General features: G+C 54.5%; 105 protein-coding genes, 4 tRNA genes, 6 pseudogenes and 2 riboswitches (2 of these 117 running past the window's edge). Of the genes and pseudogenes, 45 read left to right on the top strand and 70 right to left on the bottom strand.

Annotated elements, in window-relative coordinates; genetic code table 11:
* The 3 genes from RUA4292_RS19750 to RUA4292_RS19760 form a co-directional block, all read left to right on the top strand.
* Positions 1-791 carry the 3' portion of an AraC family transcriptional regulator gene (locus RUA4292_RS19750; RefSeq protein ID WP_058279355.1) on the top strand. The gene continues 160 nt to the left of window position 1, outside the view, so the window shows 791 of its 951 coding nt (coding positions 161-951); the start codon falls outside the window, past its left edge; its stop codon occupies positions 789-791.
* Between the two features lie 109 nt (positions 792-900).
* Positions 901-1233: a hypothetical protein gene (locus RUA4292_RS19755; protein ID WP_058279143.1), complete on the top strand. Its 333-nt coding sequence runs from the start codon at positions 901-903 to the stop codon at positions 1231-1233.
* 374 nt (positions 1234-1607) lie between these two features.
* Positions 1608-1805 (top strand): hypothetical protein, encoded by a 198-nt coding sequence (locus RUA4292_RS19760; RefSeq protein WP_058279144.1) that lies wholly within the window; start codon positions 1608-1610, stop codon positions 1803-1805.
* Between the two features lie 34 nt (positions 1806-1839).
* Here the strand turns inward: RUA4292_RS19760 and cobO are convergent, their stop codons facing one another.
* From cobO to RUA4292_RS19785, 5 genes are all read right to left on the bottom strand, one after another.
* On the bottom strand, positions 1840-2439 hold the full coding sequence (cobO, locus tag RUA4292_RS19765; protein ID WP_058279145.1) for a cob(I)yrinic acid a,c-diamide adenosyltransferase: 600 nt from the start codon (positions 2437-2439) through the stop codon (positions 1840-1842).
* Between the two features lie 57 nt (positions 2440-2496).
* Entirely contained in the window at positions 2497-3432 is a 936-nt protein-coding gene (locus tag RUA4292_RS19770; RefSeq protein ID WP_058279356.1) for a DMT family transporter, read from the bottom strand.
* 44 nt (positions 3433-3476) lie between these two features.
* Positions 3477-4139 (bottom strand): HD domain-containing protein, encoded by a 663-nt coding sequence (locus RUA4292_RS19775; protein ID WP_058279146.1) that lies wholly within the window; start codon positions 4137-4139, stop codon positions 3477-3479.
* Entirely contained in the window at positions 4123-5223 is a 1101-nt protein-coding gene (gene aroC, locus RUA4292_RS19780; RefSeq protein ID WP_058279147.1) for a chorismate synthase, read from the bottom strand. The genes RUA4292_RS19775 and aroC overlap by 17 nt, the downstream gene beginning before the upstream one ends.
* Before the next feature lie 94 nt (positions 5224-5317).
* Entirely contained in the window at positions 5318-5758 is a 441-nt protein-coding gene (locus RUA4292_RS19785; protein ID WP_058272775.1) for a 6,7-dimethyl-8-ribityllumazine synthase, read from the bottom strand.
* 72 nt (positions 5759-5830) lie between these two features.
* Positions 5831-5978, bottom strand: a riboswitch (FMN riboswitch).
* 53 nt (positions 5979-6031) lie between these two features.
* Here RUA4292_RS19785 and RUA4292_RS19790 point away from each other — a divergent pair.
* Both RUA4292_RS19790 and RUA4292_RS19795 read left to right on the top strand, forming a co-directional pair.
* A complete protein-coding gene (locus RUA4292_RS19790) occupies positions 6032-6643 on the top strand; it encodes an FMN-binding negative transcriptional regulator (protein ID WP_058279148.1) in 612 nt (203 codons plus the stop codon).
* A gap of 74 nt (positions 6644-6717) precedes the next feature.
* Positions 6718-7326, top strand: coding sequence for a glutathione S-transferase (locus tag RUA4292_RS19795; RefSeq protein WP_058279149.1), 609 nt, complete (start codon positions 6718-6720; stop codon positions 7324-7326).
* 52 nt (positions 7327-7378) lie between these two features.
* Here the strand turns inward: RUA4292_RS19795 and RUA4292_RS19800 are convergent, their stop codons facing one another.
* The 3 genes from RUA4292_RS19800 to RUA4292_RS19810 all read right to left on the bottom strand — a co-directional run bounded on the left by RUA4292_RS19800 (position 7379) and on the right by RUA4292_RS19810 (position 9087).
* Positions 7379-7798, bottom strand: a complete 420-nt coding sequence (locus RUA4292_RS19800) for a c-type cytochrome (RefSeq protein ID WP_058279150.1) — start codon at positions 7796-7798, stop codon at positions 7379-7381.
* A 210-nt stretch (positions 7799-8008) separates the two neighbouring features.
* Entirely contained in the window at positions 8009-8542 is a 534-nt protein-coding gene (locus RUA4292_RS19805) for a GNAT family N-acetyltransferase (protein ID WP_058279151.1), read from the bottom strand.
* Positions 8539-9087 carry a helix-turn-helix domain-containing protein gene (locus RUA4292_RS19810; RefSeq protein ID WP_058279152.1) on the bottom strand — a complete coding sequence of 183 codons (549 nt, stop codon included), beginning with the start codon at positions 9085-9087 and terminating at the stop codon, positions 8539-8541. The genes RUA4292_RS19805 and RUA4292_RS19810 overlap by 4 nt, the downstream gene beginning before the upstream one ends.
* Between RUA4292_RS19810 and RUA4292_RS19815 the strand changes: the two genes are divergently transcribed.
* From RUA4292_RS19815 to RUA4292_RS19830, 4 genes are all read left to right on the top strand, one after another.
* Positions 9086-9334, top strand: a complete 249-nt coding sequence (locus RUA4292_RS19815) for a hypothetical protein (RefSeq protein ID WP_058279153.1) — start codon at positions 9086-9088, stop codon at positions 9332-9334. The genes RUA4292_RS19810 and RUA4292_RS19815 overlap by 2 nt on opposite strands.
* Before the next feature lie 116 nt (positions 9335-9450).
* Positions 9451-10035, top strand: coding sequence for a ubiquinol-cytochrome c reductase iron-sulfur subunit (gene petA / locus RUA4292_RS19820; protein ID WP_058279154.1), 585 nt, complete (start codon positions 9451-9453; stop codon positions 10033-10035).
* A 15-nt stretch (positions 10036-10050) separates the two neighbouring features.
* Positions 10051-11382, top strand: a complete 1332-nt coding sequence (petB, locus tag RUA4292_RS19825) for a cytochrome b (protein WP_058279155.1) — start codon at positions 10051-10053, stop codon at positions 11380-11382.
* Between the two features lie 17 nt (positions 11383-11399).
* Positions 11400-12185: a cytochrome c1 gene (locus RUA4292_RS19830; RefSeq protein WP_058279156.1), complete on the top strand. Its 786-nt coding sequence runs from the start codon at positions 11400-11402 to the stop codon at positions 12183-12185.
* Positions 12186-12266: 81 nt separating this feature from the next.
* On the opposite strand, the gene mtaB is transcribed toward RUA4292_RS19830, so the two are convergent.
* Both mtaB and dapF read right to left on the bottom strand, forming a co-directional pair.
* A complete protein-coding gene (gene mtaB / locus RUA4292_RS19835) occupies positions 12267-13523 on the bottom strand; it encodes a tRNA (N(6)-L-threonylcarbamoyladenosine(37)-C(2))-methylthiotransferase MtaB (protein ID WP_058279157.1) in 1257 nt (418 codons plus the stop codon).
* On the bottom strand, positions 13520-14362 hold the full coding sequence (gene dapF, locus RUA4292_RS19840; protein ID WP_058279357.1) for a diaminopimelate epimerase: 843 nt from the start codon (positions 14360-14362) through the stop codon (positions 13520-13522). The genes mtaB and dapF overlap by 4 nt, the downstream gene beginning before the upstream one ends.
* Before the next feature lie 211 nt (positions 14363-14573).
* On the opposite strand from dapF, the gene RUA4292_RS19845 reads away from it, so the two are divergent.
* Positions 14574-14649 (top strand) — tRNA-Lys (locus tag RUA4292_RS19845).
* A 900-nt stretch (positions 14650-15549) separates the two neighbouring features.
* Here the strand turns inward: RUA4292_RS19845 and RUA4292_RS24625 are convergent.
* Complete coding sequence (locus RUA4292_RS24625; RefSeq protein ID WP_145975028.1) at positions 15550-16224, bottom strand: hypothetical protein; 675 nt, start codon at positions 16222-16224, stop codon at positions 15550-15552.
* A gap of 399 nt (positions 16225-16623) precedes the next feature.
* Here RUA4292_RS24625 and RUA4292_RS19855 point away from each other — a divergent pair, with 399 nt between their 5' ends.
* Positions 16624-16977 carry a hypothetical protein gene (locus RUA4292_RS19855; protein WP_145975029.1) on the top strand — a complete coding sequence of 118 codons (354 nt, stop codon included), beginning with the start codon at positions 16624-16626 and terminating at the stop codon, positions 16975-16977.
* 153 nt (positions 16978-17130) lie between these two features.
* Here RUA4292_RS19855 and RUA4292_RS19860 read toward each other — a convergent pair whose 3' ends face one another.
* Both RUA4292_RS19860 and RUA4292_RS19865 read right to left on the bottom strand, forming a co-directional pair.
* Positions 17131-19005 carry a DUF3604 domain-containing protein gene (locus RUA4292_RS19860; RefSeq protein ID WP_233493506.1) on the bottom strand — a complete coding sequence of 625 codons (1875 nt, stop codon included), beginning with the start codon at positions 19003-19005 and terminating at the stop codon, positions 17131-17133.
* Between the two features lie 393 nt (positions 19006-19398).
* Complete coding sequence (locus tag RUA4292_RS19865; protein ID WP_058279161.1) at positions 19399-19638, bottom strand: helix-turn-helix domain-containing protein; 240 nt, start codon at positions 19636-19638, stop codon at positions 19399-19401.
* A gap of 83 nt (positions 19639-19721) precedes the next feature.
* Between RUA4292_RS19865 and RUA4292_RS19870 the strand changes: the two genes are divergently transcribed.
* The 3 genes from RUA4292_RS19870 to RUA4292_RS19880 all read left to right on the top strand — a co-directional run bounded on the left by RUA4292_RS19870 (position 19722) and on the right by RUA4292_RS19880 (position 22085).
* Positions 19722-20372 carry a hypothetical protein gene (locus tag RUA4292_RS19870; protein WP_058279162.1) on the top strand — a complete coding sequence of 217 codons (651 nt, stop codon included), beginning with the start codon at positions 19722-19724 and terminating at the stop codon, positions 20370-20372.
* 440 nt (positions 20373-20812) lie between these two features.
* Entirely contained in the window at positions 20813-21316 is a 504-nt protein-coding gene (locus RUA4292_RS19875) for a zinc ribbon domain-containing protein (RefSeq protein WP_058279163.1), read from the top strand.
* Positions 21317-21542: 226 nt separating this feature from the next.
* Positions 21543-22085, top strand: a complete 543-nt coding sequence (locus RUA4292_RS19880; RefSeq protein WP_145975030.1) for a hypothetical protein — start codon at positions 21543-21545, stop codon at positions 22083-22085.
* A 90-nt stretch (positions 22086-22175) separates the two neighbouring features.
* On the opposite strand, the gene RUA4292_RS19885 is transcribed toward RUA4292_RS19880, so the two are convergent.
* Positions 22176-23351: a site-specific integrase gene (locus tag RUA4292_RS19885; protein WP_058279165.1), complete on the bottom strand. Its 1176-nt coding sequence runs from the start codon at positions 23349-23351 to the stop codon at positions 22176-22178.
* Between the two features lie 162 nt (positions 23352-23513).
* Here RUA4292_RS19885 and RUA4292_RS19890 point away from each other — a divergent pair.
* Positions 23514-23573, top strand: a tRNA-OTHER gene (locus tag RUA4292_RS19890).
* A gap of 312 nt (positions 23574-23885) precedes the next feature.
* Here RUA4292_RS19890 and RUA4292_RS19895 read toward each other — a convergent pair.
* Together RUA4292_RS19895 and RUA4292_RS19900 are read right to left on the bottom strand one after the other, a co-directional pair.
* Entirely contained in the window at positions 23886-24212 is a 327-nt protein-coding gene (locus RUA4292_RS19895; protein ID WP_058279166.1) for a hypothetical protein, read from the bottom strand.
* A gap of 89 nt (positions 24213-24301) precedes the next feature.
* Positions 24302-24377: transfer RNA gene (locus tag RUA4292_RS19900), tRNA-Thr, on the bottom strand.
* A 222-nt stretch (positions 24378-24599) separates the two neighbouring features.
* Here RUA4292_RS19900 and RUA4292_RS19905 point away from each other — a divergent pair.
* The 5 genes from RUA4292_RS19905 (at position 24600) to RUA4292_RS19925 (ending at position 30982) form a co-directional block, all read left to right on the top strand.
* Positions 24600-25433, top strand: coding sequence for an arsenate reductase/protein-tyrosine-phosphatase family protein (locus RUA4292_RS19905; RefSeq protein ID WP_058279167.1), 834 nt, complete (start codon positions 24600-24602; stop codon positions 25431-25433).
* On the top strand, positions 25430-26428 hold the full coding sequence (locus RUA4292_RS19910; protein ID WP_058279168.1) for an ArsJ-associated glyceraldehyde-3-phosphate dehydrogenase: 999 nt from the start codon (positions 25430-25432) through the stop codon (positions 26426-26428). The genes RUA4292_RS19905 and RUA4292_RS19910 overlap by 4 nt, the downstream gene beginning before the upstream one ends.
* Positions 26425-27690: an organoarsenical effux MFS transporter ArsJ gene (gene arsJ / locus RUA4292_RS19915; RefSeq protein WP_058279169.1), complete on the top strand. Its 1266-nt coding sequence runs from the start codon at positions 26425-26427 to the stop codon at positions 27688-27690. The genes RUA4292_RS19910 and arsJ overlap by 4 nt, the downstream gene beginning before the upstream one ends.
* Complete coding sequence (gene arsB / locus RUA4292_RS19920; protein WP_058279170.1) at positions 27687-28736, top strand: ACR3 family arsenite efflux transporter; 1050 nt, start codon at positions 27687-27689, stop codon at positions 28734-28736. The genes arsJ and arsB overlap by 4 nt, the downstream gene beginning before the upstream one ends.
* A 269-nt stretch (positions 28737-29005) precedes the next feature.
* On the top strand, positions 29006-30982 hold the full coding sequence (locus tag RUA4292_RS19925) for an HAD-IA family hydrolase (protein ID WP_058279171.1): 1977 nt from the start codon (positions 29006-29008) through the stop codon (positions 30980-30982).
* A 121-nt stretch (positions 30983-31103) separates the two neighbouring features.
* Here the strand turns inward: RUA4292_RS19925 and RUA4292_RS19930 are convergent, their stop codons facing one another.
* Positions 31104-31904 carry a hypothetical protein gene (locus RUA4292_RS19930; RefSeq protein ID WP_058279172.1) on the bottom strand — a complete coding sequence of 267 codons (801 nt, stop codon included), beginning with the start codon at positions 31902-31904 and terminating at the stop codon, positions 31104-31106.
* Positions 31901-33709: a hypothetical protein gene (locus RUA4292_RS19935; RefSeq protein ID WP_058279173.1), complete on the bottom strand. Its 1809-nt coding sequence runs from the start codon at positions 33707-33709 to the stop codon at positions 31901-31903. The genes RUA4292_RS19930 and RUA4292_RS19935 overlap by 4 nt, the downstream gene beginning before the upstream one ends.
* Positions 33710-34164: 455 nt before the next feature.
* Between RUA4292_RS19935 and rfbC the strand changes: the two genes are divergently transcribed.
* From rfbC to rfbA, 4 genes are read left to right on the top strand one after another with little or no spacing between them, the layout of a single operon-like run.
* Positions 34165-34734, top strand: a complete 570-nt coding sequence (gene rfbC / locus RUA4292_RS19940) for a dTDP-4-dehydrorhamnose 3,5-epimerase (protein ID WP_058279174.1) — start codon at positions 34165-34167, stop codon at positions 34732-34734.
* On the top strand, positions 34731-35771 hold the full coding sequence (gene rfbB / locus RUA4292_RS19945; RefSeq protein WP_058279175.1) for a dTDP-glucose 4,6-dehydratase: 1041 nt from the start codon (positions 34731-34733) through the stop codon (positions 35769-35771). Before rfbC ends, rfbB begins: the two co-directional genes overlap by 4 nt.
* Positions 35768-36640, top strand: coding sequence for a dTDP-4-dehydrorhamnose reductase (rfbD, locus tag RUA4292_RS19950; protein ID WP_058279176.1), 873 nt, complete (start codon positions 35768-35770; stop codon positions 36638-36640). The genes rfbB and rfbD overlap by 4 nt, the downstream gene beginning before the upstream one ends.
* Before the next feature lie 11 nt (positions 36641-36651).
* Positions 36652-37521 (top strand): glucose-1-phosphate thymidylyltransferase RfbA, encoded by an 870-nt coding sequence (gene rfbA / locus RUA4292_RS19955; protein WP_058279177.1) that lies wholly within the window; start codon positions 36652-36654, stop codon positions 37519-37521.
* Positions 37522-37657: 136 nt separating this feature from the next.
* On the opposite strand, the gene glf is transcribed toward rfbA, so the two are convergent.
* The 3 genes from glf to RUA4292_RS19970 are packed head-to-tail and all read right to left on the bottom strand — an operon-like array spanning position 37658 to position 40495.
* A complete protein-coding gene (gene glf, locus RUA4292_RS19960; protein ID WP_058279178.1) occupies positions 37658-38806 on the bottom strand; it encodes a UDP-galactopyranose mutase in 1149 nt (382 codons plus the stop codon).
* A 1-nt stretch (position 38807) separates the two neighbouring features.
* A complete protein-coding gene (locus RUA4292_RS19965) occupies positions 38808-39698 on the bottom strand; it encodes a hypothetical protein (RefSeq protein ID WP_058279179.1) in 891 nt (296 codons plus the stop codon).
* Positions 39695-40495 carry a glycosyltransferase family 25 protein gene (locus tag RUA4292_RS19970; RefSeq protein WP_158507072.1) on the bottom strand — a complete coding sequence of 267 codons (801 nt, stop codon included), beginning with the start codon at positions 40493-40495 and terminating at the stop codon, positions 39695-39697. Before RUA4292_RS19970 ends, RUA4292_RS19965 begins: the two co-directional genes overlap by 4 nt.
* 34 nt (positions 40496-40529) lie before the next feature.
* Here RUA4292_RS19970 and RUA4292_RS24630 point away from each other — a divergent pair, with 34 nt between their 5' ends.
* Both RUA4292_RS24630 and RUA4292_RS19985 read left to right on the top strand, forming a co-directional pair.
* Entirely contained in the window at positions 40530-40745 is a 216-nt protein-coding gene (locus tag RUA4292_RS24630; protein WP_145975031.1) for a hypothetical protein, read from the top strand.
* A gap of 365 nt (positions 40746-41110) precedes the next feature.
* Positions 41111-42877 (top strand): ABC transporter ATP-binding protein, encoded by a 1767-nt coding sequence (locus tag RUA4292_RS19985; protein WP_058279183.1) that lies wholly within the window; start codon positions 41111-41113, stop codon positions 42875-42877.
* Positions 42878-43523: 646 nt separating this feature from the next.
* Here the strand turns inward: RUA4292_RS19985 and RUA4292_RS19990 are convergent.
* The 8 genes and pseudogenes from RUA4292_RS19990 to RUA4292_RS20020 form a co-directional block, all read right to left on the bottom strand.
* Positions 43524-44086, bottom strand: a pseudogene (locus RUA4292_RS19990) (IS21 family transposase); the annotation flags it as partial.
* Positions 44087-44203: 117 nt separating this feature from the next.
* A pseudogene (locus tag RUA4292_RS24635) lies at positions 44204-44359 on the bottom strand (IS5/IS1182 family transposase); the annotation flags it as partial.
* Positions 44360-44552: 193 nt separating this feature from the next.
* Positions 44553-45296 carry a WbqC family protein gene (locus RUA4292_RS19995; RefSeq protein WP_199520027.1) on the bottom strand — a complete coding sequence of 248 codons (744 nt, stop codon included), beginning with the start codon at positions 45294-45296 and terminating at the stop codon, positions 44553-44555.
* Complete coding sequence (locus RUA4292_RS20000; RefSeq protein WP_058279184.1) at positions 45296-46492, bottom strand: aminotransferase class I/II-fold pyridoxal phosphate-dependent enzyme; 1197 nt, start codon at positions 46490-46492, stop codon at positions 45296-45298. The genes RUA4292_RS19995 and RUA4292_RS20000 overlap by 1 nt, the downstream gene beginning before the upstream one ends.
* Positions 46482-47711 carry an aminotransferase class I/II-fold pyridoxal phosphate-dependent enzyme gene (locus RUA4292_RS20005; RefSeq protein ID WP_058279185.1) on the bottom strand — a complete coding sequence of 410 codons (1230 nt, stop codon included), beginning with the start codon at positions 47709-47711 and terminating at the stop codon, positions 46482-46484. Before RUA4292_RS20005 ends, RUA4292_RS20000 begins: the two co-directional genes overlap by 11 nt.
* A 7-nt stretch (positions 47712-47718) precedes the next feature.
* On the bottom strand, positions 47719-48543 hold the full coding sequence (locus RUA4292_RS20010; protein WP_058279186.1) for a sulfotransferase domain-containing protein: 825 nt from the start codon (positions 48541-48543) through the stop codon (positions 47719-47721).
* Between the two features lie 4 nt (positions 48544-48547).
* Positions 48548-49261, bottom strand: coding sequence for a class I SAM-dependent methyltransferase (locus RUA4292_RS20015; protein WP_058279187.1), 714 nt, complete (start codon positions 49259-49261; stop codon positions 48548-48550).
* Positions 49262-49273: 12 nt separating this feature from the next.
* Positions 49274-50122, bottom strand: a complete 849-nt coding sequence (locus tag RUA4292_RS20020) for a glycosyltransferase family 2 protein (protein ID WP_058279188.1) — start codon at positions 50120-50122, stop codon at positions 49274-49276.
* A gap of 278 nt (positions 50123-50400) precedes the next feature.
* Here RUA4292_RS20020 and RUA4292_RS24255 point away from each other — a divergent pair.
* Positions 50401-51135: pseudogene (locus RUA4292_RS24255) on the top strand (IS5 family transposase).
* 28 nt (positions 51136-51163) lie between these two features.
* On the opposite strand, the pseudogene RUA4292_RS20030 reads toward RUA4292_RS24255, so the two are convergent.
* Positions 51164-51580: pseudogene (locus RUA4292_RS20030) on the bottom strand (IS5 family transposase); the annotation flags it as partial.
* A gap of 88 nt (positions 51581-51668) precedes the next feature.
* On the opposite strand from RUA4292_RS20030, the pseudogene RUA4292_RS24260 reads away from it, so the two are divergent.
* Together RUA4292_RS24260 and RUA4292_RS24265 are read left to right on the top strand one after the other, a co-directional pair.
* A pseudogene (locus tag RUA4292_RS24260) lies at positions 51669-51984 on the top strand (transposase); the annotation flags it as partial.
* A 127-nt stretch (positions 51985-52111) separates the two neighbouring features.
* A pseudogene (locus tag RUA4292_RS24265) lies at positions 52112-52826 on the top strand (IS5 family transposase).
* A 9-nt stretch (positions 52827-52835) separates the two neighbouring features.
* Here RUA4292_RS24265 and RUA4292_RS20040 read toward each other — a convergent pair.
* The 7 genes from RUA4292_RS20040 to RUA4292_RS20070 form a co-directional block, all read right to left on the bottom strand.
* Positions 52836-53756: a glycosyltransferase gene (locus RUA4292_RS20040; protein ID WP_058279190.1), complete on the bottom strand. Its 921-nt coding sequence runs from the start codon at positions 53754-53756 to the stop codon at positions 52836-52838.
* A gap of 55 nt (positions 53757-53811) precedes the next feature.
* A complete protein-coding gene (locus RUA4292_RS20045; protein ID WP_158507073.1) occupies positions 53812-55419 on the bottom strand; it encodes a glycosyltransferase family 61 protein in 1608 nt (535 codons plus the stop codon).
* 1102 nt (positions 55420-56521) lie between these two features.
* The gene (locus tag RUA4292_RS20050; RefSeq protein ID WP_058279192.1) at positions 56522-57625 is read right to left on the bottom strand and encodes a DegT/DnrJ/EryC1/StrS family aminotransferase; all 1104 of its coding nucleotides are present in this window, start codon (positions 57623-57625) and stop codon (positions 56522-56524) included.
* Positions 57622-58218 (bottom strand): sugar 3,4-ketoisomerase, encoded by a 597-nt coding sequence (locus tag RUA4292_RS20055; protein WP_306346076.1) that lies wholly within the window; start codon positions 58216-58218, stop codon positions 57622-57624. Before RUA4292_RS20055 ends, RUA4292_RS20050 begins: the two co-directional genes overlap by 4 nt.
* A 421-nt stretch (positions 58219-58639) precedes the next feature.
* Complete coding sequence (locus RUA4292_RS20060) at positions 58640-59551, bottom strand: NAD-dependent epimerase/dehydratase family protein (RefSeq protein ID WP_058279193.1); 912 nt, start codon at positions 59549-59551, stop codon at positions 58640-58642.
* A 51-nt stretch (positions 59552-59602) separates the two neighbouring features.
* Entirely contained in the window at positions 59603-63448 is a 3846-nt protein-coding gene (locus RUA4292_RS20065) for a rhamnan synthesis F family protein (protein WP_058279194.1), read from the bottom strand.
* Complete coding sequence (locus RUA4292_RS20070; RefSeq protein WP_058279195.1) at positions 63448-64254, bottom strand: class I SAM-dependent methyltransferase; 807 nt, start codon at positions 64252-64254, stop codon at positions 63448-63450. Before RUA4292_RS20070 ends, RUA4292_RS20065 begins: the two co-directional genes overlap by 1 nt.
* A gap of 1266 nt (positions 64255-65520) precedes the next feature.
* Here RUA4292_RS20070 and RUA4292_RS24270 point away from each other — a divergent pair.
* Both RUA4292_RS24270 and RUA4292_RS20085 read left to right on the top strand, forming a co-directional pair.
* Positions 65521-66276, top strand: coding sequence for an acyltransferase (locus RUA4292_RS24270; RefSeq protein ID WP_082637204.1), 756 nt, complete (start codon positions 65521-65523; stop codon positions 66274-66276).
* Between the two features lie 811 nt (positions 66277-67087).
* On the top strand, positions 67088-68008 hold the full coding sequence (locus RUA4292_RS20085) for a class I SAM-dependent methyltransferase (RefSeq protein ID WP_145975033.1): 921 nt from the start codon (positions 67088-67090) through the stop codon (positions 68006-68008).
* Between the two features lie 530 nt (positions 68009-68538).
* Here RUA4292_RS20085 and RUA4292_RS20090 read toward each other — a convergent pair.
* Positions 68539-68615 (bottom strand) — tRNA-Arg (locus tag RUA4292_RS20090).
* A gap of 114 nt (positions 68616-68729) precedes the next feature.
* On the opposite strand from RUA4292_RS20090, the gene RUA4292_RS20095 reads away from it, so the two are divergent.
* Positions 68730-69755, top strand: a complete 1026-nt coding sequence (locus tag RUA4292_RS20095; RefSeq protein ID WP_058279360.1) for a LacI family DNA-binding transcriptional regulator — start codon at positions 68730-68732, stop codon at positions 69753-69755.
* 4 nt (positions 69756-69759) lie between these two features.
* Positions 69760-70974, top strand: a complete 1215-nt coding sequence (locus RUA4292_RS20100; protein WP_058279199.1) for a winged helix-turn-helix domain-containing protein — start codon at positions 69760-69762, stop codon at positions 70972-70974.
* 9 nt (positions 70975-70983) lie between these two features.
* Here RUA4292_RS20100 and RUA4292_RS20105 read toward each other — a convergent pair whose 3' ends face one another.
* Positions 70984-71673 (bottom strand): fumarylacetoacetate hydrolase family protein, encoded by a 690-nt coding sequence (locus RUA4292_RS20105; RefSeq protein ID WP_058279361.1) that lies wholly within the window; start codon positions 71671-71673, stop codon positions 70984-70986.
* Between the two features lie 488 nt (positions 71674-72161).
* Positions 72162-72596: a homoprotocatechuate degradation operon regulator HpaR gene (gene hpaR / locus RUA4292_RS20110; protein ID WP_058279200.1), complete on the bottom strand. Its 435-nt coding sequence runs from the start codon at positions 72594-72596 to the stop codon at positions 72162-72164.
* Between the two features lie 240 nt (positions 72597-72836).
* Here hpaR and RUA4292_RS20115 point away from each other — a divergent pair, with 240 nt between their 5' ends.
* Both RUA4292_RS20115 and RUA4292_RS20120 read left to right on the top strand, forming a co-directional pair.
* Positions 72837-74249: a pyridoxal phosphate-dependent decarboxylase family protein gene (locus RUA4292_RS20115; protein WP_058279201.1), complete on the top strand. Its 1413-nt coding sequence runs from the start codon at positions 72837-72839 to the stop codon at positions 74247-74249.
* 15 nt (positions 74250-74264) lie between these two features.
* Positions 74265-75035 carry an HpcH/HpaI aldolase family protein gene (locus tag RUA4292_RS20120; RefSeq protein ID WP_058279202.1) on the top strand — a complete coding sequence of 257 codons (771 nt, stop codon included), beginning with the start codon at positions 74265-74267 and terminating at the stop codon, positions 75033-75035.
* A gap of 4 nt (positions 75036-75039) precedes the next feature.
* Here RUA4292_RS20120 and RUA4292_RS20125 read toward each other — a convergent pair whose 3' ends face one another.
* Complete coding sequence (locus tag RUA4292_RS20125; protein ID WP_058279203.1) at positions 75040-76182, bottom strand: DUF3095 domain-containing protein; 1143 nt, start codon at positions 76180-76182, stop codon at positions 75040-75042.
* 139 nt (positions 76183-76321) lie between these two features.
* Between RUA4292_RS20125 and RUA4292_RS20130 the strand changes: the two genes are divergently transcribed.
* From RUA4292_RS20130 to RUA4292_RS25415, 4 genes are all read left to right on the top strand, one after another.
* Complete coding sequence (locus RUA4292_RS20130; protein ID WP_058279204.1) at positions 76322-77494, top strand: MFS transporter; 1173 nt, start codon at positions 76322-76324, stop codon at positions 77492-77494.
* A 23-nt stretch (positions 77495-77517) separates the two neighbouring features.
* Positions 77518-78552 carry a glycosyltransferase family 4 protein gene (locus RUA4292_RS20135; RefSeq protein ID WP_058279205.1) on the top strand — a complete coding sequence of 345 codons (1035 nt, stop codon included), beginning with the start codon at positions 77518-77520 and terminating at the stop codon, positions 78550-78552.
* A 111-nt stretch (positions 78553-78663) separates the two neighbouring features.
* Positions 78664-79686: an aspartate-semialdehyde dehydrogenase gene (locus RUA4292_RS20140; protein WP_058279206.1), complete on the top strand. Its 1023-nt coding sequence runs from the start codon at positions 78664-78666 to the stop codon at positions 79684-79686.
* A 20-nt stretch (positions 79687-79706) separates the two neighbouring features.
* A complete protein-coding gene (locus RUA4292_RS25415) occupies positions 79707-79844 on the top strand; it encodes a hypothetical protein (protein WP_233493507.1) in 138 nt (45 codons plus the stop codon).
* On the opposite strand, the gene RUA4292_RS20145 is transcribed toward RUA4292_RS25415, so the two are convergent.
* The 3 genes from RUA4292_RS20145 to RUA4292_RS20155 all read right to left on the bottom strand — a co-directional run bounded on the left by RUA4292_RS20145 (position 79834) and on the right by RUA4292_RS20155 (position 82331).
* Positions 79834-80979, bottom strand: a complete 1146-nt coding sequence (locus tag RUA4292_RS20145) for a M24 family metallopeptidase (protein WP_058279207.1) — start codon at positions 80977-80979, stop codon at positions 79834-79836. The two genes, RUA4292_RS25415 and RUA4292_RS20145, sit on opposite strands and share 11 nt — an antisense overlap.
* A 60-nt stretch (positions 80980-81039) precedes the next feature.
* Entirely contained in the window at positions 81040-81576 is a 537-nt protein-coding gene (locus tag RUA4292_RS20150; protein ID WP_058279208.1) for an SRPBCC family protein, read from the bottom strand.
* 104 nt (positions 81577-81680) lie between these two features.
* Positions 81681-82331 carry a carbonic anhydrase gene (locus RUA4292_RS20155; protein WP_058279362.1) on the bottom strand — a complete coding sequence of 217 codons (651 nt, stop codon included), beginning with the start codon at positions 82329-82331 and terminating at the stop codon, positions 81681-81683.
* A gap of 153 nt (positions 82332-82484) precedes the next feature.
* Between RUA4292_RS20155 and RUA4292_RS20160 the strand changes: the two genes are divergently transcribed.
* From RUA4292_RS20160 to RUA4292_RS20170, 3 genes are all read left to right on the top strand, one after another.
* Positions 82485-82865, top strand: coding sequence for a hypothetical protein (locus tag RUA4292_RS20160; RefSeq protein WP_058279209.1), 381 nt, complete (start codon positions 82485-82487; stop codon positions 82863-82865).
* A 63-nt stretch (positions 82866-82928) separates the two neighbouring features.
* Positions 82929-84311 (top strand): leucyl aminopeptidase family protein, encoded by a 1383-nt coding sequence (locus RUA4292_RS20165; protein ID WP_058279210.1) that lies wholly within the window; start codon positions 82929-82931, stop codon positions 84309-84311.
* Entirely contained in the window at positions 84308-85045 is a 738-nt protein-coding gene (locus tag RUA4292_RS20170; RefSeq protein WP_058279211.1) for a C40 family peptidase, read from the top strand. The genes RUA4292_RS20165 and RUA4292_RS20170 overlap by 4 nt, the downstream gene beginning before the upstream one ends.
* On the opposite strand, the gene RUA4292_RS20175 is transcribed toward RUA4292_RS20170, so the two are convergent.
* The 13 genes from RUA4292_RS20175 to RUA4292_RS20240 all read right to left on the bottom strand — a co-directional run bounded on the left by RUA4292_RS20175 (position 85042) and on the right by RUA4292_RS20240 (position 99317).
* Positions 85042-85392, bottom strand: coding sequence for a DUF2794 domain-containing protein (locus RUA4292_RS20175; protein WP_058275250.1), 351 nt, complete (start codon positions 85390-85392; stop codon positions 85042-85044). The genes RUA4292_RS20170 and RUA4292_RS20175 overlap by 4 nt on opposite strands.
* A 76-nt stretch (positions 85393-85468) precedes the next feature.
* On the bottom strand, positions 85469-87133 hold the full coding sequence (locus RUA4292_RS20180; RefSeq protein ID WP_058279212.1) for an ABC transporter permease: 1665 nt from the start codon (positions 87131-87133) through the stop codon (positions 85469-85471).
* 119 nt (positions 87134-87252) lie between these two features.
* The gene (locus RUA4292_RS20185) at positions 87253-88470 is read right to left on the bottom strand and encodes a phenylacetate--CoA ligase family protein (RefSeq protein ID WP_058279363.1); all 1218 of its coding nucleotides are present in this window, start codon (positions 88468-88470) and stop codon (positions 87253-87255) included.
* Positions 88471-88489: 19 nt separating this feature from the next.
* On the bottom strand, positions 88490-89323 hold the full coding sequence (locus tag RUA4292_RS20190) for an ABC transporter ATP-binding protein (RefSeq protein ID WP_058275083.1): 834 nt from the start codon (positions 89321-89323) through the stop codon (positions 88490-88492).
* 75 nt (positions 89324-89398) lie between these two features.
* The gene (locus RUA4292_RS20195) at positions 89399-90679 is read right to left on the bottom strand and encodes an ABC transporter substrate-binding protein (protein WP_058279213.1); all 1281 of its coding nucleotides are present in this window, start codon (positions 90677-90679) and stop codon (positions 89399-89401) included.
* Positions 90680-90754: 75 nt separating this feature from the next.
* Positions 90755-91831 (bottom strand): branched-chain amino acid ABC transporter permease, encoded by a 1077-nt coding sequence (locus RUA4292_RS20200; protein ID WP_058279214.1) that lies wholly within the window; start codon positions 91829-91831, stop codon positions 90755-90757.
* 3 nt (positions 91832-91834) lie between these two features.
* Complete coding sequence (locus RUA4292_RS20205) at positions 91835-92092, bottom strand: hypothetical protein (RefSeq protein WP_058279215.1); 258 nt, start codon at positions 92090-92092, stop codon at positions 91835-91837.
* Positions 92093-92095: 3 nt separating this feature from the next.
* Entirely contained in the window at positions 92096-93082 is a 987-nt protein-coding gene (locus RUA4292_RS20210) for a branched-chain amino acid ABC transporter permease (RefSeq protein ID WP_058279216.1), read from the bottom strand.
* Positions 93083-93111: 29 nt separating this feature from the next.
* A complete protein-coding gene (locus RUA4292_RS20215; protein ID WP_058275088.1) occupies positions 93112-93930 on the bottom strand; it encodes an ABC transporter ATP-binding protein in 819 nt (272 codons plus the stop codon).
* 78 nt (positions 93931-94008) lie between these two features.
* Positions 94009-95952 (bottom strand): AMP-binding protein, encoded by a 1944-nt coding sequence (locus RUA4292_RS20220; RefSeq protein WP_199520030.1) that lies wholly within the window; start codon positions 95950-95952, stop codon positions 94009-94011.
* An 889-nt stretch (positions 95953-96841) separates the two neighbouring features.
* Positions 96842-97240, bottom strand: a complete 399-nt coding sequence (mutT, locus tag RUA4292_RS20230; protein WP_058279219.1) for an 8-oxo-dGTP diphosphatase MutT — start codon at positions 97238-97240, stop codon at positions 96842-96844.
* On the bottom strand, positions 97237-98463 hold the full coding sequence (argJ, locus tag RUA4292_RS20235) for a bifunctional glutamate N-acetyltransferase/amino-acid acetyltransferase ArgJ (RefSeq protein ID WP_058279220.1): 1227 nt from the start codon (positions 98461-98463) through the stop codon (positions 97237-97239). Before argJ ends, mutT begins: the two co-directional genes overlap by 4 nt.
* 5 nt (positions 98464-98468) lie before the next feature.
* Positions 98469-99317, bottom strand: a complete 849-nt coding sequence (locus tag RUA4292_RS20240; protein ID WP_058279221.1) for a peptidylprolyl isomerase — start codon at positions 99315-99317, stop codon at positions 98469-98471.
* Positions 99318-99493: 176 nt separating this feature from the next.
* Here RUA4292_RS20240 and secA point away from each other — a divergent pair, with 176 nt between their 5' ends.
* From secA to RUA4292_RS20255, 3 genes are all read left to right on the top strand, one after another.
* The gene (secA, locus tag RUA4292_RS20245; protein ID WP_058279364.1) at positions 99494-102211 is read left to right on the top strand and encodes a preprotein translocase subunit SecA; all 2718 of its coding nucleotides are present in this window, start codon (positions 99494-99496) and stop codon (positions 102209-102211) included.
* Positions 102212-102311: 100 nt separating this feature from the next.
* A complete protein-coding gene (locus tag RUA4292_RS20250; protein ID WP_058279365.1) occupies positions 102312-103238 on the top strand; it encodes a hypothetical protein in 927 nt (308 codons plus the stop codon).
* A 24-nt stretch (positions 103239-103262) separates the two neighbouring features.
* Positions 103263-104819 carry a phosphate ABC transporter substrate-binding/OmpA family protein gene (locus tag RUA4292_RS20255; RefSeq protein ID WP_058279222.1) on the top strand — a complete coding sequence of 519 codons (1557 nt, stop codon included), beginning with the start codon at positions 103263-103265 and terminating at the stop codon, positions 104817-104819.
* 3 nt (positions 104820-104822) lie between these two features.
* On the opposite strand, the gene radC is transcribed toward RUA4292_RS20255, so the two are convergent.
* The 13 genes from radC to dnaK form a co-directional block, all read right to left on the bottom strand.
* The gene (radC, locus tag RUA4292_RS20260; protein ID WP_058279223.1) at positions 104823-105578 is read right to left on the bottom strand and encodes a RadC family protein; all 756 of its coding nucleotides are present in this window, start codon (positions 105576-105578) and stop codon (positions 104823-104825) included.
* A 35-nt stretch (positions 105579-105613) separates the two neighbouring features.
* The gene (locus RUA4292_RS20265; protein WP_058279224.1) at positions 105614-106348 is read right to left on the bottom strand and encodes an ABC transporter permease; all 735 of its coding nucleotides are present in this window, start codon (positions 106346-106348) and stop codon (positions 105614-105616) included.
* A complete protein-coding gene (locus tag RUA4292_RS20270) occupies positions 106345-107073 on the bottom strand; it encodes an ABC transporter ATP-binding protein (protein ID WP_058279225.1) in 729 nt (242 codons plus the stop codon). The genes RUA4292_RS20265 and RUA4292_RS20270 overlap by 4 nt, the downstream gene beginning before the upstream one ends.
* Positions 107070-107744 carry a TenA family protein gene (locus RUA4292_RS20275; RefSeq protein WP_082637206.1) on the bottom strand — a complete coding sequence of 225 codons (675 nt, stop codon included), beginning with the start codon at positions 107742-107744 and terminating at the stop codon, positions 107070-107072. The genes RUA4292_RS20270 and RUA4292_RS20275 overlap by 4 nt, the downstream gene beginning before the upstream one ends.
* Positions 107741-108676: an ABC transporter substrate-binding protein gene (locus tag RUA4292_RS20280; protein ID WP_058279367.1), complete on the bottom strand. Its 936-nt coding sequence runs from the start codon at positions 108674-108676 to the stop codon at positions 107741-107743. The genes RUA4292_RS20275 and RUA4292_RS20280 overlap by 4 nt, the downstream gene beginning before the upstream one ends.
* Before the next feature lie 20 nt (positions 108677-108696).
* Positions 108697-109659, bottom strand: coding sequence for a HesA/MoeB/ThiF family protein (locus tag RUA4292_RS20285; RefSeq protein WP_058279226.1), 963 nt, complete (start codon positions 109657-109659; stop codon positions 108697-108699).
* Positions 109656-110252, bottom strand: coding sequence for a thiamine phosphate synthase (locus RUA4292_RS20290; RefSeq protein ID WP_058279227.1), 597 nt, complete (start codon positions 110250-110252; stop codon positions 109656-109658). The genes RUA4292_RS20285 and RUA4292_RS20290 overlap by 4 nt, the downstream gene beginning before the upstream one ends.
* Positions 110249-111013, bottom strand: a complete 765-nt coding sequence (locus RUA4292_RS20295) for a thiazole synthase (protein ID WP_058279228.1) — start codon at positions 111011-111013, stop codon at positions 110249-110251. Before RUA4292_RS20295 ends, RUA4292_RS20290 begins: the two co-directional genes overlap by 4 nt.
* 3 nt (positions 111014-111016) lie before the next feature.
* Positions 111017-111211, bottom strand: a complete 195-nt coding sequence (gene thiS, locus RUA4292_RS20300; RefSeq protein ID WP_058279229.1) for a sulfur carrier protein ThiS — start codon at positions 111209-111211, stop codon at positions 111017-111019.
* Positions 111195-112172 carry an FAD-dependent oxidoreductase gene (locus tag RUA4292_RS20305; RefSeq protein WP_058279230.1) on the bottom strand — a complete coding sequence of 326 codons (978 nt, stop codon included), beginning with the start codon at positions 112170-112172 and terminating at the stop codon, positions 111195-111197. Before RUA4292_RS20305 ends, thiS begins: the two co-directional genes overlap by 17 nt.
* Complete coding sequence (thiD, locus tag RUA4292_RS20310) at positions 112169-112972, bottom strand: bifunctional hydroxymethylpyrimidine kinase/phosphomethylpyrimidine kinase (RefSeq protein ID WP_058279231.1); 804 nt, start codon at positions 112970-112972, stop codon at positions 112169-112171. Before thiD ends, RUA4292_RS20305 begins: the two co-directional genes overlap by 4 nt.
* Before the next feature lie 45 nt (positions 112973-113017).
* A riboswitch (TPP riboswitch) is annotated at positions 113018-113123 on the bottom strand.
* Between the two features lie 129 nt (positions 113124-113252).
* Entirely contained in the window at positions 113253-114407 is a 1155-nt protein-coding gene (gene dnaJ, locus RUA4292_RS20315) for a molecular chaperone DnaJ (RefSeq protein ID WP_058279368.1), read from the bottom strand.
* A 74-nt stretch (positions 114408-114481) separates the two neighbouring features.
* Positions 114482-115343: the 3' end of a molecular chaperone DnaK gene (gene dnaK, locus RUA4292_RS20320; RefSeq protein WP_058279232.1), read on the bottom strand. The gene runs 1049 nt beyond the window's last position; the window shows 862 of its 1911 coding nt (coding positions 1050-1911); the start codon falls outside the window, past its right edge; the stop codon is at positions 114482-114484.

The raw sequence follows: 115343 nt of genomic DNA on the forward strand, positions 1-115343 counted from the left end.
CTAACACAGGGCAAACCCTGCGATTGAAGCAAGGCGACCTGATCGTGATCCCGCACGGATCCGCCCATGCTCTACTGTGCAATGAGGTTCAACCGCTGGATGCCCTGCCGCTTGAACACGTATTGGAAGAGGCCGGGTACAAGGGCGACGGGGTTCTGATTTATGGCGGCGAAGACAAAAGCCGCGATACGCAATTGATCTGCGGTCACTTCTCTTTCACCGGACCTCCGGGACGACAGGGAACCGGGCATATGCTGATTGACCGGCTTCCCCCATACATCCTGATCGAAAACTATGGCGAGGAAGCCGGGGCCTGGATCGAAGCCACCCTGCGTATGATCGGGTCCGAGATCAACGGCGCGCGGATCGGTGGTGACCTCATAGCGTTGAAACTGTCCGAGGTCCTGTTTGCGCAGGCCATTCGGGCCCATCTTGAACATCAAAGCCCCAGCGAAACCGCGCTTGCCGGGTTCGCCGATTCCCGCATTTCGCGTGCATTGACTGCGCTTCACCATTCGCCCGCGCAAGAGTGGAGCGTCGAGTCTCTGGCACGTGAGGCCGGAATGTCTCGCACTGCGTTCGCACAGCTATTCGCAGACAAGATGGGGACAACGCCCATGCAGTATCTGACCGATTGGCGGATGCAGATTGCGTGTCACGGATTGACTGAGGCCCGCTGGAACGTGGCCGATGCCGCGGCCGAGGTCGGCTATGCCTCGGAAGCCGCCTTTTCGCGGGTGTTCAAAAAGCAGGTTGGCGTATCGCCAGCCGCCTATCGATCAATGCACTGATCGAATTGAAACTCTGGACGATCTGCAACGTTTCACGAACGATCCGGAATTAAACGTTCGGAGTTTCTTTCCTAGTTTGAGGTCATCCCATATCAGGAAAGGAACTCTCATGTCTCTCAGCTTTGTCACCCGCAATATTCACGCCTATCTGGACTACCCTGTTGCCTTTGCGCTGATGGGGCTGCCCTTTTTGCTTGGACTGGGGCAATCCAACCCGATGGCGTTGTGGCTGACGGTGTTGACGGATCACCATTTGGGGATCTGGCGCGTTCTTCCCTACAACTTTCACTTGGCGGTCGATCTTCTGGTCGGTGTCGTTTTCCTGGCTGCGCCCAGCCTGTTTGGGTTTTCGGGCCTGGATGCAATTTTCTACTGGCTGAACGGGGCTGCGGTGGTCGCCGTCATCTCGCTTAGCGCACCAGAGCAGGGTGTTACGGTCTGAACCTGACGCACCTTGGGTTCACCACAACAAGGTGAATTCTCAAAAAACCAGAGCCGCTTGTCCAGCCGACAAGCGGCTTGCTGATCTGTTTGTTCGCGCCGTGTATCAGCATATATGAGCCTAAAAAGGGAGATTTCAGGAAATTGGTATTCTCAAAACGCCTGAAGTAACTCCGTTCCAAGCCGATCAACTTCGGGGTTACTCTGGAAGTGTTATTTTGATCTTGCAAATTCCGACAAAAATAATCAGATAAAGATCAAAGCCAGATGTGCTAGCATCCAGCACTGGGTTTCGAGGCGGTCTGCGGGCTTAGCGTATAGCCTGGTGAGAGCGCGCCACCGCCTCGGAAACGACACGCGCAACAGGAAATGACGATGGGTGACCCACTTGATGAAATCATGGCACGGCACGAAGCCGCCACCGCTTGCGGATGTTGCTGTGACGACGACTATTGCGCCTATGTCGACAAACCCAAGGCAGCCCAAGTCGACAGGGCAGAACAACCGTTGCCGGACAGCGCCGCCAGCCGACGCGGATCGGTCAGGTATCTCAACGAAAATCCGCCTGCGTAACAGCCCCTGAGGAGGGCTGTTTGGGCTCTGATGTTTAGAAGTCCACGCCGCGCTGGGCTTTGATTCCGGCCTGAAACGGGTGCTTTTCCTCAGTCATTTCGGTGACCAAATCGGCATAGTCACGCAACGCCTGCGGTGCGTCCCGACCCGTCAGAAAAACACTGGTCTTGTCAGACCGTTCTTTCAGCCCATCGATCACCTGTTCAACCGACAGGTATTCGTACCGAAGCGCGATGTTGATCTCGTCCAGTACGATCAGATTGTATTCGCCGCTGGACATGAGGGCGCGCGCCTTGTCAAAGGCGGCGTTTGCGGCGGCAATGTCGCGCTCACGATCCTGAGTGTCCCAGGTGAAACCTTCGCCCATCGTGTGCCATGTCACCAGATCGCGTTCTTCGAAAAAGCGACGTTCGCCGGTTTTCCACTTGCCTTTGATGAATTGAACAACGCCGACCTTCTGACCCCAACCCAGCGCACGGATCACGACCCCGAACGCGGCCGAGGACTTACCCTTACCCTTGCCAGTGTTGATAAGTACCAGCCCGCGGTCCGGATCAACTGCCTCAGACACTTTCTTACGGTGCTGGGCCTGCACCTTTTGCATCTTTTCCTTGTGATCCTGTGCGTCGCTCATGGGAAACCCTCATCTTGTGTTGGGCACACCCTAGGGGAAGTTCTGCAAAGGTAAAGGTCAGGCTTTGGGATCGGTGACGGCGCGAGCCTTTCCGCGCTCCAAGCCCAGTTGATGTTCGCGCCAGATCACCACGACGTTACCGACAATCACCAGCGCCGCTCCGGCCAGCATGACCAGCGTTGGCAGTTCACTGAACCAGACATAGCCAATGACGATGGCAAACAGCATCGAGGTGTAATCATAGGGCGCCAGCATCGAAGCCTGCCCAAACCGATAGGACGAAGTCACCAGAATCTGCGCCACTCCTCCGATCAGACCAGCCAGAATCAAAAAGCCTGCCTGTTCCCATGTGGGCATGACCCACCCCCAAAAGACGGTCAGCCCGGACAGGATGGTCGCCGTCATCGAGAAATAGAAGACAATGGCCGCAGGATGGTCGACCTGCACCAACTGCCGGATGTGGATCTGCACAAAGGCCCGGGCAACGGTCGCACCCAGAATACACAATGCGCCGAAGGTGGCAGCAGCTTCCATGTTGTTGCCACCCAGTCTGGGCCAGATCATGATCAGGACACCCAAAAGCCCGATGGACACAGCCGCGATTCTGATCTTACGGATACGTTCGCCTAACATCACCGCGGCAAGGATCAGGGTGAAAATCGGTGTGGCATAGCCAATCGCCGTCGCTTCGGGCAGCGGGATCACGCCAAGGCCGGTAAATGTAAGCCCCATCGCCGTGGTGCCCAACACGCCGCGCCAGAAATGACCCGAAGGTTTGCGGGCTTTGAACCCTTGCGCCAATTCTCCGCGCGCCATCAGCCAGATGACAATCACCGGAATGGCAAAAAGGGACCGGAAAAACACCATCTCGCCAGGTGGGAAGTGATCAGACTGCGCTTTGACAATCGCCGCCATGACCGTGAACAAAAACACCGCGCTCGTTTTCAGAGCGACGGCCAGCAAAGGTCGAGGCGATGTTAAGGGTTTTGCCATCGGCGCGAACCTGCGCTTTTGGCGGGGAAAGATCAACGCGTCGTTTACAGATTCGTCCAATCGGTCGGCAGTGGGCTGCCGATCTCTTGCGCGAACTCTTCCAGAAAGCGGATCATGCGTGTGATTCTGCGCTGCGCGATCTCTTTGCCACCCTCGGTCAGCATATCGCCAGGAAGGCCCAGTAGTTTGACCTTCCAGTGGTCGATTGAAAAATGCAGGTCGTCCAGCGAGCGGTTGGCAGCAAAGGGATCTGCCGGATCATAAAGCGACCGTCCCAAAGCACCGGAGACTGAGAAATTCCGGGCAACTCCAATCGCACCCAGTGCGTCCAGCCTGTCGGCATCGCGCAGAATGCAGGCTTCGGGCGTTTCCGGAGTGATGTTGGCCGAAAAACTATGTGCCTCGATAGCATGTTTGATTGCGTGGACCTGACCTGCAGAATAGCCTAAGTTTACCAAAATAGACTCTGAATCTTCGGCCGATCGGCGCGATGCCAAATGGCGGTCTGGGTCGTCCTTGGACAAATTTACCAGATCATGCAGATAAGCCGCGGCCAGCAGCACCGGCATGTCAGTCTGGTCGTTTGCAATGGCCTGCGCGTTTACCCAGACCCGGTCCAGATGGGCCAGATCATGCGCCGGGTCGGTTTCCATAAGCTGCGCAACGACGGCCCGCAGGCGCGTGCGCAGATCAGCCGATCCGTCCACGGTTCTCTCCGATCTGGCCGCGATGCAGCAGCAGGTGGTCGAGGATCACGCAGGCCATCATCGCCTCACCCACCGGAACGGCGCGGATGCCTACGCAGGGGTCATGACGGCCTTTGGTGATGATCTCGGTCTCTTCGCCTGATTTGGTGATGGTTTTGCGTGTGGTCAGAATGGATGAGGTAGGCTTGACAGCAAACCGCACAACAACGTCTTGTCCAGTCGAGATACCGCCCAAGATACCGCCCGCGTGGTTTGAGCTGTATTGCGGGCCGTTCTGGCCCATGAAAATCTCGTCCGCATTGGCCTCGCCCGTCAGTTCTGCTGCAGCCATGCCCTCGCCGATCTCGACACCTTTGACGGCGTTGATGGACATCATCGCAGCGGCCAAATCAGTGTCTAACTTGGCGTAAACCGGCGCACCGATGCCTGCTGGGACGCCACGGGCCACAACCTCGACAATCGCGCCAACCGAGTTCCCGGATTTGCGCAATTCGTCCAGGTAGTTCGCCCAGTCTTCGGCGGCTTGTGCGTCCGGGGTCCAGAACGGGTTCTGTTCGATCTGGGACCAGTCGAAATTGCCCCGGTCAATCTTGTGCGGGCCGATCTGGGTCATGTATCCGGCAATCTGCACATTGGGCGCGATTTGCCTAATTGCTTCACGGGCCAGTCCGCCCGCTGCCACACGCGACGCAGTTTCCCGGGCCGAGCTGCGCCCGCCGCCGCGATAATCGCGGATGCCGTACTTCTGCCAGTAGGTGATATCAGCGTGCCCGGGACGGAACTTATCCATGATATCACCGTAGTCTTTCGAGCGCTGATCTGTGTTCTCGATCATCAGCTGCACCGGTGTGCCCGTGGTTTGCCCTTCGAACACGCCCGACAGGATTTTGACCTGATCTGGTTCGCGCCGCTGGGTGGTGAACTTGTTCTGACCCGGTTTGCGCTTGTCCAGCGATTGCTGAATCATCGCCTCGTCGATTGTAACACCCGGAGGGCAGCCATCGATGGTCGCACCCAATGCAGGCCCGTGGCTTTCACCCCAGGTGGTGACGCGGAAAATGTGGCCAAAACTGTTCATCGACATGGGGCATGCTCCTTTGCGCGTAGTGATTAGCGGGCAAGGCCCTTGGCCTCAAGCGGATTTGCGGTTGGGGCAGGGGAACTCCAACCAGCTGTGCCTATGCGGCTCGGGTCAACGACGCACGGGTTTGGGTGATCTTCAGGGCCGCCTGCGCAGCCTCGCGACCCTTTTCGACAAAATGCGCGCGGTAGATGGCATTGTGGTGATCGGTTTCCTGATACTGGTGCGGCGTCAGCGAGACTGACAGTACCGGAACACCGGTGTCCATACTGGCGCGCATCAGCCCATCGACTACGGCTTGCGCGACGAAATCGTGCCGGTATATGCCGCCATCCACGACAAACGCCGCGCAGGCGACCGCGGCATAGCGCCCGGTTTGGGCCAGATCGCGGGCCAGCAGCGGCATTTCGAATGCGCCGGGGACGTCGAAAACGTCAACCTGTTCGGCGGGGACAAGCTCCAAAAACCCTTCGAGAGCCTGGTCAACGATATCGGAATGCCAGTTGGCTTTCACAAAAGCATAGCGGGTGTGTGTCATAATGATCTCCTTTCGCAACAGACACGTCACCCAAGGCGATCACGGGCAGGCGCAAGCCAGGGCCGACGCGCTGCACGTTCTCTTTCATCCGGACTATGACCGTCGGCTCTGGCATCTCACCAGATCTGCTGACACCCCGCACACCGGGGCCGCTCGCGGGCTTACGGGTCATCGCCCGCATACCGCCGGTGGGGAATTTCGCCCCGCCCTGAGAACAGCCGGACCTTGCCAATGTACGAAGAGTTCTGCAAGAGATTTTGCAGGAGGATAGCCATGCACCCCAATCCAGCCTTCCGCGCAGAACAGACCGAGCGCCACGTTACCTTTGCGCGTGACCGCGCGTTCGGGGTTCTTGCGGTGTCGACGGATGAAGCGCCGTTGATTAGCCACGTGCCGTTTCTGCTGTCTGAGGATGGCGCGCTGGCCGAGCTGCATCTTGTCAGATCCAACCCGATCGTCCGCATGCTGAAAGAGCCTAAACCGGCGAGAATCGCCGTCACTGGACCAGACGGATATGTATCTCCGGATTGGTACGGGATCGCCGATCAGGTTCCGACATGGAACTATGTCGCTGTGCATCTGATCGGTCAGTTAGAACAGCGGCCGCAAGAAGAGTTGCTGAACCTGTTGGATCGCCAGTCCGCCTTTTATGAGGCACGCTTGCTGCCCAAACCGCCTTGGACTACCGGCAAGATGAGCAAGGACGCGTTGGATAAGATGATGCGCATGATCGTGCCGTTTCAGTTTCGCATTGACGACATTCAAGGCACCTGGAAGCTAAACCAGAACAAGCCCGATGCAGCCCGCCTGAGCGCGTCAGAACATATCGCAAACGACGGGATCGGGTCCGAGCTTGATGCTCTGCTAAAGTTGATGAGAGGGTGAGGTTGGCGCACCAATTGATGGGTTTTGTTTTGCATTGGGTGATGTAGAGTTCCGGCAATTCAGGGAGATCTCTTATGAAACTCTATTTCAGTCCCACTTCGCCCTATGTCCGTAAGGTTATGGTTTTGTTGCATGAAACAGACCAGTTGCAGGATGTCGAACTGCTGAACGTTTCGACAACGCCAATGTCCCCGGCCGAGCCGCTATTGGCCAAGGCTCCGCTGACAAAGGTGCCCGCGTTAGAGCGCCCAAATGGACCGACCCTGTTCGACAGCCGTGTTATCTGTGCGTTTCTGGACGCGCGCGGGCAGGCCGGTCTTTATAAGGACGGTGCCCGGCATTGGGATGTGCTGACGCTTGAGGCGCTGGCGGATGGTATTCTGGATGCGGCGTTGCTGATCACCTATGAGGCTCGAATGCGGCCCGAAGACAAGCAATGGGAGGGCTGGGCTGATGCGCAATGGGACAAGATAGAACGCGCTTGCGCCGCGTTGAACCAGCGGTGGATGGCGCATCTGTCCGGACCGTTGGATATGGGGCAGGTCGCAGTGGCCTGCGCGCTGGGCTACGTCGATTTCCGCCACGATGCGCGCGGGTGGCGCAAGGGAAATGACGCGCTGGCTGCTTGGTACGAGAAGTTCGCCGAGCGTCCCAGCATGGTCGCAACGCAACCGCCGGCCTGATCGGGGATCAATGCGCTGGTCGCTCTGACGGCAGAACGACCAGCGACAGACATCATTCGTTGAACGTCGCCAGATAGGCCGCGATGTCATCGCCGCCCTTTTTCAGTTTAACGCTCATGTTTGGGCGCGCGGTTTCGTCATCCAGATATTCCTGGATAAATGCGATCGGGTTATTGGAATACGTGGCGATATTCTCTTGTGTCCAGACCAGCCCTTTCTGACCGGCGCGGATTATGTCGTCGGTGAACATTCCGATGGGCAAACGTTCGCTTCCGTTCAGGTAATCTGACTCGGTTCCTGCGACGCGACCGACGACGCCGTAAAGATTCGGGCCAGTGATGCCGCCTTTGACCAGAACTTGGCCATCTTTGATGATTGCGTGGCAAGAAGAGCAGCGATTGTAGAGTTTTTCGCCTTTCGCCGGATCACCGGGCGCTATCGCCTGAAAGGACACGGTCAGTGCGAGGATCATGGTTGGTGCAAAGAGCTTTGATATGAGAGAAGTCCTGCAGAGATTGGGATTTCCCGCATTTCGATCATTTGCGTCTAAAGTTCAATCGAAATCAAACATGACTAAGCCTTTGTAAAATATATATTTTTAACTCAGATTTTCTACACCTATATGCCCTGCAGAAGCGGCGCGTCTTGCTATGTCGGGTGTCACCGTGAATTCGAGCTTAAGTCAAAGGTATCGGTACATATAGGTCGTCGCGTGACGGGATTTTCCGTGCGGGTCGAATGCGAAATCGGGGATGACACCTGCCGGTTTGAACCCGACAGACCTGTAAAGGGATTCCGAGACGTCTCCGGTGCGCGTGTCTAGTGTGATGAGTGTCTTCCCGGCTTCTTGTGCGGATTTCAGGGCCTCTTGCATCAGGGCCTTGCCCAAACCGCGACGCCTGGCATCAGGGTGAACGATCATCTTCGAGATTTCTGCCCGGTGGGGCTGATTTGGGGGCATGGCAAGCAACAGCTGGACCGAACCGATCATGCGACGCTGATAATATGCGCCAAACAAGTGCCGCTCGCCTGTTTCGATGGCGGGTTTGACGTCATCCGTCCAGAACCGCGCGGCGCTGTCATGGTCGAGCGGCATCATGAAGCTGATCGCGGCACCATCGGCAACGCTGTCAACAAGCGTGCGGCATAGATCTGTCAGATTGTTGTCGATATCCGTCGGGGTAAGGCGGAAGACGTTGGGTGTCTGAACGGTCATGACAATGCGATCACGTAAGTGCAGGGACTATGGGTCGTTTCAAATACGGTTTCGCCAAATAAAATATACCGCAGGCAATCCCCTTGCCGAAGGTCATAAGCTTTCCTCTCGACCGTGATTTCGATCTGCCCGGACAAGACATACAGGTGATGCTCTTGCCCAGGAACTGCGGGTGCATCATAGGCGATGCGCTGCCGCGCGGTCAGGGTTCCTTCGATCAATTCAACCGAAAGGTGCCCACTGGGCGGCGAAACGCTGCGACGTTGAAACGCGCGCCCACGATCCGTCCAGAACGGCTGGTCGTGCCGCCGGACGATCGGTTGGAAACATTGCTCCAACGGGGTAAGTAGCTGAGAGATCGGTACTGCATAAACCGTTGCCAGACGGCTTAGCGTCTCGGCGGTCGGGCTGACTTCGTTTTTCTCGATCCGCGACAGGGTGGCGCGACTTAGACCGGTTCTTCCAGCCAAAGTATCGAGGGTCATGCCGTGCTGCTCTCGCAATCCACGCAAATGCGTGGCCAGTTTGTCAGAGATGGCTTCCATGGAATTTCTCATATACGGAAATATTCCCGAATATGACGAAAAGTTCAAGATGGGCGGATCGGCATTCTGTAAAACCTTTTGGGGCTGGGTCGGTTCTGCACCGTTCTACCCCGCCGAAGCGAATCGAATCACATTTGGAAAAGCCGGAGGACCGGAGTGTTTTTGCCAAAAAACAGGTCCGTATCTTGAAACTTTCGCCCCTCGTTGTGACATGAATGCCCTGTTGTGGCGCACTGCGCGCCTATGACCGCTGGACGAACCGAATTCTCCCGGATAGATAGCCGCGATGAGACGCCGCTTTGATGCGGTGCTGATGCATGTTTGCTCGGGTTACCCCCGGGCGCCGGAATCGGAGAAAACCTCGTGTCCCACGCAGAAGACCACGAAGGCACCCGCAGAGATTTCCTCTACTACGTCGCAGGCGGCGCAGGTGTCGTCGCGACGGGTGCAGCCGTATGGCCCCTGATCAATCAAATGAACCCATCGGCAGACGTTCAGGCGCTGTCCTCGATCCGCGTGGATGTGAGCGGCGTTGAGCCAGGTACGCAGCTGACCGTGAAATGGCTAGGTAAACCTGTGTTTGTCCGCCACCGCACAGGTGCCGAAATTCAAGAAGCGCAGGAACAGGACGCCGAAGGCGTTGACGCGCTGCCTGATCCGCTGGCCCGCAACTTCAACCTGAACGCGGATGCTCCGGCAACCGATGCCAACCGCGTGATGCCGTCGCCCGAGGGCGAAGCGCCGGGCGCGTGGATTGTTCAGATGGGCGTATGTACACACCTTGGCTGTGTGCCGCTGGGCGATGCCGGCGACTTTGGCGGCTGGTTTTGTCCCTGCCACGGATCGCACTATGATCTGGCCGGACGTATTCGCAAAGGCCCCGCACCTGAAAACCTGCCCGTTCCGCCCGCAGAGTGGACGGACGCCAGCACCATCAAACTCGGCTAAGGGAGACCCAAACTTATGTCCGGAATTCCCCACGATCATTACGAGCCGAAGACAAACGGCGAGAAGTGGCTAAACAGCCGCCTGCCCATCGTCGGTCTGTTATATGACACCCTCATGATCCCAACACCAAAGAACCTGAACTGGATGTGGATCTGGGGCATCGTTCTTACGTTCTGTCTCGCGTTGCAGATTGTCACCGGTATCGTTCTGGTGATGCACTACACCCCGCATGTCGATCTGGCCTTCGCCAGCATTGAACATATCATGCGCAACGTGAATGGCGGCTATATGCTGCGCTACATTCACATGAACGGCGCGTCGCTGTTCTTTGTTGCGGTTTACATCCACATCTTCCGTGGCCTGTTCTACGGCTCATACAAAGCCCCGCGTGAGATCACGTGGATCATCGGTATGCTTATCTATCTGATGATGATGGGCACTGCCTTCATGGGCTATGTTCTGCCTTGGGGTCAGATGTCCTTCTGGGGTGCGACCGTTATCACCGGCCTGTTTGGCGCGATCCCGTTTGTAGGTGAGGCGATCCAGACCTGGCTGCTGGGCGGGCCCGCGGTGGACAATGCCACGCTGAACCGCTTCTTCTCGCTGCACTATCTGCTGCCGTTTGTTATCGCGGCTCTGGTCATCGTGCATATCTGGGCCTTCCACACCACCGGCAACAACAACCCCACAGGTGTTGAAGTTCGCCGCACGTCGAAAGCCGATGCCGAGAAAGACACCCTGCCATTCTGGCCGTACTTCGTGATCAAGGACCTGTTCGCGCTGGCCGTGATCCTGGTCGTGTTCTGGGCCATCGTCGGCTACATGCCGAACTATCTGGGCCACCCGGACAACTACATCGAAGCCAACCCGCTGGTCACGCCTGCACACATCGTGCCCGAATGGTACTTCCTGCCGTTCTACGCGATCTTGCGCGCCTTTACCGGTGAAGTCTGGGTTGTACAATTTGTCAGCTTTATCACCGGTGGCATCGTTGACGCCAAGTTCTTTGGTGTGATTGCGATGTTCGGTGCGATCCTGGCAATGGCGCTGGCGCCCTGGCTGGACACGTCGACCGTGCGTTCGGGCAAATACCGCCCGATGTTCAAATGGTGGTTCTACCTGCTGATCATCGACTTCTTTGCCCTGATGTGGCTGGGTGCGATGCCCGCGGAAGAGCCCTATGCGACCTTCTCGCTGATCGCGTCCGCCTACTGGTTCGCCTATTTCTTCGTGATCCTGCCGATCCTGGGTGTCATCGAAAAACCGCTGCCACAGCCAGAGACCATCGAAGAAGACTTCAACGCGCATTATGGCAAGGCTGACGCTGACGCCACGCCGGCCGAGTAAGAAGAGGGACCGGAAACATGTTCAAGAAACTTGCAATCGGTGCCGCGTTTGCTTTGGCCCTTACCCCTGCTGCGTCCTTCGCAGCAGGTGGTGGCGAGCAGCACATCGAAGACTTCCACTTCTCGTTTGAAGGCCCCTTTGGCACCTGGGATCAAAACCAGCTGCAGCGTGGCCTTCAGATCTATACCGAGGTCTGCGCAGCCTGCCACGGCCTGCGCTATGTACCTCTGCGTGATCTCGAAGCGCTGGGCTATTCGGAAGAAGAAGTCATCGCCTACTCGGCAGACAACTTCGAAGTGTTCGATCCCGAGCTGGACGATTTCCGTCCGGCCATACCGACCGACCACTTCCCGGTCAATGACGGTGTTGGCGCACCGGACCTGAGCCTGATGGCCAAGGCCCGCGCCGGTTTCCACGGGCCTTATGGTCTGGGCATCAACCAGTTATTCAAAGGCATGGGTGGCGCGGAATACATCGCCTCGCTGCTGGACGGCTATACCGGTGAAGAAAAAGAAGAGGCAGGCACCATCCTGTATGAGAACAAAGCCTTCCCCGGAGGCTGGATCTCGATGGCGCCGCCGCTGTCCGAAGATCAAGTCGAGTTCACCGATGGTCACCCCGCCACGGTTGAAGCCATGTCCGAAGACATCGCGGCCTTCCTGATGTGGACGGCCGAGCCGAAGATGATGGAGCGCAAATACTCGGGCTTCGTCGGCGTGCTGTTCCTGTCGGTGTTGTCGGTGCTTCTGTACCTTGTCAACAAGCGCCTGTGGGCAGGTGTGAAAGGCAAGAAACAAGGCTGAGTTTCACAGCCCCGGAATGTTTGAACCCCCGCGCCACCGGCTGCGGGGGTTTTTTTGTTACAATTGGGTAGGGGGGCCGGATCAGGCTTGTAGCTGCGTGCCGGTGGCGCTTGTGATTGTTGCCTTCACGATTTGCCCTTCGGGCTGTGGTGCCTCAAAAGCGACCTCGGTGAATTGTTCGGTGCGGCCCATATGCAGGTTTTCCATCAGGATGTGATGAGTTTTGCCGATTTGGGCTTGCAGATGCTGTGTGACCTGCGCCTCACCGGCCGCGCGCAGGCGGGCGGCGCGGTCCTTGATGATGTTCCCATTCACCTGCTGCGGAATGCGGGCGGCCGGGGTGCCTTCGCGCTTGGAATAGGGAAAAACGTGTAACCAGGTCAGATCGCAATCTGTCACAAGTTTCAGCGAGTTTTCGAAATGATCATCCGTTTCGGTAGGGAAGCCAGCGATGATATCGGCGCCAAAGGTCATCTCGGGGCGCAGCTTGCGGGCTTCTTCGGCGAACCGGATGGCGTCATCGCGCAGATGGCGGCGTTTCATCCGTTTCAGGATCAGATCGTCGCCATGTTGCAGGGACAGGTGCAGATGCGGCATCAGGCGCGGTTCGGTCGCGATGGCCTGCATCAGGTTCTCATCCACTTCGATCGAGTCGATCGAACTGATCCGCAGGCGTGGCAAGTCGGGCACCAGTTTGAGGATACGCATGACCAGATCGCCCAGCTTGGGCTGCGCAGGCAGGTCGGCGCCCCATGAGGTCAGGTCAACGCCGGTCAGTACGACCTCGTTATAGCCCCGATCCACTAACCGCTTGATCTGATCCACGACAACGCCGGCAGGGACGCTGCGCGAGTTCCCGCGGCCATAGGGGATAATGCAGAAAGTGCAGCGATGGTCACAGCCGTTCTGAACCTGAACATAGGCGCGTGAGCGGGTGCCAAAACCGTCGATCAGGTGGCCTGCGGTTTCGGTGACGGACATGATGTCATCGACCTGCACGGCCTCGGTCTGGCCAATAAAGTCCGCCGCCATGCCTTTCCAGGTCTCGGGCTGCATTTTTTCGGTATTGCCAATGACCGCGTCGACCTCATCCATTTGGACAAAGGTGTCAGGCTCGGTCTGGGCCGCGCAGCCTGTCACGATCAGCCGCGCGTCAGGGTTTTCCCGCCGCAGCTTGCGAATTTCTTGCCGGGCTTTGCGCACCGCTTCTGCCGTGACGGCGCAGGTGTTCACGATCACCGCGTCAGTGAGCCCGGCTTGCGCTGACAGCTCTTTCATCGCCTCAGTCTCATAGGCGTTCAGGCGGCAGCCCAGGGTGGTGAACTTCGGCGCGCTCATTCCAGTGATTCCAGAAATTCCGGTGTCAACGTGCCCGAGAACACGTGACAAGTGGGCCCGGTCATCCAGACGCCATCGTCGCGCCAGTCGATCCAAATCGTCCCGCCATCCAGTTCAATTTGCACTTTGCGCTCGGTCAGGCCGCGACGCGCAGCAGCAACGGCTGTGGCGCATGAGGATGATCCCGAAGCTAGGGTGATGCCCACGCCACGCTCCCACACGCGCATGCGGATGTGGTCCGGTCCAATGATTTGTGCCACTTGGACATTCGTACGCTCAGGATAGAGTGGATGGTGCTCGTAACGCGAACCGAACTCGGTCAGAGGGATAGCCTCGGCCTCATCAACAAAAAAGGTGCAATGCGGATTGCCCATCCCGGTGGCCGTCGGAGCCCCCTCAATGGGCAGTTCCAGCGTGTCGACCTCCTCAGACAACGGAACCTCGTTCCAGTTCAGTTGGGGGTGCCCCATATTGACCGAGGTCAGGCCGTCTCCGGCGTCCTTTGCGTAAAGAGTGCCGCGTTCGGTCGTCAGTGTCAGGTCGGATCTATCCGATTCCTCCATCAGGAAACGGGCGATGCAACGGGTGGCATTTCCACATGCTGCCGAGGTAGATCCATCTGAATTGTAGAACACCAGATGCGCGTCCGACCTGCCGTTTTCGATCACGGCAAGCTGATCGAATCCGACCCCGAATTGACGGTGCCCGATTCCCTGCGCAAGTGCCGGACTAATCCGCGCAGCAGACGCGCGCGCGTCCACAATGACAAAGTCATTGCCCAGCCCGTGCATCTTCATGAAGGGCAAACCAGTGTTCTGTAATCCTTGCATGGCGCGCATATAACCCTGCGCCTGAAAGGAATCCACCCTGCGACGCAGATTCCTTAAAAAAGGGGGTTGACCCCCCAGCGCCACCTGCCTAATTAGGCCGCCTATCGGGTCGCCGGAAACACTGATTACTCTGGCGATACGAGGTGCAAATAAGGTCTTGAACCCGGTCGGGAAAATGACTTAAAGAGCGCCACGGATCGACAAGATCCAGCAAAAGAGTGGGCCGTTAGCTCAGTTGGTAGAGCAACTGACTTTTAATCAGTGGGTCGCAGGTTCGAATCCTGCACGGCTCACCACTTTTTTCAAAATATTTTCAATGTGTTATAAGTGTTCCATCTCATGCGGGGCATGCCGGAGTGGGTTGCGGCGTCGGCTCTAGGGGACTCATAGGGGACACGTGCGCGATTTTTGCTGCCGTATCGGGGCCACTGGTATTCAACGAGTTACTCGGGTCCGGCCCGATCACCACCACTATAAAAAGGCTGGGTGCATAACAGCCAATGACGGACTTTGCCCTCATGTTGAGGATGACCCGTTATCCCCACTGACAACCAGCAGAAAGTGGTAAGATGCTTGTTTCTTTCCATTATTGTGGAAAGGGCGCGGACGCAAACCCCACTATAGGAACAAGAAAAACCATCCCGTTTAAACGGGACGACCCTTGATTTAGGTATGGTGAAACAGGATGCAGGCGGTCATGCGCTTAGAAGTCGGCGCGCATCCCTGAGTTTGCTTTCATCCAGGCGGATAGCTGTACCGATACGCACCCAAAAACCATGTTCCTCAGCAGCCGCTCGTAGCGAATCCTTTTGGCACCGCATATGCGGAACTGAGCAAAATCCGGTCAGCTGGTCACCTTCTGGTCGCGGTCTGAATTTGGTCAGAAACCCGACAGCACCCCAGCCCTACTTCGACCGGAACACGACCGGCGAGTTCCTGTTGTGCTTGCCGGAGGAGGTGTAGCGATGAGCGCTTCGGTTATTTTGCTCGCCTTCTTCGGTGGGGATTTGGTCTGCTGATTGGCATGGACACCGGGAACGAGGCAGTAACTGGGATCAGCGGATTGGTGTTCGCGGTTTCAATACTGATGATTATCGTTCGTCCGCCGGCCGCAGACGACCGCAGATATGACGCTGCGCCGGGTGTCCACTGGTTTTGGTGGGTGTTCTGGACAGTACTGTTCTGGCCTGCCCTGCTTATTGTGTACTTTGTTCACACTGGTAAGAAATCTGCTGGAGCAGCCTTGGCGAAGAAGGAGATCGAAAGTGGGCGTGGTTAAGAAAATCTTCGGTGTAGTCGCCTTGGGGGTTGTTGGTGTAGTTGGCTACGCCGGGTTCCAATACCTCACCGACCCCAAAATGAAGTACAACCTTGCTTGTAAGCAACTTCACCACGAAACTTTGCAGGAAGCAGGCGACGACAACACGAAAGTCATTTGATGGGCCAAACGCTCCATTGTTCGTTACCCACAACTGGTCAAATATCGTGCTTCCTCTGCTAGAGCTTGGGGCGTCATTTGCAGTCTCAACGACTATTTGATTACCAGAAGACCAAGTAGTGCCATTTATCGTATAGGAATAGCCAACCGAGCCGCTCGTTGGAAATTTGAAAGCTTGAGAGGATTGGTTTGAATACTGATAGGTAGGAGTTACCGAGGTAGCCGTGTTTGTGTCGTAGGTTACGGAGCCAACAACTTGTTCTCCACCAGATACCCCCCCAGGTGCCGGAAGCGCGCCCAATTGTGCGTAGCTATAGGCCGAAGTTACGGTTCCCGGGAAGTCGATTGTAACAGTAGAAGCTTCGCTCTGAGTGGAGACAAATGTTGACGATGCAGCTGCCCCGCAAAGAGCGATTTTCTTAAAAAAACTCATAACCAAATCCCGAACTAGCTAAAATCGGAAGTGTTGCAAGCACTCGCAATTGAGTCAACTCCGCCGCAATTTTCGCCCAGCGCCTTGAAAAACAGCTCTATTTCATTGGCTTCTTCAAGAGCCTCTTGATGTTCATGCGTACACCCCTCAGAGCTTTGTCACGTTGGATTCTAAGCAAACACGCAGGGTTGTCCCCGCACCAGATGGGATTAGTTTTTCAGACTAAATTCGGACAGAGCCGGCAAATACAAAGAGAACGCTGCGTGCCTTTACGATACTTGCGATCCCAAGGCACTCATGGATCATGCTAAAGGCTTCAAAAGCAACATCACAAAACTGCCGATACTCTCCAAAACGGCCACCATTCTTGAAGGCAGTTTTAGCAAACTTGGACGGTACATGACTAAGCCTCCATACCTTGGGAAAGAGGTTGATTACCGCAAATTTGGAACGGGTGAACCGTGTCTGTTCCCGTCGCGGGAGTTGAACAAACACCATGATTTTCGGCTGTTTGAGTATTGTGCAAAGTTGCCGATGGAGCAGACGATCTTCGGCGTGCGTGACGGCACCAAGCTCAGAAACAAAATTGTCTCGGGCCTCAAGAAATGGCAGTCACAGAGAGAGGGTACCGAAGTCAAACTTGGACACCGGATCAACACTGTGTTCAAGCGCTTTTTTGCAGATAACAAGCGGTTTAAGAACTACCGGCCGTTTAAGGTCAAATGGAAAAAGCCCACAAAGCGTAAGCGATAGGGTGTTGAGGCGGGATGTTACTCCCGCCCACAGTGTTCTGAGGGGAAACGGTGATATCTTCGGAACCGGCTATTCGAGCGCTGCGCGGCTAAGGCCTGAAAGGAGCCCAAGGCGGGCGCGCAACTATGTTCCGCTGATACTGTTTTGCATGCGCTACGGAGTGTACCAAATTGGAGAGGTATACGCGCGATCCTGGACAGTCGGCTGTACTGCCTCCGGCAATGGAATTCCATAAAACGCCGCATCATATGTGGTCCAACGCGGCTTTGGAATTTCGATTACACGCACATAGTAGAACGCGCTTTCACTGGGATCAAAATCCGAATCCACCCAATAGGCATCGATGGCGACGGCGCCAATTGTGTTAGTGAAGCTTGCGGCCTCAATGTCCACAGTCGATCCGACCGGTTCACGCGCCCGCCCGTCATCACCAATTTGACGATTGCCGGATACGGCCACGTCATATACCCGTTCGTGCGTTTCACCAGCCTTATCAATCCATCCCTTAATGATCTGCACCCGATCTAGATTGGCCCCGTCCGGATCGCGCAGGGCGCGGACCAGAAAACGTGGCGCGGCATTCTCGGGCGCGTTGACGAGATCGCTGCCCATCGGAACACCATTCTGATAACCATTGGATATAAAATCTGAAGTCTGAAGGTCTGCCTCTTCAAACTCCCAGCCACCAAATACTCGAACGCGGATACGGCTGCCGGTTGTAGCATAGGCTTCTTTGCGGGTAATCGCGCCGTATACTTCCTTACGGGTGTTTTCGCGGGCCCAGACGGCGGTAAGGCCGGATGCAGATTCTTGCGCGGTCAGAATCCTTAGCGCTGGATCTTCGGCAGGAATCACATCCATATTGTGCCGATTGGCGGACGGTTCCGTGTGCTGGTACTTGCCAAAATAGTTGTCCTCGCGCGTCGTGGGTAACGCTGTGTGCGTGTCAGTCGTGCCATAAAGTCCGAACTTATAGGGGTTCACGCCGATATCACGTTCAATCTCCAGACCCACCTTGAGCGCGGACCGGGCGTACTCGTATTGCAGCATCTCGGGTGTCTTTGCCGCCGTGCCCGAGAGATTAGCAACATCCCAGCGTTCGAAATCCGCAAATTCGTCATCCGGTGACAACAATGGGTGGGTTTCCTCGTCACCTTTGATTTGGGTCATCTCGTGCATCGGTTCCCAGCGAATGCGCTTGGCCGCATAATCTGCATCCATGGGCGAACCGTCGAACTTGTTCTTGTTGAACATCAGCCCGTTCGACATATTCCCGTTATGCGGCACAGAAATGGCCTTTCCGCCGATATTGGCCTCGTAGTCGGACAAATAGTCCCACAGCATTTCCGGGTCCGGCGCTTGGAAAAACGACAAGGGGCGAGTCTTGCTGGTTTTTTCCGCACCGTCGCCAAATATGATCACGCGGTGCAGGTTGTCGCCCTTGGGTGTGAAAGTCCACTCGAACCCGCTTAGCGCCGTAAAAGTGCCTGGATCGTTGTATTCGTCTACTGTCTCGACGATATCGAGCCAGATATCACCGTCGAGGTCCAGACCAGCGGTCGGATCTCTTCCCTCTACAGTTGAGATTTCAATGATCTCTCCGAAAGCGGCCATCCGGCCTAGCTGCCCCTCTCCAAACTGGTCGTAAATGCGTCTGCCCCATTCGTCCTGCAACAGGTTTTGGTTTGACGTGCGGATTGCAGTGGATAGCCCCAGCATTTCTGCGTGCTCTGTGATTGCCAGAAAATCCAGGGGACGTATGAGTTGGACCGGTTGCCCGGTGTTCGAAATGATCTTTTCGCCGCGCGCGACACGAAACGCGTCGTGGATGTTTAGTGAGGTGCCAATCAGGCCGGCATCGAAGGAAATCTCTGTGTGAAAGTGAAGGTCGCCGAACAACACTTGATTAGGGTAAGAGCGATTGACAAACGGAGAGTAGTCCTGAGGGGGGACCGCTTCAGGCGGTGGAACTTCTCCTTCAAACGCATCAGCCTGCGATCCAGCCGTAAGCGCGAGAAGACATGCCAAAATTGTCGAACTGTTTGATTTATTGCAAAAATGCATTTCAGATCCCCTAATATTGAGCGCCCGCATGAAAATGCTAACTTGGGGAAAATCATATTCATATATTGACAGGTATAATTTTAACGATTCGTAGAGCGCGAGTCGACACTCTTCTGGCGAAACTGGGATAGATAGAATAGGTCCCCTGGATTGCAGCCCAGGAATTCACACACCCTTGAATCAGCACCCTACGTTGAACGGCGGCTTCGTCCCGCATGTCGTCAGTTGATGACCGACACATAGAATGACCGCATCGGTGCTGAGCAAGAGATTTTACCCTTTGGACTTGGCTTTATGTTGGGGGCAAATCGTGCGCACCTTGCTCATGTCTTCCAATGAGGTCGCTTTGGAAACTCCTCATGGTTTTACCATCTCGGTAAGAATTTCGGTGAATGCTTCGATGCCGGTTGTCGCTTCTGCCCATCTCGCAAACTCGACCACATCCATGCGCCGTTCGCCAGTTTCGGACTTAGCGACAAACGACTGAACCGTGCCCAAACGCTCTGCAAGTGCGGCTTGCGTTAAGCCTGCTTTGAGTCTGGCTTCTTTGAGGCCAGCTATCAAAATTTGATGCTCTCTGGTTCTGAGGGATTTCAATGTCAGGTGCCGTATTGATCAGTCGTTGGCGACCTGATAATCCCAAGTTAGAATAATCCCATTTTGGAATAAGGCTATCTAACTTGCTGAGAATTATACTTACATTCCTGCTGCTTGCTTTCGGCAGCGTCGCTTTTGCTCAGACAGCAACGGAGCGTCACAACGTAGAAACTGCATTCCGTGCCCTTGACCAAACTTCGCGCGAAACGGCGCAATTAGAGCTTCAACATCAGAACCTGTACTTACAGCAGATTGACGGCCTCTGGGGTGCCGGAACTGAGCAAGCGTTGTTGGCCGCGTTGTTTATGTTGAACGAGATTGGAACCGACGTTTCGGTAGATACAGAAACCGATGCGCAGAGTTTCCTCGACTTCATCATAGTTGGTTCCGCACAAGGTCTCATATTCGGTGAAGCCGATGAGCCTGAGGAGAGCGTTGGCTTGCCTAGTTGGCTGGCAAGTTACCTATCATTTGACGCACAGATCGCTGATTGGCGACAAGCGACCCAGCAGATCAAAGTCGCGTCTGCAGCAAACTATTACACGGCCTTGATTCCTTCCGACGCGCAAGTTCAGAGCCTGATCCAAACCGGACAGCTGCAGATGATCGCGGAACGCATTGCTCCATGCATGGATGAGATGATCGAATTCGGCGTGCAGACCGGGCAAAAACGCGTGTCCGATCCTATTTACCCTGATTTTTTGCAAGTGTGCGCAGCGCTGGTCCTTCAATAGACCCTAAAACTTGCGGGTCTTTTGGTGCCCGAACCTTCTAAAAAACTCCCCGCTAAAACAGGACACGAAATGAAACTCTTGATAGGCGCAACCGCCATGTTGGTCTGTTTTTACTTTGGTCAATGGATGTTCCGCAGTGGAATGCGATTGCAGACCAATGGTTAAAAGATCGGTGGATGGTTCCGAATATTCTGCTCCATACAGTTTTTCATCTACCCGATGATCGGCATGGCAACAATTCTATCCTCAAATTAGCGGATTGCCTGCAAAGCTAACGAGAACACCAAATACGCGTTCAATGATGCGCACGTTAGTAAAGCCGAAGGCTTCGGAAAAAGCGTGCCGGGGACCTTCTCGACGGCTGAGTTGGCTTCCTTGCGAATACCTCTTCCTGAGACTCAATCACACCATTCAAACAAACCAAAGACGAGCAGTACAAGATGGCCCTTACCACCTGTTACGAATGCGAAACTGAAATCTCTGATCAAGCCACAGCCTGTCCTAACTGTGGTGCGCCGCAACACTATGATAATGACGACGTAACCACCAAAAGCACTGCCCATGAGCTTGTGAGAGTAGTGGTCGGTTTCGTTGTCGCTAGCTTTGTCTTGACCTATGGGCTGAATTGGCTGTCACAAGGTGAACCACCAAACCCCGTCGAAATGGTGACTGATCTTTTGAGGCAAATGGATTTTGAAGTCGGCGATCTGGATTGCGAGAGCATTCACGACGAGATCATCGCGCTTTCCACAGAGCATGCTATTCAGAACGGTGGTATCACGATGCAGGCCCTTGTGAACACATCGACGGAGTCTCAATCGCCAACGGAAGTCAATTGCATCGGTCGAGCGACTTGGTCTAATAGCACCAACAGCCGGGTCGAATACTCGAAGTCATACAGCGACGGGCAGGCTTGGCTTGAGTTCCAAGAACTATTGTTTTGATATTCAGCGTTACCCCTCAGAATATCGCGTTCCGACAGACGGCGGAAAAAGTGATAACCCATTGTTAATGCGGAGTGTGTGCTGAGCGGCGCTCTAACGCGCAGAGCGTGGCCGTTCAGCAATTTTAAGCATGTTGTGGCATTGGCGCGTAGTTCGCGCGTCGGTGCCGCGCTCTAGCCACGCCACCATTCAACCAAAAATTGGGCAGAGTAAGCGGCACTTGATAATGTTGGTTTATCGCCGTCGGTCGATAGTTGAAGCCATCATTCTGCAACGAAGCAAAATCAAAGTTGCGCGGGCACAATTTTTGACCTGTGCTCATTCCAAAGTTGAATCTAAGGTGACCGCCGAAAGAAGAGATTTCAGGGCGGTATTGATGGGCGAGAACGAAACTGACTCGAAGGTGCAGAAGTCGGATACATCCGGCGGTCAAGCGCGGGGTATCTCGTTAGAAGAACTGTTTTCCCACCTCGGTGAACCCTACAGGGGCCAAGGAAGAGATCAACTTACTAACGCTCAAAAAGATGGTTTCCTAGAACCACTTGCTGACGTAGCTGATACGCCTCGGGCACGTGTGGATATTCGATCTCTCAATGACGATAAGCAAACCCGCAGATCGATATCAGAGTCCACATTTGCACGTGTTCAATCTGACGTGGAAATGCTGGACTGGATTTTCGTGGGCCGCTGCTCAGGAGAGGAAGACAGCTATGAAAAGATTCTGAACTATATGGCCGAGAAGGTACATAGGTTGCTCCGATTACAGTAAAGATCCATTTGTCGCCAGCCCACGGACAGCGCATGTCCGTTTTGGGCTGCGACCATCGGTAACTATGTCCATAGTCTGTGAGTTCTGGGCCTATCGAATGGACCTACTTATGACCATGCCAATAGCATTGGCTGCCGCCAACGCTGGGTCGCTATCGACGTGGGCGTAACGCGCTGTTGTTTGCGTTTGTGTATGGCCCAGCAATCGACCAATAATTGGAAGGGCAACGCCTTGCCCGACTGCGATGCTGGCGGCTGTGTGGCGCAGATCGTGTATTCTGATGTCCGTCAGTTCAGCCGCTTCGCAGATCACTTTCCAAGGTTTTGACAAGTTAACCAGCGGTGAGTCTGGTTTCTTGCCGGGAAATACGTAGCTCGATTCTGGGTCGCGCGTGGTCACCTTCTGTGATTCTAGAACTTGAATAGCGTCGTCCCCTAAGAACAACGGTTTTGCGCCAGTTTTGCTATCGGGCAATAAGATGACTTGCCGTTCCCAATCGATCCAATCCCATTCGCAGGTGGCGACTTCGTTCCTGCGGGCACCCGTCAGCAATAGGAGTTTGATTAGGTTGGCTACATCCGGCCAAATTGTGCCGTCGTCTACCAGATCGCGCAGCGCCTTCCCGAGTCGTTCGAGTTCAGGACCGGATAAGTACCGTTCCCGTGACTGTTCTTCAAACTTCTTAACAAATCGGCACGGGTTAGTTCCTTGCTCCCGCCATTCCCAAGCTTCGCACTTGTTCATCAACGACGACAATAAGGCCAGCATCCGATTTGCCAGATAAGGCGTATCACTCAGCGACTGATGTAAACGGCTAACGTCTGAACGCGAAACGTCTACAGTTTTGGTACTGCCCAATTTCGGGCCAATGTGCCGCTCCCAACACGATGTGTAGTCTCGAATAGTAGCTGACTTCTTGTTGGCCAGTTCCTCGCGCTGGAATTTCTCCCACGCGTCAACAAGTTTTGGAGCACCTCGTATGGCTTGCCTTTCACCTTGCGGGTCAGCACCTCGTTTCACGGCCGCCAATATCTGTCGGGCATGTTCCTTTGCTTGGTCAAACGGGATTTGCCCATGAGTGCCAATCGTCACCGAACGTTGTTTAGCACTGCGTCCACCGCCGTATGAACGATATTTGACAACGTATCGCTTTGCGCCTGAGGGCAACAGTCTGACACCAAACCCGGATAGCGTGCCATCCCAAAGAAAAAGGGTCTTATCTTCGCGGCATGTGGCGTTGTCGATTTGTCGTTTACTCAATTTCATTAGCTTTGGTTCCTCAAAACAGCCGCAGCAACCACCTAGCAACCACCGGGCATAGCACTTTGTGACAAGCAGTATGAGGAGAACGTGGGTGAATCTCAATAAAAACACAGATATTTCAAATGGTTATGCACCAATGTAGCGCAGCGTAGAAGACCGTAGAAAAGCCGTTTGAACTAACTTTTAATCAGTGGGTCGCAGGTTCGAATCCTGCACGGCTCACCACTTTTTTCTTTAAATAACAGAATCTTACCGAATACTTGTCGCAGCTTTTTGGTTAGGCGCGCCCGGTTTTCACGGACTATTCACGGACGACATTGATGCAACAGGTCAGCATCATTTCGCCCTCGCCTCTCGGTTTTCTTATCGCAGCCCGAGATTCCGCGATCAAGGTTTACATTCATTCAACATGCCCCTCACAGCGTAGATGCAGCCCTAAGTGGACGCCTGAGGCCCGCAAAATTGCTCTCTGGTAAGTGCGCTTACAGAGTGGTAAATGGCAACTGTTGCCGGTCACTCAGGGCATTTGGGGAACGGTTAGGCAGGGCGGCGAAAGCTCACGACCTGAGTTGCGTCTTGCCATGACCCTTTTTCCACTGCGTGCTCAATCAGGTTTGCCCACGTGTCCATTACCCGTACTTTCTGGTTCCACAAGCTGGCGTGGTTATAGGCAGCTCGGGGGCCAGACAGCGACTGTGACTGCCGATGATTCAGCATCGCATCAGCGACCATGGCATCGCCGATACCTAACTCAGCCAACGTGGTTAAAAATGTGCGGCGGAAGAGGCCATTTGGGTTCTTCTGTTCGATGTATCGGGCCATGACCAGAATCGCTCCTGCTTCAAAGATGATCAGAGGCACCATGTCACCCCTCTCGTCACCTTTTGTGTCACCTCTACAGGGTCACTTTTTCCGAAAAACCCTTATTTTTATGATTTTTTTGTCGAAAGCACTGGTGCCTCAAGAGGGACTCGAACCCCCGACCTTGTCCTTACGAAGGACCTGCTCTACCAGCTGAGCTATTGAGGCAAGCGATGGTGTCCTTAAACCCTAGTGCTGATGCGTGCAAGTCTCGTTAGCCGTAGACGCCTTCAATGCGCGTTATGATGATTCGGACAGCGCAAATCGCTGGCATCCCACTCCATTCCTGAACTGCTACAAAAAAACTAACCTTGCAAAGTACTTAGCCTCGTCTTTGTTGCTGCTTCGTTTAGATTGACTGATTTGTTTTATTTCTATATTTCATGAAATATGATAGAACGAATAACAAACCAATTGGCCATCCTGGGTCATCCGCAGCGCATCCTTGTGTTTCGTATGTTGATCCGGCGTTTTCCTGACAGCGTCCCTGCCGGAGAGTTGGCGGATGAGCTCGACCTGAAGGCCAGCACTCTATCCAATTACCTGAACGCGCTGCAGCGTTCCGGGCTGGTCAAGCAGGAACGTTCCGGGACGTCCCTGCTCTATTCGGTAGAAATGAATAACGTGCAGCAGATGCTTGATTATCTGATCGTTGATTGCTGCCGTGGTCGTCCAGATATCTGCATGCCTTTTGCTCAGGGAAGTGAGACGGTGAAAAATCGGAAGTTCAATGTCTTGTTTCTGTGCGTGGGCAACTCTGCCCGCTCAATATTTGCGGAATCCTTGCTGCGCCAATTGGGGGGTGACCGGTTCAACGTTTACTCGGCCGGTACCCAGCCCACGTCCCAGCTCAACCCTTTCGCTTTGCAGGTCCTGAGCGACAAGGGGCATGACACCTCTATCCTGCGGTCCAAACATATGTCCGAGTTTGCGGCGCCCGACGCGCCCGAGATGGATTTTGTCTTTACCGTCTGCAATCAGGCCGCAAACGAGGAATGTCCTGCCTGGGAAGGCCAGCCAATCAGCGGCCATTGGGGAATGCCCGACCCGGTAAATGCCACAGGCACGGATGCCGAGAAAAGCCTGGCCTTTCAAAACGCCTACGGCGCGCTCAAGCGCCGGATCGAGGCCTTTACGTCTTTGCCGGTCGAAAGCCTCGACGGGATCGCATTGCAATCTGCTGTTGATGATATTGGCAGGACACCCACTGAGGACATCAAATGACGACTTATGCTGTGAACGGGCTGGGCCGGATGGGAAAACTGGCCCTGAAGCCGTTGTTGGACAAAAGCGCAAAGATTGCATGGATCAATGACGCGGTTGGCGATCCTGAAATGCACGCACACCTTCTGGAGTTTGATACTGTGCATGGGCGTTGGGACGCCACGTTCGAGCATGATTCCGACAGCGTTACGATCAACGGAACCCGTCTGCCATTTATCGGAACCAATGACCTGTCTGAACTGCCGCTGGACGGCGTCGATGTGGTGATCGACTGCACCGGTGTCTTCAAGACAGAAGCCAAATTGGCGCCGTATTTCGAAGCTGGTGTGAAGAAGGTTGTTATCTCGGCCCCGGTCAAGGATGGCCCGACTGCCAACATCGTCATGGGCGTGAATGAGACTACTTATGATCCAGCTGCCCATAGCATCGTAACGGCGGCGTCCTGCACAACCAATTGCCTAGCACCTGTGGTCAAGGTCATCCACGAAAACCTGGGCATTCGCCATGGGTCGATGACCACGATCCATGACGTGACCAACACACAAACCATCGTGGACCGCCCCGCCAAAGATCTGCGCCGGGCGCGCTCGGCGTTGAACTCTTTGATTCCAACCACCACCGGTTCGGCCACGGCGATTACGCTGATCTACCCCGAACTCAAAGGGCGGCTGAACGGGCATGCCGTGCGCGTGCCGCTATTGAACGCCTCGTTGACCGATTGCGTTTTCGAGGTTGAGCGTGAGACAACCGTCGAAGAGGTCAACGCGTTATTCAAAACCGCTGCTGACGGTGATCTGAATGGCATCCTCGGCTATGAGACGCGGCCGCTGGTTTCTACCGATTACACCAATGACGAACGGTCTTCGATTGTTGATGCGCCCTCGACCATGGTGGTCAATGGCACACAGGTGAAAATCTATGCCTGGTACGACAACGAAATGGGCTATGCGCACCGCTTGGTCGATGTCGCGCTGATGGTGGGTGCTTCGCTGTGACCCAACGGCCCGCAGGACTGTCGGCCTATATCGCGGTCACGGCGGCCTATTGGGCCTTTATGCTGACCGACGGGGCCCTGCGTATGCTGGTGCTGTTGCACTTTCACACGATGGGGTTTTCGCCGGTTCAACTGGCATACCTGTTTGTACTTTACGAGATCGCTGGCATCGGCACGAACCTTGCCGCGGGTTGGATCGCGGCCCGGTTCGGTTTGACATCGACACTTTATGCTGGGCTGACATTGCAGGTTGGGGCACTGTTGGTTCTCACTGAATTAGACCCTAATTGGGCGATTCCAACCGAAGTTGTCTTTGTGATGATCGTGCAAGGGGCCAGTGGAGTCGCCAAGGATTTGGCCAAGATGTCCTCAAAGTCCGCGGTCAAACTGTTGGCCCCAACTGACGGCGGGGGGCTGTTCCGCTGGGTTGCGGCCTTAACCGGGTCAAAGAACGCCGTTAAGGGGCTTGGCTTTCTGCTTGGGGCTGCGTTGCTGGCTACCTTGGGTTTTATGTGGGCCGTTCTCGCAATGGCGGTGATACTGGCGGTGATTCTTGTCGCCGTCATCCTGTTCATGCCGCCCGGCCTGCCCGAGGGTCGCAAAGACGCCAAATTCTCTGAGGTCTTTTCGAAATCCGCCAACGTGAATTGGTTATCAGCTGCTCGAGTCTTCTTGTTTGGTGCACGGGACGTTTGGTTCGTGGTCGGCATCCCGATCTATTTCTACGCGGTACTGTCGGACGGAACCGAGGATGGCAACCGTGCCGCGTTTTTCATGATCGGCACGTTCATGGCCGTTTGGGTCATACTTTACGGAGCAGTTCAGGCCAGCGCGCCGAAAATCCTGCGTGCAAAGGAACGCCCGGAAGGAGACCTTATCCACGCAGCCAAGAATTGGGCCGCAGCACTGTTCTGCGTGCCTGCTGCCCTGACCATCGCGGTTCTGCTCTCGTCCGGCCCCGAGACATGGCTGACCGTTACGTTGGTCGTGGGCCTTTTGGCCTTCGGGGCGATCTTCGCCGTCAATTCAGCGCTGCATTCATATCTTATCCTGGCCTTCACCAAGTCCGAGCGTGTGACGATGGATGTGGGCTTTTACTACATGGCCAATGCAACGGGCCGCCTTTTCGGCACAGTCCTATCTGGTTTGACATATCAAATCGGTGGACTTTCACTGGTTCTGGGCACCGCAGCCGCGATGGTCGCCTTGGCTGCACTGACATCCGGCAAACTGACCGATCAGACAAAAGAGGCATATCCATGAGCATCTTCGAACGCTATCTGACTGTCTGGGTCGCACTTGCCATGGTTGGCGGCGTGTTGATCGGTTTGGCCGCCCCCGAACTGGTTCAACTGATCGCCTCGGCCGAAGTGGCCAGCGTCAATCTTGTGGTAGCTTTGCTGATCTGGGCGATGGTCTACCCCATGATGGTCGGCGTGGATTTCGGCGCAGTGGCGGGCGTTGCCCGGCAACCACGCGGGTTGATCGTGACGCTGGTGGTCAACTGGCTGATTAAGCCTTTCACCATGGCCTTTCTGGCGGTTCTGTTCTTTGACCACGTCTTTGCGCCATGGATTAAACCCGAAGACGCGGCGCAATACACCGCCGGGCTGATCCTGCTGGGTGCCGCGCCCTGCACCGCTATGGTGTTCGTCTGGTCTCAGCTGACCAGGGGCGATGCGACCTATACCCTGGTGCAGGTTTCCGTGAACGACTTGATCATGGTGGTGGCATTCGCCCCGATCGTGGCCTTTCTGCTGGGCGTGACCGATATCCAGGTTCCATGGCAAACGCTGTTTCTGGCAACTGTTCTATATGTCGTATTGCCGCTGATCGCCGGCCTCTTCACCCGACACAAACTGGGATCGCAGGAGGCAATCGATGCGTTTTCCGCACGCGTCAAGCCGTGGTCGGTCATGGGCCTGATCGCCACGGTCGTCATTCTGTTCGGCTTGCAGGGGCAGACCATTCTGGCCAAACCACTGGTGATTGTCTTGATCGCAGTGCCAATTCTGATCCAGAGCTACGGTATTTTTGCCCTGGCCTACGGCACAGCCTTTGCTTTGAAAGTGCCGCACCGGATCGCCGCACCCTGCGCCATGATCGGCACGTCAAACTTCTTTGAGCTGGCTGTCGCTGTGGCCATCAGCCTGTTCGGATTGAACTCGGGAGCAGCGCTGGCGACGGTCGTAGGAGTTCTGGTTGAAGTCCCGGTGATGCTGTCGCTGGTTGCCTTCGCAAACCGTACACGGGCGCGGTTTCCAGAAGTCGAAACGCAATACTCTAAAAAAACACTCAATTCCAACTGACAAATGGTCAGTCGCGGAGATCACCCAAAAGCGTAAAGTGAACCGAAAACTCGGGTTCACTAACGCTTTGTCTCGAAGTACTACTCGTGCTTCAGCAGCTGTCAAAAATGGACGAAGTTCAATTTCAGCTTGATAAGTCGTCTGCATTAACCGAATTTCTGCGCAAGAGTGAGTCAGTGCTTTTGTCGAGCCCTGACGCAAGCATCAATTCAGACAAACCTAGTTAGCGTGAGACTATTTTGGCATTAATAAGCAATCGCAGAAAAATAATGAATGTGTCTTCCAGTAGCGCAGTGCTTTCCAAGATCGGAGATTACGATTTCCTGTCTGTGGACATCTTCGACACCCTCCTCTTTCGCCATTGCAACTCTCCCATTGATGCCTTCGGTTTCATGGAGGAGCACATAGAAACAAGGCAGGTGACCGAGTATTTTAAGGACTATCGGGTCGCAGCCGAGCAATTGGCTCGGGAAGACGCAGACCAGAAAGGACTGGAGGACGTTTCGTTAGACGAGATTTATTTTTGTTTTCAACAACTCACGAATTGTAGCGGTACGCAAACTGAGCAGATCAAACAGCTCGAACTAGAAACGGAAATGGACCTGCTTCACGCCACCAATTTTGGAAGAAAGTTGGTGGCCAAGCTAAAAAACACAAAGAAACGACTTGTCATCACGTCGGATATGTACCTTCCCCAAAACTTTCTTGAGAAAGTGCTGGAGGCAAAAGGAATTATCGGATGGGAACGCGTCTTCGTTTCGAACGAGCAAGGAAAGACCAAACATACTGGCAACTTGTTCGAAGAGGTGGTTGAGTATTTTGGTGTTCCACACGAAAAAATTTTACATATCGGTGATAACAAACATGCCGATGGCAAAATGGCTGCCGGCGCAGGTATGCAGTCCCATGTAGTCTTGGCTAGCAAGGACGTACCTGCCAGATCTCCAAAACCAAAGCACCATTCCAATATTCTTGCAGGAACCCGCCCAGTCTTTCAGATTTTTTCCGCGAATTTTCTGGAGACACATCATTACGATGCTGAAAAGTTAGACTTCCGTACATTATCCGAGGACCAGTACTTTGAGGCCGTCGGGGCCGTATTGGTCGCGCCATTGATCACATCGATGCTTATCTGGATGAAGCAGGTGATGGACAAAAAGGACATCTCGCGCATTGCATTTCTTGCACGCGATGGGATGTTTCCCAAAGCTGCGTTCGAACTGCTGTGGCCAGACAAATATGACACGCAGTACTTAGCTGCGTCTAGGCGATTGCTCACGCTGCCATTCACTGTTCTGGAACCCGACACTATTGGTGGTATGCTTCATACGACCTTGGCGAATTCGGAAACATTGCAAGAATTCCTGAACAAGATCTCAGGCGGACCAAGCCTAAAAGGAATCTTTGCAAATCACGGCTTGAGTGAAACAGAGTCACTCACGAGAAATACACGCAAACAGGCCTTGGGTCTTCTCAGGGAAAGCCCCGAGGCTTTTTATCAATCTTTCGCGCATGAGCGCGACCTGCTGACAAAATATTACCGTTCAGCTTTTCCTGCAGGCACGAAGACCGCTGTGTTTGATGTCGGCTGGCGCGGTAGCCTACAGCGTTCAATTTGCGAGATCGTGGGCACGGAAGCGGATGTCGTCGGTCTGTATTTCGGAACAAGCCCTCACGCCATATCAATCCTAAGGCGCGGCGGTCTGGATTATGAAAGCTATACAGCATCAAATGGGCTTCCGTCCCAATTGGCCGCCTGGTTTACCGATTTTCGGGATATCGTTGAGTTTTTCTGTTCAGCAGATCATGGCAGCGTCCTTGGATTACAAGAAAATGACTCAGGTGAGATATCTTGGAGCACTGCTGATGTCGGCGACTTGGAAGCAGCCAACCTCCGGCGCGCGAAAATAATTCAAGATGCCGCGCTGAATGCTATCGAGTCTGTACTCAAGGCAATGTCGGCCGAGACGATATCTAAATATACCAGACCGAAAGATGAACGCGACTTGCGTCAATTTCTGAGAAAGCCGCACCGCCTGGACGCCCATAGATTCAAGAATGTCAGAATCTTCGATGGAGTGGGAGACACAACTGGTGAGAGCCTGACCAGAATTGGTGAACGTAACACACATTATCGCAACGCCAAAAATAGTCGGTGGCGAGCAGCATATGCATCTCAACTCAACCCCTTTTCGTACGCCCTACTGAAGTTTGTGTTAAGAAAAAGAAAGAAAGTTAAACTATAGCTACCCACATTTTTCGAAAACTCCATCGAGATTGCAAATGTAGGTGTTACTTGCGTCTTTCTTTGGCTAGTAACAATGAATGTCATACGGGGCTTAGTGACCTGCTACGTATAACCGCCAATTAAGGGCGTTTTCTAAATAATCGCAAAGCCTTAAAATAGTTTCGGTTTTTCTTCGCGGCTCTATCACGCCTTTTTTTTCTGTTAGCCGGAATATCATAGGTATAGTGGGTTTCAAGCTCTTGCGATTTCCCCCCAATAAACGAACAACTTCCGGGAACACCAACATTTGGGTATTTTTCGCCCAGATGTTTTATTCCACGCCAGTAACGCTCTGTAACATATCCCTTGGAGTAGTGCTGAAACTCAACGGGCAAAACCATGACAGGAACGCCAAAATTCTCCTGTGCATTGATACAAAAGTCTTCGGCGTAAAGGTCGAACGTTAGGGCCTCATCAAACCGTAACCTAGGTCGATCCCTTAACAGCCGAGTGTGTATTAAGATCGCCACGCAATCCAATGTTTCAACCCAAGTCGGTGACGTAACCGGCAGACCAACCTGTAGCACCGAAGAGCCATCTTTTTCACTACATTTATGCTGTCCAAACCCGACCGGCGCATGCCCGTCCAGCCTTACTCCAAAGGTCCCGTAGACTGCTTCGTGTGCCAAGTTCTCTGTGCCAAACAACTCTCCCTGAACTTCAAAGTCTTCATGAACGAAAAACAGCCACACATCCTCATTCAAGTGGTTATCTATGATTTCGTTGTATAGCTTCGGCAAGCCTGCCGATCGACCGCGATTGTCAAATAGGTGAATATCCACATTCAACAAAAACTTGTTTTCAGAGAACAGTTCAGTTGCCATCTTTTCATTCACAAACGGAACGAAAATCTTCAACGGGTCACCGTTTGAAACTGTCATTTCTGACCCAGTTCATTTTGTTTTTGACGCTGAAAACGCCGCACTGAATTCCAGTACGAGATTTTCAGCGGGTGGCGGTACATTATGCGGCGCCAATCAAGTTGCCCTATGTCGTCTCGCATAGATAAATCCTTAATGGAATTTGGCAGCATACGGTCGTAGTTGTGTAGCTGCTGCTCGTGAATCTGCCGGCGAAAATCGGTCAGATATCTTGACGAGATTGACACAGGCTTCCAGTAAGACTCGATCGTTCTCCATTCAGTCTCACCCTTGCACCACGGAAACGGAACGTTTTCGAATGTCCGATATTCCCGTTCAGTTGGCGTTGTGACCAGGCGCGTAAGGCAGAAAAGGTTGAAGTCCTTCAGTTCCCGGCGATCTAACGTATCCTTTATCGGCGCGATCATACGGAGGAAATCGAGAGCCCCTCGTTGGACGCAAATAGAAGCGAGGAGTCCAACATCGGTGATCGCTTCAGCCTCGCCATTCAAAGCCACAGATATGTCTTTCCCAGAACTCAAATTGGGAAAGGATGCTTTAGGGTTGGCAAACAGCAAGTCAAAAAGCACTGTACTTCCTATTACCGACACATCGGTGTTCGTCGCGTTCGAACCGTCAAGCAAATACGCTGAAGCTCTTTCCTGGCGAACCAGAGAACTTTGACCAAAAATACAATACCGATGCACTTGTGGCGAAGTTAAAAAATCAAAGTCCAGAGCGCTGCCATCGACATCCACAATAGCAATGTTTTTAAAATCTCGGGCTTTCCATGCTTCAATACGATGCCATAACTGTTTGCGTTCTTCGGAAGAGACGTTCGAAAGATCACTGGTTAAAACTTCTATCACTTCGCTGATCGAATAACATGATAATGGCAGTTTCAGAGTACTTAGCGATTGCTCAATAATCTGGACTTGGCCAGGCGGAAGAAGTAGCTCATCGAACTCATCCTGCGCTGAGCGTTCCGCAATATAGTCACAGAACCCCAGCAACACCGGCCCGCAAACATTGAAGCCGAAACTATAAAGATCGGGTTCCTCGGGATCGACATGAGGCATTCGCGCTGCGATCTGGCCCAATATCAAGTCCGAAGTGAACGTGTATTCTCCGCAGTCTTGATCAACAAATGGAGCATCATCCTGCCTAAGGCAATCGCTGTGTTGGTTTACATGAATTTCAGTTATGGCGCTGTCCACGTCGTCGTTCATATTCGTGAGTATGCACTGACCGAAATGCAGGGCACGGTTTGGTGCAGACTCCTCGTTAGCTGCGGCTTTCAAAAGAAAGTGACGGCCATCCAAAGGGCTATACAACGCATCCAGTTCAATCCCGAGTGCCTCCAAGAACCTAGATACTTGGTCTTTGTTCATTTGCGTATCATTGATGCCGATCAGTCGCTTCCCCTTATCCCGAGCAACCGTGGCAATCATAACAAAGGCTTGATTTAAAAAGTGGAACTTTTCTTCGCACTCCCTTTCATCGTCAGGCGTCACGGTGTTGTCCGGCAGAAGCACTGCAAGAAGGCTGTAAATCTCGTTTAGACTGATCTCGGATGCTTCATTGGTTCCAAAACGCCGCTCGGCAAGCTGCTCCGCCTTTAGTCGTGCGCCACAGAAACCTTCGACACCAAGTGACTGCTCCATAAAACGGAAAACGCCATCCGAGCTTAGCACGCAACGCGACAGCAATGTTTTAGAAACATCAAACGCGATGACGTCGTGGTTTTCGATGAGGTTCGAAATTGTCGAAAACGCGTAACCCGTCCGTCGAACGACTTCAGCCTTGTTTCGTTCCTGCGACAGCATAGACCCTTCCAACACGAGGTGAGTAAAATTTCAGCGCTGTTGATACCAAGCATCGAACTCGACTGCCAGTAGTCTATTGGATTGACTGAAACCAAATCCTCGATGACCTCGGGGCCTCCAATCCCGAGAATAGAAGCACATGTCAATTAAGTGCTGTAACCTGATATCAAGCATTTGATAACTGGCAAAACTTGAGGCATGTCCCTCGACATAGCTCATTGCCTCAAGAAGTGCTCCGAAAACACTAATTGCTTAGTTGACGGCAAGCGGTCTGCCGCTTGGAGGCCATCTGACTTGCAGACAGGCCAGCGAACACGCAACTTTCTACATTGAGACTTTCCCGGCCTCCATTTTCGAGTATAAGCCTATTTGGATATTGTCCAGCGATGGCGATTGAGCTAGCCCATTCTTGACCCTGCGCGCACCGTAGGATGGCACTATAGGTAATGTCTATTATGGAATTCATAACCCTCTCTATACCAGAGGTGAAGCTGATTACGCCAAAGCGATTTGGCGATCACCGAGGTTTTTTCGAGGAGACTTACAACAGTGATCAGTTCTCTTCTGCCGGGATCAAGACGGTTTTTGTCCAAGACAATCACTCTGTGTCCAGTGAAATCGGAACGGTGCGAGGCCTGCACTTCCAGGCGCCACCGAAAGCGCAAGCTAAGCTTGTTCGCTGCGGACGAGGAAGATTCTTCGATGTCGTGGTGGATATTCGCAAGGGATCTCCGACATTTGGTCAATGGGTCGGCGAAGAGCTAAGTTTTGAAGATGGGCGCATGCTATTCGTCCCGGCTGGCTTTGCTCATGGTTTTATGACGTTGGAGCCGGACACCGAAATTGTATATAAGTGTTCGGACACTTATGCGCCAGAAACTGAGGGGGCTGTTCACTGGAGCGACCCCGAAATCGGCATTGAATGGCCACTCAAATCAACCGAAATAAAGCTGTCTGATAAAGATGCAGCTGCGCTGCGCCTGTCAGAGCAGGAATCCCCTTTTAAATTTGAGGACACCAAATGAAACTTTTGGTCACCGGAGGCGCCGGATTTATTGGATCCGCGGTTGTCCGTCGTGCTATTGCCCAAGGTCATTCCATAATCAACGTGGATTCGCTGACTTATGCGGCTTGCCTCGACAACGTTGCAACAGTTGCTGATGCGGATGGTTATACCTTTGAACACGCAGACATTCGCGACCCGTCGGCGATGACGTCTGTGCTTAAGAAACACAATCCAGATGCGATCATGCATCTAGCTGCTGAAAGCCATGTTGACCGTTCAATCGACGGCCCCGCAGCGTTTATTGATACAAACGTAACTGGTACATACGTTCTTTTGGAGGCGGCGCGCGCTTACTGGACTGATGCGGGCAAACCATCTGGATTTCGCTTTCACCATATCTCGACGGATGAGGTTTTTGGAACTCTGGGAGAAACCGGGTATTTCACAGAAGAAAGTCCTTACCAACCTAATTCGCCTTATTCGGCCTCAAAGGCGAGCTCGGACCACCTTGTTCGCGCCTGGCACGAAACATATGGATTACCAATTGTTTTGACAAATTGCTCAAACAACTATGGTCCATATCAGTTTCCCGAAAAGCTGATACCGGTCGTTGTCCACAAGGCATTGTCTAGGCAGCCGATACCTATCTACGGTAAGGGAGACAACATCCGCGACTGGCTGCATGTCGAGGACCATGCAGAGGCGCTGCTGCTTGTTCTGGAAAAAGCGGCCGTCGGTGCAAGCTACAACATTGGTGGCGAAAACGAGATGACAAATCTTGAACTCGTCAAATTGCTCTGCAGTATTCTGGACCGGCTTCGACCGGCAGAGAAACCTTATGCTGAACAGATCACTTTCGTGACTGATCGCCCTGGCCACGACCGCCGTTATGCGATTGATCCGACTCGAATTGTTGAAGACCTTGGCTGGCACCCAACCTATACTCCTGAGACGGGATTGGAACAGACCGTCCAATGGTATCTGGACAACGAAGCTTGGTTGAATGCGCTTCTGGCGCGCGATGGTGTTGGTGATCGCCTTGGTATCGCCAAATGAAAATACTCGTCTTCGGCCGAAGCGGGCAGGTCGCTACAGAATTGCAACGGCAAGCGCCTGCGCGTGGTATCCTATTGGAGGCGATGGGTCGCGAGGACGCCGACCTTTTACATCCGGAAAATTGCGCTGACCACATTAGGAAAACCAACGCTGATGTGGTCATTAACGCCGCTGCTTTTACTGCGGTCGATAAGGCTGAAGACGAGAAAGATATCGCTCGGCGCGTTAACGCTGATGCGCCCGGTTCTATGGCCCAAGCGGCGGCCGAACGTGGCATTCCGTTCATTCACATCTCGACGGATTATGTCTTTGATGGATCAGGGACGCTCGCACGAACTACAAACGACCCGACTAGCCCGCTTGGCGTATACGGTAGTACTAAACTGGAAGGCGAAGATAAGGTCGCGGCGGCCGGAGGCTGGCATGGTATTCTCCGTACAAGTTGGGTGTTCTCGGCGCATGGAAACAATTTCGTCAAGTCGATGCTTCGATTGGCGGAAACACGAAACCACGTAACCATAGTTGCCGATCAGGTTGGGGGCCCCACGCCTGCAGCGGACATCGCAGCTACATTGCTTAGAATGGCCGAGGCAGGGTCCAGTGTGGAGGGTGGCCTGTTTCATTATGCAGGAAGCCCAGACGCAAGCTGGGCAGATTTCGCACGCGAGATTTTTTTACAGGCAGGCTTAGATATTTCGGTTGAAGATATCCCAACCAGCGCATACCCGACGCCTGCTGCCCGCCCAAAAAATTCGCGGCTGGACTGTTCCCAGCTTGAAAAAACTTATGGGCTTCTTCGCCCTGACTGGAAAGCCGGGCTAACCAAGGTACTGAGGCAATTAGGTCAGACCCCAAAAGGCCAATTTTGAAAGGTTAACGCATGCAACGTAAGGGAATTATTCTTGCCGGAGGCTCTGGAACGCGGCTTTACCCGATTACGATGGCCGTGTCCAAACAGCTGCTACCAGTTTACGATAAGCCAATGATTTTCTACCCACTCAGTGTATTGATGTTGGCGCAGATCCGCGAAGTTGCAATCATCACAACACCACAGGACCAGGAGCAGTTCATTCGCCTCTTTGGTGATGGCAGTCAATATGGACTGTCACTGACGTGGATCGTGCAAGACTCTCCTGACGGGTTGGCGCAAGCTTATACACTGGCGGAAGATTTCCTCGCCGGCGCTCCTTCGGCATTGATCTTGGGTGACAATATCTTCTTCGGCCACGGTCTTCCAAGCCTGCTGGCCCAGGCAGATGCCAACAAGCAAGGCGGTACGGTTTTTGCATATCGCGTCGCCGACCCAGAGCGGTATGGCGTTGTTGCTTTTGAGGACCAAAAGGTTGGTCAGATTGTTGAAAAACCACAAAACCCGCCGTCAAACTACGCAGTCACCGGCCTCTACTTTCTCGATGGTGACGCGCCGGCGCGGGCTAAAGAAATCCAACCGTCTGAGCGCGGCGAGCTTGAGATTACTTCGCTTTTGCAAATGTACTTGGACGAAAACCTGCTCGATGTTCAGACTATGGGTCGGGGCTTCGCCTGGCTGGATACTGGGACACACGGCACTCTGCTGGAGGCAGGAAGCTTTGTAAGAACGCTGACAGAACGTCAGGGTATGCAAACCGGTAGCCTTGATGAGATCGCCTGGAGCAATGGATGGATCGATGATGCCGCTCTCGAGAAGCGCTCAAAACTGTTCGCAAAATCGACTTATGGCGCCTACCTTCATTCGCTTCTGAGCGATTAAAGCTAGCACCGAGTAAGTGAGCCTGACGATCCGGAATAAATTGCATCCAAGCTAGGGCCGTCACAAAGACATTCCGTCCGATCAGCCAGAACGTGAATCGAGTAAGCACTGGACCGAAACGGCCCGGCGCTCGCGCCTAAACTGGCGCGGTATAAAATGGTTTCAGGGCTTGTTTCGCTTCGAACGCGGCTAAAAAAACGCGCGCTGTGTCGAGGGCTTCGCGGATCGTGACGTCCATATCCAGATAACGGTAAGTACCCAAACGGCCAACAAAAGTTACCTTCTCTGTCTTGTCGGCCAGCGCAACATACTCACTAAGCAATGCTTTTTCTTTTACCTGACGGATCGGGTAGTAGGGAATGTCATCCGGACCCGCCGCGCGGGAAAACTCGCGATAACAGACCGAGCCTTCGTGCGGCTCCCACGGTGCAAAGTGCTTGTGCTCGGTGATCCGGGTAAAGGGCACCTCTTCCTCGCCATAGTTCATCACGGCGCAACCCTGATAGTCGCCGTCATAGGTGAACCGTTCGAAATCAAGGGTGCGGTATCCCAGGCGCCCAAGCTCATAGTCGAAATAGCCATCCAGCGGGCCTGAGTAGAACACATGATCGAAGCCATCCGCCATGTTGCGATCGAACATGGTGTTCAGCTTCACTGTGATCCCCGGGTGATCGAGGATGCCACCAATCATGTCGGTGTAACCGTTCTCGGGCATGCCTTGGAATTTATGGAAAAAGTAGTTGTCGTCGTAGTTGAACCGCACCGGTAAGCGTTTCAGGATCGACGCCGGCAGCTCGGACGGGTGGCAGCCCCATTGCTTGATCGTGTAGCCCTTGAAAAACGCCTCATACAGATCACGACCGACGAACCGCATCGCTTGTTCCTCGAAACTCTGCGGGTCGGTGATGGATGTATCAGCCTGTTCTTCGGTGATAAACGCGCGGGCCTCGTCCGGGCGCATGGTCTTGCCAAAGAACTGGTTGATCGTGTGCAGGTTCACCGGCAGCGAATAGACCTGCCCCCGCGAGGTGGTTTTGACCCGGTTCTTATAGGGCAGGAAGTTGGCGTATTGGTTCACATACTGCCAAACCTCTTCGTCATTCGTATGGAAGATATGTGGCCCGTACACATGGACCATGACGTCGGTATCGGCATCCCGTTCTGTGTGGCAATTTCCACCGATATGGTCACGGCTGTCGACCACGGTGACATCATGCCCTTGTTCCGCAAGTTGGCGACCGATCACAGCCCCAGACAATCCGGCCCCAACCATCAAAAACTGCATATCAGGGGCTTTCCTGTTTCATCGAAATCGTCGTCATGTCGAGGGGTTTGATCAGCTGACGGCGGGCAATCTTGAATATACCCGACCGCGCCTCGCTGGCACTGCGGAACTTCGGCAGAACCGACATCCATGCCCGGCACATGTGCCATCCCAACTGCAAACGACCCGAGATGGGTTGCCCACCTTGCAGGATCGCGGCAAAGACGACCGGAACGGTGCGCCGCGACAGATCAAACATCTGCTTCAGAACGGCCTCTTCTTCCTCTGAGCTGAGGTTGTTCGACGCAGCCATCGCAGCTTTCAGGTTCTTTCCGATCGGCCGCGTGTGGTGCATTGCGATTTCGTCCAGAATGGCGGTTCGAAAAGCGCCAGCCTCGGCCCATCGGCACCAGATATAATCCAGGCCGTAGCCGCTCATGGTGCCCTGGAAAAGCGGCAATGCTTTCTTCAGGATATCCTTGTGCAGGCACGGGGCCATGATCTCGATATAGTTCGTGTAGCGCAGTACGAAGCCCGGGCATTGGCTGAACACAAAATGCGAGAAATAGCTTTCGGGGGTCAGTGACGGTTGCGCAATACGCAGGCCGTGAACCTGCATGGCATCAAACAGCGCATTTACCGCCGTGGCGCTGATGTCCAGATCATCATCCGGCAGCCAATAGTAGTCATATTGATCCAGGTCACGATCCGCCAGGGTTTTGAACAACCCGTCCCATTTGCCGCCTTTTACCAGCACGGCCTCAACACCGGGTTCAGGTTCGAATGCCGCAAAAGCCTCATCCGAGAAATAGCTGATCAGAAGATCGTAGCTACGATCTTCATAGGGGATTTCCTGCCACCGATGGTGCAATGACTTGTTGCCCGCACGGACAACCACAAGGCTATTCTTCATGCGCGGTTCCGAACCCGATTGCCGGCCTGCATCAGGGGGCCGAGCCCTTCGATCATGTCCGGGTTCAGCGGGTGGCTCAACCGTCCGTACGTGTACTTTGTCTGGTACATTAAGTTTCGAACGAACCTGGCCATGGATGAACCCGGCTTGGTTTTGCTTCGGCAGTGATCGATGGTGCTGTTGAAGTCTTCGCGCTCTGTAATCATCTTTTGCCCAAGGGTCAGGATGGGCACGTTATGCTCCCAGTAGAACTTTAGGTCGATGTCAATTGGTCGCGCGATCGGCGCGTTCAGCGCCAATAGGCGCTTGGCGGCGCGCCTGCCGATGATGTAGCCAGTAGTTCTCGGCGGTAGACGGTCAGACAGGATAAGGTTTTGATCTGCAACGGATTTAATCACCTGCCCATTGTTCCTCGAAATGCCATCCAACTTGATCATAACGTCTTCGAAACACTTACCACATTCCAAGAGCTCTTCCAAAAAAGATCTGGGGTCCTGAACAAAGGCGGCGTCATCCTCTAAAACAAGACTGACATAGTCTTGAGATTTCACAATCTCTTGCCATATCTGACGATGTCCCAACGTGCAGGCGACTTCATTTCGGCTGAGGGGACGTTTGAACTTGATGCGGTTCATGTCCGCGTCATAAAATTTCCGCAGCTCCGCGTTGCTTATCTGATCGCCGGCAATGGCATCGCTAAATTTGTGGCACAGGCCAAAGCGCGCAATTTCGCTTTCGCAGAAACGTCGCCTTTCTACATCGTTCGGTAGACTCAAAATGACGGTCTTGATGGACACGAAAATAATACCAATATTTTTTCACAGAGTTACTATGAGCCGTGTTTACCAGTTACAAGTGCAATCGGTCGATCCCTATCTACAGTGTTGCATTGACGCTTTCCCGCAGCAAAAAACCGATCAAGGTAAACAATCAGACATACGCTACAATGATCTTGCAGAAAAAGCAGAACATTATGCAGAACATTATAGTGGCTCCACACTGAGTATCACAATGAAACTAAAAAGAAAATCATTTGACGACACCTAATCTCCCAGTCAGAGATTCTTCCCGCCCCCGGTTTGCTCTGGTTGTTGCATTGCAGTCGCAATCAGATCGCGGAACTCCATAAATTTGTGGAGACACGGTGTAAGCAAGACAAATTCGCTAAAACAAGTATGTCGGAATCCAAACTGCAGCGCGTGTCGCGTGATCCCATACCGGAATACGCGGCATCGCCAGCCTTCTATTTTACAGCAGACACTTGCTCATTCCGGCGCCCAAGCCTATTTGACTTGAACGATTGCGCAACCGTTCGAATGGGCAACTCTTTCGCGCCATTTGATCTGCCCTTTAGACAGGATTGAATATAGGTTATCTGAACGAGCGCATGATTTCACGATCTGGAGAATGCAATGATTAAGCGTGCCTGGACCAGTTGGCGATCAGGCCATATGGGCCGCCTCATTACCGAGAGCTTTTTTGCCCAAGGCCCCCTTTATGCCGTTGCTATCGTTGCGATGATCGCTGTTGCCGCAACCACTGCGGGCTCTGCTTTCATGATGGAATACATCGTTGACGCGATGACCAGCCCTGAAATGCGTGAATGGGCAGCCGTGATTGCTCTTAGCGTTGTCTTGCTATTTCTAGCCAAAGCGCTCGCCTCTTATATCCAATCTATCTACCTCGCTCGCGCGGGCAACCGGATCATCGCGATGCAACAAGACCGCTTGTACCGCAGGCTGTTGCGGCATGGCGTTTCTTTCTTCGCAGAGATGGAATCCTCCGACCTGCTCATGCGAACGACCCAAGGCGCGCAGGCTGCCCGGACCCTGATTGATGTTCTCGTCACCGGATTCGTTCGGGACGCTTTGACATTAGTAGGCTTGGTCACGGTCATGGTGTACCAACAGCCCGTACTTTCCATCATGTTCTTCGTTGTCGGTCCTATTGCTCTATTTGGCGTACGTCATCTGTTAAAAAGCGTTCGCGCCATAATGCAGCAGGAATTCAAATCGCTGGCAGAGATTATTCGCGTGGTACAGGAAACTTCTGCCGGCATCAAAGTGATAAAAGTGTTCTCGCTGGAAGATCGTATGATCAACCGTATGGAAACCGCAATCCTTAAGGTAGAAGAACGCTCGAACGATATTGCAAAGCTAGCGGCGATCGCCAGCCCACTTATGGAGTTTCTCGCGGGTCTCGCAGTTGCTGGCGTTCTGGTCGTCTCGACGCTGGGTCTTGCAGGCTCGGAACCACCCACAGCCGGCCAATTGATGTCTTTCATAACGGCGCTACTGATGGCGTATGAGCCCGCTAAGCGACTATCAAGAATGCGCGTTCAGATCGAAGCAGCCATGGTTGGCGTCGGGCTTTTGTTTGGGCTTCTGGATCAAGAAGACACGATGAAAGAAAGCCCCGAGGCGCGAGACCTCTTTGATGGGCCAGGTGAAATCGCCTTACGAAACGTCACATTCGGTTATAACGGATCAACTCCCGTAATCGAAGACATGAACGTCACGTTCGAAGCTCAGAAAACAACGGCTTTAGTCGGCCAGTCCGGGGGTGGAAAGTCCACCATATTTGGCCTGATCATGCGCTTCTATGATCCCGATGAAGGGACCGTCGAAATCGATGGTCAGAACTTACAAGACGCCCGCTTCTCTTCGATTAGACGAAAAATCTCGTATGTCGGCCAAGACACGTTTTTGTTCTCGGCCTCCGTGATGGAAAACTTGCGCTGCTCGGCGCCTGAAGCATCAGACGAAGAGGTTGTCGAAGCTGCGAAGGCGGCATACGCGCATGACTTCATCTGTAGTCTGCCTGATGGTTATAACACACATGTCGGAGAAAACGGGTCCTTCTTATCTGGCGGTCAAAAGCAACGAATTGCAATCGCAAGGGCTATCTTGCGCAATGCTGAAATATTACTTCTGGACGAAGCCACTAGTGCCCTGGACGCGGAATCTGAGGCTCTTGTAAAATCCGCGCTAGACGCTCTGACGCAGAATATGACAGTCATTGTCATCGCTCACCGGCTTTCAACCATCCTAGAGGCCGACAAAATCATGGTCGTACAGGATGGTGCCGTCGTCGAACAAGGCGACCTGAACGAGCTGATGATACTCGATGGTCAATTCAAAAAACTCTTTGATCAACAATTCAAAAAAACATCAACGTGAATCCAAGGAGTAAGTTCCAAACAGGGGTGAGCTTTTGGCCAGCGTGCTTTCTACATGCCCTTTGAATTGGCAGATTCCTAATCTCTGAAGAACCCAGGAGCGAGATATTGCGCCAATTTGCCGTTTCCATTTATTCAAATGCAACGTGAACTCTCTGGAGGTGTAACCTGCGTCCAAGATTGCATTCCAAGTGATTGGATTTTGCAATTCTCTTCAGATGCGTCGGTAACAATTTTCAAATGACGCTCATAGAAACGCTCGCAATAGTCCGGAGAGCGTACTCCGGCAGGGGAAACCTATCAGGCAAACCCGAGCAAACAAAAAAGCAACTTGCTTTAGTGCATTTACAAGGGCTTAACCGAGTTCATCTATTTTGGGCCCACACAACCGTAGCCCAACCGAAGTTCTCAGCTCGCTGTTGATGGCGCTGCGACCCACATCATCGGAGCTTTTTTAATCGATGACAGTGTTTCACGGTAACGCATGTACCTTCAGAATCTGGCTAAAGAACTACGCGACAGTTGGTTTTTTTAGCGATCATACGGGATAAACTGTAAACCAATTCCACTGATGCTCTGCCATCTAAATAGTTTGCGACAGAACCATCCGGCATGATCTTGGCCACAAGGCATCGATCATTTTCTTATAGGATCGAGCGCAGCACCGCACCGAAGAAAGCAAATGCGTTCACATGTCCATCAAGCCAAGCTTCAGTGTTCACGGCGGGATAAGCGCGCATTTTGCTCGCATCGCTGTGTGGTAGATCAAGGGCAAAGAAGTAGGCCTTTTGCTCGACCCCGCCGATGATAACCAGCGCTTCGCCAAAGTCCGCCTGAGCGTGCCCTGGTGGATAGATCAGTGGGACAAACATCTCTCGTGAGCCGCGCTGTTGCGCACGCACATAATCTTATACAATCGTGTGTCCGCCATTATATCGGCATTCATCGCGCAGACGTTCAAATATCCGCTTGGCTGAATGGCGTTGCTTACGCGGGCAGGTCGTATCTTTTGCCAACCAACTATCGATTTGCGCAACATCGGATCAAGCTTGGGCCGCATAATCGACGCCGTTCACCGATATCTGGGCGGTTCGTAATACGCCAACATCTTTGAAACACTGCCTCGACTGATCCCAAAATCCCGAGCAATCTGGCGCCCACTCAACCCGTCCTCAAAATGAGCGCGGCGAACCTTCAAATACAAATCCAGGGTGAATATCACCAAGCCCTCCCAAAACAGAAGGGACAATAGTGGCCGACACTTGCTCCGCCTGCGACACCACAACGACGCCGCTATCATGGCAAAGTATTGCCCCGCCAGTTACACAGTGTGAGACGGAAAGAACCTGTCCCATTCTCGCTGGAAGACGGCCCAACCTATCTGCGCTTCCAGTTTCACCAGCTCGTGGCGTTTATCGATCATCTCGACCAACCTGGCGCGCAGGAGATCATCTTGTTCCGGTGGTGGCTTAATTGGCTTCATATCACGGCCCAAAATTGCAGAGTTCCTGCCGGAATAACACTAAATCTTGCAACTTCCGCCTAACAAAATCTCTCTTTTTCACAGCGAAATTAAACAGATAGGAATTATCCAGAGCGAATACTTTAGGAGAGCAGGTCGGGAAAAAACCGAAACCGTGACAAGCCCATAGCGTCAAGCTGACCGTTCGCCATGTTCATGCAGTGTCACTCCGACAAGACTCTGGTGGCAGCAGTACATTTAGATCGAAGAGAGCTTTCCGCACGACCTGCGGATCGTTCCACATTAAGACATCAATAATCGATAGTCCCGGCATGAAATCGTAGCCCGGTGTCTTGTAGGTGAATTCCCCAAAACGAGCGAAACGCAGGTCGATGTCATGGTTAGTAAAATCCAAGGGCTCAAAAAGATCACGGCCGCCAGCCGGATTGATGTAGCAGGTCGCGTTAAGCTTCCGCGAAATAAAGGGCGCCCAGTCTCCGGGCCCCATGCGTCCGGGAAAATCCAGCGCAAGACTAGAACAAACTTGGAAATCAAAAGGTATATTCAGATAGTCACAAACAGCTGTCAGTCCTCCGACATTGAGCGTAGTGAGCGCATCATCTTTAAGATCGGAAAAGCTGCGGTCAATAACATCAAGAACCTCCGCGTGATATGGCGCTGACTTCTTGTAGTGGTCAAGTTTGCCACGCAGAGATTGGTGGAATGCCGTTGGATCCGCCAATTTCGCTTCGTGGATATTCATATGGATTGTTGACCTAGCCAAGGGGACACTAACGTATTGCCAGCCACTAGTGGGATGCAGAATTCTGTTTCGGCTGATCCATGTCTTGCGGGCATATTGCGTGACATCGAAGACGATCCATTTGTCCGTTGCCGCAATCAATGCGAAATGCGCGAGATTGGGAAAAAAGTATGGCTGCATGACGCCGAGGCGCATTAGTATTCCCTCGCGATCAATGGCCTAAGAGCCGAAGCCTGCTCATGAGCGCACTTGATAAGTGTAGAGATTTTCAATGCACTTTCTGCAAATAAACGCGAACCTAGTGGTAGCTGGAAGCCCACTTGGCATAGCCGTTCTGTAACGGGAAGACGTGCCGCATCTGCATCGGCGTTATCGTCAAAGCCCTTGCAACGATGCGTACCGGGATAAAAATACCGCCGTGCGATAACATTTTCCGCCTGCAATAGGCGAAGCAGCTGATCCCGCGAGAGGCCAAAGGCGTCCTCATCCAACTCGCAAACCGCATATTGGTAGTTGGACGACGTCACATTTGCCGGATCAAGAATCCGCAGCCCAGGGATGCCAGCCAGGTTACTTCTATAAACGTCGAATAGCGCTTTGTTTTTCGCCTGGATCGATGGGTAATCGTCGAGGCTCATCAATGCGATTGCCGCCTGCGCCTCCGAGATGCGCCCATTTGACGTCTTAACAACCTGCGTGGGGCGACCTGCCCCGTAGCTACTTCGGATATTGCGAAGCCGCGCCGCAACGTCGTCATCATTCGTTGTCACGCACCCTCCTTCTGCGGCGCTCAGCACCTTGGTTGCGTGAAACGAGAACACCTCAGCTTGGCCAAAACTGGCGAGGGGCACACCATCAATGGCACACCCAAAAGCCTGAGCAGAGTCGAAGTACAGCGCTAGGTCGTATTCGCGGGCTAGGACGTCAAGGCTCGCGACATCACATGCGCCGCCCCAGAGGTTGACAGCAAGAATGGCCGATACATCCTCGTCGATCAGCCCGACGACTTGCTGCGGGTCGATTTGGTGGTCGGATGGCTCTACGTCGCAAAAGACCGGCTGGAGTCCGCACCACTTTAGACTTTGCGCTGTGGCGATAAATGTGTGGGAGGGTACAATAACTTTGCCCTTCAAAACGAGTGCTTCCGCCGCCATCATCAGGCCTATCGTCGCATTCGCCACGCACACAACGTGCTTGACGTTCAGAAAATGCGCCAGTGAAGCTTCTAGCTCCTGTGCAAGCGGACCGTGGTTGGTGTAATAACGCCGCTCCCAAATCCCGCGCATTGCGGCTTCGTAGCGGGACCAGTCAGGAAAATAAAGTTGTCCGACTGGCAGTGGTTCAGTAAATGTTGGCGCATTTCCTGATATGGCAGAAAAATTATGAGGCATTATTGTGCGCCCTCGCTGTACGAAGCTTTTCGCGAATGTTCGTCCCCTGCAGGGATATAAATCGAAGGAGCTCAAGAATGCGTTGTATGTCTGACTGTGTTACGAAGTCACCACAGGGCATTGAGATAAAGCGCGCGGCCAATTTGTCGGTTAGAGGCAGGTCGGCTGGAACATGTGGGTATAGCATGGATTTCCGATGCAATGGAGGCGCGTAATAAGCGCGGGCAAGTATGCGTTCCGCATTAAGTATGCTCACTAGCTCATCCCGCGTTGTCGGCCAGTCAGGCTCCACTTCCATCACGATGTTTTTGAAACTTGTCTTCTGGGTCTCGTCGAAAGCTAACAGACGCAGCCCAGGGACAGTCGGCATCAACCGTTGGTATGTGCGGTAACGATCGCAATTTTCCTGTACCGTGGTGTCAATTTGATCGAGGTTTGCCAGCGCCATCGTGGCATGGAGCTCGCAAAGTTTGGCGTTCATTCCCCCCGCCACGCTAACATTGTCCTGTCCGGTAAATCCAAAGTTGCGGGTCGCCTTAATCCGGTTCGCCAGCACTTCGTTATTCGTCGTGACGTATCCCCCTTCGAAGCCGTTGAGAAGTTTGCTTGCATGCATCGAGAAGCACTCCGCATCGCCGAACGCACCTATTTTTCCTTTGGGAACGGTTTCAAAAGCAGACTCCACGCCATCGAACAGTAGCGGCAGGCCGCGTTCGTTCGCAACTGCGCATATCCCGGCAACGTCACAGCAATTTACTATCGGATGCACCGCCATGATGATGGCAGATTCATCGTTAAGGCAGGCTTCAAGCGCGGCCGGACTTAGGGCCAGAGTATCTCCGTCCACCTCGCAGAAACGCGGTTTCAGTCTGGCCCATGCGGCGATGTCAGCCATCCGCCTGTAGGTCAGCGAGGGCATGACGATCTCACTTTTCCCATTCTGTACCAACGCTTTGATCGTCAAGACAAGTGCCCAAAAGCCACTACAGAAGGTAACGCAGTAAGACGTTCCGTGAAACGCCGCTAAGCGCTCTTCGAGCAGCTGGACATTCGGTCCATTGTTTGTGTATTGGGCAGCATCAAAGAATCTCTTTGAATACTCAAGAAAACGATCAAAATCAGGCTGCACAAGACTTGAGGTTGATTTCGGTTCCTCGAACAGTTTCGGACCGCAAAAAATCGCCAGTTCGTCAACCTCAGTTTTGCTATTTGCAATCATCAAGTGTTTACTCTTGCTCAGCAAAGCGCTGCAAGGGCGTGTGTCGTATCTCGCTGTTGATATCCTCAATAATATTCGCATGCAACCCAGACTTCCAAGCGGTATCAGGCCCGGGCTCCTTGAAGACAGACCGTTTGCTGGGATCATGCCTAGATTGCGATTGTTCGATGAAATCCACTGTGTCTGGCCCCATCGAAATGTCGAGGAAGTGGAACAGAGATTGAGCCTCAGAAAGCGGGCGCTGCTTTAACGCGTCATATCTTTGAATGCGAAACCTATCAGGATAGCTCCGTTCCAGCTCCAGCGCTTGAAGGGTCACCGTCTTCCAGTCATCGAAACCCCAATACTCCCCAACATCTGTTTTTCTGCAATCGCCACTCCTCCATTGCAAAAGTGGTTCGGCGCCGTCTGGAAACTCAGTTGGGTTGGTGAGCCAAGAATGCAACGTTGCCGCCGGGTGCCTCACAAGATGAATGATTTTCACATCTGTGACCTTCTGCAAAAGGTCAGAAGTGAGATGATGAAATCTATTTGACTTAATGATGAGGTGATCCGGCGCAGACCCTTCGCTGGGGAACTCTGGTACGTGCCCATCTTTCCTGAGGTGATCCTGATCCATGAAAGGCGACGGAGTGTCATATACATTCTGAAAGAAGGTTTTCCAAGCGTCAGGGCTGCTACTGGCATCAAGCGCGTGCTTGAACTCATAGGAAAAAAGTGGACAGAATTTCAATCGGACATCGGGGGAAGATGCAAATATCTGCGACAGCCAGGTAGTGCCTGACCGTGGCATTCCGGAAATCCACCTTACTCGCGTGGCATCGAAAGACATGTGCCTATCTGCTCCCACGGGTCAGGACGACATCGTATCTGTATCGTGCTGCGTAGAAGTCTTCTGGCATAGTCGAGAACGAAACGCTCCACCCCGCTCTTTCGGCGAGGGTGCGAAACTCATCCGGAGTTCGCCAGATGCCAATCGCGGAATCAGCTTCCGTCTCAACCCCCTCGGAGTATGTTCGGTCAGTGAAGAATGTCTCCATTTGATCCTTGTCGGGAAGGTTGCCGATATAGAAGACAGAAGCGTTGCAATATCTCTCGAAGCAAAGCTGTAGCAACTCTTCGGCTCTGTGCGCCTCAAGATAAGCGAAAGATCCGTAACACAGCAGCTTGGTGAAGCGATCTGGATTCATTCCGGTGCGGACGTACTCGACAACATCATCGAGCAAGTAAACTTGGTCAGGAAGCCGTTCGAAGTTTACTTTAGCAATCTCGACCAACTTCTCTGAGAAATCGACGCCAAGCCCGCCACGACACTTTTCAAAGAACAACCTAGACAGCGCCCCGTTGCCGCAGCACAGATCAAGCAGAAGGTCATTCTGCCTCAAGTCAAGACCGGAACTGACTGCCTCGGCTATCATGGTGATTTGATCGTCAGATACAGGCGCGCCATTTACAGTACGCTTTACTTGCCCCCAGAAGTCATCCGGAGCGCAAGTTTTTGGGTGTTCCTTGTAGAGCGTGAAGCGTTCAGGTTGTCTATTTTCGACCATTTCACGTCTCCCTCATAGGGTGGCCGAAGAATTCTGCATCGGCTCTCCTATCGGCTGTGGCAGCGGCCATCTATCCGCGTACCGCCGATATTTCGCGGATTTTCGCAGCCTACGCGACAAGCGGTGTCTCAGCGGGAGAATTGAGTTGATGTGCTGTTCCACATTTTCATTCTGTGCAGACTTCTCCTCTTGGGAGAGACCCGACCAGACACCACGCCCAGTGACACGATAGCAACTGGTTACCTCGGGTAGATTGACCAACTCGCCACCTCCAAAAAGCATCATATGCAAAAGTAGCGTATCTCCTGAAAATTGGGAATTCACATAGCCCGGCGGCAGGAAAAAACCACTTTTGAGATGGATGTTCCGCCACAGGATACTTGAAGGATGGACATATAAGGCGTGGGTCCCAACTAGCATGTCCATCAGGTTCCAACGGTCAAGCTGGGGCGCGATGATAGTTTCGTTGCCGGTCACTTCATTACGCATGACTGTATGCGCGCAACAGCCTACGGCGTTTGGGCTTATGTCCAGGAGCTCCACCTGTCGCTCAAGCTTGTCTGGCGATGTCCAGTAATCGTCACCAGCGAGGAGGCACCAAAAGCGGCTCCTGTGCGGCGGCATGTGGTGTAGGAATGATTTTTTTCCCGACCCTTGGTTCTGGGTGCTAGTGAATACGGTAATCTTATCTGGGTGTCGCGCGCGATACTCTTCCAGAATACGCCCGCTGCCGTCAGTGGACGCGTCGTCGAAGCAGAACATGTGAAAGCTATGCTGGGTTTGCTGCATCAACACGCTGTCGATCGTGTCAGCGATCGTGGCCTCGTGGTTGTACACGGCCGTAAAGACATTGATGTCCATCGGTCCAAGGCCTCGGGAAGGCGACATAAAATCTCCTAATCATCGAGCGTGATTGCCCTCTTGAGGGTATCTCAAACGTGCGTCGGAATGTCCACCAATGTAAGTGGACATTTTGAGGCAGATTATGGAGGGAAAGAAGGGTCGGAAGAACCGGTTCTGGTCGGATGTTGAGAAGCGATCGATTTGCGCGCGGGCCTGTGTGCATAGGTTCTGGATCCATTACTTGGTTGCCGCCATCTCGGCTGCGTGATTCAAGCCCCAGAGTTTAGGGGTGTATCATGAGCAATCTATTTTGGCTGTCTGACGAACAGCTGGCGTGTCTTCGGCCCTACTTTCCGAAGAGCCATCGCAAGCCGAGGGTTGATGATCGACGTGTTTGGGCGGGATTATCTTTATCAATCACAATGGGTTGCAGTGGTCTGATGCGCCCCGAGATTTTGGACTGCCAAAGACACTGTACATCCGTTGGAAGCGGTGGAGCGATATGGGTGTATTCGCTAGGATCATGACATGGCTAGCTGCGGAGGGAACCGATCATAAGACCATCATGATTGACGCGACTTACCTCAAAGCGCACCGCACGGCTTCTAGCCGGTGGTTGAAAAAGGGAGCGTGGCAGGCTGATCGGACGCACTAAGGGTGGCATGAATACAAAACTGCACACCGTTACTGACAGCCTCGGACGCCCCATCCGCTTCTTCATATCGGCTGGGCAGGTTAGCGATTAAACGGGGGGGCAGAGCCTTATTAAATAGCCTTCCATCGGCTGATTGGCCACTGGGTGATCGCGGTTATGATGCAGATTGGTTCCGCGAAGCCCTTACAGAAATGGGAATAGAGCCCTGCATCCCAGGCAAAAATCACGCGACAAGCCTGTCCGGTACGACAAGCGTGGCTACAAATGCCGCAACAGGATCGAGATTATATTCGGTCGCTTGAAGGACTGGCGCCGTGTCGGCGCTCGCTATGACCGATGCCCGATAGTCTTCCTCTCAGCTACCATCCTGTTCTGACTGTAAATCAATGAGTCTGGAGCCTAGGTCATGTTGACAAATGGCGAATCCAAAGGCGGATGGGCGTTACATCGATGAATCCCAGGAAGCTCTCTGCGATCTTGTCGTAGCGGGTTGCAACACGTCGAGCGTTCTTGAGCTTGTTGAAGCAGGGCTCCACCCGATTTCGCTGACGATAAAGTGAGCGGTCGACACTAACGTGCATCTTTCTGGTTTTTCGCATGGGTATTTGGGTCATCACATCTCGATAATTCATCTTTTTACGTATTCTGTCAGCATCATAGCCGCGATCTTCTAGTAACACGCGCGGCTGAGGCAGATTGTCTGCCATGACCAAATCGAGACTGACATAGTCTGATATCTGGCCCGGTGTGATCTCGGTCCTCCTAGGCAAGCCGTGTGCGTTTACGATAAGGTGAATCTTGGTCGTGAAGCCACCTCGCGAAGCCGTGTTGACAAAAGGGATTCACATCTGTCGGCGGGTATGATTCAAGCTGGTACCTACGATGGAGACCAGCTTGGCATGAGGCCTGATGTCGGACGAGGAACGGACGTTCTTTGAGCGGTCCATCTTGGCTGTTCGCGCCCCGAATGGACGCAAGCCTAACAACCACCACCTTGTTATTGATGGGATTTTCTGGATTGCTAGGACAGGGGCTCCATGGCGCGCCCTGCCGGAAGAGTTTGGCAAGTGTTCCAGCGTCTACCAACAGTTCTAGCCCTAGACACTGGCGGAGTAATGGGAGGGGGGTTATGGACGCCTAGAACCGAAGTGGAGCAGTGCCAGACGTCCTGCAAATGATCGAAAGCACCGTAATCCGCGCCCATCATCAGGCAGCGGGTGCAAAAGGGCGACTTCGCGAATGTGTTTTGGCCGTTAGGGTCAGGATGCATTGATTTTAGATGCACCGCATGATTCACGGCTTAGAAAACGAAGCGGTAACATGAGCGACATTTTTGGCCGAAAGACGAGCAGATGACCAAGCTTTCCCCTTTTTTCCCGAAGCCGCACGGAAGGCCACGGGTCGATGATAGAAGGGTGCTGAGCGGGATTATCTTACTCAAACGCAATGGGTTACTACGGCGAGACGCGCCCGAGACATACAGGCCGCACAAGACGTTCTACAGCCGGTGGAAACGTTGGAGCGAGGAGGGCATCTTCGCCCAGATTATGGTTGGCCTAGTTGCCAAACACGGCGAGAAAAAGACTGTGATTAACGACGCAACCTACCTGAAGGCACACCGTACCGCGACCATTATGGCCGCGAAGAAAGGGGGGCATGGCCGTCTGATTGGTCGAACCAAGGACGGCATGAATACTAAGCTGCATGCTGTCTGTGACAGCCGAGGGCGACCGCTCAACCTTTTCGTCACCGCTGGTCAAGTCAGTGACTACATCGGTGCGCGAGTGCTACTGAGTAGCTTGCCGAAGGTCACTGGTTGCTTGAGGATCGTGTCTATGACGCCGACTGGTTCCGAGATGCGTTAAAAGACAAGGGGATACGCGCCCGCATCCCAGCTCGAAAGAAACACAAGACTACCGTGAAGTACGACAAGCGCCGATACAAACGGCGTAACCGCATTGAGATCATGTTCGGCGGGCTGAAGGATTGGCGGCACGCTACGACAGATTCTCAAAGGTCTTTCTATCAGCAATCGCTCTCGCTGCGACCGTCATTTATTGGTTATGAATCCTGACTCTAGTTTTTGTACATCAAAATAGACTGCTTAAAAGCATCATATCGTGCGCTAGAGGATAGGTACTCTGCAATTCTATCTTTCCCTTTTATAGATACTTTCTGATTTGTATGCTTCATCATGAGCAGCGCACCCAGTTCGTTTTGAGTAAGCTCCAGTGCAAAGTAAGCGTGATCACTGCCAAATAACACCTCGGAGAGGAAGTCGCTACTTGCAGCACCGATAACTTGCTCCAACACTTGCGTAGTCTCGATTTCAGCGCGATCTGTGTTTGAAGTCGACAAGTTCTTATCATGCCAGCGATATCCAACGACTGGGCTATCGATACAATGGAACGTTTTACCAAGGCATGTAGCACGCATCCAATAGTCATAGTCTTGCAGTTGGAAAAAATCGCGATCAAATTCGCCAATCTCTTTAAATGTCGTTGAGTGCATAGCAATAGAAGGAGCACAAATAAAATTGCCCTTCAAATATAGCTTACGAAAGAGGTCCACTGAACTCATTTGAAAAGGAGGAAATAGGTCCGGGTGATCGGAAGGCTTAAGCTTTTCCCCATCGGCGCCAATCCACTGAGCTAAGCCGCAGACGATGTCCGCTTCGGAATGATCCAACAAATGTGCTCTTTCCTCAAGACTACCCGGAAGCAAAATGTCGTCCGCAGAAGTAAGTACACAAATGTCCCCCGACGCCCTTTCCAGGCCATAATTGATTGCGTCCGAGGGTCCGCCATTTTGCTTGGAGAAAACCTGAAGATCTATCTCTGAAAACGATCGCGCAATTTCCGTTGAATTATCGGTAGATCCATCGTCCACGAAAATTACCTCAAGAGAAGGGTAATTTTGCGCCGCAATCGACCTCAAACAATCCAAGATGTAGTGTTGATGGTTATAGGAAACTACAACTACTGAAATTTTTGGCATGAGCTTAGCTCCGATCTTATACTTTGCGCAACTTAAGGCAGATTTTCAATCTGACTCACATTAGTTCCAGTTGTTTAATTAGTTCGTCCGGGTCAATCGCAAAGTCGTCGTGCATGGAATGCTCACCAGTGACCTTTCCCGTTCGTCTACCGTTCAGGAAAGCTAAGTTGAGCCCCTTTATCTCAGCAATGCGGTTCCAAAACGACGTATTACTAAACGGATGTCTAGGGTAAAGGATCAGAACATTTGTTCGCTTTCTACACCAAAGTAAATTGGTGAAGGCAGCGCCCGTTGGACCAATAATTGTTGATGCTGTATGAAAGAGATCAACCTGGGCTTGAAAGCTAAGGCTGTTCGTATCTACAACTTCAAATCCTTCCTTTAAAAGAACATCAATAATCGATGTTTCGTTTGTCAATGCACGATATGTTGAGCCACGCTTAAGGTAGATTTTGCGCTCCTTTGGGTTTTCGTTAACGACATCAGCTTTTAATTTCTCAACTAACTTCAAAACCTGGGTCCTAGGGAAAAAACAGTCCTCATCAGTCGGTTCGCGATGATAGCAATCAACTATTTGTGCGATATCAGAAAAGTAGTAGAGTTTGTTAACCCTGTAGAGCGCATTTCTTTTCAATCTAAGAACAGGTCGGTCTGAAGCTTTTAGTCGCTCAATGATTTGATATATCGAATCTGGTAAGTCATCTGAAACCAACAGCGGCACCGAAGAAGCAATGTTCAAATTATCCTCAATGAAGCTGAGTTTTACGCCGAGCTCCAAAACAAAATGAAAAAAGTTTTGCTCGTATTCCTTGAACAAATGAATGCCCTCTCGAACCACAGGCGTCAATACGTTTAAACATTGGACGGTAACACGGTTTTTATTGACAACAGTCGTCTGCCAGTTCTTTACCAAAGATGAGCCGTCAGCTTTCCCTAACAATCTCGCGATTTCTTCGTTGACAACACAACCTTCTTTTGGAAAAAGCATGGCTGATCCAGGTATGATTTCACATTCTTCAATACACGCGAAATTCAATCGAGAAGGAAAGTTGCTTTCACGCTTCCATTCTTCCTCTATCGCTGAAAAAATTGGTAACTTCGTTACACAAGCGGATTCTAAATCTTTTAAATATGACAGCGTGGCCGTCAATGGAGAGAAGTCACCAGACAAATGAGCGCGGCCATGCAAATTGCTAGCAACCGCAAAGGTCTGAAGTTTGCTCGCCTGATCCGCTTGTAGTATTCTCATTTGGGTAATGTGGCCGTTTCTATGGCCAAAATGGATATAGTGAACGAGCGGGTTTTCCGCTGATCCGTCTTTTAAGTAATTAGAATTATAGAAATCTGGATCAAATTCAGCGGACGGCCATCGGCTCTCCTTATACCCGTATTTCTCGTAATGAATTAGGGGGTTCATACCAGCCAAAGCTACGTCTTGGTATTTTTTGTTATACCAATTCGTGGAAAAGAAAGGGCTTGGATCGTACCCCTTATCAGCGCCGATTTCATAGTAGTGAAGAAGTGGATTTAAGTTACTTCCAGCAACTTCTGGATACATTTGTGTGTACCATTCAGCATCAAACACCTTGCTCTGAAACTCTGAATCTCCGGAGTTCTTTTTGTTGCCTAATAACTGTCTAATTTTATTTTTTAGTTTCCTCATCGATTGCATCGCCTTGTGTCGAATTACGCTCTTGCGTGCCCATCGGTCCCGTCCAATGATAACCGGTGTTTCCCAAGCAACCTCGGACTGGAGCTGGGCTGAACGCTTTGCCGCATTTTTGAAGTGTGAGTATTGCGGCGGAGTCCGGCAACACCATTTTGTTAGGGTTGTAGGCGTCTTGCCGCAGTTATTGAGTGGTGTCAACGGCGGTATGTAGTGAACCACTTGGGAAAGAAATGCCGATAGCGCGCCCAGATTTCATAGCCTAAACATTTTGACCGACGCGAAAGCGATTGTCGCTGCGCCGCTTTTGTCCAACGGTCGTATTGAGTTGCTGCGTGTCGACAATACGTCAACTTGTGGAACATGATTTCTTTTCTATTCGGACGACTTTATGGGGTTTCAATTTTTTCTTTTTTTTACAACAGGTTGGCATTCAGGCATGTACTTTCTTGCCTTGTAGCACTTTTCGGAACCTGTCGACACCTTACCTTTGATCTCCTGATAGCCGTTCGGAGAGCTTCCTGGAACAGCACAGACACAATAGCCAACATTTTACATGTCTCGCAGTTGCGAACAGGTTCACCTGCCGACTTTCGCCGCCTCATATGGCGTACAGTTTTGTGTTTTCGCCACCTAAGGCTATAAAACGTCACCTCTTTGGATTGCGTATGTTTATGCGCCAAAATATCAAAGAAAACGCGAGGGTCTACCACGGGTGTTTTTCTAATTTGTTTTCGGGCCGTGTTCATGAGCATCTGACATGAAATCCCTAGCTCGGTCTCTAAGAACAGCGTTGCATGGACGTTATGTCATGCCACCTAAGTTTCAGTTTTGGGCCGCGGCACTACGCTTAAAAGTTGGCTGATTTGGACTTTGGCGACCTATGATTGTTATCCACAATAGTAGAAAGCCCACAGAATGTTCACCGGACTACTTTGTTGTTTCGTCCTTTTTTCTAATCCTGTTCACTCATTAACTACGTACACTGCGTAACCGGGGATAAAATGACCGCCTGTAGTCCGAGGTGCTTGGGTATTCGGCAAACGTCGGTGATGCTGGATCCAACCTGACGCGAATAATCTTCACAAAGATAACGGGATCAATGCGGCGCACTGGCGTTTTCGATTGACCGACACACAACATCAGAAACGTTCATCGGTGCGTGTGGCCCCATTGGTAGGCTAAAAACTTCTCCAGCGAATTTCTGAGCTAATGGAAATTGGTCTGGAGCGAAATTACTGCTTTGGAAAGCTTCCTGCATGTGAGGCGGAATAGGATAGTGTATTTGCGTTCCAATACCCGCGTCTTTCAAAATGTCAATCAAATGATCTCTGTTTGGGCTGCGAACAACATACAGATGCCATGCGGATTTTGCCCAACTGGAAATCGTCGGAAGTATAAGACCACTGCCCTCAAGAGCAGAACTATAACTATCCGCAAGCGCATTGCGGCGTCCGTTCCATTCGTCAAGATACCCCAGTTTGACTCGAAGTACAGCTGCTTGCATCGGATCAAGTCGAGAATTCACGCCTGCAACGTTATTCACGTACTTTTTCTTCGACCCGTAATTTCGCAACACCCTTAGCTTTTCCACCAAATCGGGTCGATTTGATGTCACCGCGCCGGCGTCGCCCAAAGCGCCTAGGTTTTTGCCCGGGTAAAAACTCCAACAAACTAAATCAGAATCTCCGCCAATCCGTTTACCTTTATATTCGGCCCCATGAGCCTGCGCTGCATCTTCCACGACCGCGATTCCTCGAGCACGCGCGATCTCCAAAATGGGATCCAAGTCCGCGGGCTGCCCGTAAAGGTGCACTGGAATAATCGCTCTGGTTCGGTCCGTGATCGCGGAAGCTATTTTTGTGGGATCGATATTGTAACTATTTTTATCCGGTTCTACCGGGACGGGTTTCGCCCCAACTGCGGAAACAGCTAACCATGTAGCGATGAAGGTGTGGGAAGGAACAATTACTTCGTCTCCATGTCCTACTCCGAGTGCACGTAGGGAAAGGACAAGCGCATCAAGGCCATTGGCCACACCTACCGCGTGCTCAGCACCGCAGTACTTGGCCCATTCGGCTTCAAAATTTTCAACCTCTTCGCCAAGAACGTACCACCCACTGTCCAAAACCCGGAGAACCGCTGTGTCAATTTCGCTTTTTAATTCGAGGTATGCATCTCGCAGATCAAGAAATGGAATCATGAATTCTGTCCTACAGCCTTTTTAAAATCTTGATATTCTCGGAAATAGTCCGATTCATCATATGGCTGAGACGCAAGAACCATACAAACTGCACCTTGGCTAAAAAGATCCATCTCACGCCACACCAACTTGCTAATATATAGCCCTTTTCGGGGATCGCGAAGAAAGTGTTCCGTCCGTGTATGCCCGTCATCCACCGTTATCCTAAAGCTCCCTGAAAGCGCAAAGACAACCTGTTCAAGCTCTTGATGAGCGTGCCCTCCTCGCTGTGCATCAACTGGAACATTGTAAAGGTAGTACACACGCTGAATATTGAACGGAATGTGATTCCCACCTTCTACAAAGGTGAGGTCACCACGGGGATCTGTAATAACGGGTAGCGCAATAGACTGAAAATGACCCTTGATTTCTGCTAATGATGAAGGGCTTGGTCCCCCAATTTTGTCAACTGCATCAGACATCAGCCTTGCTCCTCGATAGGCACCTAAAAAGGTCAAATATTTTATTAAATTTGACGTTTCAAGCCGAATAATCCAAAATCGTGCGCTCTGAATCCCAACGAGCTTTCCATCAAAATCTCCGCCCAGTCGCATGGGCTCAAAATACTGGTCTTTCGCAGCGTGTCAGGGTATTAGGCGAAATTCCCCTCTGACACTGCCGGTTGATCGCTGTTAGATCGTGATGCCAAGTTTCAAACCGGAACGAAAACCATAACTACTGATAGGTAAGTCGAACACAAGAGCACTACGCCCCTTGTGCCGAAACCCAACTGATGTGTCTTGGCTTCTTGCTTGGTGTTCGTGGCCTCGGGTGGACAGAAGTCGTCTTTTGTTTTGCTGTTGGCGTAGCGCACTCTAGGCACAATCCCTTTTTGATTTCAGCAATTCGGCAGGTCCATTAAATATTTATCTGACCACATTGTCGCTGAACAGTTAGCGTCAGTGCATTTCCGTTAATTGACTACGACCCTATGCTCGGAAGACCAGATCCCTACATCGTTTCGATGTTGGGCTGTCAGAACTGCTGCGACCACTCAAAATACTGCTCGATTCCTTCTTCAAGTGGGATCGTGCAAAACCAGTTAAAGTCAACCTGCGCGCGCGTGACATCAAGGACCGAACGTGCAACGTCGACTCCACGACCAGGCTTGAAGACCGGAGAAATCGAGTTTCCGGTTACCTTGCTGAGAATTGACACAATTTCATTAATTGATACGCCCGCTCCAGATCCAACATTATAAGCCCCGGATTTATTACTTGCGATAGCGAGTGAACAAAATTCTGCGAGGTCCCTGACGTGTAAATAGTCTCGAACCACGCTGCCATCGCCCCAGATTTCAAGAGGTTCGCCCGCCTTGAGCCGGGCAAGAAATGTTGAAATGACACCTTGTACTCCGGTATGTGCCTGACGTGGACCATAGGGGTTTGAAGCACGAATGGAGATGGCGGACAGACCGTACTTGCGTTGATACATGGCCAAGTAGTGCTCGATCGAGGACTTCACAATGCCATAAGAGTTGATTGGGCGTAGGGGATGTGTCTCTGGAATTGGGACAACTTGCGGAGGGCCGTAAACAGTCCCACCCGATGACAGAAACAAAAGCCGAAGGACACCCAGGTCAACCATCGCGTCAAGCAGCGCAAGTGTACCAACTAGGTTGTCCTGGACATCGGTGATCGGGTCAAGATCCGCCGTTCCGGGAAATGTCGTGCTGACAAGATGCGCCACTGCATCGACCCCAGAAAGGGCTTCAATGATCGCCATTTTGTCACCAAAATTTCCAAACTGGTATTCAACCCCATTCAGTGGTTCGCGAAATCGTTCCGGCTGCCTATCAAATACTCGAACGGTATGACCATTTTCAAGCAGCACGTCGACGAGATGAGAACCAATGAACCCACAGCCACCGATGACCAAGACTTTCATAGGGTATTTCTACCTTTCCATTCCCAAATTCGCACCTGAACGATCGCCTTTCTAACGCGTAACGCCGTGAATGTTAGTCACGACTGTCCGCCAGCCCTCCATTTCCGGAATGACACCAAACAATCTTTCCAGCGCGTGCAGCATCGTTCCGTCAACTGCAACGGGCTCCTTGGGATAGTCGCTCCAATTGAAGCCTAGATCAACGAAGCTTTTCAATGCATCCGAGCGCATCCAGAACATAGTTCCAACTGGAAAATTAAAAGCTGCGGGTAAACTGTTGTGCCCCAACCGTTTGGCTAACCGTCGAGCGAGCCCAATGTTACGGGACCACCCCATAACGTGCGGGTCATCAGGATAGATCAGACCAACTTTTTCATCAACTTGAAAACGCTCGAAAATTTTGTCGGCCATGTTGCCTCCAAGGCGTCCACCGAGAAGGTTCTCAAACAAAAACTTGCTCCATGCGTGGACGATTTGCTGGTCTTTTACATGCGTGCTCTTTTTTAGGTGAATATGACCGACCACGTCGTAGTTGTTGCAGAGATGCTCACCAAATTGCGTCAGCAACGGACCAATATCTCGTCCAGCATTGGGAACGGATCGAACATCGCAAAGTCGTCCATTATAATTTGACAAGAGTTCTTTCACTCTGTTCTCGTCGCTCTCCTTGCCGACACTAACATAGAGATCGGGCAGCGTTTTGTTGATGGAGAGATGCGAAACGATTTCCGGCATTTGATCTAAATGGTACGCATGAATATGCAGCGCAGGCTGGAGCGTCACTTGCTCTAGCTTCTTGGATGTATTCTGCCCGCCCTCTAAGACCGGTAGTCGCCACGGTCCTTCCGGTCGACCTTCGCTTATGAAATGGGCATAGGCGTCACGCGTGCGGTCATTTGTCTGGCTAAGATAAGTATCATAAACAAATGGATGGAACCCGGGTTCTGGCTTCTTTGCGGTCGCGCCCCAACGTGCGTCGTCGACGTATGTTCCTACCGTTGTTTTCGAGTCTCGGTTTTGCTTTTCGTCAGACAGGAAGTAGTCCGGTCGGAAAAAACCAGATTCCACAATGTCAGTGATATCGCGCTCTCGCGCAGCATGCCGAGCCTTGGCAGCTAAACCCAACTCTTCTAATTTGTTTACATAAGCGCTCAGATCAAAAACTCTGGCCGCAACTTCGCGTGTTCGTTTCGAAACACTCTCATAGAGTTCAGAAGTAGTCGCAAGCCGCAGGAGCTTGCCAGCCATATCGCCGGTATCAATGTACTGAGCCACACAGTCTTCACCAAGACCCTCATCGATCAGAAGATCCGCTACACCGGACGCTTCTTCAAAGCACAAAACAGGTAGCCCAGCGCACATCGAGTCGATTGCCACATTGGGCAATGGATCAAGCCTACTGGTCACTAAGAAAACATCGGACATCTCATAAGCCACGTCCATCTCAGAAATGGAGGGAACCATGGTGACTCTTTGTTCCAACCCGGCGCGCTGTAATTGATCCCTCAGGTACACGGAATAGCCGAAATCCTTATCTGGATCATAACCTGGACCAATCCAAACAAAATGAACATCATTGCTCTCAGAAGATTGCAGCACTCTCGTTGCGGTTTCGAGAAAAAGGTCTACCCCTTTTCGGATTTCAACGGTGCCAGCTCCAAGCACGACGAAACGCTCAGTTTGTTCACTCGATGGCCGTATTAACTCGCGTAAATAGCTTCTTTCAGCCTCCACCGTGGTATCGTCACGTGAAGCATTTGGCACACTGCACCTACCTTGGGGTAGAACCGTCACATTGGGGGTCATATCCATAAGCCCCTTATCAAGTTCTAATGCGTTTTCCAAAGTCAATCGCGTGGAAAAAACGGTTTCATCTGCCCATCGAACAGCCTCTGAAAACGCCGTTTTCTTCTCAATGTAGGATGCGAATTCATGCAAAAGCGCGACAGACGGTACACCGCACTCGTGCAAGCCCTTTAACAAAGCGTGAGATTGAATCGAATTCACTACGGCGAATGCATACTCACGTTCCGTACAAAGACAATTCAAAAGGTAGGTGTAATCCGTTGCTTTAGTGCTTTGCAGGTTTGCGTCAAAGACCTTTTCAGATACCTTCCTAAAGTCGCCCGTTATTTCACCTCCTGTCAGGCAAAGGGTCGTAACATTGTATCGGGTCGACAATTTACTTGTGACGTTCCAAGTCAGTATTGGTGCCCCGCTTCGACTGGCCTGATGACTAACGACCAGGACATTCGGCTTACTATCGTCGTATACTTTATCTCCTCGAAACTCAAAACTACCTTTTCCTCCCGCGCGTCCAGTCGCCGCTGCCTCGAAGTGGACAGGTGATTGCAGGAAGCGCTTTGGGTCATATTTAACGGCACGACGCTGGTAATTCGATGCTGTTTTTTGGGACAGCGGAGGTGAAAATTTCGCCAGGCTTTTGTAAATCTTAAACTTCAGCTTTCTCCGAACTTGTTTCAATGGCCTTTTGGCGGCCAGCATCAGTTCTCTTTCCAGCTCCACCACGCGAGCCAACGCGGCACGCCGGTCAGCAGAGGCTTTACTAAGTTTGGCACTCAGATCGAAATTTTGCGCCGCTAACGTCATCTTTGATCCTTGAGACACAGCGCCCTCGCTTCGATCACCTGATTTGATTAATTCAATACTCTTTTTGGCTATGGCGACATCATAGCCTAGTTTCGCGAATACTCCTTCCCAGCCCCGCGTATCTGGATCCTGAATCACAGCAGTCTTTACGAAAGGGAAGCCCTCTTCAATTAAGCCCTGCCAATCTTTGATCGTTCGGTTTGTCGTTCCCTTGTTCGGAAACAACGCCGCTGCTTGAAACCCTTTCGCTTTGAGAGCATCCGTCAATTGTAACTCGTAGGCAAAAATGACTTCCTGTTTGTCATCCAAGTTGCGAACGCCGCCAAGAAAATCAACCAAGGCTTCTACCGCGTTACCCTTTGCGACAAGAAAAAAACTTTGAAGGTGATGCTTAAATTCGAAGTTGTCCGTCAACCCAACAAGATCTGCCTCACTTTCGCGCGCCCTATTCACGATTGAGTCCAAACCGTCTTTCCAAAGCGGGCCTATCAAGCTGTCATTGACGAGGCACAGCATGCGCGTGCTCTCTAGATCGATGTGGTTCAGTGCGTGCGCCCAAGCGGCGAAATCGAACCCGCCGTTTTCTCGCAGGATCAGACCATCAACCTGGTTCAACAAGGAGGAAGTGTCGACGTCTGAAATGCAATTCGCCACAACAATAACGACAACCGCGATGCCAGTCCTTCTGAGGGCATCAATGTAGACTGGAACGTGCGGCTTAATCTTTCCTGCAGGAGCGTGAGTTACGAATAAGGCCAGATCGGACTCCGAGCTGGCTCTTTTAAGTACCTTGATCTCAACATCTTTGACATCAGTCGACTTGTCAGTCGGATTGCACCGACGGCCTTCCGATTGTCCGACATTCATAAAGTGCAATAGAGCGTCCTTGCCGCCTGCACCAGCGTCGGGATAATTTTTTGCGTACCAAGATGGGTTGAAGAATTCGTTTGGTTTGCACCCGGCATTAGCCCCAAAAACAATATAGTGGTACAACGGATTCATACCACTCTGTTCGGCCTCAGGATAAGCAGAAAGATACCAACTTGTGGAAAAGCAAGAGTTAGGGTCCTTGCCCTCTTCGGCACCAAGATCAAAATAATGCGCGAGCATACCTCGCGGATAATTCACGGCCTCAGGATATTCTGCCGCGTACCACTCTTTGTCGAACAGCCCCGATTTGTCTACGATCGCCTCCTCCGAACTCAACTTTTCCGCACCCTGTTCCTGACGCGCGCGCCTTGCTTTACGTTTTGAGCGCAATCCGAAAAACTCCAATTTTTTCTCCATCAGATTTGAACGCTCTTCATATGCGGCCCAACGCGTGCACATTTTCGCCAATTTTCTTTCACCATTGTCGCGATAGAATTCAGTGTTTTGATCTGTGCATTGAGGTCCGCGACTTCAGCGACTTGACTCTGCTGGATATTCAACCAGCTGCGATGTTCAATCTCCGTCTGGGCGTTGATTTCAGTATTTTCCATTCTAAACCGTATCAATCCAGCATGCGCCTCAAGTTCCGCTCTTGAAGGTCGGGTATCGCGTTTCTCAAACAAGATTGCCCAAGGACAAAGGAAAGAGCCGTCGAAATCAGAGACTGGCCCAACCCCCTCTGCAGCAAAAAGATCCATCCGATACACCAGAATTTGCACATTGATAAGTGTGCCGCCCTTGAACTCCGTCGGAATCGACGAAAAGAACGCCTTGGGGGATACAACGCATAGGTTCCGAATAGCCTTACGCGCATCCCACTCGAGCATATGCTCGATGACATCGAAACATGTGACGACATCGAATCTTCCTTCAATCGGATCGGTCATCAAACCGTGACTGCAAAAGCCTTTCAGTTCCTTGGGCACCTGGCTCTTCGCAAAGGATGACAAGTCGCGCCAAAAAGCCTCAATGCCGCGAGCGCACATGATTTCCACAAGAGTTCCGATTGAGTAACCGGTGCCAATGACCTTTTTGGGTGCATTCCTTTCGTCCAAAGCAACTGCAACTTGGTCGAAAAATTCTGACCAAAGCGGTTCTGCGCACGTATATGGAATCCCGCATAGGCACTGGAGATAATTCTCATCGTACTCCAGCTCATCCATGGTAAACCCTACTCGTGCTTTCGTTTTTGTTCACCAACTCTGGCTGAACTTGAGCGCCTGAGCGCCTGAGTGCGGTAGTATCTAAAATTCTTCGAGAGTCTTATTCTCGCCACCAGTTTGGGTCAATGCAGATGCTTGGGCTTTTTCGCCGTGGGTTTTCGGCAGCAATATTGAGGCGATAACTGGCAATGACATAGGCGACCTCATAAATTGTAGCATGAGAAACGCTTCCAAAGCTCGGCGTGCGATTGTCTTAGTCTTTCGGTACGTCTTAGAATCCATTTGCGTCCAAGCCGCGATCTCGGAGTAAACTAGGGACATCTGGCAGGTCGCTCACCAGAGTCTTTGCCTCGAAATAGCCACTGACGTGAATAGCCATCTCCAAGAAGTTGAGTGGACGTCATTCGCCATTGGTCTTGAATCAATCGCGCACCAAAGCTTATGTGTTTTGGCACAGATGGCTTGTAGCTTGGCACCTCTCAAAGCAGTGTATTATCAGCGCCTTGCCGGGCGGTGGTTCATGCCAGTTGACGCCACCGACCGACCGTTCACGCCCCTTTTTCTAAGGCTAGAAGCCGTGCAGAGCGTATTCATGAAGATGACATCGATCATCACTATCTTTCGTCCGCCGTGATCCGCAGAAAAATCCATCATCATCTCGGTAATGTTTGCCTTGGCACTCCAAATCTTCCAGCGGTTTTGGAGCGGATTGTGTAGCCCAAATTTCTTGGTTGCGTGGCGCCATCTCTACCAGCTGCGATCGATGACGATTGTGCCGCTCACGATGCGCTGATGTTCCACGCGAAAATTGAAAGGATATTTCGGGCTACAGGACTCAAGATGGGCCATCAGATCGGAGCTCAACCAAAAAAGTCTAGACTCGTCACAGCTTGCTTTCGCAGTCTCGAGTTGGGTCATCCGGTGAAAGATAATGGGTCCCGAGCCTAAATTGCATTAAAATGCGAGGCAGGCGCTGGGGTAAATTCTAGTTTCCCTGTTATTAAGGCTCAATGAGTCACAGTGGTGTCTGGGGCACGTTTTGATAGGGCAGTCCAATCCAGTGCAGACAAGTTCTGTTTGCACATTGAATGAATAGCACTCGTCTGATGCAGCCCGCGCCAAGCTCAGTTCCGCTGAGGACGCAGCCAACGTTACAACCGGTGCAAGGACTAATAATTTGATGCGTCGAACGCCTATTTTATTCTACCACTTGTTTGGCGATAGGTTTACGCTTCTGCACGTGAGTTCGCGCTACAGGAAAGTTTAATGACCATCCATCCAACTGCAATCGTTAGTAACAGTGCCAACGTTCATAGTTCCGTTGACATAGGACCGTTCACAATCGTGTACGACAACGTGGAGATTGCAGAAGACACAGTGATCGGCAGCAATTGTGAAATTGGTGTGCCCGCGCCACTTGGGGACGGCTCGCCACTTAGAATTGGTGCCAATTCTGTAATTCGTTCACATAGTGTCTTCTACGAAAGCTCGACTTTTGGAGAGCGATTGGTAACGGGCCACAGAGTTACCGTCAGAGAGCTTACTCGCGCAGGGAATGGTTTTCAAATTGGTACTTTAAGTGACGTTCAAGGGCACTGTAAAATTGGGGAATTTGTAAGATTTCATAGTAACGTTCATGTGGGACAGCATACAACGATAGAAGACTACGTTTGGGTATTCCCGTATGTCGTATTTACAAATGATCCGCATCCGCCAAGTGAAGTTATGAAGGGGGTTAGGGTCAAGAGTTACGCAGCAATTGCAACGATGAGCACCATTCTTCCCGGAGTTACGATTGGGGAAGGAGCACTTATTGGTGCTTGTAGCGCTGTGGTGAAAGACGTTGGAGACCACAGAATCGCGGTTGGTAATCCTGCCCGCGATAGAGGCGAAACGAGTGCTATAAAACTACAAGACGGTTCGGATCGACCTGCGTACCCCTGGAAGCATCATTTCCATCGTGGTTATCCTGAAAGCACCGTCGCACAATGGCTCTCATCGGTGCAAGAAAGTGAAAACTAAGGTAGCGCCTGCTTTGAGCTAATTCCGTTGAAATATCTTTCTAGATCGAAGTACCCCTTGCTGTTTCATTTCCGGCGCTAGAAGAGAGTTTGAATGCTGAAGGGGCCGCAGCGACGAGCACACTGTTCATTTTTTTCGACCAGTTCTCGATCTAGAATCATGTCCAACAAGATTACATTGTGTGGTGTATGAACTAGCTGAACGAACTTTCGGATTTCCTCCAACGCCTTGCCTCATTGTACGGTTCGACTGACATATAGTCTGTTGACCCGAATGCCGCTTTTTAGGTGGTCAAAAAAGAAGACTCCAAAGGTGAAATTTTGATGCACACTAAGTGCTAGCACGCGAAGGTCTTCGATCATAACCGAGGCGTCATTGTTCGCGGCAGTAGCACAACAGCTCTGCAGTCAGCGACACCGGCATCGAAAACCAGTATCTTATCACCGCATCAGGGTGTCATAGGCATTGACCTTGCCCTCTCGATGAAGGTTGCTCGGCATCATTAACGCAGCAATGACGCCAACAGGTTTTGGTCCGTGACTTTCTGACCCCCTTGCAACTGGCCTATCGATCTGCACATCTTCGCCAATCACTCCAGACCAATTAGTATGCCCTTCAAAGACAGAATCGCCCAAACGAACGGCAAGCAGGCACGCAACATTTTTCCAAGGCATCACGCGCGAGGCTGTTGAGATTTACGGACGGCACACTTGCGATCAGGTTGGCAACCTGCAAGTGTGCTCAGAACCGAAGTGTCACCATTGTGTAAACCTCAGTGCGAAGGTTCCAAGCGCCAGCGGAAGTTGAACATTTGTCAGATTCTTCTCAAGAAACTCAGCAGCAAGAGGCGGGTGAATTTCCGGTAGAATTCGACCGCGAGTTCTATCGGAAAACGTACAGCGACTTGCAAAGCATGAATGATGAGGCGCTCGAAGTACACTTTTACAATCACGGAATTGACGAAGGTCGCCATGCCTCTGCTCCCGCGGTCCGCGAAGAGTTCGTCAAGCTGTTCCAGAACGAAAAGTCAATACTCGAGATAGGCCCTTTCTCGAACCCGATCGCCAGCGGTCCGAACGTCCGATACTTCGATGTTCTTGACCAGGATGAGTTAAAAAGGCGGGCGGAAGGTCTGGAAGAATACTACGTGCCGGACAATGTTCCGTGGATCCATTACGTTTCCCCCACAGGAGACTTGTCAGTGGTTGACGGCACATATTCGGCTGTCGTCAGCGCCCATTGCGTCGAACACCAACCCGATTTGATAAATCACTTTTCTAAAGTTTCAGATCTTTTGGCGGACGAGGGTTTCTACTTTCTGATCGTTCCTGACAAACGTTTCTGCTTCGACCATTTCCTGTGCGAGAGTTCTCTTGCAGAAATCCTCGAAGCCCATCATCAAAGGCACAGAGTTCACACTCTAAGATCACTTGTGGAACATCGGACAATGCTTTCGCACAACGATGGTGCGCGTCATTGGGCCGGTGATCATGGAACGCTGCTGGAACCAGATATTGCGGCTCTGAATGCCAGTAATGCCATCGCGGAATACGAGGCTGCGAACGGCGCATATATCGATGTGCACGCATGGAAGTTCTCACCAGACTCCTTCCGCGCCCGCACCGCCGAATTGGCGGCCATGGATTTGATAAATCTGCGCCCCATCAGGGTCTACCAGACCGTGCGTCCGCGGCTCGAGTTCATGGCAATCCTGCAAAAGACGCAATCCTGAAAACGAAGGACCCAGCGATGCGCACGCGTCAAATGGATGCGCTCTGTATTTCTGATTTCGTGAACAAGTATATCGCAAGCGTTGCTTATGACCCGCTAGATAATTTCTGACAACCCAGCGCCCAGCAGCTTATGCTCCATTCAAAAGGATGTTCGGTCATTCATGTCTGGTGGACATTTAGTGTTTCTGAGGCAATCTCTTCACCTCCTCAAGAAGTGCAAGTTCGCCATCTTCGTTGGACCTCAAATGGTCCCACTCACGATCTAACCATTCTTAGTCTGCTGAGGATTTCCAGCAGCCTCTACCAAGTTCTTGAATCCAAAGACTCGAAATGAAAATTCTGTTTGCCGTCGTGAACCTATTAACCCCCTCGAAATTTGCGGCGGTAGTTTGCCCTGTCACCACACCATTGAACGTGTTTGATTGACATTTATTTGGAGCGTATCTGAACCAGTTCTTCGACACGGCTCACTTATCGGGGCGCTACAAGTGTCTAAGGTTTGGAAAGCATATACCTTTTTAGAATAGTTTGGCGACCCCGGCAGGATTCGAACCTGCAACCTGCCCCTTAGGAGGGGGCTGCTCTATCCAGTTGAGCCACGGGGCCGCGCAAGGCTCTCTGTAGCCGGGTTTTTCGGCCTTGTCATGGCCTTTGCGCGATGGTTGTAAATCTTACTCTGTTCACGCTACCATCGGGCAAAACAACATCGCAGGTGCCCCAGTGACAACAGAAACCAAACGCCCGCTTACCCTTCGTGATGTTTCGGAAGCGTCCGGAGTATCGGAAATGACGGTCAGTCGGGTTCTACGGAACAGGGGCGATGTTTCGGACGCCACGCGCACCCGCGTCTTGGCCGCCGCGAAAGAGCTGGGGTATGTGCCAAACAAAATCGCGGGCGCATTGGCATCCAGCCGGGTTAATCTGGTGGCGGTGATCATCCCCTCGCTGTCGAACATGGTCTTCCCTGAGGTTCTGACCGGCATTAACCAGGTGCTGGAAGACACCGAGCTGCAACCGGTTGTGGGCGTCACCGACTATATGCCGGAAAAAGAGGAAAAAGTGCTGTACGAGATGCTCTCGTGGCGGCCGTCCGGAGTCATCATTGCAGGCCTGGAACACACCGAGGCCGCGCGCGCCATGCTAGATTCCGCGGGTATTCCGGTGGTCGAAATCATGGATACAGACGGCAAACCGGTGGACGCGATGGTCGGGATCTCTCATCGCCGTGCCGGGCGCGAAATGGCGCAGGCGATCCTGAAGGCGGGCTATGAGCATATCGGGTTCATGGGCACCAAAATGCCGCTGGATCACAGGGCGCGCAAACGGTTCGAAGGCTTCACCGAAGTTCTGGGCAAACACGGGGTCGAGATCGAGGATCGCGAATTCTACTCTGGCGGGTCAGCTCTGGCCAAAGGGCGTGAGATGACTCAGACCATGCTGGAACGGTCGCCCGATCTGGATTTCCTCTATTACTCCAATGACATGATCGGTGCAGGTGGGCTGCTGTATCTGCTGGATCAGGGTATTGATGTGCCGGGGCAGATCGGCCTGGCCGGATTCAATAACGTTGAGCTTTTGCAAGGCCTGCCGCGCAAGCTGGCCACAATGGACGCCTGCAGGTTGGAAATTGGGCGCACAGCCGCTAAGATCATAGCGACGCAATTGGCCGATCCCAATGCCGAGGTCGACACGCGTGTAACCCTGACCCCCAAGATCAACTTTGGCGACACCCTAAAGCGGCGCTGAACACGTGGCGCTGCAACGGCTGGACAACCGAACAGCCCGCGCGCTGTTCATGGATCGTCATGCATTGGCCGAACCGCCATCGGGCGGCGCAAAAGGCGCGGAATTGCTGGACCTGATCCAACGGCTTGGCTTTGTGCAATTGGACAGCATCAACACCGTTGCGCGCGCCCATGACATGATCCTGTTTTCGCGCCGTCCATCCTATCGCGCCGGCAATCTCAAACGCCTTTATGAACGCGACCGCGCACTGTTCGAACACTGGACCCACGACGCCGCTGTCATTCCGATGGAATTTTATCCGCACTGGCATTTGCGCTTTCAACGCGATGCAGATTTGCTGAAGTCCCGATGGAAGAATTGGCGCCGCGACGGGTTCGAGCAGCGATTTGCAACCGTTCTGCAACATATCCAGGACCACGGACCGGTCTCTTCGTCCGATGTTGGCAAGGACGAGAAAAAGGGATCCGGTGGCTGGTGGGACTGGCATCCCTCAAAAACGGCGCTGGAGTTTCTTTGGCGCTCGGGCGCACTCACGGTCATAGGGCGGCAAGGATTTCAAAAGCGCTATGATCTGACAGAACGGGTGATCGAAACGCATCTTTGCCCAGGCAATATGCCCTGTGATGCCGAGGAGACAGTGGATTGGCTGTGCAACGCGGCGCTTGACCGACTGGGGTTTGCAACCTCAGGCGAATTGGCAGCGTTTTGGGACACTGTTACGACAAGCGAGGCAAAATCTTGGTGTGAACGGGGTCTAATTCAGGGAAAATTGGAAGAGATCGAGGTGACTTGCGCGGACGGAAGGCTACGAAAAGTGATCGCCCGACCATCCATTTCCGAGGATGCAGAGGCTGCACCCCGTCCCTCGGGCCGCATTCGGGTCCTTAGCCCATTTGACCCTATGCTGCGCGACCGCAATCGGGCCGAACGGTTGTTCGGCTTTCACTATCGCATCGAGGTTTTTGTACCCGCTGCAAAACGAACCTACGGTTACTATGTGTTCCCGCTGCTTGAGGGCGACCGATTGATCGGGCGGATTGACATGAAAGTCAACCGGGATCGCGGGGTGTTACAAGTCAGCGCCTTATGGCCGGAACGATCCGTGCGCTGGTCCGATGCCAGAACCAAAGGGTTGCAATCAGAGCTCGACCGAGTCCGACGATTCACCGGGTTGGACAACGTAGAATTCGCCCGCGATTGGTTAAAAGACCCTAAATAGGGTCTATTTTCAGATCAAACTCAGGCTGATAGGCTGTAATCCGTCAATCCCGCCTTCCAGGACATCGCCCGCCAACACCGGGCCAACCCCAGCCGGTGTACCAGTCAGGATCAGATCACCGGCTCGCAGGTGGTAGTATCCGGACAAATGGCAGATGACCTCATCTATCTTCCAGATCAGCTCTTCCAGCGTCGCGTCCTGCCGCGTTTCTCCGTTCACGTTCAGATAAATGCGTTTATTGTCGTCCGGCGACCAATCTGCCGCGCGCGTCAATGCGGCCAACACAGTGCCGTTTTCCAGATCCTTGCCCAAATCCCATGGGCGCTGTTTATTCCGTTCGCGGACTTGCAGGTCACGGCGCGTCATGTCCAGCGCACAACCGTAGCCATAAACCGCATCCAACGCATCGGCACGCGTCGCACGGAAAACGGGTTTGCCGATCGCGACCGCCAGTTCCATCTCGTGGTGAAAATTCTCAGTTCCAGGCGGATAAGGCACAGTTGCACCCGACAGAACCGCGTTCAGAGCAGATTTTGTAAAGTAGAAAGGCGCCTCACGATCGACCTCATTTCCCATTTCGGCCGCATGGGCCGCATAATTTCGGCCGACACAGAAAATGCGCCCCACGGGATAGGTCGACAATTCACCCTCAACCGGGATCGAAATCGGGTCGGGTAAGGAAAACAAGCTGTCCGGTATCAAAGCCCCCTAACTGCAATTTGCAGCTTGTTTCTAAGTTGGCGGGACCAGTTGAACAAGCCATGCAGGTTCGCGCCAGGCATCACCATCACGCGAACTCGCCCCGTGGCTGGCTGTTCACAATTCAAAGTTTTGCCTTGGAAAGCCTTGGGTGCGCGCTACCTTTGGTTGTATCATGGATCACGCCACCACCGTATTGACACTCATTCCCTGGCGATATCCGAAATCCACTCGTCGCTGATCAGGTGATTTACCTGTAGGCGAGTGCAACTGAATCAGAGAGCGACGGCCAAAGACCTGTACCCCCACACGGTCTTTGCGTCCGGATGTCCGCTTATTTTCAGGTGGCTGTTTCTCTGAGGTGTGAGCCGGATAAATCCATCCGGCCGCGGGCCAGACACGCAGTCCAGTCAAAGTCTGGCCACCCCGCCGGAGGATATCCATACTTCTCTGGCGGGGACAAAAGCCTTTGAATGCGCGACGTGCGATCAGGTCTTCAGATCATGCAGATCGTTCAGCAGGTCCAGCAGCGCTTCGTGCCGATCCGGGCCTAGCTGGGTCTTGATCTCTTCAGCCAAACGTAGTGTCACCTGCATGTTGTCTTGGATGATCTTTTCGCCTTTGGCCGTGATATCGATGATCTGACGACGCTTATCCTCAGGATGGACCCGGCGCCGGATCAAATCCTTGGCTTCCAGTTTTTGCAGAATGCGCGTCAGACTGGGCAGCAAAAGGCACGATCGATCCGCTAGATGCGTTGGCTCTTGAGGCCCTTCTTCTTTCAGAACACGCAGAACGCGCCATTGCTGTTCAGTAACACCCGCATCCGCCAGCATATTTCGAATGGGCCCCATGACCCTTTCGCGCGCCCGAAGCAGTGCAATCGGCAATGAGCGGGACGTATTAGGCAGGTCTCTGGTCATAGTAGAATTTTTGCCCAAATTGGATCAAACCGCAACTGGATAAGAATTTCACTAATTATATTAAGTACTTGACCATGTATTATATGGCCCTTTTAGGCATGTCGCAGCTTCGAGCCTCATCTCAAAATTAGTAAACAAAGCAATTAATATTGACGTTTTCTTCAGAATGACGATCACTGGACGCACAAAGAAACTAAGTCCCGGTCCGATCCCGGGGTTGGCAGAAATCTGAGGGTTGCGATGAAGTGGGATGAGTTTTCGGATTGGGGCAAACGAATTGCCGAGTGGACGCAGGACTACCATCTGACTGTTGGTGACAAACCCGTCCGCGCCCGGACTGAGCCGGGGGATATCCTCAATGCCTTACCCGCGCAGCCACCCGAGCACGCGCAGCCACTGGAGGACGTGTTTCAGGATTTCGAACAGATCGTGATGCCAGGGATCACCCATTGGCAACATCCAAGGTTCTTTGCCTATTTCAACTCGAACGCCTCAGCCCCATCGGTCCTGGCCGAATTTCTGGCAAGCGCCATCGCACCGCAATGTATGTTGTGGCAGACCTCACCAGCTGCGACCGAGATGGAAACACGGATGATGGACTGGTTGCGCCACGCGCTGGACCTGCCCGAGGGATTCGCTGGTGTTATTCAGGACTCCGCCTCGTCAGCGACATTGGCTGCTGTGCTAACGATGCGCGAGAAGGCGTTGAAGTGGCAGGGAAATCAACAGGGTCTTTTTGGGCAAAAACCCCTGCGCGTCTATTGCTCGGCCGAAGTGCACACGTCAGTCGATCGTGCCATTTGGGTTGCGGGGATCGGGCAAGACAATCTGGTGCGGATTCCGACCAAGGGAGATTGGCGCGGGATGGATCCCGCAGCACTGGAGGCAGCGATCCAGGCCGATTTAGACTCTGGTTTGCATCCGGCGGGCGTCATCCTTTGCGTTGGCGGTACAGGAACGGGGGCTACGGATCCCGTAGATGAATGTTTGAAGATTGCCCAGAAATACGGGCTTTACTCCCACGTAGATGCGGCCTGGGCCGGATCGGCGATGATCTGCCCGGAATACCGCCACTACTGGCCCGGAGTGGATCAGGCCGACAGCATCGTTTTCAACCCGCATAAATGGCTGGGTGTGCAGTTCGATTGCTGTGCGCATTTCCTGAAAGACCCCGATGATCTGGTGCAGACGCTGGCGATCAGCCCTGAATACCTTAAGACCCATGGCAAGGATGGGATCATCAATTATTCGGAATGGTCGGTACCACTGGGCCGCCGGTTCCGGGCGCTCAAACTGTGGTTCGTGATCCGGGCTTATGGTCTGGAAGGGCTGCGCGCGCGGCTGCGCAACCACGTGAACTGGTCCGTGGCGCTGCATGATCGGCTGGCGGCCGAGGGGGATTTCCAAATCGTCACTCAGCCCATGTGGTCTTTGTGGACGTTCCGCTATGCGCCGGAAGGTCATGCGGATCTGAACGGCCTGAACCTGCGTTTGGTGAACGCCATCAATGACGACGGCCGCATCTATTTGACGCAAACCCGCGTGGATGGCGATCTGGTGATCCGGTTCCAGGCCGGTCAGTTCGAAACCACCGAAGACGATGTTCGAATGGCCTATGACGTCATTACCGAAATCGCCCGCTCACTGACATAAACAGGAGGTCCGGCCATGCCAGTCCCAAAAAACAGCTTCAAACAGGCTCTAATACAGGGTGATCGGCAGATAGGCTGCTGGATGAGTTTTGCCGAATCCATCACTGCCGAAATTATGGGCACCGCCGGATTCGACTGGCTGGTCATTGATGGTGAACACGCGCCGAACGATATCCGATCAATCCGTGATCAGCTTATGGCGTTGGCTGCCAGCTCCTCGCATCCGGTGGTGCGGGTTCCGGTTGGCGACACCGCTTTGATCAAGATGGTGCTGGATGCCGGGGCGCAAACCGTTCTGGTACCGATGGTTGAAACCGCCGATCAGGCGCGACAGTTGGTTCGGGACTGCCGCTATCCCCCGACGGGTGTGCGTGGCGTTGGCGCCGGTGCGGCCCGGGCGACTATGTACGGCTCGATCCCCGAGTACATTCAATCTGCAGACGACCAAATCTGCCTTTTGGTGCAAGTGGAAAACCGCGCCGGAATGGCTGCGCTGGATGATATCTTGAAGGTCGAAGGCGTCGACGGGGTGTTTATCGGCCCAGCGGATCTGTCCACCGACATGGGATATCAAGGAAACAGCGCAGCGCCGGAAGTGCGCGCTGTCATTGCGGATGCCATCACAAGGATCAGGGCCGCGGGCAAAGCGCCCGGCATTCTGGGCACCAATGACGAGGCCAGCCAAGCCTATTATGAAATGGGCGCACAGTTTCTTGCGGTCGGCATTGATGTGATGTTGCTGGCGCAGGCATCCCGGGCGCTGGCGGCGAAATGGAAGGCGAAATAGCGCGTCAGGCGTACATGGTGGCCGCGGCCTGCGCATAACCACCTGATGCCCCATCCACAAAGTGAACATGATCGTCGCGCGTCGCCGAGGGGACGATACAGGTCATCATTGCCTCGTCTTGCGCATGCAGCCCATAGCGGATCTTGCCTTGTCCGCGTGCCTGTTCAAGCATCATCCGGATTTGCGTCAACGTGGCAGCGTCACAATCCAGCGTCATTTTCAGCCCATCATCGAATTTACGGTAGTCGGCGTTTCGGCTGACCATACGCTTGTAGTGACCGGGTTCGAAATTGCCCAACCGTTTGCCCGATGTGAACAACAGGGCGATCAAAAAGTTCTGGCCCAGCAATTTGATCCGCTGCAGCAACAAATTGTTCCCAGCTCGTGATACGCGGGCATCCAGGCCAACATCCGGAGGTGGCCAGCTGATCGGCGGGCCATCTTCTGGTACTGGATGACCCGAACGCTCCAACCCCTCTGAAGCTGACAGAACCGAGCGGGCCAAATCCGCAAAGTCACTCTCGGTCGCATTTGCTGTGGGCTGAACGACGATCGAGACGATTTGACCATTGCGTGCCTTGCTGTTGGACCACCGGCAGGACAAACCGGTTAGGTCGGGCTGTGCACCAGGTTTGGCAGGCGGCACCATAAAGGTACCAGCCTTCATCTGCGCCTCAGCCCAGGCCAACCCGCCACCCGAGAACATGGCGTAATCCACCCCATCAGACGGCGCATAACGCGCGACCCGCAGGTCCTTTCCGGCCTTACGAATTTCGGCAACCGGAACCAACGCCGCGCGCAGCGAGATCGAGAATTCTTCGTCCGCCCAGCGCCTGAGGTCTGCCAATACCGCTTTGGCGGTGTCGATCTCACTTGCGGGCACGGCGAATCCGGCTCCGTCGCCGCCAAAAACATAAGGAAACTCCTTGCCGTGCAGCGCGTTGATCATTGCCGAGATCACCGCCGCGCCGACCATATTCACCGTCTTGTATCGCCCTTTTGCAATCTCACCGGTGGAGTCGACGATATCTGCCACGCCCAACGCCCAATCGCCCGGAACAGCAGAGAAACGCGCCGGATCCACCAAACCGGTAAAGTCCCGCAACAGGGGAAGACTGTCATAGAACGCGGCCTGGGCGTCTTTCATTGGCACCTCGGATATTCGGTAAGGACAAGGATAGCCCGAATGCGATCACTGTCCGGCAAAATCAGTATAGCACACGCGCTTGTGTGTGGCACCGTGACGTGCCAAGCATTTCTTCGCCGGTTTGGGGGAGAGGGTTTTCATGAAGGCAGGTCTGGTGGTGTTGTGCCTGGGCTATGTGCTCAGCCAGTTCTTTCGCGCCTTTCTCGCGGTTCTCAGTGTTGATCTGGGGCGCGATATCGGGGCCACACCCGAGGATCTGGCCTTTGCGTCAGGTCTTTGGTTTCTGATCTTTGCCGCCATGCAGTTGCCCGTAGGCTGGGCACTGGACCGAGTTGGACCGCGCCTGACGGCGGCGGTCTTGCTGCTGGTCGGTGGTGCCGGCGGAGCGGCATTGTTTGCCCTATCCAGCTCCCCTTTTCACATCGCCATCGCCATGGGGTTGATCGGGGTCGGCTGCTCACCGGTGTTGATGGCATCTTACTATATCTTCGCCCGCGAATTCCCATCTGCCCGCTTCGCCACTTTGGCGGCTGTCATGCTGGGCGTTGGATCGGTCGGCAATCTGGTTGCCTCGTACCCTACTGCGCTGGCGGTTGAGCTGATGGGATGGCGCGCCACGATGGGAATGCTGGCCGTTTTTTCCGCCGCGATCGCGTTGGGCATCTGGTTCAGCGTGCATGATCCCAAACGTGTCGAGACCGAACACAGGGGATCGGTGCTGGACCTGCTGAAAGAACCCGCGCTGTGGGCGATCCTGCCGCTGATGCTGGTGGCCTATGCCCCGTCGGCGGCAACGCGCGGCCTTTGGGCCGGGCCATACCTCAGCGATATCTTCGGCCTTAGCACCACCCAGATCGGGACAGCGACCCTGATCATGGGGGCGGCGATGATTGCAGGTACCTTTGCGTATGGGCCGCTCGATCGAATGCTGGGCACGCGAAAATGGGTGATCTTTGGCGGCAACGCGCTGGGCACAGTGGGGCTGGTTCTGATGTGCCTTTGGGTCGACAACGCAGTTTGGCTGGCGGTTGTCCTGATGGCAGCGATCGGGTTTCTGGGGGCAAGCTTCCCGGTCATCATGGCTCATGGCCGGGCCTTTGTGCCGCCGCATCTGGTTGGGCGCGGCATGACCCTGCTGAACCTCTTCGGCATTGGCGGTGTAGGACTGGCGCAATTCGTCACCGGCCGCATCCATGCCGCCACGGTGGACATCAGCCCGACCGCGCCCTACACAGCGATATTCGGCTTTTTTGCGGTCACGCTGGCCATCGGCTGCGTGATCTATTTGTTCAGCGGCGACAGCGTCGACTAACGCTGGAACTGCCAGGAGTGTCCATGTCCGACCCGCGCGTCATTGCCCCCAACCTCAAACGCAGACTTTCGGGTGTGACCGCCACGATTGCCCGGTTGGTGCCGCTGCAAGTGCAATGGATCGACATCGCGGCCACCGGGCCGGGTCTGCCGGATGACATCCCACATATCCCGCTGGGCCGCCTGCCCTTTTTGTCGCGCGAAACACTGCGCGTCTGGCACGCGCGCCGCAATACCGAGATGCTGCTGGGCCTGATCCTGCGCAATGTGCTGCGGCTGCGATTGAAGCTGCTGTTCACCAGCGCCTCGCAACGCGCGCATAGCGGCTACACCAAATGGCTGATCGACAAAATGGACGCGGTCGTCGCAACTTCTCGCAAAACCGCCGGGTATCTGGAGAGGGATGCGCAAGTCATCATGCATGGCATCAACTTGCAGGATTTCACACCGCCCGAAGACAAAGCTGCAGTTCGGGCGCGACTGGGTTTGCCAGATGGTCTATTGCTGGGCTGCTACGGCCGCATTCGTCACCAGAAGGGCACCGATGCTTTCGTCGATGCAATGATCGAACTGTGCGGCCGCTTTGACGACGTCCATGGCATCGTCATGGGCCGCGCCACGGAAAAGCACACCAGCTTCCTGACCGAACTGAAAGACAAGGTCGCCGAGGCGGGCCTGTCCGACCGCATTCTGTTCATGCCCGAGGTGACCGTCGATCAGATCGCCGAATGGTATCAGGTGCTGGACCTGTTCATCGCCCCGCAACGGTGGGAAGGGTTCGGCCTGACGCCGCTGGAAGCAATGGCCTGCGGCGTGCCGGTTGTTGCGACCGATGTCGGCGCGTTCTCCGAGATCGTCACCGACCCGTCGCTGGGCCGAGTGGTCGAACCTGGTGATATCCCCGCGCTGGCCGAAGCCGCCGCCGAGATGTTGTCCGACCGCGAATCCCTTGCCCATTCCGGTATCGCAGCCCGCACCCATGTCGAGCAGAATTTCGACATCAGTGGTGAGGCAAAGACGCTTGTCGCGCTCTATGAACGCCTTTTGACCGACACCTGAGGCGATGCGCCACGTCAAATCGGTGCCATTGCGCGAAATAAACCCCGAAAACTCTTTTTTATTTGCTGCAACGCGGCTATGAACGCGCGTCCTTAACATTGGAGACATGAAATGGGCTATCGCGTCGTAGTCGTCGGCGCCACGGGTAACGTGGGCCGCGAAATGCTGAACATTCTGGCTGAACGCCAGTTCCCCGTTGATGAACTTGCTGTTTTGGCAAGCCGTCGTTCGCTGGGCACCGAAGTAAGCTTTGGCGACACGACACTCACTACCAAGGATCTGGACACGTTCGATTTCACCGGCTGGGACATGGCGCTGTTTGCCGTAGGGTCCGAGGCGACCAAGGTCTACGCCCCCAAGGCGGCCAAAGCTGGCTGCGTGGTGATCGATAACTCGTCGCTCTATCGTTATGACCCGGACATTCCGCTGATCGTACCGGAATGTAACCCGCAGGCGATCCACGACTACAAAAACAAGAACATCATCGCGAACCCCAACTGCTCGACCGCGCAGATGGTTGTCGCGCTGAAGCCGCTGCATGACCGCGCGCGCATCAAGCGCGTTGTCGTGTCGACCTATCAGTCGGTGTCTGGCGCCGGTAAGGAAGGCATGGACGAGCTGTGGGATCAGACCAAAGCGATCTATAATCCCACTACGGACGTGCCACCAAACAAGTTCCAGAAGCAGATCGCCTTCAACGTCATTCCCCAGATCGACGCCTTCATGGAAGACGGCTCGACCAAGGAAGAGTGGAAGATGGTTGTGGAAACCAAAAAGATCGTCGATCCGTCGATCAAGCTCACAGCCACCTGCGTCCGCGTTCCAGTCTTTGTTGGCCATTCTGAGGCCGTTAACATCGAGTTCGAGGAATTCCTGGACGAAGACGAAGCCCGCGACATCCTGCGCGAAGCTCCGGGCATCATGGTGATCGACAAGCGCGAACCCGGCGGCTACGTCTCGCCGATCGAATGCGCGGGCGATTTTGCCACGTTCATCAGCCGTATCCGTCAGGACTCGACCGTGGAAAATGGTATCAACCTGTGGTGCGTTTCAGACAACCTGCGCAAAGGTGCAGCGCTGAATGCAGTGCAGATTGCGGAACTTCTGGGCCGTGAGGTTCTGAAGAAGGGCTGATCATACACTCCAAAGTCGTTATGTCAGAAGAACCCGCCGACACGGCGGGTTCTTTTTTGCGTATAGCCAATTCACGGCCACCAGCTTCGGACAAAGGGATGGAAGACGGCGGGCGTTTTGAACCTGTGAAGAATACGATCAAAGTCTTCAGAGAATGACAGCATCCAACGACTTTGGATGTTTGGTTACAGCTTCCCAGCCATCTTCCGTAACAATGAAACTGTCGCCTACCTGCGCACGAAACGTATCCGCTGTTACCGACCCATCTACGGCAAAAATCATTCCAGGCTGCAAGACGGTCGTGTCGCCAGTAACCAACTGCGGTTTCTCTAGATAGCTAAATCCCGTCGCACGTCCACATCGAAACGGATACTCATACCCCGCGCCCTGAATGGCTTCTGCATAGGCAGCATGTACGCTTTCGGCGGTCACGCCCGGACGCAGAGCATCTAACGCTGCCGCTTGGCTGGCAACAGCAACTTCGTAGATGCGTTCTTGTTGCTTATCCACGATCTCGCCGATCCAGAAAGTGCGGTCGAAGCCCAGTTTGAAACGGTGGAAATTGGTCATTCCGCAGAAACAAAGAAATACCGGCTCGCCTCGTCTCATGATCCGGGTGGTCGCGCGATGATGGGTTTTGGTGATGGTGTCTCCCGAGGCCATGATTTGCAGAAAATGAGTGTTGGGAGACATATCTGCCGCATCGTAATGCGCAGCTAGAAGCTCTGCAGCCTTTCGTGTGCCCGCCTGAGACGTCGCGAGCGCGACTTCAAATTCCGGTACTCCATCTCCAATGGTATTGCGTCCGGCCTCCATCATCGCCATGGCCACCTGCCCCGCATGGCGGGCCAACTTGAGTTCATCGACGGACTTAATCATGCGCATCTCAGCGAGTATTGGCGTGACGCTGACCATCCGGTCTAAAGGAACAAGTTTTTCCACAAAGGCGCGAACAACCGGTGGCATAAGATCGGGTTCAACCCCGACACTTAACGCGCCCTTTACTGCGGTGGGAAGTTCGGCTCTCCACTCGCCGCCCATTCCGTCGTTCCACGCGGCGATACGCCCGACTTTTGCCAAAGAGAGGGCTGCGTTCAGATCAATGGTGGGCGTTATCAACAGGCATTCCCCATCGCTGTGCACGACCAGGATCGTTGGTCTGCCGAACTCCATGTGAAGGTAGTCGTAGTAACCGGTCAAATAGTAGACGTTGTCGTCGTCCGTAACGAGGGCAACGTCGATTCCGGATTCACACATATGGCTCTGGAACTTTTGCATCCTCTTAGCAAACATCAACGGCTGCCTCCTGAGTCTTTACGGTGAGCATTTTATGAGACTTCGGGCTTTTGCCGCTCACCCCTTCTGCTCAACCAATGCTTTGAGGTTTGTCAGACCGCGCTCGTAATCTCCGCCGACCCATTTATCCATCATCAGTCCCATCCAGCGTGACATGGGGTTCATGCCTAGATCGGATTCGAACCCCCAGGTAACCTGAGTCTGTTCACCCTCGGGCGTCAGATCGAAGGAGGCCGATGCGGACCCCATCGGACCGAAATCAAGCGCCGTTATGACGGTTTGATCCGGAACGCTTTCGACGATTTCCTGTGACCCAGTACCAACCTGCGGGTGTTCAGATGCCCAATTCAAGGTGTTGCCGACGCCCGCCTCAGGGCCGCTGTAGGACAGCTGGGTTTCGGGATCGCGCGTCAACCAAGGTGACCATTTTTCAGTTTCCTGCATCGAATTCACGTAAGGAAAGATCGCGCCGGCGGGTGCGTTGATCGTGATGCTGCGGGACAGTACGGCCTTGCCCGGCAAAAGGTAAGACACACCAACCAGAACCAGAATAAGAACAAGCAGAGTGATGAAAATACGTTTAATGAATCGCATGACGCGCTCCTGATCGAAAGAGTGTGGTTTCGATCATAGCAAAAAATGGCGCGAAATCAGAGACCTGATCCGCGCCATTCGAAAACTCTCAGATGTCAGCCCGTTTAGACAACCACGAATTTCTTCTCGGCCGGGTCATAACATTGCAAGCCACCTTCACCGATGTCGGTCCACAGCCCATGCAAGCTCAGCGAGCCGTCATTTACCGCAGAGGAAACGAAGGGAAAGGTCATCAGGTTCTCCAGCGATGCCACGACTGCCTGCCGTTCAAACTGCCGTGCCTGATCGACGCTGTCTTCAACATCGGCAACCAGGTCATATTTCGGTTTCAGGATATCCATCCAGCGGCCAACAAAGCTTTCTTTCGCCTCCAGTTGCGGGGCTTTTCCCTTGCACATGTCGATGCAGCCCTGAACACCTCCGCATTGCGAGTGGCCTAGAACGATCAGGTGCGCGACTTTCAGTGCCGTGACCGCATATTCGATTGCTGCACTGGTGCCGTGGTGATCGCCATCCGGCGCATAAGGTGGCACAAGGTTGGCGATGTTGCGGTGAATAAAGAACTCGCCCTGATCGGCACCGAAGATCGATGTCACGTGGACCCGGCTGTCACAGCACGAAATCACCATCGCACGCGGGCGCTGCCCTTCAGTGGCCAGGCGGCGATACCAAACCTGGTTTTCCGAATAGGTGGTGGCTTTCCACCCGTGGTACCGCTTGACCAGATAGGTCGGCAGAGGTTTGGCTAAGTCCATTCTCATGTCCCCGTTCTTTTGTCTGTCGGCTGCTGTAACCTGAATTCGCAGAAAATTCGACCCATTTTCCAGCATCGACGCAAGGTTTTGCAAAGGATTCTACCGTCAATGTCCAGCTATGCCGTGGGGGCGTAGAGAATTGGGGTAGATGTGGTGGATAAAATAGTCACGCTTGAACAAAAGGAAACCGTTCGGCTGGATACGGACCGCTTGAACGGGCTGTATCACCAATTGGGCGACAAGAACGCATTGGATGTTTTGTGCCGTACCGTCGAGGAATTGGCCGTGCGCCTGTCAAACTGCGAGCGATTTTGGCGTCAGCGCGACTGGGCCGGGCTGCGCAAATGCGCCCGGTCATTGGTGGCCATCGCCGAACAGATTGGCATGACCGCGCTGGCCCGAGTCGCCGGTGATGTGGCGCAATCTGTGGATGTTGGGGATGCGGTCGCGACGGGGGCCACCCTGTCGCGCCTGATCCGTGTAGGTGAGAAATCGCTGACCGTGATCTGGGATCAGCAGGATCTTTCCCTCTGACGGGGCTTGCGGACGGATCGTGGGCGGCTAGGCTGAGCGTAATTCGAACCAGCCGAGATACACATGACCCTGTCCTTCGCTTCGCCGTCCGAACCCTCTGTTCCGCTGCATGTCATTTCGCAACCCGATCTCGACAATTGGCTGCAAGACCAGCCAAGCCACATCGCATCGTGGGTCGAGGCCAATGGATTCACCGGGGCCATGGGGCAGGCACTGCTGATCCCGCAATCAGATGGTGCGCCCGAAATGGCCTTGGCCGGTTACGGAAATAGCAACAAGCGCGCGCGCAAACGGTTCCCGTTGGCAGCGGCGGCCGAAGCCTTGCGGAAGGGAACCTATCACATCGCATCAGGTGTGCCCGCTGATGCGATAAGCAACGAGTGCCTTGGTTGGTTGCTCACAGGATATGCCTTTAACCGTTACGCCAATCAATCACCCGCCAAGGCGCGACTCATCGCACCGGAAGACGTCGATGCCGCGCGAATTGAGGCGCTGGCCAATGCCGAGGCGCTGACCCGCGATTTGGTCAACACACCGGCCTCGGACATGGGACCGGATCAGCTGCAGGCCGCAGCCGAGGATTTGGCGCAGGAATTCGGCGCGTCCTGTTCGGTAATCAAAGGCGACGACCTGTTGGATCAAAATTTCCCGCTGATTCACACTGTCGGACGCGCCGCCGCGCAAGCTCCGCGCTTGATCGAGATGACATGGGGCAACACCGGGCCCAAACTGACCCTTGTCGGCAAGGGTGTGTGCTTTGACACTGGCGGGCTGAATCTGAAACCAGGAAATTCGATGTCCCTGATGAAAAAGGATATGGGCGGTGCGGCCAATGTGCTGGGTTTGGCGCGGATGATCATGGCAACAAAGCTGCCTGTGCAACTGCGCGTGCTGATCCCAGCGGTTGAGAATTCGGTCGCGGGGAATGCCTTCCGTCCGGGGGATATCCTGACGTCGCGCAAAGGTCTGACGGTGGAGATTAACAACACCGACGCCGAAGGGCGGCTGGTTCTGGCTGACGCATTGGCGCTGGCGGATGAGGGTGAACCTGACCTGATCATCTCGATGGCGACGCTGACCGGTGCCGCGCGCGTCGCGGTTGGCCCCGATCTGGCGCCCTTTTACACCGATGACGATGGCGCTGCAGACGCGCTGGCCAACGCTGGTCGGCAATCGGCCGACCCTGTCTGGCGGATGCCTTTCCATGAACCCTATGAGTCGATGATCGAACCCGGCATTGCTGATTTGGACAATGCTCCATTAGGTGGGTTCGCAGGCTCGATCACCGCGGCCCTGTTCTTGCGCCGCTTTGTGGGTGACAGCCGCTATATGCATTTCGACATCTATTCCTGGCAGCCCAGCAAGGCCCCCGGACGCAGCAAAGGCGGTCTGGGCCAAGGGCCGCGTGCCTTGCTGACCGCCCTGCCCGAGATTCTGAACCTATGACCCGCCTGCGCGTCATACAGCCGGTTGTTGATTTGTTGCGCAGCCCGAATGGCCCCAGGGACCGGCAGCTGTTGTTTGGTGACCCGGTAGATGTTGTTGACAAAACCGATGGGTGGAGCCGGATCACCTCGGACAAGGACGGTTATCCCGGTTGGGTCAGGTCCGATCAGTTGGGACCTGAGGCGCAACAGACCCACTGGGTCACCGCGCCCGCGACACATGCCTATAAACAGCCCGACATGAAAAGCCAGGACCGCGTATCGCTGAGTTTCGGCAGCAAATTATGCGTGCTGTCGGAACAGAATAGGTTTCTGGAAACAGAACTGGGGTTCATTCCGGCGATTCACGCCAAACTCAGCGCAACTCACCTGACCGATCCCGTAGCGGTGGCCGAGCTGTTTCTGGGCACACCCTATCTTTGGGGGGGAAACAGTCGCTTCGGTATTGATTGTTCCGGGTTGGTTCAGGCCGGTTTGCTGGCCTGCGGCATACCCTGCCCCGGTGATAGCAGCGATCAGGAACGCGAACTGGGTATGGCGCTGCCTACCGGGACTGAACCAAAGCGCGGGGATCTGTTGTTCTGGAAAGGCCACGTGGCATGGGTCTATGGCGAGAACATGCTGCTTCATGCCAACGCCTACCACATGGACGTGACGTTCGAGCCGATGGATCAAGCAATCACACGGATTCTGGAGCAGGGCGACGGGTCTGTAACAGCCCACAAAAGGCTCTAATCAAGGTCAACCGACCGGATCAGCTTGCGTTCCAACACGCGCAGCACGGTGCGCAGGTCATGGCCTCGCTTCAAGATACGCCCGTCCATGCCGATCACCGAATACATCCCCTGTTTGGACCGCAGACGAGGGTGTTTTTCGACCCGGTAGATCGGATGCTCTGCCGTGCGTCTGAAAATGGAAAAAACTGCCATATCGCGCAGGTTGGAAATGCCATAGTCACGCCATTCTCCGGCGGCGACCATCTTGCCATAGACAGACAGTATATGTGACATCTCGCGCCGGTCGAACGCGACGGGCATCTGGGCCGAGTTTGCAGAAAACCGGCTGGGAGGCTGCATGTTCATACCCTCAGCCTTGCCGGAAAACGCATTTGAATCAAGTCCGGTGCCAACAGGTGTGGTAAATTTGAATCGTTTCGTCCTACCGCCGCCCAACTTGCCGACAGATCAGAATCACCGGCAAAAGCCCAACTGCCAGGATCACAAGCGAGGGAACCGCTGCGCCCTCCAACCGCTCGTCTGAGGCCAGACGATAGGCCTGGACCGCAAGCGTATCAAAGTTGAATGGGCGCATGATCAAGGTCGCGGGCAGCTCTTTCATCACATCCACAAATACGATCAGCAAGGCTGTCAGCAGCGAGGGTGTCAGTATTGGTAGATGCACACGGCGCAAGGTGCCCAGCGGCGATTGGCCCAAAGATCGGGACGCGGCATCCATATTGGCGTGCACAGTACTCTGCCCGCCTTCATACGCGCTGAGCGCTGCCGCAAGAAAGCGCACCATGTAAGCTGCAACCAGCAACCAGATCGACCCGGTCACCAGCAGACCCGTCGAGACGTCGAACGTCTGGCGCATCCACGAATCCAGCGCGTTGTCGAATCTGGCGAAGGGTACCATCAGGCCAACGGCGATCACGCCTCCAGGCACCGCATAGCCCAACCGCGCCAGATAGCCTGTGGTCGATGATCCCCGACCCGGGCGAAGGCGCTGAAAGAACCCAACGCAGATCGCGGCGCAAACCGTGACCACGGCGGCCACTCCTGCAAGTGTCAGCGAGTTTTGAATGAACCCGAGATATCGCCGCGACAGTAGGTTTTGTTCCGAGGTCAGGCCCATCTGGATCAAGATAAATACCGGCAGCAAGAACCCCAGCACCACGGGAATAGCGCACAAGGTTATGGCAGCTGCGGATTGCCAGCCCTTAAGTTGCGCCGAAGGCAGCGAGGCATGGCTTTTGCCTGCCTGATAGTACTTTGCCTTGCCGCGCTGCGTCCGCTCGGCCACGGCCATGACCAGCGCAAAGCCCAGCAGGCACAAGGCCAACTGCGCCGCACCCGCCCGGTCGCCGATCGAGAACCAGCTTGTGTAGATGCCCGTAGCAAAGGTCTGAACGCCAAAATAGGCGACGGTTCCAAAATCGGCGATGGTTTCCATGATGGCCAGCAGGACACCACCGGCAATGGCCGGGCGGGCCATCGGCAAAGACACGTGCCAGAACGCCAACCACGGGCTTTTGCCCAGTGCACGGGCGGCCAGAAAAGCGGTGGCGCTCTGTTGCAGAAACGCGGCCCGCGCCAGCAGATAGACATAAGGGTAGAGCACTAGGATCAGCATCACCGCCGCGCCCTCGGTCGAGCGGATTTCCGGGAACCAATAGTCGCGCGGCCCCCAACCCGTCACGTCGCGCAGCGTGGTCTGCACGATACCGGGGTGATCCAGAATGAACGTATAGGCATATGCCAGAACATAGGCCGGAAAAGCCAGCGGCAGGACCAGCGCAATCTCCAGAAAGCGCACACCGGGAAAGCGTGTCATCGTCACCAGCCACGCCGCGCCCACCCCGATAGAGAACGTGCCCATAGCCACCAAAACGACAAGGATCACGGTTGTCAGTGCATACCCGGGTAAAACCGTCTCGAACAGATGCGAGACCGTTTCCGTACCCCCCGTCACCGCCGCCAGAACAACCGCGACCATCGGCAGAAGACAAGCCGCTGCCACCATATAGGCCACAGTGGCCACCAACCGGGTGCCCAGCGCGCCGCGATTGCGTTTTCCGTGTTCTGAATAGTCGATTTCGGCCATGGACCTGGATTGTAACTGGCGTTGGCTATTGATCAGCCTTTAATCGACCAAAATGCTAAGAAACACCAGTGCAGGAAAAACAAAACTGCGGCACGTACTGCCGCAGACATGGCTCGGGGTTATTCGTAAACGCGTTGATCCTCGATCACCAACCCGTCCTTCGGCAGTGATCCGGGGGTTACGACCTCGATTGCGCCTTTCAGTTTCAGAACTTCGACCACGGATTTGGCATAGGCCATATCGTCGCCTCCCGCGCTTTCGATCTGAACGGTCATCGTGTCCATCTCTCCCTGACGGGCGGCGATGACCCGGGCTTTGACGATTTCCTCGTGCTTATCGACCAATGCTGCCACCTGTTCAGGGCGCACAAACATGCCCTTGATCTTGGTGGTCTGATCTGCGCGACCCATCCAGCCTTTAATACGCAGATTGGTCCGCCCACAGGGCGACACGCCCGGCATGATCGCGGACAGATCACCCGTGGCAAAGCGGATCAGCGGGTAATCAGGGTTCAGAGAGGTCACCACAACCTCACCCACCTCACCCGGCTCTACTGGTGTTCCGGTGCCAGGGGTGACGACCTCGATAATGACATGTTCGTCGATGATCATCCCTTCCATCGCGGCGCTCTCGTAGGCGATGTTGCCCAGATCGGCCGTGGCATAGCATTGCAGGCAGGAAATACCCCGATCAGCATAGTCCTGACGCAAAGATGGGAACAGCGCGCCGCCGCCCACAACAGCCTTCGAGAAGTTCAGGGCCACGCCCATCTCATCTGCCTTGTCCAGAATGACCTTCAGATAATCCGGCGTGCCCGCATAAGACGTGCAGCCCACATCACGCGCCGCGGTCACCTGCAATTCGGTCTGGCCGGTACCCGCTGGCAGCACAGCGGCCCCTACCGCGCGCGCGCCGCTTTCAAAAATCATACCAGCTGGCGTGAGGTGATAGCCGAAACAGTTTTGCACGATATCTCCGGGACCGACGCCGGCGGCGTTCAGGAAACGCCCCATGCGCCACCAATCATGATCCGTGCTGCCGGGCTCATAAATCGGACCGGGCGACTGAAACACATGATGGAAGTGCCGCGCCGGCTTGGCCGTGAATCCGCCAAATGGCGGGCGGGACGCCTGTGCTTGCGCCAGATCGGATTTTCGCAATACCGGCAGTTTCACCAGATCGTCGGCTGAAATCACCGCGCTGGTATCCGCATCCGCCAGATGCGCAGCGAAGCCTGGTGAGGACAGGGCGCGGTCAATCTGAGTACGCAGCGCCTGCGCCTGATCAGCGGAGCGTTCATCGGCTGATCGGGTTTCGAGAGCATCGTAGTAGGTCATCGCCAGATCCTCCATTCGCTTACAACCACCTCTTGCGGCGGCGGTAAGATCGCACGTCACGGAAGCTTTTGCGGCCTTCGTCGGACATGCCTAGATAGAACTCTTTCACGTCTGGGTTTTCGCGCAAATCTGCTGCCGGACCATCCATCACGACGCGCCCGGATTCCAGAATATAGCCGTAATGCGCAAACCTTAGAGCCACATTTGTGTTCTGTTCGGCCAGCAAGAAGGACACACCTTCTTTCTCGTTCAGGTCCTTCACGATACCGAAAATCTCTTCGACCAACTGCGGCGCAAGACCCATCGAGGGTTCGTCCAGCAGGATCGTTTCGGGTCGCGACATCAACGCCCGACCCATTGCAACCATCTGTTGCTCACCACCCGAAGTGTAGCCTGCCTGCGACCGACGGCGTTCCTTGAGGCGTGGGAAATACGTGTAGACCAGTTCAAGGTCCTGCTGGATCGCTGCCTTGCCATCCTTGCGGGTATAGGCGCCCGTCAGCAGGTTTTCTTCAACCGTCAGGTGTTCAAAACAATGGCGGCCTTCCATCACCTGGATGACGCCCTTTTCCACCAGATCGGCGGGATCGCTTTCATGCACGCTGGTGCCGCGATACTCGATCGTACCCTTGGTGACCTCACCGCGTTCCGAATGCAGCAGGTTCGACACCGCCTTGAGCGTAGTCGTCTTGCCCGCGCCGTTACCGCCCAGCAGGGCCGTGATACCGCCCTTGGGCACAGTCAGGCTGACGCCTTTCAGGACGAGGATCACGTGATTATAGATCACCTCGATATTGTTGACCTCAAGCAGGGTTTCCGACTTGGTGTCAGTGGTTTGTGCCGCATCCAGCATCTGCGCGTGTCCTTAAGCGAGTGTGGGGTTCGGGACGGCGGTCTGCCGCCGCCCCGGGTTGTTCAAAGCGCTATATCAGCAACGCCCTTCAATGTTGTTTTCTGCTGCATAGGCCGCAGAATCTTCATCGATCAGCGCGCCGATCACTTCACCATCGGTCTGCTTGAAGTCCGAGATCAGCGTCCAGGTCTTGTTCGCTGCATCCCACTGCGTCACACCCACAAGGGCGTCACCGCCGTGGTTTTCGCATGAGACCGAGAAGGTAGGACCAAAGTTCGCCAGGCCCAGTTCGGCCATCTTCTCTTCTGTCATCTCCAGTGCTTCCATACCGGCACGCATCTCAGACGGGGTGATTTCCGCATTGCCCGAGATTTCCTGGGCTTTCTTGATGGCTTCGGCAGCCAGAACAGCCGCATAGAGACCACGGTTATACAGAACCGTGCCAACCTGATCACCCGCGCCTGCAGCCTTACCTGCATCGACAACGTGTTTCTGCAGATCGTCAAAGACCGGGAAGTCCGTGCCAACGTTGTGGAAGGTTAGTGCTTTGTACCCATTGGCAGCTTCGCCCGCTGGCAGCACGTCGTTTTCAGAACCGGACCACCAGATGCCGATGAAGTTTTCCATCGGGAACCGGATGTTGGCGGCCTCTTGCACGGCAACCTGGTTCATAACCCCCCAGCCCCACATCAGGACATAGTCGGGACGATCACGGCGGATTTGCAGCCACTGCGACTTCTGTTCCTGACCCGGATGATCGACCGGCAGGGCGACCAGTTCAAAGCCGTGCTTTTTTGACAGCTCTTCCAGAGTGCGGATCGGTTCCTTACCATAGGCCGAGTTGTGGTAGACCAGCGCGATTTTCTTGCCGCTCAGGTCATCACCATTTTCCTCAAGCAGGTAATTGACCGCGCCCGAGGCCCCGTCCCAGTAGTTGGCTGGATAGTTGAAGGTATGGCTGAACACGTCGCCATTCTTGGCCGAGGTCCGGCCATAACCCATCGTGTGCAGCGGAATGTCGTCTGCGGTGACTTTTGGGATCAGCTGATAGGTGATGCCAGTCGACAGCGGTTGATACACCAAAGCGCCTTCGCCCTTGGTGGCTTCATAGCATTCCACACCTTTTTCGGTGTTGTAGCCGGTTTCGCATTCGACCATCCGGATCGGAACACCGCCGATGCCGCCATCGCGCTCGTTCAGCAGGGTGAAATAGTCGTTATAGCCATCCGAGAACGGAATGCCGCCAGCGGCGTAAGGCCCGGTACGATAGCTCAGATCGGGGATCACAAGATCCGCCAGAGCGGGTCCTGCAGCCATCAGGGCGCTCAGCGCCGCGGTTGCCAGTTTCAATTTCATCGGGTGTCTCCTCCCTTGGTTAGTCCGATGTTGCGTTCGGGCTTGTGCCGCCCGTTTTTTCATTGGGCCGACCCCTTAGTGCGGGAACGGCCATAGTCTGAGTTTCTCTTTCGCCACGCGCCACAGTTGTGCCAGCCCGTGCGGTTCCAAGATCAGGAACATGATGATCAGCGCGCCGACGATCACTAACTGCAGATGCGCCACGATATCCGTGGGCCAGCCTAGAACGTCGACGCCCACCACTTTCAGGACCACCGGCAACAAAACAAGGAAAGCTGCACCGGCGAACGATCCGAAAATAGACCCTAACCCGCCGATAATGATCATGAACAGCACCAGAAACGATTTCTGGATACCAAAGACTTCGCCAACCTCGACCGCGCCCAGATAGACTGCAAAGAACAGCGCTCCTGCGATGCCGATGAAGAACGAGCTGACGGCAAAGGCGCTCATCTTGGCCTTCAGTGGGTTCACCCCGATGATCTCGGCCGCGATGTCCATGTCACGGATCGCCATCCATGTCCGGCCCGTCGTGCCGCGCGTCAAGTTGCGCGCGATAAGGGCGCTGACGGCCAAGAAAATCAGGCAGAAGATATAGGTGGCCCATGCCGGTGCATTCGGACCGGTGATGATGATGCCAAACACATCCCGTTCCGGCGCATTGATCTGACCCGAAGCCGAATAGTTGTAGAACCACGGCACCCGGTTAAAGAGCCACACAAGGAAGAACTGCGCCGCCAGCGTGGCCACCGCCAGATAAAACCCCTTGATCCGCAGACTTGGCAGGCCGAACAGCACACCGACAATGGCCGTTATGCCGCCAGCCAGAATGACATGGATGAACATGCTGACATCCGGGAATGAGGTCATCAGCTTGTAGCAGGCATAGGCACCCACAGCCATGAAGCCACCGGTACCCAAGGATACCTGCCCGCAGTACCCCACAAGGATGTTCAACCCGATCGCCGCAATGGCATAAATCAAAAAGGGCAGTAACAGCGCATTGGCCCAGTAGTCATTGATAACAAACGGGATGATCCCGAAAGCCACCGCCAGAACCACATAATACCGATACCGGTCGAACTTGATCGGAAAGGTCTGGCTGTCATCTGTGTAGGAGGTTTTGAAATCCCCGGCCTCACGATAAAACATGTCTTACTTTCCCCATTCTTCCTGCGCCCGGTTGCGGGCCTCGGCGTTCAGCTGCTTGGAGCCTTTTGCATATCCGCTCGCCTCTGAGGCGCGCACAAGTTTCATGTAAGCCAGGATGCCCATGGCGAGCCCGGCAAAAGCCAGAATTGCTGCAATCACCAACTGGCCTTCGGTCAAATCGTCCGAAGTGAGCGCGATGTAGCCAAAAGCCCAGAACCCGGCCCACGCGATCACGTTGATGATGGCGATCAGCTTGGTCACGTCCTACACCCTCTCAATGATCTTTTCACCGAACAGGCCCTGCGGCCGGAACACGAGGAAGATCAGCGCCAGAACATAGGCGAACCAGTTCTCGGTCGCACCGCCGACCAGTGGGCCGATGGCAAACTCGAACAGTTTCTCACCGACACCGATGATCAGTCCGCCGACGATGGCACCGGGGATTGAGGTGAACCCGCCCAACATCAGCACCGGCAGCGCCTTGAGCGCGATCAGCGACAGTGAGAACTGTACGCCCGACTTGGTACCCCACATGATGCCCGCAACAAGCGCGACAAAACCCGCAACCGACCACACCATGATCCAGATGAAGTTCAGCGAGATGCCAACCGACAGAGCCGCCTGGTGGTCATCCGCCACGGCGCGCATCGCCCGGCCCTGCTTGGTGTATTGGCTGAACGCGACCAGTGCGGTCACCAGCAGCGCGGCTATCACCGTCGCCACAAGGTCCAGATTGTCGATAAAGAAGCCGTAGCCAAAAATGTTGAACGTGGTCTCATCGATCCACAAGTTGATACCCTGCGGCAGGCCGACATCCAATGTCTTGATCTCGGATCCCCACATCAGGTCAGCCACGCCCTCAAGGAAATAGGCCAGGCCGATGGTCGCCATGAACAGGATGATTGGCTCTTGCCCGACCAGATGCCGCATCACAAAGCGCTGTACCGCCCAGGCCAGCAGAACCATGACACCCATCGTCAGGATAATCGCCACAAACGCAGGTACATTCCATCCGAACTTGTGGATATGCGTCCCGAAAGTCGCGTTGATCAAGTGGGCAAACGGTACCTGCCCGTTCATGATCCCGACCAGCGTCATGGCGGCAAACAGGGCCATAACCCCTTGAGCATAGTTGAAGATTCCAGACGCTTTGTAGATCAATACAAAGCCCAGCGCGACCAGAGCGTACAGCACACCGGCCATAAGACCGTTGAGGAAAACCTCCATCGCGAAAATCAGCTGATCAGGCATGTGTGCCCCCTCTCATGTCTGTCAGTTGCTCAGTCATGGCTCACCCCCAGATAGGCGTCGATGACTTCCTGATTGCTGCGCACCTCGTCCGGGGTGCCGTCGCCGATCTTTTTGCCGTAATCCATCACGACCACGCGGTCGCTCAGGTCCATCACAACGCCCATGTCATGCTCGATCAGGGCGATGGTGGTGCCAAACTCGTCATTCACGTCGAGAATAAAGCGGCTCATGTCCTCTTTCTCTTCAACATTCATGCCGGCCATTGGTTCGTCCAGCAGCAACAGCTTAGGCTCGGCCGCCAAAGCGCGGGCTAACTCGACCCGCTTTTTCAACCCGTAAGGCAGGCGGGAAACCGGCGTCTTGCGGATGTGCTGAATTTCGAGAAAGTCGATGATTTTCTCGACCGCTTCGCGGTTTTCAACCTCTTCCGCCTCAGCCTTGCCCTTCCACATGGCCTGCTGAAAGAGGTTGGTTTTCATATAGTTCAGCCGCCCGGTCATGACGTTATCCAGCACGCTCATGCCTTCGAAAAGGGCAATGTTCTGGAACGTCCTAGCAATACCTTGCCGCGCAACTTCATAAGGGCGCATCTGCGGACGCTTTGCCCCATGGAACCAGACCTCGCCCTCCTGCGGGATGTAGAACCCCGAAATCACGTTCAGCATCGAGGATTTACCGGCGCCGTTCGGACCGATGATGGCGCGGATCTCGCCTTCACGAATGTCGAATGAGATATCCTTGATCGCCACCACACCGCCAAAACGCAGGGTGATGTTCTTCATCTCCATCACCACGCCGCCGATCTTGCGGCCGTCTTCGGTGACATATCCTTCGGAGTTATCCAGCATCAGTCACTCCCTGACTTGCGGAAAAACGGGACGGTGGGCGGGGCGATGACCACAGGTCGAGCGGCGCATGACCGGCCCTCATTCCGCCGCCACCTTGTGCTGAGCAACCGGCACGACCGGTACATCGATAATCTCAAGCGTGGCACTGATCGAACCCTTTCGCCCGTCCTCATAAGTCACTTCGGTCGTGGTTGAGACCTGCTTGGACCCGTCATAAAGCGCATCGATGATGTCACTGAACTTGTCCTCGACAAATCCGCGGCGCACCTTCCGCGTACGGGTCATCTCACCGTCATCCGCGTCCAGTTCCTTGTGCAGCACCACAAAGCGATGCACCTGGCAGCCCGACAACATTTCGTCAGCGGCCACAGACTTGTTCACCTCTTCCACGTGGCTCCGAATCGTCTCTAACACACGGGGATTTGCCGTCAGTTCCTGATATGACGCATAGGCCACGTTGTTGCGTTCCGCCCAGTTGCCCACAGCTGTCAGGTCGATGTTGATAAAGGCCACGCAGCGGTCCTTGCCGTTTCCGAACAAAACAACCTCAAGGATATCGGGATAGAATTTCAGCTTGTTCTCGACGTATTTCGGCGCAAACATCGACCCATCGGCCATCTTGCCCACATCCTTTGCGCGATCGATGATCCGCAGATGCCCCGAACTTTCCTCGATGAACCCCGCATCCCCAGTGGCCACCCAGCCTTCGGCATCTTTGGTCGAGGCCGTGGAATCCGGGTTGTTGTAATACTCAACGAACACACCGGGTGAGCGGTAGTGGATCTCACCCTTGTCGTCGATCTTCAGTTCGACATCCGGGGCAGGCACACCAACGGTGTCGGCGCGCACTTCACCATCCGGCTGAACCGTGATGAAAACTGTCGCTTCGGTCTGACCATAGAGCTGTTTCAGGTTGATGCCGAGCGAGCGGTAGAAATCAAATATCTCCGGCCCGATTGCTTCACCTGCAGTATAACCTACGCGGAAGCGGCTATAACCCAGCGTATCCTTGAGTGGCCCGTAAACCAGCAGATTGCCCAGCGCGTATTTCACACGGTCGCCGAACCCAACCGGCTTACCGTCCAGCAACAGGCCACCCACTTTCTTGGCATGCGCCATGAAGTGGTGGAACATCCGTTGCTTCAGTTTCCCAGCGTCCTCCATCCGGATCATCACATTGGTCAGCTGAGTCTCAAAAACCCGCGGCGGAGCGAAGAAATAAGTCGGCCCGATTTCGCGCAGATCGGTCATCATCGTGTCGGCGCTTTCGGGGCAGTTTACGCAAAAGCCACACCAATAGGCCTGACCGATGGAAAAGATGAAATCGCCTACCCAAGCCATCGGCAGGTAAGACAGGATGTCTTCGTTCCGGTTCAAATGATCGAACTCGGCGGAGTTCTTGGCGCTTTCGATCACGTTGCGGTTCGACAGCACCACGCCCTTGGGTTTACCCGTGGTGCCCGACGTATACAGCATGACGCAGGTGCCGTCGTATTCGATTTCGGCAATCCGACGATCCAGTTCCTCGTCAAACCGCGCGTGCCCGGCACTGCCCTCAGCCATCAGGTCGTCCAGCGCGTTCATCTGGCTGTGATCGTATTTCCGCATCCCCCGTTTGTCGGTGTAGAGGATGTGTTTGACCTGATGCAGGTTCTCCTGAATCTCGATGACCTTGTCGACCTGCTCCTGATCACCACAGACGACGTATTTTGCGCCGCAATGATCCAGCACATAGGCCATCTCTTCGGCGACTGCGTCCTGATAAAGCGGCACCGGCACGGCACCCACCATCTGAGCCGCAACCATCGACCAGTAATGCGCCGGACGATTGCGCCCGATCACTGCAATATGGTCGCCTTTTTCAACGCCAAGTTCCAGAAAGCCCAGGGCAATCGCACGGATTTCCCTGGCCGTTTCGGCCCAGGTCCAGCATTGCCAGATTCCGAATTCCTTTTCCCGGTAGGCCGGGGCGTCCCCGAACTGGGTCGCATTGCGGTGTAGCAGCGCCGGAAGAGAGTGCATCCCTTCAGCGCCCGACTGCGTCTGAGCCAATCTCTTTCTCCTCCCCATCCGACCCTTCCTCCGGGCCGGAAACGGCGGACCCGAGGACAACCCCGGACGCCAACGCCCCGATTAAGGGACGCCTGCACGATCAGCGTCAACTTTTTCCTGATGTTTTCTCAATTCTTACGAATTGTAACAGTGGGGGCGCGGTCAACCTCAGCAGACTAAAAAACATACAAATCGCATTGAATGAAAATTGGATACTGCAATTTCAAGAAACGCCTAGTCGCCTCGGAAGGCTGTCTCGAGGAGATCGGTTTTTTGGTTTTTTGGTTCAATGCGTCAGTAGCGGAGTTTAGGGTCTAAAATTTCTTAGAAGATAAAAGGTTGATGAACGCCCACGACAACAAATGTCGATACCGCAATGACCATCGCAGAGGCGAAATACCTGAAACTATACTGTTTCTTTTCAGGCTTCATTGTCCAGGTCGCCCACTTTTTCTGCAGGTCATCGTCAGTGGAACTTGAATCACTTTTCATAACATCACCATTCCAGTCAGTGCCATCTTTCAACGCAACCGTATCTGATCTTTGGGCAATTTTGCATATCTCTCTCAAGCAGGCACACAAACGTCTTTTCTACTCGCCATGAGTAGATTGAGATTGCACTATTAACGATTAATACAGAAGCAACATATCGTTCACGCTACATTCACATTCTCTTGGGCGAGGCGATGAACAAGTTCGTTCCTGCGTCAGATCTGGCATTCGGCTTGGCAGTGAGAACTCAGCTAAAAATGATCTACACGGTGAGTAGCTTGTGACTAGGGGCCTTACGCAATGTAAGATGATGCGAGCTAGTCAGGCCTTTAAAAGCTTGACAGCAACAATCAATAGGCTGGCCGAATTACAACCAATCCCGCAAAATCGGGATCAGCGGTACATCCGCCGCAGGCATCGGGTAGTTCCGCAACTCATTCGCACGGGCCCATTTCAGCGCCTGACCTTCCTTGGATTGGGGGATGCCCTCCCACTTTCGGCAGGCAAACAGCGGCATTAACAGATGGAAATCGTCATAGCTGTGGCTGGCAAAGGTCAGCGGGGCGAGGCATGAGGCCCAGGTGTCGATGCCCAGTTCCTCGTGCAATTCGCGGATCAGGGCAGCCTCGGGGGTTTCGCCGGGTTCGATTTTGCCACCGGGGAACTCCCAGAGACCGGCCATGGATTTGCCCTCGGGTCGTTGGGCCAGTAGCACCCGGCCCTCAATGTCGATCAGGGCGACAGCAGACACCAGTAAGGTCTTCACGAGCGATAATCCGCGTTGATCTCGATATAGCCGTGGGTCAGATCGCAGGTCCAAACGGTGGATTTGCCTTCGCCCAGTCCCAGATCGACCGCAATCACCAGATCCTGACCTTTCATATAGGCGGCGGCGTCATCTTCACGGTAATCCGGGCTGACCCAGCCCTTTTCGGCAACCAGAATGTCACCGAAGGAAATACTCAGCAGGTCGCGGTCGGCGGCGGCACCAGATTTGCCGATGGCCATGACGATCCGGCCCCAGTTCGGGTCTTCACCAGCAATGGCGGTTTTCACTAAGGGTGAGTTGGCAATCGCCAGCCCATGCACTTTGGCATCCGCGTCCGAGGCGGCGCCGGTCACACGGATTTCCACAAATTTGGTCGCGCCTTCGCCGTCGCGTACAACTTGCTGTGCCAGATCCAGCATCACGCTTTCCAGCGCTTCGGCAAATGCCGCGTTGTTGGTGGCATCTACGCCAGACGCACCTGTTGCACACAACAACAGGCTGTCCGAGGTCGAGGTGTCACTGTCCACGGTAATACAATTGAATGTCCGGTCGGATTGGGCGCTCAGCATCGCCTGCAGGGCGGACTGTTCGAACTGTGCATCGGTAAAGATGTAGACCAGCATCGTCGCCATATCCGGCGCGATCATGCCTGACCCCTTGGCAATCCCTGCAATAGAGACTGTTTTTCCGTCAATCTCGACCTTTGCGCTGGCCCCTTTGGGGAACGTATCCGTGGTCATTATCGCCCGCGCCGCATCCTCGATGGCATGACGGCTGAGGCCCATCTTCAACGCCTCAAGCTGTGCTACGATGCGGTCATGCGGCAGCGGCTCACCAATCACTCCGGTTGATGAGGTAAAGACCCGCTCTACCGCGACACCGGTGGCTTTGGAGACGGCCTGCGTCACCTCAGCCACTGAAGTCTGGCCATAGTGACCGGTAAAGGCATTGGCATTGCCCGAATTCACCAAAATCGCCGCGGGCCCATCGCTGGACCCGCCGATCTTGTCCTGACAGTCCAGCACGGGGGCTGCGCGTGTGGCCGATCGGGTAAACACCCCAGCCACAGATGTGCCCGGATCCAGAACCGCCAACATCACGTCGGTACGGCCCTGATAACGCACGCCAGCTTCGACGGTGGCAAAACGCACACCGTCAATCGCAGGCAGTTCGGGGAAGGCCGCTGGAGCCAGCGGCGAAACCTTGGTGATCGCGGCCACTGGAGTTACTCCTGAATCAGGTCGATCTGACGGATGACCTCGGGGCCAACACCGTCCAAAGCGGGACGTTCGATCTGCGACTGCTGCGTCAGCTCGTCGATCTTGGCTTGAATCGTGTCTTGCTGAAGGGACTGGGTCAGCTGTTCACGTACGGCATCAAGCCCCGGCGCTTCGGATTTTCGCGTGTCGTTGAGAATGATCAGGTGCCAGCCGAACTGTGTTTGCACCGGATCCGAAATCTGACCCTTTTCCAACGCAACAACGGCGTTTTCGAATTCCGGCACCATCTGGCCCTTGCCAAACCATCCCAATGACCCGCCATTCGGACCCGATGGGCCGGTCGACTTTTCCTTGGCCGTTTCGGCAAAATCGCCGCCGTCATCCAGCAGAGTTTTAATTTCCTTGGCTTCTTCTTCGGTGGCTACAAGAATATGGCTGGCGTCGAACTCATCTTCGCCTTCGAAGTTGCCGAATTCCGCGTCATAGGCTGCCTGAATTGACTCTTCGTTTACGACGTCGCCCAGCAACGCATTTACCGTCTGCACCGCCCGCATGGACCGGCCTTCGTTTTCCAATCCCAACTGGTTCAGCCGGTTCAGATCGTCCTGCTGTTGCGCCAGCAATTGCTGCTGGATCAATTGCTCGATGACGAATTCGTACAGAACATCATCTTCGATTTCGGCGTAATTCGGCGGCAGGGCTGCAACGGATGCGATAACGTGACCCAATGTGATTTCATCCCCGTTCACATTGGCGACAACCGTATCCGCGTCCGGCTTGGTTTCGGCGGCAAGCGGCATCGCCATCACGGCAGCCAGAGCCAGCGATGGCAGAAAAGTGAGGCCTTTGGGCATGGAATCATCCTATTTCTTTGCCGCGACGGGGCGTGGCGTTGACACTCTGGGACCTGCCGCTTACATCGCTTTGAAGCCTTGGACAGGGCCGCCTTTCATCCCCCGTATCTATGGGTTGCAAGCAAGGTGGGCAAGCCTGTCGCAACCAAGACAAGAACAGATCCGCTGGAGTGAACATGCTGGGACTCGGAACGCTCGCCAAAAAGGTGTTCGGAACACCGAACGACCGCAAGATCAAGGCGACCCGCCCGCTGGTCGAAAAGATCAATGCGCTGGAACCTGAGTTCGAAAAGTTGTCCGATGAGGGCTTGATCGAAAAGACCGCCGAACTGCGCAAACGCGCACTTGATGGTGAGGCGCTGGACGACTTGCTGCCCGAAGCCTTTGCTAACGTTCGCGAAGGTGCCAGACGCGCGCTGGGTCTGCGCGCCTTTGACGTACAGTTGATGGGCGGTGCGTTCCTGCATCAGGGCAATATCTCGGAAATGAAAACGGGTGAAGGCAAGACGCTGGTTGCCACCTTCCCCGCCTATCTGAACGCATTGACCGGCAAGGGCGTGCACGTGGTCACGGTAAATGAATACCTGGCCAAGCGTGACGCCGAATGGATGGGCAAGGTGTTTGGTGCCCTCGGCATGACCACAGGCGTAATCTGGTCGGGTCAGCCGGACGCCGAGAAAAAAGCCGCCTACGCCTGTGACGTCACCTATGCCACCAACAACGAGCTGGGCTTTGATTATCTGCGCGATAACATGAAGGCGGAACTGGATCAGATTTACCAGAAGTACCACAACTTCGCGATTGTGGACGAGGTCGACTCGATCCTGATCGACGAGGCGCGGACGCCGCTGATCATCTCGGGCCCGTCCGAGGACCGCTCGGACCTGTATACCGCCATCGACGCCCTGATCCCGTCGCTGCAGGATGACCATTTCTCGTTGGACGAAAAGTCCCGGAACGTGACCTTTACGGATGAGGGAAACGAATTCCTGGAACAACAGCTGAACGCCAACGGTCTGATCCCGGAAGGCCATACTTTGTATGATCCGGAAAGCACCACAGTCGTTCACCACGTCAACCAGGGTCTGCGCGCACACAAGCTGTTTACACGTGACAAAGACTATATCGTCCGTGACGGCAACGTCATTCTGATCGACGAATTCACTGGCCGGATGATGCCAGGTCGCCGCCTGTCCGAAGGCCTGCATCAAGCCATCGAAGCCAAGGAAGGCGTGCAGATTCAGCCTGAAAACGTGACACTGGCCAGTGTGACCTTCCAGAACTACTTCCGCCTGTATGACAAGCTGGGCGGCATGACCGGCACCGCGCTGACCGAGGCCGAAGAATTCGCCGAAATCTACGGTCTGGGCGTGGTCGAGGTTCCGACCAACAGGCCGATTGCCCGTCTTGACGAAGATGATCAGGTTTATCGCACTGCCGATGAGAAATACGGCGCGATGATCAATGAGACCAAAGAAGCGCAGGAAAAGGGCCAGCCGGTTCTTTTGGGCACAACCTCGATCGAGAAATCCGAACTGCTAAGCCAGCTGCTGCAAAAGGAAGGCATCGAACATAACGTTCTGAACGCCCGCCAGCACGAGCAAGAGGCACAGATCGTGGCCGATGCCGGCCGGTATGGTGCGGTGACCATTGCCACCAACATGGCTGGCCGCGGCACCGACATTCAGCTGGGCGGCAATGTCGAGATGAATGTGCTGCAGGCACTGGCCGAAAACCTCGAGGCCGATCCTGCCGAGCTACGCGCGAAGGAAGAGGCCCGCCACGCCGAGGAAAAGGAAAAGGTTCTGGCGGCCGGTGGTCTTTACGTCATGGCATCCGAACGTCACGAAAGCCGTCGGATCGACAATCAGCTGCGCGGTCGTTCGGGCCGTCAGGGTGACCCGGGCCGTACCGTGTTCTACCTGAGTCTCGAAGACGACCTGATGCGCATCTTCGGATCAGAGCGGCTGGACAAGGTTCTGACCACGCTGGGCATGAAAGAAGGCGAGGCAATTGTTCATCCTTGGGTGAACAAGTCGCTGGAACGCGCACAGTCCAAGGTCGAAGGTCGCAACTTTGACATGCGCAAAAACGTTCTGAAATTCGACGACGTGATGAACGACCAGCGTAAAGTGGTGTTCAGCCAGCGGCGCGAGATCATGTCGACCGATGACTTGTCCGAGATCGTCTCGGACATGCGCGAACAGGTGATCGACGATCTGATCGACGAACACATGCCGCCAAAAACCTATGCCGATCAGTGGGACACCGACGGTCTGCACGAGGCGATCAAGGAAAAGCTGACCATCGATGCGCCCGTACAGGACTGGGCCGCCGAGGAAGGAGTCGATGATGAACAGGTGCGCGAGCGTCTGGTCAATGCTGCCGATGAGATGATGGCGCAAAAGGCGGCGGCCTTTGGTCCCGAAAATATGCGCAACATCGAAAAGCAGGTTCTGCTGCAGACGATCGACAGTAAATGGCGCGAGCACTTGCTGACGCTGGAACATTTGCGCTCGGTCGTTGGATTCCGCGGTTACGCCCAGCGCGACCCGCTGAATGAATACAAGAACGAGAGCTTCCAGTTGTTTGAGTCCATGCTCGACAGTCTGCGCGAAACCGTGACTCAGCAATTGTCACGCGTCCGTCCGCTGACCGAAGAGGAACAGCGCGAGATGCTGGCACAGATGCAGGCACAGCAAGCACAGGCACAACAGGCGGTGGATCAAGCTACCGATAAGGCCGAAGCACTGGCCGAAGCTCAGGCTTCAGGCGATGCACGCCCCGGCTTTGTCGAAGACGATTCCTCGACTTGGGGGAACCCGTCGCGCAACGATCTCTGCCCGTGTGGATCGGGCAAGAAATTCAAACATTGCCACGGCCGACTGACCTGACGTCACCTTGATCAAAACACATTGAGTCCGTTTCACGGCCACATATTGGCCGTGATTCAACTTCAGGATGCGACTCGCTCCTTCAACTGGGGAGGGTGTTTTGTTTGTAATAAAGAATTACGTGACCACTGGCGGCACCGTCGCTTGTGCCTTAGCCATTGGTTACCTGATGCAAAATGGATCGCCAGCGCAATCGGATGGCGCGCAGGCTCCTGTAACTGTGGCTGCCGCCAATCAGTCCTCGGTGATTGCCGGGCTGGAAGGAATTGTTCTGACCTCCTCGCTTCCGGCCGCTGATGCAACCACCGACATCAAGGCATCGCGGCGCGCCCTGCAACCCGCCCGATCGACCCCCTCTGATCAGAAAAGCTGCACTCTCAGTGCCCGCGCAAAATCCGTCCCCGGCGCTGCGGCGCGCCTGACCGTCAAAGCCCCCTGCCACGGCAATGAACGGATCGAAATCCATCACAGCGGACTAACAGTTACCCAACGAACGGACAAAAACGGCGCTTTGGATCTGACGATCCCGGCCCTGTCGGAATATGCGATCTTTCTGATCTCGGTAGATGATCAGACCGGGACCGTAGCCACCACTCACATCCCCGACCTGGCCAACTACAACCGCATCGCACTGCAATGGCAGGGTGAGACAGACCTGCAGATCCATGCGCTGGAATTTGGGGCCAGCTATGGAACCGCCGGACATGTATCGTCGAACCCTGTCGCGAAAGGTGCGGGTAAGGTCGTGCATCTGGGCCAACAGGCGTTCGGCGACGCGCAGAATATCGAAATTTATTCCTTCCCTGCAGGCGAAACCAGCCAGACCGGTTCGATCGAACTGACGGTGGAGGCCGAAGTGACCGAGGCAAATTGCGGCCGGGATTTGGCCGTTCAATCACTCGAGCTGCGTGGCGATCGCCGCCTGCGGTCGCGCGATTTGACGCTGCCCATGCCGGATTGCACGCGGGCCGGTGATTTTCTGGTGTTGAATAATCTGCTCCAAGACCTGACAATCGCGGCAAATTAAACCGCAGGCAGGCTCGACTTTCTTATGACATTTTTTCGTGTGGCAGTGGCCACACTGATTTCGGTGACTCTGGCGTCATATGTGCACGCACAGGATATCACGCTGACCTCGCAAGACGGCAAGGTCGAGGTCACAGGCAATCTTCTGAGCTTTGATGGCGAGTTCTATCGCGTGGATACGCAGTTCGGTGAGCTGACAGTGGATGGGTCGGGTGTTACCTGCGAAGGACCCGCCTGCCCCAACCTTACGGATTTCGTGGCCGAGGTTCGGTTCTCTGGTTCCTCCGTCATGGCGGAAAAGGTACTGCCGGCCCTGATCGTTGGTTTCGCCCAGCAAGAGGGGATGTCGGCGACGCCGCAGCGTTTGGATTCGGGCGCATTCACCTATGAGCTTCACCAGACCGGGCGCGATGCTCCTTTGGGCCGGTTCTATTTCGCCCCCAACAACACAGGTAGCGGCTTTGCGGATCTGATCGCCGATGAGACCGATATCGTCATGGCACTGCGTGAAATTCGCCCATCGGAACAGGAGGCTGCGCAGACCGCTGGTCTGGGTGATCTGGCAGATGCAAGGCGTTCCCGGGTCATCGCGCTGGACGCGCTGGTCCCAATTGTGGCCCGGGAAAACCCGGCGCGGCAAATTTCGCCCGCGGAACTGATGAGCGTGTTTTCCGGCGAGATCCAAAACTGGTCTGAATTAGGAGGACCCGATGCGCCCGTTTCCCTGCACTTACCAGACGCCGGTTCAGGTTTGGCGCAAGGGGTTGAGGATCGGTTGCTGGCCCCCGCTCAATCCACGCTGGCCGAGGGAATCGTCCGTCACACCCGTAGCAGCGATCTGGTTCGCGCTGTTGCTGATGACCCTTTTGCCATCGGTATCGCCAGCCATGCCGAGGTCGGGCCTGCCCGGGGCCTGCCTTTGACCGGCGGTTGCGGTCACGCGCTGACCGCCACGCGGCAATCCATCAAGACCGAAGACTATCCGCTGACATCGCCGATGTTCCTGTATCTGCCGGAAATCCGCCTGCCCCGCATCGCACGGCAATTCCTGGCCTATTCGCAAAGCGCCGAGGCACAGATGGCGATCCGCGATGCCGGATTTGTGGATCAAGAACCCGAAACCATGCGGATCGGGTTGCAAGGGGATCGTCTGGCCAACGCAGTGGTTTCAGGTGGTGCCGAGGTCGGGTTGGAAGAGTTGCAGCGCATGATCGACACGCTGCGCCCGCAATCGCGCCTGTCGCTGTCGTTCCGGTTCGAGGCAGGTTCCTCAAGACCCGATGCGCAGTCACGCTCAAACATCCGGCAATTGGCCCATGCCCTTGAAACCGGAGCCATCGACGCGCGCAAACTGACCTTTGTCGGTTTCAGTGATGGTGACGGCGCGGCCTCATCCAATGCCAGAATCGCATTGCTGCGGGCAAAAACCGTGCGCAACGCGGTGCTATCGGCGGTAGAAACAGCCATTCCGGATAGCGTCGAGATCGCCGTGGACGCATTTGGCGAGGCGATGCCGATGGCCTGTGATGACACGGACTGGGGTCGCAAAGTCAATCGTAGGGTCGAGGTCTGGGTTCAGTAACCCTTACAAATAGCCCTCGGACCGAAAGCTCAACTCATTCGATTTGCCAATAATCAGATGGTCATGCAGCGTCAGGCCCAGCGCGACGCAGGCATCCTGAATTCGGTTGGTCATATCGATATCCGATTGCGAAGGTGTCGGATCGCCCGATGGGTGATTGTGTACCAAGATTAGCGCCGAGGCATTCAGCTCCAGCGCGCGTTTGGCTACCTCACGCGGATAGACGGGAACGTGGTCGATAGTGCCTTTGGCCTGTTCTTCATCCGCGATAAGTACGTTCTTGCGGTCAAGGTAGAACACGCGAAACTGCTCAGTCTCGCGATGCGCCATCGTCGTATGGCAATAATCCAGCAGCGCGTCCCAGCCTGATACGACGTGCCGTTGCATGACCCGCGCGCGGGTCATCCGATGGGCACACGCTTCAAGGATTTTCAGGTCGGTGATCACCGTATCGCCTACGCCTTTGATTTGCCGCAGCCGTTCTTCGGGTGCGGTCAGCACGCGGTTAAAGTCGCCAAACGTATCCATCAGCGCACGGGCCAGGGGTTTGACATCCTGCCGGGGGATTGAGCGGAACAGGGCAAGTTCCAACAATTCGTAATCCGGCATTGCCGCCGACCCACCAGACATGAACCGTTCGCGCAATCGTTTGCGGTGATCTTTGATATACGACGGCAAGCGACCAGACTGCAGCGGTTGCACCGGGGCTTCGTCGGTTTCAAACAGCATCGGGGCTTCGGCAAAGGCGTCCTGAGTCATTGGACCACCGTGCCGCAGAATCGGTTTCTGAATGGTTAACGCATCTCACCCGCAATGCCTGCAGTTGCCCGTCGGACAACCATGTCCAACAGGATCGAAAACACCCCCAGAGTCAGCATTGCAGCAAACATCAAATCGGTTTTGGCCCGCCCATTGGCTAGCAGCATTAGGTACCCCAATCCTTGCGACGACCCGACCCATTCGCCGATCACCGCTCCGATCGGGGCATAGACGGCCGCCAGCCGCATGCCCGAAGCCAATGAGGGCAAAGCTGCGGGGATACGAATGTGCCACAACATGGCGCGCCGGCTGGCCTGCATCGTCCGCGCCAGATCAAGGTATCCGGGCGGCGTGCGCATCAACCCGTCAAAAAAGGAAGAGGTGATCGGGAAATAGATGATCAGCACCGCCATCGCGACCTTGGACCACAGACCATAGCCCAGCCAAAGCGTCAGCAACGGCGCCAGCGCGAAGACCGGCAACGCCTGCGTGAACACCAGCATCGGCTGCACCAGCACCCGCGCGGCGCGGGAATTCGCCAGTTGCAGCGCGGTAACGACCCCCAATACCGTCCCGCAGGCCAGGCCGATTATGACCTCAACGGCCGTGACCCATGTGTGTTCAGCAATGATCCAGCGGTTTTGCCACCAGGTCTCAGCCACCAAAGCGGGGCCCGGAAGGATGAATTTCGGAAGGCCGGTTGCCGAGACGATTGCCTGCCAGATTGCCAACGCGAACAGAGTGGCGGCAAGGCCCGACAGCAGTTTCATGCCGCCTCCTCCCGCAACAGCCGCAGTAGCGCGCCTTGCGTTTCCAGCGTTTCCAGGTCGTCCACCTTGCGCGGGGCCGTTGCATGTGGGGGCTGGCAGGGCGTTATGCCGTTCTGCGTCATGACCACGATGGATTGACCCAACCGCGCAGCCTCGCCCGGATCATGGGTGACCAGCAGAACGGTTCGGTCCTGTAACGCTTCGGCCGCAAGGTCCTGCATATCCGCGCGGGTGCGGGCGTCCAGGGCCGAGAACGGCTCGTCCAGTAGAACGATGGGCCGATCTTCCATCAACGTGCGGGCCAAGGCCACGCGTTGACGTTGCCCACCAGAGAGTTCGCCGGGCTTCTTTGCCATATGATCCTGCAGGCGCATCCGTTCGATCAGCTGATCACAGCGGCGCAAATCTGGCTTTTCTCCACGCAACCGCGCACCCAGCAGGACGTTCTGCGCCACAGTCGCCCGAGGCAGCAGCAGATCGTCCTGCGCCATGTAGGCTACCCGCTCCCGCACAGATTGCCCGTCACTGGCGCGGATCTGTCCAGTGAACTCTGCGCCAGTGTCCAAGCCAGCAATCAGGCGCAGAATGGTGGTTTTGCCGACCCCCGATCCACCCAGCAGACACGTCCACCGCCCTGCTGCAAGCGTCAGGGTCAACGGCGCGAACAACAACGCGTCGCCAATCGCAGCCGAACCACGGACGGTCAGATCGGGGGCTGGGGTCATGGGGTCAGGCCCATTTGCCAGAAATTGACCTCTAACTCGGTCGCGGTACGGAAGGTGTGGCACAGACGAGTCCAACGCGGGGATGCTTCGAAATTCTCACCAATACGCCCCGTTAGAGCCATGTCCAACAATTCACCAACCGCCACGCAGGCATCTTGGTAGTCATCGCTGGCATAGGCGGCAATCCAATCGCGATAGGTGTCAGACGTCGCCTCGGCCGCCAGTCTTGTGCCAATCTCACCGTACCCCATCACACAAGGCGCAAGCGCCACCAGCAGGTCCAGCAAATCGCCACTGAAACCGGCCTCAAGCACGAACCGCGTATAGGCGAGGTTCTCGGCACGTTCCGGCGTGACAAACAACTGGTCCTGCGAGATGCCTTCGGCCTCGCAGATCCCGATATGCAGCTTCATCTCTTCGCTGATCAGCCCATTCACGGTGCGCGAGGCAGCCAACATTTCCGCATGTGTTTCCGATTTCACGACTGCCAGCGCCCAGGCGCGCGAGAAATGAATCAGGAACACATAATCTTGCCGCAAATAATGCAGAAACGCCGCACGCGGCAGAGTTCCGTCCTTCATCCCTTCGACAAAGGCATGACGGGTGTAATCCCGCCATGGCCCCTGCACCGCATCGCGCATAAGCGCAAATGCTTTGCCATAGTCGCTCATTGCACGGTCACATCTACTGAGATGTCGCTGACTGGATTGATGCTGTCGATCATCCCGCTGTCTTTCAGGAACGCCTCGAAACGGGCATAGCGACCTGCATCAAACCCCGCCGGGCGCAGCGCGAAACGGGGCAGTGTATCCACCCATGCACGCGCGTTCAGCTCATCCTGCAATTCGGGTGAGGTAGCCGCGAAGATTTCCCAGCTTTTTTCCGGGTTGTTGACGATGAACTGGGTCGCCTTTTCGGTCGCCGAAAGGAAACGGGCGACCTTGTCTGCATCCATCGTGTTGGGGTTGGCGACATAGATCAACTCATCATAAGACGGCACGCCTTCTTCCTCGATGTAGAAACAGCGGCCCGCGACGCCTTCGATATCCATCTGGTTCAGTTCAAAGTTCCGGAAGGCCCCGATCACCGCATCCACCTGCCCCGTCATCAGCGGTGGCGACAGCGAGAAGTTGACGTTGACCATCTCAATATCATCCAGCGCGACATCATGGGCGTTCAGCATGGCGCCCAGCACGGCCTCTTCCACGCCCGCGACCGAGAAGCCGATTTTTTTGCCCTTCAGATCGGCGAGCGTTTTGATCAGACCGTCCTGTAGCACCAGCAGGCAGTTCAACGGCGTAGCGACCAAGGTGCCGACGCGCTTCAGCGGCAGGCCCTCATGGATTTGCAGGTGAAGTTGCGGCTGGTAGGAGACCGCCAGATCAGCTTGCCCGGCGGCAACCAAACGCGGAGGGGCCGATGGATCCGCGGGTGGCACAATCTCAATCTTCAGCCCCTCGTCGGCAAAGTATCCGTTCTCTTGCGCCACGATGATGGGCCCGTGGTCGGGGTTAACGAACCAATCCAGCAGAACGGTCATCTTGTCTTCGGCCCAGGCCGGCGCGGCGGCCAGCAGGGCAATTGCTGTCATCAGCTTTTTCATATCTCGCGTATCCTTTTCATTCACGAGGTTGAGGCCGCGACGAGAACGATCTCGCCCGGCCAATCCGGTTGCAATTTTTCGGCGGCACGCCACGCACGCAGGCCGGTGGAACAGCAAAATGCCAGTCTTTTGCTTTTGTTAGGCTCTATTCTTACCAATTCAGTAGGCCCGCGGAGCGCTTTAGGATGAATGGGTTCAGGGGCCTCATCCGGGCTTCGCAACTCGATGATCAGATCATCCGTGGTCAGTTGGCAGACCGACACAAACGGGAAGTGATGGCTGGGCTCGGGCGCATCGTCAAAGCGGAACGTGCTGCTTCGCATCGTGCGGACATCGAACTGAATCATCTGCCCGAGTGGCGAAGGGTCCAGCCCGAGAATAACGCTCAGCGCCATTTGCGCTTGCATCGCGCCAATCATTCCGACGACCGGGCCCAACACTCCCGAGGTGGCACAGCTTTCACCGCTGCCCGGCGCGTCGGGAAAAACCGCCCGCAAAGATGGGGCACCGCCGCAGAAACCGCCGACATAACCCGACAACCCCAGGACCGAGGCGCTTATCAACGGTTTGCCAAGCGCGCGACACGTGTCCGACAACGAATAGCTTGCAGCATAACTGTCTGCGCAATCTAGAATGACGTCGGCTTGTGAGACAAAACGTTGCGAATTTAAGCTAGTTAGAGCCTGATTATTCGTGGAGATCGTAATTTCAGAGTTTATGTCCTGACACCGCTTAGCCGCGACTTCGGCTTTGGGGCGGCCACAGTCCCCTTCAGCAAACAAGGTCTGGCGATGAAGGTTCGACAGGGCGACTTCATCGGAATCCATGATGGTCAAATTTCCGACCCCTGCACCAGCCAGCAGAGGCAAAACCGGTGCTGCCAGGCCCCCGGCCCCCACCACAAGAACCCGCGCGCCGGACAGGCGGGCCTGTCCACGGGCGCCGACCTCCGGCAAGATCATCTGACGGGCGTAGCGGCTCATCTGGTGGCCTCGATCCACGCACGTACGCGGGCTTCGGGGTCTGCATTCAAGGTGATGTCTGTCACGACTGAGACAATGTCCGCCCCGGCCTGCAACACGCCCGGCGCGCGCTCGACGCTCATCCCGCCAATACCGACCAAAGGGACTTCCCCCACGCGCGCTTTCCATTCAGTGACACGCGGCAGGCCTTGTTGTTCCCATTTCATCTTTTTCAGGATCGTTGGGTAGACGGGACCAAGCGCGACATAATCGGGGGTCATGGCCAGAACACGCTCAAGCTCGTCATCGTCATGGGTCGAGACACCCAGTTTCAGCCCTGCGCGTCGGATCGCCTTCAGATCTGCGTCATCCAGATCCTCTTGTCCCAAATGAATCCAGTCGCAGCCTGCGTCGATGGCAACCCGCCAATAGTCATTCACCACCAGAACAGCCCCATGCGCACGGCACAGATCCCGCGAAACCGCGATCTGTTCGCGTACCACCGTGTCCGGTTGATCCTTGATCCGCAACTGCACCAGCTTCACGCCCAGAGGCAGCATCCGGCGCAGCCAGTCGAAATGGTCGAAGATTGGATAAAACCGGTCGAGGGTCATGACAAAAACGCCTTTCCAATAACGGGGGTCGAGGGTTCGGCCATATCGCGCGCTTCGATCGGGTCGGCCTGATAGGCCAATCGCCCGGCCTCGATGGCCAGCTTCATCGCCTTGGCCATTGCGGCGGGATCGCCGGCCCGTGCCACCGCGGTGTTCAGCAGAACGGCATCATACCCAAGCTCCATCGCATGTGCGGCGTGGCTGGGCAGGCCGATACCAGCGTCAATCACCAGTGGTATTTCGGGAAACTCAGCGCGCATTGCGCGCAGGGCGTATTCGTTGTTCAGACCGCGGCCCGAACCAATCGGGGCCCCCCAAGGCATCAGAACTTCACACCCTGCCGCCAAAAGGCGCTCACCCACGATCAGGTCGTCCGTGGTGTACGGAAAAACCTCGAACCCGTCTTCGCTCAGAACGCGCGCGGCCTCGACCAGTTGGAACACGTCGGGCTGCAGGCTGTCGGTATGCCCGATCAGTTCCAGCTTGATCCATTTGGTGTCAAACACCTCTCGCGCCATATGAGCGGTGGTCACAGCCTCTTTCACCGTATGGCAACCTGCTGTGTTGGGCAGGACAAGAACGCTCAGATCGCGGACCATCTGCCAGAAGGTTTGTCCTGCGCCTGCTTCGCGTCGCAAAGATACGGTGGCCACCCCGGCCCCGCTGTCCCGAAATGCCTGTTCCAAGATTGCGGGGCTTGGATATTGCGCTGTGCCCAGCATCAACGGGTTCGGCAGTGATGTGCCGTAGCAGGCCTTCATCGCTCAGCCCCCCTGCATCGGGGCGACGACTTCGATCCGATCGCCGTCCTTGATTTTGCGAGCTTTGCGCAGGCTTGAGGGCACAAAACCCTCGTTCACAGCCGTCGCCACCCGGCCCGAAAACCCACATTCCTGTAATAGGTCGGCAAGAGTTCCGGCCTGCACCTCGCGCATCTCGCCATTAAGTACAATCTTCATCAACCATCTCCGAATGTTTGTTGTCCAACGCCAGGTCAGCCACGCCCTTTGCCAGTGCAGGGGCAAGCAGGTAGCCGTGGCGGTAGAGGCCGTTGGCGTAGATTGTCGGTCCCAGTCGCCGAATACGCGGCAGGTTGTCGGGGAAAGCGGGACGCAGATCGACGCCGATTTCCAACACTTCAGCCTCACCAAAGGCGGGGTTCAGGGCGTAGGCTGCGCTCAGCAACTCAAGCATCGAGCGTGCGGTAATTCGGCTGCTGTCCTCGGATTCGATCATTGTTGCGCCCAGCATGTAGACGCCGTCGCCGCGTGGAACGATATACAGCGGCACGCGTGGATGAAGCAGTCGTATAGGCCGGGTCAGTGTAACGTCTGGGCACCGGATCACCAGCATCTCACCCTTTACGCCGCGCAAGTCCTGCAGGTTTTCGCGCGCGTGCAGACCTCGGCAATCAATGGCGTTGTCCAATCCCGTCGGAGCGCGCGCATGATGGAATTCAACACCGTGATCCTGAAGCTGGTGTGACAGATCCAACAAGGCTCGACGCGGGTTCAAATAGGCCTCGGCATCAAAGTAGAGACCCTTTCCGAAACGGTGAAGATAAGGCTCTAATTTGGCAATTTCGCCGGTATCAACTTCGGAAAACCCCTCAGTTCTGCGGGCGAAACAACACAGATCCGGCAGGTCCCGTGAGTTAGCAACAACCAGTGTGCCGCGCCTGTGGACCTGAGTGCGCTTGGCCCACCAGTCGATTGCCAATTGCCCCAGACGCAGGACAGGTTCCTCGGCGTTTTCATACTCGCACCAAGGTGCCAACATTCCGCCCGCCCACCAGGAGCAACCATGCGGCCCCGGTGCACCGCCGGGATCAAACACCTGAACCTTGGCCCCGCGCGCGACAAGTTCGGACGCGACGGCCAACCCGGCCACACCTGCCCCTATGATCGACCAGACGGTCACGCGGGCCAAACCTGATGGAAATGATGAACAGGCCCGTGACCTTGTCCGATGTCCAAAGCATCGGCCTGAGCGATGGCGCCCTGCAGATAGTCATGTGCTTGCGCTACGGCCTGGGGCATCGAAAGGCCCTTAGCCAACCCGGCCGCTATGGATGAGGACAGGGTGCATCCGGTTCCGTGGGTGTTACGTGTTTGTCGGCGCGCCGCTTGAAACTGAGCAATCACGCCGGAGTGTGAAATCAATATGTCATGGCAGATGTCACCCTTGCCGTGACCACCCTTCATCAGAACCGCGCCAGCGCCAAGTGCACACAGATCTTGCCCTTGTGCGATCATCTGTTCGAGGCTGTCCGCAGACTCAGAGCCCAGCAGGCAGGCTGCTTCGGGCAGGTTTGGCGTTAACACGGTCGCGCTTGGCAACAATACGTCGCGCAGGGTTTGCACCGCCTCTTCAGCCAGCAAGGCATCGCCGGATTTCGCAATCATGACCGGATCTAAAACCACAGGCCCGTCAAAATCTGCGATACTGTCTGCGACACAATGAATGATCTTAGGGGTGGCCAGCATTCCAATCTTGATCGCGCCAACATCCAGGTCGGTCAGAACAGCCTCGATCTGGGCTGCAATGACGTCCAGAGGGATACCATGCACCGCCGTAACTGCGCGAGTATTCTGCGCCGTCACTGCGGTAATCACACTGGCACCGTAGACGCCAAGCGCCGACATGGCCTTGAGGTCTGCCTGAATTCCGGCCCCTCCGCCGCTGTCAGATCCTGCAATTGTTAAGGCAATGGGTGCCATGTCGTTGCTCCAGTTCAAAATGGGCAACGGGCATGGAAAACGTCTAAGCACTATAAGACCGTTCCCTACGCCGGTATTGCCCGGATCAGGTTCGATGGGTTAGCGCGCTCACGCCTCTCAGCCCCCAAACAGGGCACCCCAACGGTTGGGGCGACACTCTCAGGGGATGGTGGGGGAATCAAGGGCCAATTTTGGTGCAGATTACGGTCAAACTGGACTTATGAAATGCAAAAGCCGGCCTCAACGGACCGGCTTCTGTTTGATGTTCATGTGTGCAGGTTCAGCCCTTCATACCGTCCCAAAATGACTTGACGGACGAGAAAAAGCTTTTTGATTCCGGGTGGTTGTCTTCGCCCAGATCGTCGAACTCACGCAGAAGCTCTTTTTGACGGCTGGTCAGATTGACCGGAGTTTCAACGGCCAGTTCAATGAACATATCGCCAACGCCACCGCCGCGAAGGGCGGGCATGCCTTTGCTGCGCAAGCGCATCTGACGTCCTGACTGGCTGCCAGCTGGAATTTGCACGCGACCACGGCCACCGTCGATGGTGGGCACTTCGATCGAACCGCCCAGCGCTGCCTTGGCCATGCTGACCGGAACGCGGCAATACAGGTTTACGCCGTCGCGCTCGAACAGCTTGTGGTCCGAAACTTCGACAAAAATATACAGGTCGCCCGGGGGGCCACCGCGCATCCCGGCCTCACCTTCGCCCGCAAGCCGGATGCGTGTGCCGGTTTCGACACCAGCCGGAATGTTGACCGACAGCGCGCGTTCTTTTTCGACGCGCCCGGCGCCGCCGCATGATTTACAGGGGTTTTTGATAATTTGACCCAGACCCGAACAAGTCGGACACGACCGTTCAACTGTGAAAAAGCCCTGTTGCGCCCGCACTTTTCCCATGCCCGAACAGGTCGGGCAGGTTGTGGGCTCAACCCCGCCTTCCGCACCCGAGCCGTCACAGGCCGAGCAGGCCACGGCAGCAGGCACGTTGATCGTCTTTTGCAGGCCAGAGAATGCTTCTTCCAAGCTTACACGCAGGTTGTAACGCAGGTCTGACCCGCGCGCGGCCCGTCGACCACCCCCGGTAGCACCGCGCTGACCACCCATAAAATCGCCGAACAGGTCATCGAACACGTCCGAGAAGGCACTGGAGAAATCGCCCTGTCCGCCAAATCCGCCGCCGGGACGGCCACCGCCGCCCATACCGTTTTCAAACGCGGCATGACCAAAACGGTCATACGCGGCCTTTTTTTCGGCATCGCGCAAGACGTCGTAAGCTTCGTTCGCTTCTTTGAACTGAGCCTCGGAATCCGGGTTGTCCTTGTTACGGTCGGGATGCAATTCCTTGGCTTTCGCGCGAAAGCCCTTCTTGATCTCGTCCGCTGATGCGCCCTTGGACACGCCGAGCACATCATAGTAGTCGCGTTTTGACATCAGTATTTCCTTCTGCCGCAACGTAATCGGGCCGGCCCGGTGACCGGACCGGCCCGAATTGGCCCGGTTTCCCGTTACTTACGCTTTTCGTCGTCAAGATCTTCGAATTCGGCATCGACGATATCGTCTTCACCAGCCGGAGCAGCATCCGCCGCCGCAGGCTCATCCTCGGTCTCTTCAGACTGCGCTTTGTAGATGGCTTCACCCAGCTTCATGGCGGCTTCGGTCACGTTCTGAATGCCTGACTTGATCTTGTCGGCATTCTCGGTTTCCAGCTCGTCCTTCAGCGCGACAATAGCCAGCTCGATGGCTTCGATGGTGGTCGGGTCGACCTTGTCGGCATGCTCTTCCATCGACTTCTCGGTCGAGTGGATGAGGCTTTCCGCCTGATTCTTCGCCTCGATCAGCTCGCGGCGTTCCTTGTCCGCCTCGGCGTTCTCTTCGGCGTCCTTGACCATCTTGTCGATATCTTCGTCCGACAGACCACCCGATGCCTGGATGGTGATCTTCTGCTCTTTACCGGTGCCTTTGTCCTTGGCCGAAACCGAGACAATGCCGTTGGCGTCGATGTCAAAAGTCACCTCGATCTGAGGCATGCCGCGCGGTGCGGGCGGGATATCTTCAAGGTTGAACTGACCCAGGATCTTGTTGTCCGCAGCCATTTCGCGCTCACCCTGGAAACAGCGGATGGTCACAGCGTTCTGGTTGTCTTCGGCGGTCGAGAAGACCTGAGACTTTTTCGTCGGGATCGTGGTGTTACGGTCGATAAGACGAGTGAACACACCACCAAGCGTCTCGATACCCAGCGAAAGCGGGGTTACGTCCAGCAGAACCACGTCTTTGACGTCACCCTGCAGAACACCGGCCTGAATGGCGGCGCCCATGGCAACAACTTCGTCCGGGTTCACACCCTTGTGCGGTTCTTTACCGAAGAAT

It is taken from the genome of Ruegeria atlantica, from assembly GCF_001458195.1.
Taxonomy (GTDB): domain Bacteria; phylum Pseudomonadota; class Alphaproteobacteria; order Rhodobacterales; family Rhodobacteraceae; genus Ruegeria; species Ruegeria atlantica.

What these genes read in the sequence shown, in the direction of transcription:
- RUA4292_RS19830 (WP_058279156.1), top strand. Translation starts at nt 11,400, where the DNA reads ATGTTCAAGAAACTTGCAATCGGTGCCGCGTTTGCTTTGGCCCTTACC.
- radC (WP_058279223.1), bottom strand. Translation starts at nt 105,578, where the DNA reads ATGACTCAGGACGCCTTTGCCGAAGCCCCGATGCTGTTTGAAACCGAC.
- RUA4292_RS20115 (WP_058279201.1), top strand. Translation starts at nt 72,837, where the DNA reads ATGAAGTGGGATGAGTTTTCGGATTGGGGCAAACGAATTGCCGAGTGG.
- dnaJ (WP_058279368.1), bottom strand. Translation starts at nt 114,407, where the DNA reads ATGTCAAAACGCGACTACTATGATGTGCTCGGCGTGTCCAAGGGCGCA.
- RUA4292_RS20190 (WP_058275083.1), bottom strand. Translation starts at nt 89,323, where the DNA reads ATGCTGGATGCGGCACAAACCACTGACACCAAGTCGGAAACCCTGCTT.
- RUA4292_RS19935 (WP_058279173.1), bottom strand. Translation starts at nt 33,709, where the DNA reads ATGCTGTCGCAGGAACGAAACAAGGCTGAAGTCGTTCGACGGACGGGT.
- RUA4292_RS20140 (WP_058279206.1), top strand. Translation starts at nt 78,664, where the DNA reads ATGGGCTATCGCGTCGTAGTCGTCGGCGCCACGGGTAACGTGGGCCGC.
- RUA4292_RS19810 (WP_058279152.1), bottom strand. Translation starts at nt 9,087, where the DNA reads ATGGAAGCCATCTCTGACAAACTGGCCACGCATTTGCGTGGATTGCGA.
- RUA4292_RS20195 (WP_058279213.1), bottom strand. Translation starts at nt 90,679, where the DNA reads ATGAAATTGAAACTGGCAACCGCGGCGCTGAGCGCCCTGATGGCTGCA.
- RUA4292_RS20155 (WP_058279362.1), bottom strand. Translation starts at nt 82,331, where the DNA reads ATGGACTTAGCCAAACCTCTGCCGACCTATCTGGTCAAGCGGTACCAC.
- RUA4292_RS19855 (WP_145975029.1), top strand. Translation starts at nt 16,624, where the DNA reads ATGACTAAGCCTCCATACCTTGGGAAAGAGGTTGATTACCGCAAATTT.
- RUA4292_RS20295 (WP_058279228.1), bottom strand. Translation starts at nt 111,013, where the DNA reads ATGAAGGCCTGCTACGGCACATCACTGCCGAACCCGTTGATGCTGGGC.
- RUA4292_RS20000 (WP_058279184.1), bottom strand. Translation starts at nt 46,492, where the DNA reads ATGCCTCATAATTTTTCTGCCATATCAGGAAATGCGCCAACATTTACT.
- RUA4292_RS19925 (WP_058279171.1), top strand. Translation starts at nt 29,006, where the DNA reads ATGAATGTGTCTTCCAGTAGCGCAGTGCTTTCCAAGATCGGAGATTAC.
- RUA4292_RS19760 (WP_058279144.1), top strand. Translation starts at nt 1,608, where the DNA reads ATGGGTGACCCACTTGATGAAATCATGGCACGGCACGAAGCCGCCACC.
- RUA4292_RS24270 (WP_082637204.1), top strand. Translation starts at nt 65,521, where the DNA reads ATGACCATCCATCCAACTGCAATCGTTAGTAACAGTGCCAACGTTCAT.
- RUA4292_RS19885 (WP_058279165.1), bottom strand. Translation starts at nt 23,351, where the DNA reads ATGAAATTGAGTAAACGACAAATCGACAACGCCACATGCCGCGAAGAT.
- RUA4292_RS19880 (WP_145975030.1), top strand. Translation starts at nt 21,543, where the DNA reads ATGTTGGTTTATCGCCGTCGGTCGATAGTTGAAGCCATCATTCTGCAA.
- RUA4292_RS20045 (WP_158507073.1), bottom strand. Translation starts at nt 55,419, where the DNA reads ATGAGGAAACTAAAAAATAAAATTAGACAGTTATTAGGCAACAAAAAG.
- RUA4292_RS20135 (WP_058279205.1), top strand. Translation starts at nt 77,518, where the DNA reads ATGTCCGACCCGCGCGTCATTGCCCCCAACCTCAAACGCAGACTTTCG.
- RUA4292_RS20125 (WP_058279203.1), bottom strand. Translation starts at nt 76,182, where the DNA reads ATGAAAGACGCCCAGGCCGCGTTCTATGACAGTCTTCCCCTGTTGCGG.
- thiD (WP_058279231.1), bottom strand. Translation starts at nt 112,972, where the DNA reads ATGGCACCCATTGCCTTAACAATTGCAGGATCTGACAGCGGCGGAGGG.
- RUA4292_RS19965 (WP_058279179.1), bottom strand. Translation starts at nt 39,698, where the DNA reads ATGAAGAATAGCCTTGTGGTTGTCCGTGCGGGCAACAAGTCATTGCAC.
- RUA4292_RS20150 (WP_058279208.1), bottom strand. Translation starts at nt 81,576, where the DNA reads ATGCGATTCATTAAACGTATTTTCATCACTCTGCTTGTTCTTATTCTG.
- RUA4292_RS19875 (WP_058279163.1), top strand. Translation starts at nt 20,813, where the DNA reads ATGGCCCTTACCACCTGTTACGAATGCGAAACTGAAATCTCTGATCAA.
- RUA4292_RS24630 (WP_145975031.1), top strand. Translation starts at nt 40,530, where the DNA reads ATGAGCCGTGTTTACCAGTTACAAGTGCAATCGGTCGATCCCTATCTA.
- RUA4292_RS20285 (WP_058279226.1), bottom strand. Translation starts at nt 109,659, where the DNA reads ATGAGCCGCTACGCCCGTCAGATGATCTTGCCGGAGGTCGGCGCCCGT.
- secA (WP_058279364.1), top strand. Translation starts at nt 99,494, where the DNA reads ATGCTGGGACTCGGAACGCTCGCCAAAAAGGTGTTCGGAACACCGAAC.
- RUA4292_RS20255 (WP_058279222.1), top strand. Translation starts at nt 103,263, where the DNA reads ATGACATTTTTTCGTGTGGCAGTGGCCACACTGATTTCGGTGACTCTG.
- RUA4292_RS20165 (WP_058279210.1), top strand. Translation starts at nt 82,929, where the DNA reads ATGACCCTGTCCTTCGCTTCGCCGTCCGAACCCTCTGTTCCGCTGCAT.
- RUA4292_RS20170 (WP_058279211.1), top strand. Translation starts at nt 84,308, where the DNA reads ATGACCCGCCTGCGCGTCATACAGCCGGTTGTTGATTTGTTGCGCAGC.
- rfbA (WP_058279177.1), top strand. Translation starts at nt 36,652, where the DNA reads ATGCAACGTAAGGGAATTATTCTTGCCGGAGGCTCTGGAACGCGGCTT.
- RUA4292_RS20215 (WP_058275088.1), bottom strand. Translation starts at nt 93,930, where the DNA reads ATGCTGGATAACTCCGAAGGATATGTCACCGAAGACGGCCGCAAGATC.
- RUA4292_RS20180 (WP_058279212.1), bottom strand. Translation starts at nt 87,133, where the DNA reads ATGGCCGAAATCGACTATTCAGAACACGGAAAACGCAATCGCGGCGCG.
- RUA4292_RS20145 (WP_058279207.1), bottom strand. Translation starts at nt 80,979, where the DNA reads ATGTTTGCTAAGAGGATGCAAAAGTTCCAGAGCCATATGTGTGAATCC.
- mtaB (WP_058279157.1), bottom strand. Translation starts at nt 13,523, where the DNA reads ATGAGCGCGCCGAAGTTCACCACCCTGGGCTGCCGCCTGAACGCCTAT.
- RUA4292_RS20040 (WP_058279190.1), bottom strand. Translation starts at nt 53,756, where the DNA reads ATGCCAAAAATTTCAGTAGTTGTAGTTTCCTATAACCATCAACACTAC.
- RUA4292_RS20005 (WP_058279185.1), bottom strand. Translation starts at nt 47,711, where the DNA reads ATGATTGCAAATAGCAAAACTGAGGTTGACGAACTGGCGATTTTTTGC.
- RUA4292_RS20220 (WP_199520030.1), bottom strand. Translation starts at nt 95,952, where the DNA reads ATGCACTCTCTTCCGGCGCTGCTACACCGCAATGCGACCCAGTTCGGG.
- hpaR (WP_058279200.1), bottom strand. Translation starts at nt 72,596, where the DNA reads ATGACCAGAGACCTGCCTAATACGTCCCGCTCATTGCCGATTGCACTG.
- RUA4292_RS20280 (WP_058279367.1), bottom strand. Translation starts at nt 108,676, where the DNA reads ATGAAAAAGCTGATGACAGCAATTGCCCTGCTGGCCGCCGCGCCGGCC.
- RUA4292_RS19995 (WP_199520027.1), bottom strand. Translation starts at nt 45,296, where the DNA reads ATGCGCCTCGGCGTCATGCAGCCATACTTTTTTCCCAATCTCGCGCAT.
- RUA4292_RS20120 (WP_058279202.1), top strand. Translation starts at nt 74,265, where the DNA reads ATGCCAGTCCCAAAAAACAGCTTCAAACAGGCTCTAATACAGGGTGAT.
- RUA4292_RS19895 (WP_058279166.1), bottom strand. Translation starts at nt 24,212, where the DNA reads ATGGTGCCTCTGATCATCTTTGAAGCAGGAGCGATTCTGGTCATGGCC.
- RUA4292_RS20050 (WP_058279192.1), bottom strand. Translation starts at nt 57,625, where the DNA reads ATGATTCCATTTCTTGATCTGCGAGATGCATACCTCGAATTAAAAAGC.
- RUA4292_RS19985 (WP_058279183.1), top strand. Translation starts at nt 41,111, where the DNA reads ATGATTAAGCGTGCCTGGACCAGTTGGCGATCAGGCCATATGGGCCGC.
- RUA4292_RS20275 (WP_082637206.1), bottom strand. Translation starts at nt 107,744, where the DNA reads ATGAGCGACTATGGCAAAGCATTTGCGCTTATGCGCGATGCGGTGCAG.
- aroC (WP_058279147.1), bottom strand. Translation starts at nt 5,223, where the DNA reads ATGTCGATGAACAGTTTTGGCCACATTTTCCGCGTCACCACCTGGGGT.
- petB (WP_058279155.1), top strand. Translation starts at nt 10,051, where the DNA reads ATGTCCGGAATTCCCCACGATCATTACGAGCCGAAGACAAACGGCGAG.
- RUA4292_RS20130 (WP_058279204.1), top strand. Translation starts at nt 76,322, where the DNA reads ATGAAGGCAGGTCTGGTGGTGTTGTGCCTGGGCTATGTGCTCAGCCAG.
- RUA4292_RS19930 (WP_058279172.1), bottom strand. Translation starts at nt 31,904, where the DNA reads ATGACAGTTTCAAACGGTGACCCGTTGAAGATTTTCGTTCCGTTTGTG.
- RUA4292_RS19815 (WP_058279153.1), top strand. Translation starts at nt 9,086, where the DNA reads ATGGAATTTCTCATATACGGAAATATTCCCGAATATGACGAAAAGTTC.
- cobO (WP_058279145.1), bottom strand. Translation starts at nt 2,439, where the DNA reads ATGAGCGACGCACAGGATCACAAGGAAAAGATGCAAAAGGTGCAGGCC.
- RUA4292_RS20200 (WP_058279214.1), bottom strand. Translation starts at nt 91,831, where the DNA reads ATGTTTTATCGTGAGGCCGGGGATTTCAAAACCTCCTACACAGATGAC.
- RUA4292_RS19795 (WP_058279149.1), top strand. Translation starts at nt 6,718, where the DNA reads ATGAAACTCTATTTCAGTCCCACTTCGCCCTATGTCCGTAAGGTTATG.
- rfbD (WP_058279176.1), top strand. Translation starts at nt 35,768, where the DNA reads ATGAAAATACTCGTCTTCGGCCGAAGCGGGCAGGTCGCTACAGAATTG.
- RUA4292_RS20010 (WP_058279186.1), bottom strand. Translation starts at nt 48,543, where the DNA reads ATGTCTTTCGATGCCACGCGAGTAAGGTGGATTTCCGGAATGCCACGG.
- RUA4292_RS20175 (WP_058275250.1), bottom strand. Translation starts at nt 85,392, where the DNA reads ATGAACATGCAGCCTCCCAGCCGGTTTTCTGCAAACTCGGCCCAGATG.
- RUA4292_RS19790 (WP_058279148.1), top strand. Translation starts at nt 6,032, where the DNA reads ATGCACCCCAATCCAGCCTTCCGCGCAGAACAGACCGAGCGCCACGTT.
- glf (WP_058279178.1), bottom strand. Translation starts at nt 38,806, where the DNA reads ATGCAGTTTTTGATGGTTGGGGCCGGATTGTCTGGGGCTGTGATCGGT.
- RUA4292_RS19755 (WP_058279143.1), top strand. Translation starts at nt 901, where the DNA reads ATGTCTCTCAGCTTTGTCACCCGCAATATTCACGCCTATCTGGACTAC.
- rfbC (WP_058279174.1), top strand. Translation starts at nt 34,165, where the DNA reads ATGGAATTCATAACCCTCTCTATACCAGAGGTGAAGCTGATTACGCCA.
- RUA4292_RS25415 (WP_233493507.1), top strand. Translation starts at nt 79,707, where the DNA reads ATGTCAGAAGAACCCGCCGACACGGCGGGTTCTTTTTTGCGTATAGCC.
- RUA4292_RS20055 (WP_306346076.1), bottom strand. Translation starts at nt 58,218, where the DNA reads ATGCGACTGGGCGGAGATTTTGATGGAAAGCTCGTTGGGATTCAGAGC.
- RUA4292_RS20185 (WP_058279363.1), bottom strand. Translation starts at nt 88,470, where the DNA reads ATGACCTACTACGATGCTCTCGAAACCCGATCAGCCGATGAACGCTCC.
- RUA4292_RS20265 (WP_058279224.1), bottom strand. Translation starts at nt 106,348, where the DNA reads ATGAAACTGCTGTCGGGCCTTGCCGCCACTCTGTTCGCGTTGGCAATC.
- RUA4292_RS20020 (WP_058279188.1), bottom strand. Translation starts at nt 50,122, where the DNA reads ATGGACATCAATGTCTTTACGGCCGTGTACAACCACGAGGCCACGATC.
- RUA4292_RS20015 (WP_058279187.1), bottom strand. Translation starts at nt 49,261, where the DNA reads ATGGTCGAAAATAGACAACCTGAACGCTTCACGCTCTACAAGGAACAC.
- RUA4292_RS20270 (WP_058279225.1), bottom strand. Translation starts at nt 107,073, where the DNA reads ATGACCCCAGCCCCCGATCTGACCGTCCGTGGTTCGGCTGCGATTGGC.
- RUA4292_RS19805 (WP_058279151.1), bottom strand. Translation starts at nt 8,542, where the DNA reads ATGACCGTTCAGACACCCAACGTCTTCCGCCTTACCCCGACGGATATC.
- rfbB (WP_058279175.1), top strand. Translation starts at nt 34,731, where the DNA reads ATGAAACTTTTGGTCACCGGAGGCGCCGGATTTATTGGATCCGCGGTT.
- thiS (WP_058279229.1), bottom strand. Translation starts at nt 111,211, where the DNA reads ATGAAGATTGTACTTAATGGCGAGATGCGCGAGGTGCAGGCCGGAACT.
- RUA4292_RS20240 (WP_058279221.1), bottom strand. Translation starts at nt 99,317, where the DNA reads ATGCCCAAAGGCCTCACTTTTCTGCCATCGCTGGCTCTGGCTGCCGTG.
- RUA4292_RS24625 (WP_145975028.1), bottom strand. Translation starts at nt 16,224, where the DNA reads ATGAGTTTTTTTAAGAAAATCGCTCTTTGCGGGGCAGCTGCATCGTCA.
- RUA4292_RS19785 (WP_058272775.1), bottom strand. Translation starts at nt 5,758, where the DNA reads ATGACACACACCCGCTATGCTTTTGTGAAAGCCAACTGGCATTCCGAT.
- RUA4292_RS20290 (WP_058279227.1), bottom strand. Translation starts at nt 110,252, where the DNA reads ATGACCCTCGACCGGTTTTATCCAATCTTCGACCATTTCGACTGGCTG.
- arsB (WP_058279170.1), top strand. Translation starts at nt 27,687, where the DNA reads ATGAGCATCTTCGAACGCTATCTGACTGTCTGGGTCGCACTTGCCATG.
- RUA4292_RS20065 (WP_058279194.1), bottom strand. Translation starts at nt 63,448, where the DNA reads ATGGAGAAAAAATTGGAGTTTTTCGGATTGCGCTCAAAACGTAAAGCA.
- RUA4292_RS19910 (WP_058279168.1), top strand. Translation starts at nt 25,430, where the DNA reads ATGACGACTTATGCTGTGAACGGGCTGGGCCGGATGGGAAAACTGGCC.
- dapF (WP_058279357.1), bottom strand. Translation starts at nt 14,362, where the DNA reads ATGCGCGCCATGCAAGGATTACAGAACACTGGTTTGCCCTTCATGAAG.
- RUA4292_RS20060 (WP_058279193.1), bottom strand. Translation starts at nt 59,551, where the DNA reads ATGAAAGTCTTGGTCATCGGTGGCTGTGGGTTCATTGGTTCTCATCTC.
- RUA4292_RS19905 (WP_058279167.1), top strand. Translation starts at nt 24,600, where the DNA reads ATGATAGAACGAATAACAAACCAATTGGCCATCCTGGGTCATCCGCAG.
- RUA4292_RS19800 (WP_058279150.1), bottom strand. Translation starts at nt 7,798, where the DNA reads ATGATCCTCGCACTGACCGTGTCCTTTCAGGCGATAGCGCCCGGTGAT.
- RUA4292_RS19770 (WP_058279356.1), bottom strand. Translation starts at nt 3,432, where the DNA reads ATGGCAAAACCCTTAACATCGCCTCGACCTTTGCTGGCCGTCGCTCTG.
- RUA4292_RS20210 (WP_058279216.1), bottom strand. Translation starts at nt 93,082, where the DNA reads ATGCCTGATCAGCTGATTTTCGCGATGGAGGTTTTCCTCAACGGTCTT.
- RUA4292_RS20070 (WP_058279195.1), bottom strand. Translation starts at nt 64,254, where the DNA reads ATGGATGAGCTGGAGTACGATGAGAATTATCTCCAGTGCCTATGCGGG.